Here is a 115343-nt window from a genome sequence, read left to right as displayed (position 1 = left end):
TCGACAGCGGAGAATGGTTCGTACGCCTGGGAACGGGCGGAAGCTTGAACGGGCTCCAGAAGTACAATCCGAATGCTACAGTGGACGATATCGGCGTAGTATGGTTTAACCCGGAGAAAGAGTATCTGCGCCCCCTCTCCTTCAAGAACGGAAATGCCGTACCGGCGAACAGCAAGCATCCCGAGGCGGCCGTTAAGTTTATGGATTGGATGCTGGCCAGCCAGGACAACTACGATCTGGTTCAATATGGCATCGAGGGTGAGCACTACACCAAAGATGGCGACAAGGGCCTAAAGCCGATCAGAGACCCGAACAACAATAATAATCCGCGGTACAGAGGCTCTGATTCGCAGAACGGCAATGTGAACTTTATGCGCTTTGACCCGGAGAGCAGTATTCCTGAGAATAACAAGGTCTTATTCGAGCCTAATCCGAGTGCGGTCAACAGTATTGCAGCCAACTTTATTTTTGACCCGACGAATGTAAGAACTGAATATACCAATATTCTCTCGGAAGCTTCAGCCAGCATCACTCCGATCTATATGGGTGTGCTGGACTACGACAAGGCCTTCCCGGAAGCGCTGGATAAAATGAAGAAGGCAGGTCTGGACAAGGTCGTTGCCGAATATCAGAAGCAGTTCAAGGAATATCAAGCTTCTCTTCAATAAAAAGTGCTGCTAGAATAAAGGAGTGAAAAAATTTTGAACCTGCATCAGCAAAAACAAGAGTTTGAAGCAACAAAAACTATTTATGAAAGCGCAACCCTGGAATTTAAAAATGTGGATGGATTTGATGTTTATAATATCTCGATTCCTTTTGAACGTGATGGAAAACATTACTTGTTCGGCCGGGTAGAACGCCGGGAAGAATGGGCCCGCTCATGGGTCCGTCTGTTCGAGGAAACAGGCCAGGATGAGTGGACCCTGGTGGAGAACAGCACGATCTATACGCTGGAGGACCCTTATATCAGCGAAATAGGTGATGAGCTAGTACTGGGCGGAACGCATGTGCAATATGAAAGCGGCAAATACAGCACGTATTTCGGTTATTTTTACCGGGGGACGGATCTCCACAATTTGTATTACTTTACTACCGGTCCTAACAAAATGAAGGATATCCGCCTTGTTGCTCTGGCGGACGACAGAATTGGCGTCTTCTCACGTCCGCGGGGCAACGAGGTGAAGGGCCAATATGACAGCGAATCCATGATCGGCTTCACGGTGATTGATAAGCTGGAGGATTTGACTGCTGACGTTATTGAGAATGCCCCGTACATCCATGGTATCTTCGGAACAGGTGAATGGGGAGGCGTCAATCAGGCTTACCTGTTGAGCAGCGGCAACATCGGAATCATCGGCCATATTTGTTATTCGCATAAGGAGGAGAACGGGCAGGAAATCAAGGTCTATCTGAACATGGCCTTCATCTTCGATCCCGTGACCCGGGAATCTCATAACCTGCATCTGATTGGAAGCCGCTCCTGCTACCCGCCCGGACCTGCCAAGGCACCGTATTTGACGGACTGCGTCTTCTCTTCAGGGATCGTGATGCGTGAGGATGGCAAGGCTGATCTGTACAGCGGGATTGGCGACTGCCAGGCTGGACGTATTACGATTGACTATCCGTTTGCGCCCTATGGAAGTATTGTCTAGCACGCAGTTCAACACTCAAGGAGGATATTCAACGATGAATGATAACAATACACCCATTATAGGAGCTTTGGCATCTAGCCCGCTCATCCGCCGTCATCCGGCCAACCCTGTGCTGGATGCAGCGCGGGTCCCTTACCCCACCGCACTAGTATTCAACGCGGGAGTGGTTAAGTTTGGCGGCCGGTATGTGATGGTATTCCGTAATGACTATGGCTCCCTTGAGAAGCAGACCCTTGAGCCGTCTCACACAACGGATCTCGGTATCGCCTTCAGTGAAGACGGAATCCACTGGACGGCCGGTCCGAAGCCAGTATTCAAGCTTAAAGACGAAGAGTTCGTGCGCGGATATGATCCGCGGCTGACGGTAATCGGCGGCCGCTGCTACATGTGCTTCGCTGTAGATACGCGGCATGGCATCCGGGGCGGAATCGCAGTCACGGATGACTTCGAATCCTTTGAGATCTTGAGCTTGTCTACGCCGGACCTGCGGAATATGGTGCTGTTCCCGGAGAAGATCAACGGCAACTATGTGCGGTTGGAACGCCCGTTCACCGTATACAGCCGCGGAGGCTTGGACCGGTTCGACACCTGGATCGCGGAGTCGCCGGATCTGGTCTATTGGGGGCGTTCGGATCTGTTGCTTGCAGTGGAGCAGGTCCCGTTCGCCAATGACAAGATCGGTCCGGCAGCACCGCCCGTTAAGACTGACAAGGGCTGGCTCACCACCTTCCATGCGGTGGATCTTGATCCCGCCAGAGGCAAGAACGGCTGGGAGCCGTCCTGGAAGAAGCGGTATACAGCAGGCATTATGCTGCTTGATCTCCATAATCCAAAGAAAATCCTTGGGATGAGCGCCTCGCCGCTGCTCGCCCCTGAAGCCCCCTACGAAGTAGACGGAGGCTTCCGCAATGATGTCATCTTTCCCGGCGGCATGATCCTGGAGGACGATGGCGAAGTCAAAATCTATTACGGCGCCGCCGACACCGTAGAATGCCTGGCCACCGCACATGTCGATGATCTGATCAGGCTGTGTTTGGGACAGTGAGACTGGCATCCTAACTAACAGAAACGGGTATCATCCTTGAATGAGGATGATACCCGTTTTTTTCAAACTATGCTTCAACCGCTTGCGGTAACGTTCTTTCATACTCCTTATATAACACATAACGCTGGACACCTCTCGAAGCCTCTACTGCTTCCCTGGCATACTTGACCGCGAGCTCGCTATTGCCGGTTTTGCGTTCAATTTCCGCGAGAATAGCAAGAAATAAACAGCAATGCTCCAGCGAAGTCGTTTCATCATAAATCTCCTTTTAGTGTCATCCTATACAAGTGAAATTCCATTTAAAATATTGTAGCACATTCCATAATCTATCAGCAGAATATATACATAACCTAAAATGTTAAATAACATAACACTAATTTATCATATTTATTATCATTTATAATATATACAGCAACTTCCCTTTGTTAAAATCTCTAAAAATAGTTCAATTTCATATTATTCATTGACTGAATTAATATACAATGTTATATTTCTTAACACAATTAATAATATACATAGAGGAAAGGGAGATTGCCAACATGAGTAAGTTAAAACGTCTGCGTAGAACCAAGAGGCAAGTTATAGCTACTTCCATTGCATTATCTGTTATTGCTTCAGGAGTCATTCCGTTTCAAACCGCCGATGCTTTAACCCGAGTTACTTCATCCAGTGGTACAGTATGGGAGATTCACGATGCTTTCGCTCCCAGCTTGGACACAGGAAGCTTGCGAACCGTTGGTACTACCCAAGTGCAAGGGTTCGGCAACATTTTTGTGAAAGTATCCTCGCCTGCAGCTTCCCTGATGAATGGACAAATGATGCGCGGGTTTGACCTCAAGTACGATGGTGTTAATAGATTCACTTCCTCTCAATCTGTCAATCTGGGAAATGTCACCGTTACCCGTGATGTGTATGTGGACACTATCAATAATCGAACTAGATTCTTTGATACTTTTACCAATAAGAATGATATGGCTGTAAAAGTAGATGTATCCTTCGGCGGCTCCTTAGGGTATGGCACAGCGGCCAATGCTTCAGTGGTCAAGGCAACCTACTCCAATGATCTGGAGGTAACGACAGACGATTCATGGATTGTGGTCGATAGCAGTGCCAGAAACAATAAACCTCTAGGTGTTGCAGTCGGGTCTCCACATCCATTTAATAATGGATTAACGGCTCTTGGGAATCAGCAGCAGAATCCATTCACCACACCTCTGGCCAAGTCCGGTAATGAGGCGAATTTCTATGGCTTCATTAACACCTTGAATCTTGAACCGGGCCAGTCGAAATCCCTGGTGAATTTTGTACAGGTTGGAGAAGCTGGGGAAGCTGGGCTGAACAATCTGGTTGCCACACTTAACGGACTCAATCAGCAGCTGGATGTGTCCGGCTTAACCCCTGCACAGATCCGCTCCATCAGTAACTGGGATATCTCAGGTATAGAGGGACTTAATACTGGAGATAACCTGTTCATTCCAGAGGCTCCTGCAGCGCAAAGCTTCGTTACTTCCTCCCCCTATGATGTTGTGAATAAATCCATTGCACAGATGCAGCAGGATATGATTAGCGGTACAACGACTTCTGTCCAAATTACGCAAGCGTATCTGGATCGGATCAAGGCGTACGATATGGGCCAACTCGGCTTCCATGCCTTCCTGCATGTATCCGAAACTGCGCTGGCTCAGGCCAAAGCGGCTGACGATGCCCGTGCACAAGGCGCTAAGGGTGATCTGCTGGGAATTCCGATTGCGATCAAAGACATCTATGACACCAAGGATATGCCGACAACAGGCGGCAGTAAAGCACTTGAAGGCTGGCGGCCAGAATCAGATGCCTTCCAGGTGAATAAGCTGCGGGAAGCCGGCGCTGTCATTATTGGTAAAGTGAATACTTCGGAGTTCGCGAACAGCGGAAGCTTCAGTGAAAGCGGCTGGATGCAGACCTGGAATGCGCTCTATCCGTCCAAAACCTCTTTTGGCTCCAGCGGTGGATCAGCCGTATCGGTTGCCGCTGATTTTGCAGCGGCCGCCATGGGATCGCAGACAGGGGTATCTCTCTACGCCCCTACGACAGGCGCCAGCTTAAAAAGCTTCCGCGGAACGGACGGCATGGCGAGTACAACCGGTGTGCTGCCGCTGACTTGGGGACAGGACTATGCGGGGCCTATTGCCAAAACCGTAACGGACCTGGCTATTATGCTGAACGCAACAACGGGTACGGACCCGCAGGATATTTTCACCGTAACTGCCGATGCCGATCATAAACGTCCGGAGAACTGGAAGGAATCGCTGGATGTCGGGGCCTTGAGAGGAAAGAAAATCGGATTCATCCCCGAATCCTTTGTCTCCAGTTATGCAGATGATGATACCGGACTAGCCGTAAAGAATAAGTTCTCAGAACTGCAAGCTGCGGGAGCGGAAATGGTTGAAATGTCAAAAATGCCAGCAGCCCCTACCCGTCCATCAGGCATTAACGGATCAACGGAAGGCTGGGCGCGCTACATTGAGCTTCACAAAGCCTTCCCTTACGCGGACGGAGCAAGTGTGCTTGCCTCAGATAAAGTGCTTATCTATAATCAGAGATCGTATACCGCGCCTACGCGGATGACGGAACAGGCTGTACAGGATTACATCAAGTATAGAACGGACTACAAGGAAGTGATCAAAGGCTGGATGGACGAGAATGGCGTGGATGCTATTGTGTATGCAGGTTTCATCAGTGACGTATATAACAATGACGCATCAGCCTCTCAGCTAAGTTCGGACCGCAACACGGGCGTATTAACATCTAATGTGGGTCTCCCTACGGTAGTGGTGCCTGTGGGAACGAACGACAGCGGCTATTCGATCTCGATGCAGCTTGTGGGCAGAGCGTGGGACGATGCCAAAGTTCTAGGTATGGGTTATGCTCTTGAGCAGCAAAGTCAGGCCAGACTGCTTACCGCTTTTGCACCAGCACTCCCATATGTCTCAAACCCTACTGATCCAGACCCAGTAGATAATGAACCAAGCAATCCAAGTCCTGGAGGAGGTACCGTAACTCCACCGGCAACACCAACACCAACGCCAGCACCTACTGCTACACCGGCTCCTACAGCTACACCAGCACCAGCAGAAACAACAGCACCAACACCTAAGCCGGAAGTGGTCAGCTTCACAGATACACTGAAGCATTGGGCAAAGGCAAGCATTGACCTGCTGATTTCCAAAGGATTACTGACAGGTTATGCCGATGGCACCTTCCGTCCGGATTCAGGTCTGACCCGCGCCGAGGCCATTAAGGTCATTACAACGCACATGGGACTTAACGGACAAACAAGCAGCTTCACTGATGTATCAGGGGCGCACTGGGCGAATAAGTACATCGGCGCAGCAGCCAGTGCCGGCCTGATGAACGGATACAGCGATGGCACCTTCCGTCCCAATGCGAAGATTAGCCGCAGTGAATTAGCCACACTAATCACCAGAGCCTTCAAGCTGACCGGTACCGGAACCACATCATTCAAAGATGTTAACAAAGAGGCCTGGTATTATAACTCCATTGATGCACTGGCATCGAATAAAATTATCACCGGATATGAAGACAGTACCTTTAAGCCTGCAAAAGACATTACCCGGGCAGAATTCGCTACCATGGTGGCGAGGTTGCTGGAGGGTGGGAAGTAAGGGAACTTAAAAGTATAAAGGAAAGGCCATCCCGAAAGGGATGGCCTTTAACTTGCTGTAAAAAGACAGCCCAGTGAACCCTTTCAGCCGAAATCATTACTGAATTTTCGGTACATAGGCGGTGTCTTTAATGAGTCCATATTTAAGGTCTCCATCTTTATCTTTAACAATAAACACAGCAAATCCCCCGATGAATCGACCGACGTAATAGTACTCAATGTTTTTAATCATTTTGCCGGAGGAATTGATTAAATCACTTCTATTATCGTCTGGTTTTCCGTTAGCGTCATAGACTCTTCCCCAAGCGCCTTCTTTTACAAACCAATAACGTTCTTTATGTTCTTTATCACCGCCCTCGGTCGAGAGGGACGGATCACGATAATGTTCATAAGGGACAACCAATTCGCCTTGCATGTTGATGAAGCCAATATCACCACTGTCGTTTTTAACAGGTGCAATACCTCCCCAGAAACTGCCCGGGTCTTGATATTTATTGCTCAAAGGGATCACTTCTTGCCCCGACACATTGAGGTATCCAATTTTCCCATCCTTTTTAACACTCACCAGACCTTCGCTAAACCGGCTTACTTGATCATAAATTAGCGGTATGACTACTTTTCCTGCGGTATTTATAAAGCCCCATTTGTTGTTTTTACTAACTTGTGCATATCCTTCTTCTTCGAATCTGTGGATAATATTGTATGTATTATTGAAAACAGCCTTTCCGCTTGAATTGATTACCTTTTTGCTAAAGGTTCCATCCTTCTTCTTGACCCAGACATGATACAAACGCTCGTTAAGAGATTCCACTCCATCGTAATCAAAAGGAATAACTATTTTTCCTGACGTATTAATAGCACCATACTTAGTACCTTTAGGAACCCACGCCAGGCCATCGTTGAAATTAAAAAGCGGTTTATTATCATAATCTGCCTTGTATGAAAAAGGGATGATTACCTGTCCTTTTTTGTTGATATAGCCAAGCTTTCCTGCATTAGGATCTTCTTTACCTATTTTTTTGAATTTTCCTGTTTTAGAATCATATTTTTCAATACCAACGGTAGGTATCTTGACGGCGGCCAAACCATCTTTGAACGGATAACCCTCGTTCTTAACGTTATAACCGTCATTGTAGCCGTTTAAGGTAACATCCACAAAATGATATTTCACCGGTATAACAACTTTTCCGGTCGTGTCAATGGCTCCCCATTGTAATATAATGTTTTTATCGTCACAAACAAGGGCAACACCGTCTCTGAAATCCAGCACTTTAACATATTTGGGAGGGACAATTTCTTTTCCAGAGATACTAATGAAACCATACTCAGTTTCTTTTCTGACTTGCGCAAAACCATTATGAAATGACCCTACCCAATCGTAGTTAAGTGTGAAGGGGATAACTACATCTCCTACTCGATTGATTACACCCCATTTCCCATTTTTTTTAACCGCCGAAAGTCCCTCACTTTCGGTCCCGAAACTGTTATCACCTGCTGGTATTATTACTTGATACCGCTCCGGTGCTGCCGCTGCCACATTAATTGATAGGAGCCCAAGCAATAACACCATCAGCAGGCTCACTAGAGATTTTTTCATAACTTCCTCCTAAACCAAGTTCAAATCACAAGAGATTCTTTATGAGTTTTCCGAATTAATGATAGCACAATTAATGGGCTTATGCTTTAGTTTGCAAGAAACACCAAGCCTTCAGTTGTACAAGCGCCGTCTAGTTCGTCATTTTTTATTGATTGTATAGCTTGAATTTTCACTAACAGCAAATTTTCAACATCACATAGTATACCTTCAAGTGAATGCGACTGTCACTATACGTCTAAATTTCGGCAACAAAAAGAGCCTGTCAAAAGACAGACCCGATTTGCTCACCCCTTCACGATACGAATTTCTTGAGGTTATGGACACAAAGTGATGTCATTATTTCAAGTTTACCGGATATCAAGTATTACTTTTGCATCCATCAGACGAAGCAGCATAATCAACGCTTCAGCCCGGGTAGCAGGATCAGCAGGAGCGAACCGATTACCATTCTTGCCCTTAATGATTCCCAGGTCAGCCGCGGCAGCAACCGACGGAAGTGCCCATGGCTTAATATGCTGCTTATCGGCAAATGAGACCGGTTCGTTCGAATGAAGCTCGCCGTCATACAGCCTCATGATCAAGACAGCCATTTCGGACCTGCTAATCCATTGGTTCGGACGGAAGCTGCCATCGGCGTAGCCTTTAATCAGGCCAGTCTGCTCCGCTTCCGCGATGTAATCCCTTGCCCAGACCGGGATTGTATCTACATCCCTGAAATTTAACGTCATCCCGCCTTTCGCTTCGAAATCAAACGCCCTCGCGGTCATAACCACGAACTCTGCGCGTGTGATCCTCACATCCGGACGGAACGTCCCATCCCCGAAGCCGTTTACAAACCCCATACTGACAGCCCGTTCTATCCCTTCTTTGGCCCAATGATTAGCAATATCCTTGAATGTTACGGTATTTCCCGCTGCTTGCACCGCGATGTCTGCTTTCGTTCCCGGCTTGACAACTGTATCCGTAAGATCGCTTTTCACAAGCTTCACACGTGTTAATTCTACTGTCGGCTTCTTCGTATTCTTTCCAATGACTTCAAACGTAATGGCTGCGAGCTCGGCTTTTCCCGATAGGCCGGCGACCTTGCCTACTTTCGTATGCGCGAACACGACAAGGCCATCTGCAGGAGCAAGCGGGACGGAGAACCCTGGCAGCAAGCTTTCACTTTTTTTGTACAATAGAAGGTTTGTATCGTACTTCAAATTGATTTCGAAGCCATAGACATCGGTAAGATCCGATCCCGTCACCGTCACGACAACTTGATTTCCCTTAATGGACGTAGAATTGGAGACCGCTAAGCTATAGGAGGCGTCCTTGGCCATTGCGTACACCGGCAGCAGGGAAATTATGAACCAAGCAGCTAGAAGCATCATTCCAATCCGATATTTCAAGCAATCCCCGTCCTTTCGCTATTCCCTTATTTCCACACGTAATTATTTCAAAATTTTGCGGGCCAGAATTGAGATATCAACGATGTCAATCATACCGTCGCCATTCAAATCCAACGCTCTGTACTTACTCCAATTTGGATCTTGATTATTTTTACCATAGGCGGATGCAATAATTGCAAGGTCACCAACACTTACTCTGCTGTCGTTATTGTAATCTCCTTCGATGGATTTAATCATTGAATCCTTGAAGCTTTGCAGAGCTGCGTGCAGCTTCAATGTCGCCTGTTCAATTCCTGCCTGGCTTACTTCCTGAGCCGAAGCCACCACTTGAGCGGTATCAATAGCTGCCTGTAGAGTTGCTTTCGAGCCTAATGGATACTGGCCAGGAGATACGCCTTCAATGGCTGCATCATGCGTACTTTGCGCTTCCGCAATCAGAAGCAGCAAGCCCGACTTATCCATGTTATTGATTCGGACTGTGTGAGCTGCACCCGCCCAATCTGATTCTTGGCCTGCGCCATTCGCAACCGTTAACGGAGTGACGCGAATGGAAGCGCTCTGCGGATTATCCGCTGCAACCGCTCTGAACTTAAGCATAATCAATCCCTTGGTCATATCTGTATTTCCAATAGTAGTCCCGATGGTTCTAAGCTTGCCGGCTTCATTCACTTCACCAACCAGCTTGAAATCCTGCTGAAGCGATTCCATTGATATGAATTCCAGCTTATCCGCATCATAATTAACCGTAATATCCAGCGCTTTGACATCTGTTCCGGAATGCGCCAAGCTGAATTCAACATCAAAATTGTTGCCGCCTTCAACGGTTCCCGGTCCGGTCAGCAACGCGCTGCCTTCTTGACCGCTGATCTCTTTCACAAGTCTAACCTCACCCCATTGTGAACCGTTATTATAGGACTGTCCGGACACGTCGTGCCACATGATAATGTCCTGACGGCCACCCGATGCTTTCGCGTCATTGATCTGCACATCAAATCCGATTACATGATCAGCCGCAGGCGCACCAGCTTTAAAGGGAATCTTGGTTTCAATGTAATAACCGCCATCCACTACTTTGGCAAAAGACTCAAAACCCGCACTGACACTGCCCGGATTAAAGCTTTTCTCATTAAGATAGTTAGTACGGTATTGTCCCATACCCGGTCCGTACGAGGTTTGTTTACTGTTGGTCTCATCTACAAAGATCTCGACCGAGTCCTTCTCATGCGCTTCGCTGCTGCTGCTGTTCAGCACAGGGTCTTTTACACGCACCAGAACATACAGGTTAGAATCGTCCCATAGCACTTTAGCGGAACCGTCCGCCGGACCGTTCACCATTGTCAGATGCTTAAGGATCGGCAGCGTGACGGTCTTATTCCAGAGCGGGTCGAGCTCGGAGCCGCCGAGAACAGGCGTCCCGTATACAGCGGTTGCAACTCCGCCAGATAACAGTTGAAGCCCTTTGATTGCGTCACGCAGCGCGTAATATGAATGATCCGCTGCTGTCTGCGAGATCTCCTCATTGGCGGCAGCAGCTTTGGCCTCACGTAATGCGCTTGCAAAAACATTCCATGAATCACTTGTATACATCGTTTTTTCCTTGTTACCCGCGGCCTCGATCAAGGCGGTCAGCAAGGTTGTGTCGACCTTTGGAACCACGGGGTTCGCGGACCCGCCGCGGCCGGCTTTCACCTCGTTAAAATACGTTTCTACTTTCGTGATTTCATCAGCGGTCAGCACCCTGTCGTAGATGAGAATCTGCAAGACTCTGCCCATGAAGCGGTGGGGGGTTGCAGCCGCCATCGTGTAACCTACGCTCAGATCCGGTCTGTTCCCCAAAAGGGCCTTAGCGTTGGTTCCGGGAGTGCCGATGACGTTGTTATTAACATAAACTTCTCTTTTGCTTCCGTTTAGCTGCGCCCGGACGCTGACCAGATCATCAGTGGCTGTTGTTGTAAATTGTTGCCCGCCGCCTGATACACTGCCATCCGCATTACCAAAGCGGACGTTAACCCGGTTTGTTCCTACCCCGAGACTAATACCGCTCCAACCGTCGTTGGCGGCCCATGTCTGGTAAGCCTCGTTCAATCCGAAATAAACAAGACCATTTTGGTCGCTGGAGTTATTGGCTATTGTCGTTGGTCTAACCAGTGTATATATTGTCATCTGTGTACTGCCGTTATAGTCTTTAAAGCCAGCAGCCTTTAACGGCTTCGAGTTCGCGGCGAATTCTACATAGTCGTAAACATCTTTCTTTAGCTTGGGATTCCCGTCAGGTGTTCCAAGATTATCGCCGCCGCTTCCGGGGACGTTTGCCGGGACAAGCTTCGCCGGGATGTTCCCCATATTTCTCCACCCCGTCACGTTGCCACTGCTATCCATTTCCACGCCCTCATCGCCCTTGAGCCATAAATCAAGACCATTTCTGGGAATATCGGCAGGCGTTACATCTCTCACCACAACACGAGCGTGCGACTGGCTTCGAACTTCGCCGTCTTTCGCCAGTACAAAAATAATGTACGGACCGGGTACCATGGGCGCGGTCATTCCGAGCGCGTCGCCGGAGGCTACGGTCTCATCATCGCCTCCATCAAAATGTCCGCCGCTCGACGAAGAAATCCATATCTTTTGGGCCGCGTCGTCCAAATCATAGGCAAATCTGACGGTCCCGCCGGGGGCTACGGACACATCAGCCGGGAGCAGCTTGTTTGCCACCGATACTGTGGTGGTAAAGTTGATGGTTATTTCAGGCTTCGAAGTGCTGCCTACCAGGGTCCAGTTTCCTTCGGTACGGATTTCGTAACCATCCGCCACGGGCTTGCCGTTAAGCGTGAAGGTGTATTCATCACTCAAAGTTAGTTTAAGCGGCCTTATGGCTGAAACTTCGTAGCTTTTCCCATCCATCACATTGGTTGCCGGCTCGCTCGCGTCAACGTATACCGTGTACTTGGAAGTGGCTGTTTCTCTCCCGTCTCCATATAATATAAATAGTTTGTATTGTCCTGCGGCAGATGGAGTGTTGATTGTTTTTTCATTGCCGGCAGCTTTTGTCATCGTAGCGCCTTCTTTAAAGACAGTTGTGTTCGCGGGTGCGAGCCAAACCGTGTCTTCCGCCTTAAGCAGACCTCTGCGGCTCAGCTTTTCACCGCTTGCACCCATGATGACATTGGAAGCCAGTTCAAACTCGGTATCAGCAATGAGGCTTCTTGGGATCATATGTGTGTATTCGTTGGTAAGACCCGAATTCAGAACGATTTCGTTGCCTGCAACGGGCCAAATGCGGGCTTCGCTTTTGTAATTGTCGTAAGTAGTCCTGGGGGCGCCATTCTGGTTGTTATTCCCGTCCACGTATCCGTCGATGGCAATCATGTCGCTTTTACGCTTCCAGTTGTTAAATTCAAAAAGACGGCTCTGTCCGGCTGCATGTGAGAGCTTTGACTGCACGACATTGCCTATCATCTTGATGAACGTGCTGCCTTCGTCGGGATGAAATCCGTTTGTCCAGTTGTTAGAGGTCGTGGGTTTGTCCGTTGGATTCGGGTTAAGGAAGTTGTAGTTCATCTCGGTGAAATTCGTCCAGTTGTCAGAATGCCAGTTACTAGACTTGTCGGTGACAGGGTTATTGGTCAGATTGTTGATAGTGTCCCATGTCCCTCCGCCCGGCAAATTACCCGGATCACCCTGTCGTCCCAAGGAGTAGATCGCCCCGGAGTCGTTAACTACCGTGCAAATTTCCTCTACCCTGTTATAGTTTATTTTGTTATTCCTGGAGGTCGTAGAGATTACTGGAGATCTTGCGATGCTCGTTTCATGCGTACCCTGATAAGGGCCGCCGGTCTTGTTGGTACCTTGGGCGGTAAAGCCGAAACCATCGTATTCGTCCCAGCCCCAGCCAATGCTCATCGCGCCGTAAGTAGAATCATACAGGAAGTTGTGCAGTACCTGCATATTCGTAGTGTAGAAAGAGGTTAGGGAGTTGGCGCCCGGGAATCCGTAGCAGTTTCTGTACAAAAAGTTATTTGTGATATAAATATTTTCCGGCACAGCTTCAGTACCTGCCTTGAATTTTTCCTTATTAACACCGGCCCAGTTCCTTATTGGCGTACCAGAGACCGACACACTAGACTCATGCTTTATCGGCTCATCGTTCTCATAGATATGCTGTGGATGTCCGATTACAACGCCGGAAGCGAGCGTATCTACGATATAGTTGCCCGTGACTTCGATATCCTTGACATCGTTCTCGACATGGATACCATTAAATCCGGTAAGTCCGATCTCACCGTTCAGCACCTTGATATTCCTCGCCCCGTTGATCATGACCGCTGCCGGCGGTATGTCATAGCCCCGGTAGAAGGTCTCATGCCAGTTTATGCTGCCGGGGAAGTAAGCTGTGTTCACGATAGAGCCCTGAACGGACGCATACCCGCGGGAACGGGTTGTTACCGGACCGGTTCCGTCGCTAAGAGTATAAGTGCCCGTCAGTTCATACAGTTTGTAGTCGGTATGGGCAAACTTCAGCCCGTTGAAAGTTATATTTTTGACACGTCCATCATCCGAGCCCTGGACAGGGTTTAACCGGTCTCCAACAGGGTCCCCTTGTATGTCGAGGACTGTCTCAAGTCTGGGGATGACCACATCAGCGGTATTAATGTCCTCGCCTGCAAGCGGGATGTAATATAGCGTGCTTTCCGCCTGGTCGAAATAGAAATCTCCGCGTTTGTTGAAGAACTCGAAAGCGTTGCGGATGACTTGATTGTTACCTGGATTGTATTGCGTGTTATTACTCAAAGACTGTGAAATCGCACCATATGGCATCTGGAACCGGAGCATAACACCGCCGGGCTTGTTGCTCTCTGCCGGCGCCTGTTCGATTGATGCGAAGGTGACAAACGGCCGCGACCACCTGGCGGTAGAACCGCCGATACTTTCGGCTTCGATGTTTTGGGGGTTTTTCGTTGCCGTACTCAGACCTACGCTGGCATCGAATACGATAGCCGCCCGAATATTGCTGCCGTTTTGCCACGCCCAGGGGTTATTGGCAGCGGTAAAGCTGGCTGTAGGGGTGCCGGTGACGGTTCTGTTGGCTGAAACGATTTGAGGGCTCAGCGTCATGGTAGCGCCTTTATCGTTTACATAGATCATCCGCAACTTATCGCTCCGGTTAAGGGTCGTTTTATACGCCTTTAAGCCGCCAGTCTGGGTAAGGCCGACCGCTTCGGTCCATACGCCTTTTTTGAGCATTTCACCGGCGCTGATTACCGGCTTCGCACCCGGCGCCGCCTCATAGCGAATCGTGCTGCTTGCACTTCCGGAATCATCCTTGTCAAAAACCAGCGTTTCATCAAGCGAATAGTATCCATCCGCAATTTGAACCACGATATCACCGCCGGTCTTAGGCAGAGTCCTTACTGCTGCCTTTGCCTTGGCAAGCGTTTTATACGGCTTTCCTTGTGTTCCATCCCCTGTGTTATCATTGCCATTTGTAGCAACATAGATAGTTACACTTGGCACACTGTCAGCCGAGACTACCGGCCCTGAGAATGGCAGCATGGGAATTACCATGATCAAAGTCAGAATCCATATTAATGCTCTTCTTCGCATTTCCATCCCCCTCTTGGATCACTTATCAGATGTCCCTTCTCCCACTTCACATTCTCACTTCAGAATTGCACCTGCAGTTAACGCATTTTCGATCTTTTCGTTGCCTATTAAATAAACGATGATCATAGGCAGGCTGGACAGCAGCATACTCGCGCCGATCGGCCCCCAATCCGTAACTCCCACATTAATGAAGAAACCAAGCAACCCGACTGTAAGCGGCCGGAATTGATCCTTGGAAGCAATAATAAATGCAAGCGGAAATTCGTTCCAGATTCGAATGAATATCAGAACACATTGCGTCACGAGCGCTGGCATTACGATTGGAAATATGATTTTGATATACGTTTGATAGACATTCGCCCCATCTATGCATGACGCTTCTTCCAGCTCCTTAGGCAAAGAACGGAAAAAGGCATACAGCATCAGTACGCAGGAAGCAATGGCGAAGCCAGAATACGGCAAGATAAGACCCAAATAACTATTTTTAATATGCATCCATTTAACCAACTGGAATAACGGAATAACGACTACTTCGATCGGGACAATTAAACCCATAGATACATAAAACAACATTGCCGAATTGAATCTCCATTGCATACGGCTGAGGCAATAAGCAAGCATGCTGCCCGTTGTCAACGTAATGGCAATTGTGCCTGTGGTATAAATCACGCTGTTCTCGAAATACGTATAAAAATGATATTTGGACAGCGCTTCGCTGAAGTTCAGCCAGTCCAAAGAAGACGGTAATCCAAAAGGATTGTCATAAGCTTCACTTTTGGACTTTAATGACATCGTTACCATCCAGTACAAGGGAAATAGAAATGTGCATCCCATAGCTACCCAAAATACTCGGCTTAATAATTTCAGAAAGCTCCCCCCCAGCTTAAAACTCCAGTTTTTCTCTGGCAACGTACCTTTGAATGACAAAGGAGATCAAAAGGCATTCCAGAATAAAAATAACGGCGATCGCATTACCTTTGCCAAATTCGGAAGTATCAAACGCCGTATAATACATCTGGTAGATGACCGTCCTGGATAGATCTCCCGGGCCTCCTGCCGTCATGACTCGTACATGCGAATAAAATGCCATTGAGCCTAATGTTGACAGAATAAGTACGTATTTGATTACATTCTGCAGCAAGGGGATCGTAATTCTTAAGCAAACCTGAATATAATTAGCGCCGTCGATTAATGCAGCTTCATAGTAACTCTTGGGTATAGTCTTGATTCCTGTATAAAATAGCAATGCGTTCAGTCCAATATATTGCCACAGGAAGGTCACTCCAATGCTGGGCATCACCGTTTTCTTTTCCGTTAACCATGAATGCGTCCAGGAATGTAGCCCTAACGAATCGAGAATCTTGTTCAGTAAACCCCAATTCGGTTCGTAGAACGCCACCCAAATCTGGGCAACAACCGTGACCGACAAGATAGCCGGAAACATCGCCACCGTCTTGAAGAATCGGCGAAACCTCGGTGTCTGAGCGTCCATAAAAAACGCAAGCATCATCGACAAGGGCAGCCCCAGCAATAATGAGATGCCTACAATGAGATACGTATTCTTATGAGCGGTCCAAAAGGATGAGGTAGCCATCACTTCTTTGTAATTATTCAAACCCACAAAGCCCAAATTTCTAAACCCGTCATGCTTATGCAGGCTCACCCAGATCTCCGGCAGCAAAGGGTATACGCAGAATAAGGTGAACAGCAGCAATGCAGGGAAAGCAAACACAAATATAGATACTTTCGTGCTAAAGTACTTGTTCATCGCTCTCTCCACCATTTAATTTGTGTCTAAACCCCCTTGGATCTATCCGAAGGGGATTTAGCAGTTATTGCGTCTTTTACTTGTCAAACCACGTATTTTCGCTCCAGATCTTGTTCATCGCCACATTAAAATCTTCGGCTGCGTACTCGCCCGTTAATAAATTCGCTCCCTGCGTAGACATTTCGGCAGACGTCCTCGAATCTAGCGAATTAAGTGCCCATGACGCGATTTTATTCGGAATCGGATTGTACCAGTCAACGAACTTCTGCATAAGCGGGCTCCTGTCCATTGCCTGGTTGCCTGTCTGTAAAGATATAGGAGCACCGAGAGATTCAAAGTATAATGCATCCGCCATGGCTAGAAATTCAGCAAGCTTGACAGCCTCTTCCGGGTTCTCCGTTTTGCCGTTGACCGCATAACCGTTAAGCGGAGAACCCCAGAACTGTACGTTCTCTGCAGGGCTATACTTATCGCTGGCGCTTGGAAACGGGAAGAAGTCAACCGTTTCGTCTTTTGCGAGATTTGGCAGCTCCCAAGTAAACATCCATAACATAGCTGCCTTTTTGGACGTAAACATTTCCATCGCCGGACCGTAATCCAAATTGGAAATACCGTCCGGGAACACGCCTTCCTTGACCAGCGTTTCGATGCGGGCCGCACCTTCCTTGACGGATGGATTGTTGAAGTCCGTTTTGTTGCTGACAAGGTCGGCCATCGCCTGCGGATCACCGATTTGAATCATTTGCTGCAGCATAAAGAGCTTCGGCCCCCACCCGTCCTTGCCCGGAGTCACAGCCGGTACCATCCCCTTGCTCTTGAGCGTCTTCGAGATTTGAATCAGCTCGTCGAACGTAGTTGGCACTTGAACCCCCGCTTGCTCGAACATGTCTTTGTGATAGAAGATAACAGGGGTAAAATACGTGTCCGCTCCAGAAGACAAGCTGTAGATCCCGTTATCGACATGCTTTAACGCATCGGGCACCGCGTATTTGTCCAAGAAACCGTCTTTGGAAATATAAGGTGACAGATCCAGAATGCTGCCTGTGCTCTTCAATGGCGTAAAGAAGCCGGCATCATTCCAGAATACGTCCGGCATATCTCCGGAAGCATTCAACGTCTTCAATTTGTTGGCCATTTCCTCGCCGCCGCCGCCGGGCTCAAACTCGATTTCAAGATTAGGAAGCGCTGCAGCAATATTCGGTTTGATGAATTTGTCCATAATGTTGTTGCGGTTCTCGTCGGTCGTAAGCGTTATGACTCTCATCTTGATTTTTTTGCCGTCCGTCTTCGTAATATTCTTGGTATCCTCCGTGCTTACTGCCGAGGGTGACGGATTGTCGGATGACTGGCTGGAACTTGGTTCATTCCCACTGCTGCATGCCGATGAAACCAGAAAAATACTTGCCATAAGGAACATAGCTGCTGCCTTCGACCTCTTTTTCATTGTTTACCTCCCCTATTTAACGAAGCGGATATCGGATTGATATTGAAAGCGTTATCAATCTTGTGATCATTTTACGAATCTTCCCACACTTAGTACAGAGATTATTCTCGGGCCAGCAGTAAAATTAACGGCAAAAAAATAGACGATAAAGGCAAAGTTTTCACTTTCCCTCTAACGTCTGCATAGGCTACCGGCTTTGATTCACATATTTGCTGGGCGTGATTCCTATATATTTTTTGAAGCATTTACTGAAATAATTGGCGTCCGCATAACCCACCCGGTTCGCTACGTCTTGAATAACCTTCTCTCCCTGATCAAAAAGCTCTTTAGCTTTAGTAATCCGTATTTCGGTCAGGTAGTCATTGATCGTGAAGGTTGTTTCTTTTTTGAACACGAAGCAGAGATGATTATAGTTCATATGAACGCTTTTTGCGATATCCTCGATTCGTAATTCATCGTTGCCATAGTGCCCCGAAATATACGTTTTGACCGCCTCTATGACTTTGACGGCTCTATTGGGTTTGCGGCTATGCACATGATCCATGGTCTTTAGAACTAATACACGTATCCAGTCCTCCAGCTCGTTGAAGGTTTTCATCCGCTGAACGTGTTGTATCATATCGGGCTGTGTCGTATTTAGGAAGACATCTTCAAACGTTTGCGAGGCTTCGGACAAAAATTCCAGGCATGTGGATACGATTTCGATTCCGGCGAGAAACAGCATTTCCATAGTTGCATTTTTAACGCGGGTATCATAAAAAAAATTCGAGAGCCATTCTGCCGTCTCGGCCTGGTTACCGATTCGCATGTGCATCAGCAAGCTGCTTCTTTTGTCCACCGAGAACAACCCAACCTTTATCCCGGATTCGGCTACCTGGGAATGTGCGAATACCTTGTTACCTCCCCAGACAAACCGATGCTTCAAGGCGATTAACGCTTCCTTGTACGAAACCGCAACCGACTCAAACTTGTCGTAACCATTCCCTAAGCCGATCGTTACCGTACAATCCAAATTGTCCTGCACGTTTAATCGAATACGTTCGCAAATCGTTTCCAGCTTGTTGAAGGAGCCGTCAGACGATCCTATGATTAGAACCAGATGAGCATCCTGATCGTGACAGCCTACACACTGAAAGGCACTTTGCATATCATTTTGAGCGATTTCCTGTAACTTGGCTTGGCGAATCCGCATGCCCTCCTCAAGATTCCTCTCATCGCTTGAATCCAGGTCGACAACAATCACCCGATAATGCAGCCCTTCGAGCTTTATTCCCAAATCATTTAATCGATCCCATTCGGAAGGTGCCCTAGAGATAGCCTTGCCCTGCAGCCAACCGTTCAGCACTTGCTCCTTCAGGACAGACAAGCCCTCGCTCGCCTGCCTTCTTAAATCGTCCAATTCAAGCTTGCCCAGACGCTCCGTTCGTATAAGTTCCTTTATATCTAATAAGGAGCTTTGGAGTTCTTCTTCGTTGATGGGTTTCAGCACGTAATTAACAACGCCTAATTGCACGGCCTGTCTGGCATACACGAACTCGCTGTGGCCTGACAACACCAGAAATTTAGTTGTCTGGTCGCGCTCCTTGGCTTTGTGTATGAACTCCAATCCATCCATAATCGGCATATTCATATCGACCAGCACAACATCAGGCTCTAACTCGGTCATCTGCTCCAGCGCTTCCGCCCCGTTTTTGGCTTCCCCCGCAATTTGAAAGCCCAGTTCACTCCATGGCAGCGAAATCTTCAAGGCTTGCCTGAAGTAATATTCATCATCGACGATAAGCACTTTGTACATGGTCTTTCCTCCTATTCTTTTCACTCCTTATTTTGCGGATTAATGATAACGAAGAGGCAGTACGATTATAATTTTCGTAGAAACTCCGTAATCGCTTTCAACCTGCAGTCCGTATCTTTCCCCGTACAGCATTCGAATCCGGTTGGATACGCTTCTGAGACCAAATCCGTTAATTTCATCAGGAACGCTGGTCCCATCCATAATCGCCTTGATCTGCTCCTTGTGCATCCCGGCGCCGTTATCATAAATTTCAATTTCCAGATGGTCTCCGCTTCGTTTTCCTGAAATGCGTATGATTCCTTTTTCCTGTTTGAGCTTCAATCCGTGATAGATCGCATTCTCGACGATGGGCTGCAAGGTCAGCTTCGGTATCGAATAGGACAAAATTTCATTGTCAATTTCCATCGTATACTCCATATATTCCACATAACGCAGCTGTTGAATTTCCAAATAGCTTTCCGTTAAACGCATCTCGTCACCTATCGGTATGATATCGTCACCTTTGCTTAACGAGATCTTATAGAAATTCGCCATGTATTGGGCTGCCTGTATGGCTTGCTTCCCTAAGCCCAGCTTAATGAGTGAAATAATGGTTTCAACCGTATTGTACAAAAAATGAGGCTTCACTTGCGATTGCAGCAATTTGAATTCTATCTCAGCCTTTGTCCTTTGTTTCTCAACGTTTTCGGCCATAAGCACCTCTATGCGATCCATTAAGTTATTGAAGCCCTCGCTTAAATATCCGATCTCGTCTTTGGATTGGTAGGGGCTTCTGACTTGCATCTGTCCGGACCGGATTTGCCTCATTGTCTTGGCCAGCTGGAAGATGTGCCGTGTGATCGACCGTGACAGCAGGAAGGACACAATTAATGCCAGCAACAAGCATGCTGCACCGACCCCGAGAATCAATTGATTGATTTCTTTCCGGCCTGAAGAAATATTCTTCATCGGGATAGCGCTTATAATTGTCCATTTCAACGGTTCGAAGCGATGGGTGAATATCAACATTTCTTCACTTCCGCTGCCCTGGGTAAAAGTTGTGTCTTCACCCTTCTCGGGAATGCTTATGGAGACAACTTCCTTGAAATCCCGGTACAATTTGGCTTTATTCTGTGAGGAAATAATTCGGCCGGCGGAATCGACGATATAAAATTCCCCGCCCTTATTTTCCTCTTCCTCGTAAATCGAGGCAATCGTCGTTTCTTTCACGTACAAAAAAATTCGGCCAATCGTTTTACCGGTATCTTTGTGAATGACCGTTTTGGAAACCGCAAATACGCTGTCTTCCCCTTCATACAAAAATCCGAATTTCATCAAGCCTGTCCAAATGGGTAAATAGTAACGATCCTCCGCTCCATAACCGTCACCGAATATGCGTGAAGCATAGGCGTTATCAGCAAACCCGACGTCTACCCAGTGATGATTCGCGGTGAGGATGCTTACCGCTTTGATTCTTGTGTTAGGCTCCACAATATTGCTGATCGTCTCTGAAAGTGTTTTTTTCATCGAAAGGTTATTTAAACCCTCAGCCGACTTGCCCGCATTCTCCTCATTTTTTAATAATAAGTCGTTATAAAGCACGTTCTGCAAACGATAATCGCTGGCCAGAATTTTTGAATAATCTTCAATTGTAGATACCAAGGTTTGAAGGTTGTTTTTGATGAGCACAAGCTCCCGGGATGAATTATTGATCTCTTTCTCAATAATGGCCTTCTGTGAAATCGTGTTGGCAAAGTACGACTGAGTTGAAATAAATACGATAATGATTAATACATTCGATATGAATATTTTGTTTTTAATCGAAATCCCGCCTATATACCTCGAGAACCCTTTCATCACGCGCTGCCTTCCTTCCTTTTCCCCTATTGATATCCTATATTTCTTTGTATGTCATAATAGCACTCCTCATCAGTCAAAACTTAATTTTTAAAATATTTTTCTATAATTAATCCAGGTAGGAGTTCTCATGCGATTTCGGAGACATGATATTTAACATAGTTCGAGCATGTTTACAGTCACATCCGGAAAAGACTTTACTGTGTTACGATAATCTTATTACTCTAGCGGAGTTATAATAATGTCAACAACTTGCGAAAGAGGTGTGTAATTGAAACTTCCAACCATCCAATTCGGACATATTAAATCGAGGGTTCCTGTTATTCAAGGTGGCATGGGTGTAGGCATATCCTTAAGCGGACTAGCTGCTGCTGTAGCCAATGCAGGCGGGATTGGCACCATCTCTGGTACTGGAATCACTACTGAAGAGCTGAGAATACATATTCGCCAAACAAGAGAACTCTCTAAAGGGATCGGCTATATCGGTGTGAATGTACTATTCGCTGTGAAAGACTTTGCCGAAAAAATGAAGGTTGCTTTAGAAGAAAAGGTTGACTTTATCATTTCTGGAGCTGGCATTTCGAGAGATATCTATGCTTGGGGTAGAGAATATGGCACTCCTGTCGTAACAATTGTTTCATCCGCCAAATTAGCCCGAATTTCCGAAAGACTTGGTGCTTCCGCAGTGGTTGTGGAAGGGTTCGAAGCCGGGGGGCATTTAGGTACAGACAGATCCATGTTTGATATCCTTCCTGAAGTCTTAGAGGCCGTTTCGATTCCCGTTATTGCTGCAGGTGGAATTCTGACAGGGGATGATATCGCAAAAGCCCTTCGGATGGGCGCATCTGGTGTTCAAATGGGTACCCGATTTGTGGCTAGCCATGAGTGTGATGCTCCCTTAGCCTTCAAGCAAAAGTATGTAGATGCTCAGCAAGGAGATACTGTCCTCATCAAGTCTACTGTGGGTCTAGAAGGCAGAGCGATTCGTAATGAATTTACGGAACGGATCAGTAATGATGCCAAATTAAAGATTGTCAAATGCTATGATTGTCTAAAGGTCTGTTCACATCGCTTCTGTACAATGGAATCCCTGCTCACTTCCCTTAGAGGAGATGTTAAGAACGGATTGGTTTTTGCCGGGTCCAGAGTTCATGAGATTAAAGAGATTTTGTCTGTACAGCAGATTATCGACAATTTAATGAATGAGTATCAAGTGGCATTGAATCCTACCTTTTAAAGTTGTTCTAAGATACAGAAGCACAAATAGCCTGTAGAAAGAGAAATTAATTTCTCATCTCTACAAGCTATTTTTCAAATTACCTCTATTAGTTTTCTTAAGAAATGATCTCTATAGTTACCGTATAAACATAGATACCTTTCTTAATTTGATAGGGATCGTGAATATTCTTGGTCCAGCCGGTATCTCCACCCAGACCTGCATGTTTGGAATCAATATTAAGATAAACAGAATCTGAATTTCCCAGCTCGTCTTCATAGGCGGCGTTGTCATATTGCTCAATGCTGTGCCCATGAATATCAAAATGGAAATGTCCCGCTGCCGATACTTTTACTGCTTGTTCTTTGGATGACAAATATAAATACCGGACATCCTCCTTACCACCGCATTCTACCGGTAAGATATAGGGTACGTGTTGCTGTTCTACAGTGCTCTCATATACTCCAACGAATGCGGCAGATTTACGATCCGCGTAGTTCTCCCATGGCCCGCGACCATACCATTTCAACTTCTTCCAAGCATCAGAGAACTTAAAGCTTAACCCAATTCTCGGGAGAGTATCGACCTTGGCATTGTTCACAACTGTATTGGTGATTTCTATGCCTTTGCCGCCGACGGTATAATTAGTTTTTGTTTCAATGCATCCATGATATATACAATGAACTTGAATGATAACAGCAGTAGGTGCTGCAAATACCCGAATCTTCTTGATTTCTTTTTGATGGGAATGGAGTCCGAGAGCTTTCCACTCATCTGCATAATTGGACGATTCGAGATGAATACCTGCATCAATTCCTGTCGGAGGGCGATAGAAGTTATTTGTTCCTCCCGTGAAATAATTCTTGTTATTGTATTTTACAGTGATGAACTCTGCTGTTTCTTTCGAGAAAAGTACCGTTGTATTTTCATTATATATATGAATTTCATTTGTCGTTTCATCATACCTCAAACTATCCTTTTCTATCTCTCCGGTATGCACTTTATTAACAGAATCTTTAATCTCTATCTGGCATGCATAAATACAGGTTCCCTTATTAGAATAAAAGGTGTCCTCTTCCAAATAAGCATAGAAATTAACAAAAGCTTCCCCGGAGACTTTAGACGAATCATATGGCGCTTGAAGCTTATCAACGGATCCGGGTGCTGTGTGATATCTAGGCAAACTACCGCTTTCAACCACCTTTCCATCGCAAACTAGCTCCCACACCATATTCAAATGGCTTAAATCCCGATGCGTGTAATGATTATAAATTCGATAGCCATGATTCCCAGGCATGTAATCCATTTGGATAGGAGATTGTACATTTTTTATTTCATGCGCAGCCGGCTTGAGCGTTAGATCTGGGAAAACTATACCATTCAAGCACATATCAGGAGCAGGATCAGTAACTTCTTCATGGAATGCCCCGCCATAGACATACTTTTTATTTCCGTCTTTATCCTGCTTAACAAGCGCCTTATCCTGAAAATCCCAAATAAATCCTCCTTGAAACCGCGGGAATTTATGAATGAGATCCCAAAATTCCTTAAAGTTTCCGTTACTGTTACTTTTCGCGTACGCATATTCACACATAATAAAAGGACGCAAATCTTCGCTATCAGCCATGACATCCAAGATCCAATCTTTCTGAGGATACATAGGCGCCACAATATCGGAGATATTTGCCGGAGGACTCAGAGACTCATACTGAACATACCTTGTTTTGTCATACTCCTTAATCCAGCCGTACATCGCAGCATGATTCGCTCCATAACCGGATTCATTACCCAGAGACCAGAGAATAATGGATGGATGATTTTTATCTCTCAGAACCATCCGTGTAGCCCGTTCCATATACGCATGTGTCCATTCGGGGGATGCGCTTAACTGGCCGCCAAGACCGTGTGTTTCAATATTGGCTTCATCCACCAGGTAAATACCCAGTTCATCACACAGGTCATACCACTCGATGGCGTGCGGATAGTGACTTGTTCTTACCGCATTGATATTCAGCGATTTCATGACCTTGATTTGCTCACGCATATATTCTGTTGTTACGACTCGTCCTGTTTCAGGACAAAAGGCATGAAGATTGGTTCCCCGTATAATGAGACGCTTCCCATTAATTCTCAGGACCCCTTTTCGATCGATCTTCACTTCACGGAAGCCGACATTCGCGCTCTCAATATCAACTACATTTCCAGAACAATCAATCATTTCTAAGACCAATTTATAGAGATAAGGGTTCTCGTCGCTCCACAATTGAGGATTTGAAATGGTTTTCGTAACCTTTGCTACATATTTCTCTCGCAGGTAGAAATCACAATCCGCAAACTTTGGCGTTTCAAACGCAGTAACCAATTTCTGCTCGCTATCATAAAGGGACAACCGAACATGGGCATCACCATAACCATTCGCTTGATTATTAGGTAGAACCGTTACGCTTAATTCGGCATTGTTATAATTACCTGAAAAGAGGGTTTCGACCTTATAATCATGGATGCGCATACGTGGTTTTGCATAAATAAGAACATCCCGGTAGATCCCCGAGAGATGCCAGTAATCCTGATCCTCCAGATAAGTACCGGCTCCAAACCGCATAACCTGAACAGCTATACGGTTTTGCCCCTTTTGAATGTAATCCGTGATATCGAAAGAAGCGTTAAGCTTACTGTCCTGAGAATAACCAACCAGCTTGCCGTTTAACCAAAGATAAAAACACGATTCTACACCTCCAAAATCAATAAATATATCCCTTTCGTAAAAATGTTCGTCAACTTCAAACGTTAGGACGTAACAACCGGTAAGATTACTCTCCGGCACATGAGGCGGATTCAAAATGTATTCATTCTTCTTGAGTTGAATCTCGTGATGTGAACCCTCCCCTTTTTGAACAAAGGGATACAACATATTGGTGTATACAGGTTTTCCATACCCCGAAAGTTCCCAATGGGAAGGAACCGGAATATGATCCCACTGGGAAACATCATGTTCAGGACTATAGAATTCATCCGTTACTTCATCGGGAGACCCAAACATTTTAAACTTCCACATTCCATTCAGGCTCTTCACATATTTAGACTTTCTCCGGTCTCCGCTTAAAGCCTGTTCAACGGTTTCGTATACTCCGTAGGGCTCATGCATGGGATAACGGTTTTTTTGAGTAACATGTTGATTTTCCCAATCTCTGCTTAGCTTCATTGGCTTCAATAACACTCCCATCGATTGTTCTAATTGGTTGATCTTTCAATGTAGATACCCCTATAATAGAAGGAAAATCCCTTATATTAAATGTTGAGTATGGTATTTCATTTATCCACTTTGGTAGGAGTGTGAATACATGAATGTTGAGGACATTGAGGAAAATGATGTAATCTACCGATGTATCGGCAAAGATTTTAATCAAGGTATTTTATCTTGCGGATTTATGCGGAAAAGATCAGCAGAGCGTTCTCAATATGATTTTAAGATAGGATATTACAGCTGTTTTGTAGTATTGCAAGGCAGTGGAAAGTTTATTTCTACGGACGGTACCGTTACTCCTATGCAAGCAGGTGATCTTGTTCAACGTCTACCTGAACGTTTGCACTCTACTGCAATTGAACCAGATGGTAATTGGATCGAGTTTTATATCAGTGTCGGGTATCCTGTCTATTCATACTTAAAGACCCTTGGAATTATTAATTCCGATAAGGAAGTCCAATCGACACAACATACGAATGATTTTTTCTTTGATTTTGTTTCCTTGCTGAAAGCCTTAAAAAGTGCAACAGATGAAAGTCTTCCCTCCCTGCTAATGAAGTCTCAGGATTTGATTATCAGATTACACAGTAGCATTCATAATGCTCATAGCAATGAAAATGAAAGTAAAATAACAAAAGCCTGCGAGCTGATTAGTGTTTCCAATGATATTCACTTTGATATTCAGGAAGTGGCATCTGCCGTGAATATGGGCTACGAGAACTTCCGAAAATTTTTTAAAGATACTACGGGGATTTCCCCTAAGCGATATCACACGGAGCATTTAATGAGACAGGCAAAAATGATGCTGCTATCCGGACTTCCCATCAAACACGTAGCCGTTAGTCTTGGTTACGGGGATATCTATTCATTCACCAAACAATTCACGAAGTCAGAAGGGGTATCTCCAGGACGTTATATTCGTAAAACAAAAAGCAACTCATCCGCAGACAAGTTGCTTTAGAAATTGATTATGAGCTCACCGCTTCACCTTATAAAACTCATGATACAGCTTCATCAGCGCCCGCTTCTCAATCCGCGACACATAACTAATGTGTTGAAGCAAGCCGCAGCGGACCAAAAACGCAAGGCAGCGATCCTCCAATAACAAGAGAATCGCTGCTTTTTTAACAACATTTAGATTCAAGATGAGCTGTTATCTTCGTAGTAAGTCTACTTATGAGTCAGCTCCACTGCTTAAAGAGAGATGTGATCTAAAGACTTATTTCATGACTTCGACAAAACAGCCTGCTCCTCAACAGCTGTCCGTCCGGCAATTCGACCGAATGTGAAAATGTCGGTGAGCGAGTTACCACCTAGACGGTTACCGGCATGGATACCGCCTGCCACCTCACCGGCTGCGTACAACCCCGGGATGATCTGGCCAGATTCGCGAAGAACATGCGTCTGTGTATCAATCTTGAGTCCGCCCATCGTATGGTGAACAGCTGGCTTACGAGGTGTCGCATAGAACGGAGCCACTGCAACCTTAAGATCGAACGCATTTTTACCAAATTCCGGATCATGTCCCTGATCAACGTAAGAGTTGTACATCGCGATCGTATCCACTAGCGTAGTCGGATCGATATGAATTTGCTGGGCCAGCTCCTCCAGTGTGTCCGCTCTGAATAGCGTGCCTCGCTCCACCTGCTTATCGATCTTCGCTTGATTTGTGTTATAGGCCGTCTCCTTGATCTTGTCATCCGCAATCAGATAGAACAGGCCTCCGTTATTGATTGCTGCTATCGACAACTGATCGCGGCTACCATATTCATTGACGAAACGTTTGCCCTGCTGATTGACCATGACAAAGTTCTGCGGCGGCACTTGCAACCCGCTAAACAAGGCGCCCGTCTGCGGATCGGACACTGGCATCATTTGCGAGAAGCCCATGCCGACCAGATCAGCGCCCGCACTTTGTCCCAGCAGAATACCATCGCCGGTAATCGCCGGAGAATTCGAGGTCTTGATGTCGTCATCGATCTCGTTCCAGTACGTATTGTACTGCTTCAGCATCTGCGTATTGGCCCCAAAGCCACCGGAAGCCAGCACCACCGCCGGCGCATGAACCGTTACCGTTTGCCCGGCTACTCCGGTACCAATTACGCCGCTAACTCGGCCGTCTGCTTCGATAATCAGTCGCTTCACCGGAGTATCGGTGAGGATCTGACCACCCTGTGCACGGACAAATTGCTCTAAAGCCGCTACGAAGGCATAGCCTTCATGCTTCACTGGTTTATGTCCACGGCGCCACAACGCTCCTACCGGCATGGTCACTTCGTTATAGTCAAATTCGACACCCAGTTCCTCCAACCATTTAACGGAGGCTAGCGCCTGATCGGTTAATACCTTAACCAGATCATATTGCCCGTAAATGGAATACCCCTGAAGGTCGTTCCGTTTGCCGCCGAAATAGGTCTGCATCCGGTGGAAGATCGCGGAGTCGAACAAGAATTCTTTGCCCTCTTTCGAATCGCGGAGATAATCAGCCACCTGATGTTTGAAGATACGGAAGTCCGCCAGATACTCGGCATCTACCTGTTCTTCCGGGGTTGCTGCCAGCTCTTCAATCGTATGACCTTCACCCGGAATCGCCGCAAATTTACGTTGCCACTCTGGATCGGCAGCGTTCATTGGACCACCTGTTCGTACCGTATTACCACCTATGGCTGGGAACTTCTCGACGATGATAGCTTTCTTGCCCTGCTGAAGCACGCTGGCTGCTGCTGCGAGTCCCGCACCACCCGCACCAACGATCACAACGTCCGCTGTATACTCTTCGTCGCCGTGATTGATCGCACTCTGTGCTTTTGGCCGTTTTTTTAATACATCCGGGTTGGCACCTGCCATCTTGACCGCCTTCGCTACTCCGTCGATGACCCCATTGCTAGTGACGGATGCGCCGGACAAAATATCCACGTTCAGCGTCTGTCCTTCGATGATCTGACTCGGAATCCGGGTAAATACCACATCCGCAATCCCCTGTGATTCGCCCGCTGTATCGATGTCGATCTTCTCTATACGAGTCGAACTCATCTCAACGATCATCGGCAGATCACCGTTATGTCCGACCGCCTTTACCTCATAGGTTCCCGGTTCAAAGCTAACGTCTTCAGGGACATTCAGCAGATTAGCGATTTTGGCAAAACGCATAAAACGATGGAAGCAACTCTCCAAGAAATCAACCGTCCGCTCCGACTTGATCTTCCCCGCTTCATCAAAGGCTTCATTCGCACGGCCCAACAGGAACTCCGAGCCAGGCATCACGCTAGCATTGACACCGGGTGCATCTAGAATCTGACGCAGATGTAGTTGTGCACGGGAGGACCCCTGCACATCATACGCCGCACCGACAACCATGACCGGTTTGCCATCGAACGGGTGAAGATTCCAAGACAACCATTCCAGAATACTTTTCAGTGCGGAGGGGACCGAGTGATTATGCTCCGGTGTAGCGATAATGACACCATCCGCTTCCGTAATCTTCGTGTTAAAGTTCTGAATAATCGGACTCTGCGATTGATCGTCCGATTCATTAAACATCGGGACACCCTTCAGTTCCAGAATTTCAATGTCCACTTTTTCGCTAAAATGAGACTTCATAAATTCCAGTAGCTTCCGATTATAAGACTTCGACGCGTTGGTTCCTACAATTCCGACAAATTTCATGCCCGTTCGCCTCCCCAGATTACCGATTCCCAGCTAAATGCTTTGCTTTGCTCTGTCTTGAAGTGGTTCTCTTTAACCAACTGTTGGTTAATCTTCACGAACAATTGGAACTCTTCGAAGATCTCCTCCAGCTCCTGAACCTTATTTGCGTAGACCAGATCACCTGACTCGTCAAAAGCGGCAAGTGAATGTCCCAACAAAAATTCCGAGCTCGGCAGAACGCGAGCCTTAAGCTCTGGAGCATCCAGAATCTGACGTAGATGCATCTGGGCACGAGATGTACCAAGCAAACCGTGGGAAGCACCCACGATCAGAACTGGTTTGTTAATCAAAGGACGGGTGGTATACGAGATCCATTCCATGGCGCTCTTGAGCGCCGCTGGGATGGTATGATCGTATTCCGGGGTCGAGATAATGACGCCATCCGCCGCCGCAATCTGCTCGCATAAGGCTTGTACTTCAGTGGGCGCCTGACGATCTTCCGGTTCATCAAAAGCAGGGAGGTGCTTAATCTCGCAGACCTCAATCTCCGCCTGGCTAGAAAAATGCTTACGCATAAATTGCAACAGCTTGCGATTCGTCGAAGTATTCGAGTTCGTTCCGACAATACCGATTAGTTTCATAATTTTCTTCCTCTCTTACTTTGTGAATAATTGCACAATACAAAACGGATTTCTACAAATTCCTTTTGACTTGGTCACTTACCTTTACAAATAAATTTTAGTATGAAAAAATACATTTGTGAAATATCCATTTTCTTATCGTTCTATAACAGTTCTCTTATACCATCTTTAATGAGAGCAGGTGATCCTTATGACTACGATTGATTCTTCCAATATCCTTCATTATCTTGACGCGATTCTCAAGCACGGAAGCTATACTAAGGCCGCCAAGGACCTGTATGTTTCGCAACCTTACCTCACGCAGCTTATCAAGCGAATCGAGCATGAAATCGGCACAGAAATTTTGAATCGACAGACCTCTCCCTTGCAACTAACTGAGGCAGGCAAGCTGTACTATCAGTATCTGATGTCCCTTGAAATGGCGCAGGAACAATTCCACAAACGAATCGCTCACTATTCCATAAGAGACACCCAGACGATCAAGCTCGGTATCTTGTCCAGCTTAGGTTCGTATTTATTGCCTTTGTTTTTGCCCGATTTCATGAAAAATTACCCGTCTATTAAGATCGAGATTCAAGAGGATTACTCCGAGGTCAATGAAATCCGCGTGTTGAACCATGAACTGGATTTTTTTATCGGACAAAATCCAGAGACCCTCTCGCCCAATCTGAATGTTGTCTCATGGGGGCCTCACGGTTATTATGCGGTGGTGACAGAGGACTCCCCGTTGTATGACATTAATCCGAAGACGTTAGAGGAGAGCCATGCCAATCTGAAGCTGCTACTGCAAAGTCCCCTTGTGCTGACCAAAAAAGGTTCTTCGATTCGCCGGCAGCTTGATCACCTATTTCAGAAGTTTAAGATCAAGCCAACTGTTATATTGGAAAGCACGAATATTTTCACCACGCTGGAGTTAGCCAAGAAAGGCGTTGGTATCGCATTCGTCCCCTATAGTATCTGCATGTCGGAAGTCCCTCAGGGCTACCGCCTGTTGCCCTTATCACTGGATTTGTTGTCGCTCGATTATTTTATTGCCTATTCCAAAAACAAACCTCTATCTTCGGTGGAACAAGATTTGATCGCACTCTTTACTACAGATGTTCCATGTATGCACGCAGAGCATCCGTAACAGCCAGCTCGTTATGTTCCGTGATCACGATACCCTCAATCTCAGCGGTCGAATTCAGCGTACGAATGATCTCGGCCGCACGCTTGCCAAATAGACGGGTAGAACCAATCTCTCCCTCCAATGACTGCTCCGTTACAATTGTCAAGCTTGCTACATCGCTCTGTACCGGGTACCCCGTTTGTCCGTCAAAAATATGATGGTACTTCCGGCCCGCAACCTCCAACTTCCGCTCATACACGCCAGAAGTCACAATGGATTGGTTCTTCAATTTCAAGATCAACGCATAATTCCCTCGCGGTAGCTGTGGATTCTGAATCCCGACCCGCCATAACCCGTCTTCAGACGCCGGGTTCTCACCAAAAGTCAGCACATTCCCACCTAGATCGATGAACCCTGCGCTCGCCCCCTGACGCTTGAATACCTCCACAATTCGATCTGCAAAGTACCCTTTGGCCAGCGCACCCAGATCAACCTCCATCCTTTCCTTTTCCAGGAAAACAGTCTTCCGTTCCTCATCCAATTGAATATGATGCGGATCGATAAGCTGCCGACACTCCGCAATGACCGCTTCCGGAGGATGCTGCGCCCCTGCAAACCCGATCTTCCACGCCTTGACTAAGGGACCAATCGCGATGTTCAGCAGACTGTCTGCTACGAGACTCTCCCTCTTCCCGATTGCAATCAGATCGAACAGATCCGTATCGACAATTACGGGACTCTTCCCGGCTTGGTTATTAATCTGCATGAGCGCCGAGCTCGGATTATTCGCACTGAAGCGCTGCTCGTAGTCAATCAGCTGCTGCTCCGCATCCGCCAAGAGCGCCGCTGCATTCTGATGATGAACGACCATCGTAATAACCGTTCCCATGAGCTGTATAATTTTCTTTTCCATAGTGAGCATCCTTTGTTAATGAGATAGTGGAGATGAGTTGAATCGTGAATGCTTACAGTTAGCATAAGCGATCGAAATGGGCAAGAAGGGCTTTCGGCATGTTTAAGGAATGGCACGTTGTACGATTTAGCTTGCCTACGACAGAGTAGCTTCTATAGCAAAATTTTCTTTTCGCCCGATTAATTTCCTTATTTGCTTTACAGCTTACCGTTCAGCAGGCAGGTCGGCACTTCTGCAAACAAATTAAAAAACACCCCTTCAGTTCAGTAATCATAAACTACTAATCTCCGAATGAATAGGTGCTTTTAAATTTTTAATTCCTGATCAACCACTGCTAATTTATTGATACCAATCGTAGTCTCATAAGAATCCAACCATCGGCATTCAATGTTTGTACTACCCTTCGCAAAATTCTGAAAAGAAAAGCATCTAGTGAAAAGTATCCCCCATTTGGAGTCATACTTTTCACTAGATGCTTAGACGCAAACAACTCCTTCTTGTAACCTACCGCTTCACCTTATAAAACTCATGATACAGCTTCATGAGCGCCCTCTTCTCAATCCGCGACACATAGCTCCGTGAGATCCCCAGCTCCTTCGCAATCTCCCGCTGCGTCCGCTCCTCCCCGCCTGTATCAAGCCCAAACCGCCCGACCACGACTTCCTTCTCACGATCATCCAAGATATCCAGATTCCGATAAATCTTGCTCTTCTCAATCTTCAGATCGACCTCTTTAATCACATCATCCGCTTCTGAGCCTAGGATATCGATCAGGGTGATCTCATTGCCTTCCTTATCCGTTCCGATCGGATCGTGGAGGGATACGTCCTTGCGGGTTTTTTAAAAAAATAAACCAATCAAGATCGTTTCCGATTCGAATTGGTTCTTTTACGTTTTGTATTTAATCTGTAATTGTTTATCAATTACTTTGGCCCATTCAGGCAGTTCATTTAAATAATACTTTATCCCGTTTTTATCCGCTTCAAGAATAAATTCCCCATCAGCTTTACTATTATCAATAACAATTAATTGATCAATCAGATCTAAGTGAGATAACAGATTATTCATACTGGTTATATTGCGTCTAATAATATCCTCGGTTTCAATATGATGACCACCGTTCTTCACTCGCAAAGCAACACGTTCAATATTTAGCCGTACATCCCCTAGTCCCACATAAAACATAATAATTTCAAAGCCTTGTTCCTTTGCATCTCTCATCTGCCTTATAACGTTACCACCAGCTAAAGTAGTTTCCACACTGAAATCCCATTTATTTCGAATACATTCCCTAGCTATCCTTATAGCTTCTTTCCCGGCAGATACTTTACTCTTTTCAGGATGCCCATTATTAATTTTACGGGCCAGTGCATCGGGGTCAATATTTACACTTACCCCAAGCCTGTCAACAATCAAGTTGCGGATTGTGCTCTTGCCACTTCCATTATTACCGGCAAACACAAACATCGTTGCCTTTGTCTCATTCATGGATGAAATCCTGTTCGTTCATTTTCACGATCTTACCGGTACTGTACTCTCTAACGATTTGTCCTTCCGGTGTTTTGTATACTATATATGTTCCATTTGCTTTAGCATCCAATTTGGCACGGTCACCTGTTAGTCGAATCAATTTGGCAAGGTCCTGTGTAATATTTCTCAATATAGAAACACCTCATTTCCGCTTATAGTTCGAGTATACCACAGTAAAACGCAATTTATTTCAGCTAAGAGCTTGGTATATTGAATCTAATCGTTGAATTTCATTAAAAAAACCTGCAAGACTGAGACCTCCACTGTCTCATTCCTACAGGCAACCCTCTCTCTTCACCGCTTCACCTTATAAAACTCATGATACAGCTTCATGAGCGCCCTCTTCTCAATCCGCGACACATAGCTCCGCGAGATCCCCAGCTCCTTCGCAATCTCCCGCTGCGTCCGCTCTTCCCCGCCCGTGTCCAGGCCGAAGCGGCCTACCACAACTTCTTTCTCCCGGTCATCCAAGATATCCAGATTACGATAGATCTTGCTCTTCTCAATCTTCAAATCGACCTCTTTAATCACATCATCCGCTTCTGAGCCTAGGATATCGATCAGGGTGATCTCGTTGCCTTCCTTATCCGTTCCGATCGGATCGTGGAGGGATACATCTTTGCGGGTTTTTTTCAGCGAGCGGAGATGCATCAGGATTTCATTCTCGATACAACGGGCGGCAAAAGTTGCCAGCTTCGTGCCCTTGTTCGGGCGGTAGCTCTCGATGGCCTTGATCAGGCCGATGGTGCCGATGGAGATGAGCTCCTCCATGTCTTCGCCGGTGTTGTCGAATTTCTTGAGGTTGTGGACACGATGCGATGTAAATTTGATCGTTACTAATCGAGTAGGAGGGGGCGGCAAACCCCCGTCCTCTCACACCACCGTACATGCGGGTCCGCATACGGCGGTTCCAAAAGGTTAACAAAACTCTAAGTAACGTGAAAGCAAACTTTTCAGCCCTTTCCCTTCCCAGTAGGAAGTCGGAAGGGCATTATTTGTATTCCGGGACATTTCCCATGCGCCTCGCCGTGAGTTTGCCATTGTGAAACAGGCCCACTCGGGCGTTCCTAGTGCCCGGAGTTCGCGGATTCGTGTGCGTACTCGTTTCCACTGTTTCCACAGGCACATTCGCAACCCTCTTCGAATCCACTGGTCCAGCGTTTGGAGGTGTTTCTTGGCCGATGCCAAATGGAAATAGCCTAGCCAGCCCATCAGATATTGATTTAATCGGCTTATTCGTTCTTCCATTGAGATGGACCAGGTTCGGTTCGTTAGCTCTCGAATTCTCTCTTTGCATGCTTTAAGACTCTTCGGCGCTATTCGTATGGTTGCCTGTTTCTGGCTCAGGAAACTGAATCCTAGGAACTTCCGGTGCCAGGGTCTGGCTACCGCACTTTTCTCCCGGTTCACTTTCAGTTTTAGCTTTCCTTCTACAAATCGGCTGACCGATTCCATGACCCGTTCGCCCGCTCGTTTACTCGCCACAAAGATATTACAGTCGTCCGCGTAGCGTACAAACCGCAGTCCGCGTCCGGTCAATTCCTTATCCAGATCATCCAATAGAATGTTTGCCAGAAGCGGACTGAGCGGACCGCCTTGTGGCGTTCCTTCCCGGCTATGCTCCAGCTTTCCATTGACTATCACTCCGGCGCTAAGATACGCGCGAATCAGTGTTAGTACTCTCTTGTCTGCTACTTTCCGCGCAACCCTTGCCATGAGCCTATCGTGATTTACCCGGTCAAAGAATTTCTCGAGATCGAGGTCTACGACCCATCTCAAACCACTTTGGATATATCTTTGTGCTTGTTTCACGGCGTCATGGGCGCTCTTTCCCGGCCGAAATCCGTAGCTGTACCACGAGAATCCTGCGTCAAAGACCGGATTCATGACTTGTAGAAGAGCCTGCTGGAGAAAGCGGTCCATTACCGTCGGGATGCCTAGCAGCCGTACGCCGCCTCCGGGTTTGGGGATTTCCACCCGTTTGACGGGTGCAGGTTTATAGGTACCCGCAAGAAGTTCGGCTTTCACCGGTTCCCAATGTGTTTTCAAATAAGCCTGTAGATTCGCTACCGTTACATTGTCCACACCGGGTGCTCCTCCGTTCTGGACCACTCGTTTGTATGCGAGCCGAAGGTTATCTCCTTCGAGCATTCGCTCCAGCAGGTGGCTCTCTGCTTTGCGAGAGGAAAGGCCGACTTGTGCCGATGAAGAACTCGGCGCTCCGGCATACCCTGACGGCTTCACCGCTTCTCTTTGCCGCAAGCTCTCTTGCGAGATATTCTGCTGTCGTTGCTCTTCATGCGAACGCATCGGTTTCCTCTCTCCTTTCGGTTCAGCCCTTCCGTAAACGGTTGCAACAGTTTACGTACTATGGCTTCTGCTGACTCCTGCCAGTTCAGCGTAGCCTCTCAGCTACGGTTACAAGTTTTTTTCCTTGCATATCCGACAGGCCTCCCCAGATAAGAACGTCATCTTTCCGCCCGCGCCTGCCCAAGTCTACGGCTACAGCACTTGGCAGCTTTGGATTTTGTCATGTGTGGGTGACTCATCCGGCTGCAGCCGCCTCTAATTGGATTCGTGTACCTCAGGCCGTGCTTTTGCCTCCGGCTTCCTTCAGATTCCACCTCACGGTAGACACCCTTGCCCTTGGCTAACGGTAGGCGCTTGCCAGCCCCCGCTCGGGACTTTCACCCTAAAGATGACGCCCATGCTGGGCGTACCACTGCAAAAAAGGTCACAGAAGGTATCTTCTGTGACCTTTTTTAACCTGCCCATATCTGAACCCTATTCTCGAAAGAAGACGTCTCCTTACGGAGCATTCCGGTACCCGGTGTCGGCAACTGTCATTTCGGAAGACGGAATATTCCCGGCCACTGTTACTTTACCAGTGAGAGAATCGGCTTATCCCGTTCATAAGCATTCGTCCACTTTAGTTCTGTGCTTACTCTCGTAGGTAAATAAGAAATATGACAGAAGTGATTTGGCTTCTCTTCATTATTAGACAAAGAAATCTGAGCGCGAAAAAAACATAGTGTGTGGAACTACGCGCAATATCATTTGAGTCCTTTTAGTAGGTATTACTACTTTGTAGAACTCAACGCAACCCGCAAAAAACAAAACTAGTACGCAAAATAGTTCGCAAAAGTATAGGGGGTGTTACCGCGCAATGTTATATGCACAGTTTAACCATGTAATAAGAAGGGGCAGTACATCGCTGCATCGTTCCAAGCAAGCCCATCTTAGCTCGATCGCGCAGGCCCTTTGAAAGGAGGAGATGCGGTGCCGCGGCCCGCGCAAATACAACCATGCGAAAGGAAGAGGATTACATTGACTACTATTATTATCTCTATCTTATACGATTTGAGGGTTTGGCTGGTTAACATTGATTGGATTGTGGCATCCACTTTAATCAGCTGCATCCTTGATCTGACTGCCAGAATTATTGAGCTGGTCCTTGCCGGCAAAACAAAGACGGAGAATCCGCAATCGCCTCTTCCTCCCGTCCAGAGGATCTCGAGGCGGCAATCTGCGACAAACTCCACTAGGATCCGCCGGCGACATCGGAGCTCATAAGCACAGATGGTTTGTCGCCACATGAACTCCGCCTGCTAACAGTTCAGGATCTTCAGCCGTAAGCTGCAGATCCTGAACAACTGGCCTGGGTGCTACTGTTCCCGCTGCCTCCTCCATTCGTCCCCTTTATATGAAAGAACTCGATAAATCAGTGGCTTTTAAAATAAGTGGTACGCCGAAGTAGGAGATTATCAGAAAAATTTAAATATAAAGAGGCATTATATATTTATTTATTCAGGAGGACAAAACAATGTATCAACAATTAATTGAATCGCTTCACCAAGTTAAAAACTGGGTGGGACAAGTCCCATGGGGTAAGCTGTATCATCAGGTTAAGGACGGCGTGGAGTTTGCCACGAACGTCTTGGAGCTTTTCTTAATCACAAAGGCAAACGATAAGCAGGACGAGCAACTTCCGCCGCAACATCCCACGCCGCCATATCCGTACATCCCATCGTCCCGACGCAGAAAGCAGAACACTAAATACCGAAGACGGAATATCAGAAAACGCAAATAATATTGTGGTGTGAGGTGAACTTGTACCAGATAATGAAAGGAGGAATTAGCACATGAATTTTATAGCCCTTATACACCAGATGATGGAAATAATTTCGGAGGTAAATTGGGAAAGTGCATGGAAACATATTAATACTTTTATGGTTAATATCACCTATGCCTTGCAGCTCTTTGCTGCAGCCAAGGTAATCATGCAGAAAGCAGACAAAGCAAATACGCCAAATACGCGAAGCCCCCCTAACCGCAACTCCAGACTTCGAATCCGAATAAAGATGAAGCAAAAATAAATTATGTGAATGTAAGCGATAAAACACGGTTTTTAATCCCCATGTTTGGTCGCTTTTATTTCGTTCTTCGTCACAATACATGCGGACGACAGCCTGGTCAATTTGCATCACACCAGAGAGGGAACCAATTCATAACCCAACCATCTCTGCATCCGTAGTTTCCATATCAAGGAGAATCCCACAAAATGGAGAAAATAGATACGCCGGAATCTTCAGAGTTCAGCTTGAAGATCCATATTATTAATAACGAGAATTTGTATGTTAACCTGCTCAGTTACAAAGCATAGGTAAACAACTCAAAAGCAACCCGACCGTTCTGCGGGCTGCTTTTGTCCGTTTAAATTTAACATTAACTTCTGGAGAAAAACTCATTGGCCGACTACTACTCATACAATTTATCCACTAACTCGCTAAAGGAATTACAAACAAAGCACACTTCCGGATTTGCCCCGCCCTCTGATTGCTCATGATCCCAGAATACAATTGAAGGCTGGTTTCCTGCACGGTAATCAAAGCACAGATAGTTGCCAAAGGGATCATCTGCAAAAGGAAACACGTTCTCCGGAAGGCGGTCCTTCAACCGGTTATGTACTTCCAGAACATTTCTATTCCCCCTGATGTTAAGATCAATCAAGGAATTGAACACCACTTCTTTTTTACCCTCAAAATCAAAGGTATCCGGAACAGGTTGTCCACCATTCTTCAGTAACACGCAACTGACGTAATCAGGGGGTAATAAAATACTTAAAGCTTCCTCTACTTTCGATACATCCTCCCGGGAGAGTTCACTCTTTGCAAGAATCCACTTTACATTATTCGCTTGTTCCATTTGCAAGCCTCCTCCTCAATATTTATCTATTTTCCGATCCGCCACCCCAAATAGATCTTCCGCCTGTATGAGCAGTAGTTTCATGAAGCGAACGGTCTACCAGCTGCATAACGCCCGGGTCCTCATTATGATGCCAGACGTATCCTTCCGGCACCTTGCCGTTATTGACTTGTTCGATTTGTCTTTCATCAAATTTCGCCTTCAGGTCAGGGTCGCTGCTGATCGCTTCACCAAGCGATTGCGTGGCTGCTTTAAATTGCTTGGCATCTGATTCCTGATATAACGACTCATCTAATTCCATCTCATATGCAACCGGAAATTCAGGGAACACGCCAGTAAAGGTCCCCTCCGAGGTCTGTATGATTTTTTCCTGAAAGGGAATATTTGTCTCGGGATGGCACTCTCCGGCCAGTCCCTCATTCCTAGTCTTGAGATATAGTGGTTCATTGGCCAAATCAAAGGTAGTAATAGAACTCGGTTTCAGATCCTTGGCAAAGCCGGGAACATCAAAAGAGACATTACTTACTCCCTCTTTCATCGTCTCCCAGTTCATACTTATAGATGAAAGAGCCTCTAACATACTCGAACCTCCCCTTCCTTCTGTTCTTCGATCCACAAATAATAAAAGTCTCTAAATCCCGGGTCCTCCTGGGCTTTATCTTGAAGCAGACATTGCATTACAGCCGGCTCGTATGCTTCCGGATTTGAAAATGCAATATACTTTCCGAGCCCTTCAACAAATCTTTTATTCCATTCCGTAAAATTCTCGGCAGCTTTGGCATATTGAATGAGTCCTACTCTTTGCGGGATCAGCGAAGATACAATTCGCGACAATTCCCCAAAGTTCTTCTGTTCCCACAACTGCATTTTATGATTCAACTCAAAATACTCCAGATCGTGCAGAAGCGACTGCCTGGTCGAATGACTTACAGGATAGCTCAACAACCATTTTTTTAGACGGTTGGATTCAAATGAGGCCAGGATGCTACGGCTGTTCTCCGAGACTCTTTCCAGCAGCAGTAATTCGAGCAGCTTGCTCAGCATCTCTCGGTTCGGGCGCTGTTTTGGAAAGGACTCTTTTTTTTTCGGCGAATACGACTGATAATTATTGAATTCACTCACTTCACATAATACCGGCTGTAGCCAGTTATTTTGATATACCGCAGCAATACCGGTGCGTAATTTTGGGAGCTCATTGATCTGATGTTCATTTAGATTGGCAGTTTTGCCGACCTCGGAGCGGTCCAATTCATCTGGCAGCCTCAAAATGATCTTGGTATTAGTGTTTCTGATGACCGAACGGTCCAATAAATTAGGTGCCTGGTCAGCAATGATGAACCCTTCCCCGTAAGTTCTCATTTCGGCAATTGCATTGGCAATCATCTCAACCGACTTGCCCTGCAGATTGGTCCCTTCCTGGCTCTGCTCGGAAGCAACGCGGCGCAGCAGGTGATGAGCTTCTTCAATAACAGTCACATGCTGCAGCTCGCTGTTGATAGGACTGTCAATTGACATTCTGTACTCTTGAAGCCTCATGAACAGAATCCCCATAATTAATGCCTTCGTCTCAACCGAACCTACCCGGCTTAAGTCAATTATGCAATTCTGGTCGAACAATGCTTCACTAGCGATTTCGTCATCTGTGAATATTTTACCGAACAAGCCGTTGGTCATTGACTTCACTCTGGTCACGAGTGCACCTATGTAGTTGCTCTTTACCTCTTCGGAATATGCGGATTCACCAATGACAACAGGCATAATCGTCAATAGATCATAGAATGTCGGATATTGCACCTCGTCCCCGAAATAAAAGGACTCTTCTAAATCCCACCCGATGGAGATGTATGTCCGTTCGATTGCTTCCTTCAGCACCGCCGGCATTGCCGCGTACATCGGCCAGCAAGCATTGAAGATTTCAATAATTCGGTCAATATGCTCCAGCACATGCACCTGAGACGGAAAGCGGAAAGGATTGATCCGGAGCAGCTCGGTAAAATTCGCATTGGTGCCAAACACAGAAACGTCCTTACGGCCGCCGAAGATTTTTTTGTATTCACCTTTTGTCGGTTCGATGACTAGAAAATGAATGTTTTTTCTGACCAGCTCATTCAGCATTTGATAAATCGTATTCGACTTCCCTGAACCCGTAGAGCCCGTAACGAAGGTATGCATCGTAAGGCTGTTAACATCAATCTCGACGCTTGTATTCTCCGGCTTCCCCATATGAAACACGTTGCCCAGCTTAAGTGCAGCCCGACTTCCTTCAGTCTGATCATAGGTAACAATATTTCTGCCAAATTCAGCCGTCTCAATGACCGGAAGCCCATTCAGCGATTTTTGGGGAAAGCCCAATTGAAGCGCCAGCTCCTTGCCATTGATTAACGAACCTGGGGAGATATGCGGCAAATCCATGCCGGTATTAACTTTCATTTCGATCAGCGGGTGATTAAATTTTTTCAGATACTTTCCAACTTCCAATAGATTAGCTTTATTGTTGTTGTCCCATGTATTAATAAATGAGTTCTCCACCGCTGAATTCTCGCCGCGCATTATCGCTTTATACGTACTTGCAGCTACCCGGGAAGTCTGAACGCTCGGTGCAATGAAATAACAGGCACAGCTCCACATACCGAAATCCTCGGAGCTTTTCAGCCGGAGTAATTGTTCATCGATCTTTTGCAGTAAATTAGTTACCGTCTTATTTTCAAATTGGATTTGCAGGTTTCTAGAGTTTCCGATGGTCTGTGTCTCAGATGAGTTTTCCTGGGTAGAAGTGGAGTCCGATCTTCCGCGCATCTCAGACTCTCCCTCAGTCAGCGACTGATTAGTTGTCTTGGATTGCGCATGGGTCGTACCGTCTGTCGAACTGCCGATCAATGATCCGGCCATACCAGCAATCCCCCCCGCTATTACAGCTCCGGCCGGTCCACCAAGCAGAAATCCTCCCGCTGCGCCTAATCCACCAAGCGCTCCGCCCCAATTGGTCGTCTTGGAGTGGGACTCGGTCTGGCTCTCCGACTCGGATGAGCCCTGAGTATAGCTTTGCGTCTTGGTAAGACTCTCATTGATCGTCGCCGTAACTCCCTTGCTCATTCCTTCTGAAATCGCAATGCTGTCGCTTGAATTGAAGCTCAAATCACATTTCGCGAACGGTATCAATTGTGAGTATAAATTTTCGTAACCGAGCTTAATCTCTTCAATGTTCCTGTGCGAGATCGGGTCTGCCACAAAAATAGCGGAGAATTCCTCCCCCTTCATCGCATCGACAAGCTTTTCCAGTCCCTGAACAAATTTAGCCTTATCCTGATCCTTCAAAGAAGGGACACCGGAGACAGAAGAGATGCTGTTCTCATTCTGTGACAGCTCTGAAGTGAAGATGGAGGAGATCACCTTCTCAATTTCACTGTTGGTTAAGTTCTTGATATCACTGCCGGGAAAGTTTCCTTCGAAGCTTTTCTTCAGGGCTTCCTTCGCCGAATTTACATCCTGCTCCTTGGAGCCCGTCCGGGTACCCAGATAAAGATCGGTGCGGTTACCGTCGCTATTAATGATCATGACAAGCGAACCGTATACATTCCCCAGAGTATTGTATACACTCATAATCTTATCGAGATTGTTCTCCTGCTTGTCAAAGACTAGTTTATTCATCTTGAACAACCGGATGTTATTCCGGGTCGTCAAATCGCTGATATGCTTGGGGACAGGAACAACATTGCGCAGATGCAGCTCGTCCAAATAATTTTTCTGTACAAAATCAAGCGAAACCTCGAATGCCTCATCCAGATCCTTGAAGTTCCTACCGTCTAGTTCGACCATATCCGAGATATTGTTCATCCTAATCACCTTCTATTTTAAGTTACGTTTTGTTTTTTTTGATTTTTGACTTTGCGAATTGTAGGTTCTTCTATTCTGCTCATTTGATTCTCTGCCCCATTTGAGCCGGTCCAGAATTCCTTCTCTCTTTTTGATAACGACTTTAGAGGCGGGAGCACGGTTATCTTCGCTATAGCTGCGAGTGGCAGATGTATTCCATGAGGTTTCTTGACTGTTTGGCACAGGCACAGACTCAGTTCCTATTTGTGGTTTCTGGTCAACAGAAACAGGGCTACTCCCAGTATCGCTATTCCTCCCAGTCCCGCTATCACTAGCCATTTTGTATTCGGCTTTCCCGTATCAGCCATCCTCACAGGTACAGTGTTTGTCTTTAGTGCTGCCGGTGATGAAGCTGGCGCAACCAGCTGTGACGAGACTTGTACAACCGCCGGCCGTCTCACCAATTGTGCAGCAACTTGTTCGGAGGTTTGAGCCGGAGTCGGAGGTACTTTTCCATACGACAGTCGGACCTTTTTACCGACTTCAATAATAAATTCAAACCGTTCCCTGGAGAAATTATAGCGGAGGTCGCTCTTCAATTGGCCCAGATATTCGGTAGTCCACTTGCTATAATCCTGTTCGATGTACAAGCCGTCATGCTCTATCCAAAGGGGTTCAGACAAGCGGCTCTCAGCATATTCCGCTGCTAGCAAGACTTCATTTTGCTCATTGGTCGGATTTTTGGAGAGATAAGTGCTTAGAGCTACTCTTACCTGCTCTATATCCCGCTTATTCACAGCCTCAACTAGATAACTTTGCGGTTGGAACATTTTATCAGTCACTTCCTTTTTAAATTTCTAAGATTTGCTCCAGACGCCCTACAAAGTTGTGCAGCCACTTGCTTTTCTCCAGGTCTTCACTGATTCTGGAATTGAGCATCTCGCTATCACCCGATAGCTCCTCAATTTCATTGACCTTCAGCAATAATAGCTCCTCCAAGCGATTAATTTCCAAATTAAAAAATGTCTTCAGCTTGGCTACTTCATTGTCAAGGAAAGCCTGTGCCTCGTTAACATTCTTTAACAACTCCTGCTTAGCAGGATTAATTATCTCTTCTGCGATACGATCAACGTCTACTAAGGTTTTAGTGACATAGATTGTCTCATTATATCCTGATCCATAGGAGAATGGATTCCACCACTTTGAGGTTTTCACCCATCGCTCCCCGTTCGCAACACTCTTGTTATATTTCATATTGTCTACCAGCGTCTCGGCGTCAGGGATATCCAAAGCAAAAATTTGGAATTCATCTGGCTGGAGGCTATCGCCGCTTACTTCAATCAGGTCCTTGACATAGCTGCGATACTCTTCCAGCAATTGATCGGCGTCATTTTGCATCGTTGCCAGAATGATGATCTCCAGATCGGTCTTAATGTCACTTTGCAGAGAGGAGATGTCCTCTTTCAATTTAGAGATGATTTTATTCGCTCTGGATACTTCGATACTGCCTTCGTTATTGAATACCGCCGCAAAATCATCGATCTTGGTATGTACCTTGCCCTCGATCCTTCTCATTACAGAACGTACGTCATATTTCTTATTATTGATCCGTTCTTTAAAGGCGCTTGCCTTCTGCCCTTTCGAAAGTTCCTCTTGAATCCGTTTCATTTGCGTATTGATGTTCTTCCGCAATTCCTCGTTGCCTGACATTTGCGCCTGTAGCTGCTGTTCCATTTTCTTGCCTTCCACAATATCTTTGAAAGAGTTCACAGCTGCTGTAATTTTTGAGGTCACCGCATACTTATCCAAATACTCGTTGATCGCTTCTTCAATCGATGGAATCCCGGAATGGATCAACGCTTCAGCGTAGGTATCATTCGTTCTCCGGGCTTGTTCGATTTGACTTAACAGCTTACGTTTCTTGGTGTTACTCAGCGGAGCATACTTAACCAGGTGCATCTGAGGTTCCTCAATAAAGAAGTCATGCGCATTCAGTGTCTGCTGCTGCTTGCGGGTCAGGGTATCCCCGTTCTGGTCCATCCGGATCAATTTTGCCGTCTCCGCGGAGACCGGGAAAATATTAGGATTCATGATCCCCTTATCCTGCAGATAGTCTCTGACATCCTTTAGGGTCTCCTCAATCGTTTCCCGTTCAGGATCGAACAGATCGATTTTGTTGACTGCAAAAATAAACCGGTCCTTAGACTGTTTCCCCCCGCTCTTCATTTGCTCCGCCACAATCGACAGCAGATTATTATCATCATCTGTGCTGAGCTGAGTTGAATTCAGCACATAGAGTACTAGTGGCTTGGATTCATTTTTGATAACTCTGTAGGTATGCTCTTTATGGTTACTGTTCCTGGAGTTGTTCGGCCCAGGGGTATCTACCAAAATCAGATTCATGCTCTTGGAAGATATATATGGAATACTACCTTCGATCTCAATATGTGAGACCTCTTCATTGTTGTTGAATTCCTTCATTCGGTCGCTGTCCAAAGGCTGTAACGGTTCAATCTCGTTGCCTCCCAGATCATAGCAACAGCCGATAAATTCGTTGCGGCTGGGTATATTTTTGATGCTAGCAATGGTTGCCGTACAGGCGGCTTGCTTGGATGGCATTAGTTCTTTGCCCAGCAAGGAGTTGATCAGCGTCGATTTACCTGAGCTCATGGTCGCAATTACAGCAATTTCAAAATCTGAGCTGAGCGCTTTTTCGAAATTCTTCCTAATAGTATCACTGCGGAGCTCTTCGAACGGACCGTGCTGCATTTCATGAACAAGCTGCGTCAGATCGCTGATTTTATCATCTTTGCCTTCAGCTGGAATATGGGCTAACTTAATTTCAGCAGTCTTGCTCTGATTGTATCTCTCACAGGCCTCAATTACATCGTCATAATCGGGGAGCGTCCCCTGGAATACAAGCTGGAACTCTGTCTCGTTAAGCTCGTCTATTAATATATCAATCAGCTGGTCCAGCCAGACCTGCAATCGCTCACTCTTAAACTTAGCAAGTTGACTTTCTTGGCTGATCTCTTCATTGTCGTACAATATCTGTGTTTCAACTTTATACGGGTTATAGCGGATAAACACTTCGGTCATGAACATGAACACCTTTCATTATCGGGTATATTTGATCTCTTGCAGCAACAATTGTTCCAAAATATGAATACCTGTCTTCTTCATCGCTTCAACTATTTCCTTTGAGCTGATGGATTTATTGCCTACCTGAATCATCCGGTGCGATCTGACATGGACCGTGGATTGCGGCAGTGACTTCATCAGGCTTCTGTCAACATATCTGTTCATATCGTATTGCGGAATCTGAAACAACTCCAGCAGTGAAAGAGCATCTCTCATTTCCCGCTTCGTTAGGGGGCTGTTACTGAGGATGTTCCTGAACAATCCGGCAGCATACGAGGATATCGGAACAATTACCGGTGAAGCGATGCCAAGTTCCATCACATGGCTTCTAGCAACAGCTAAAGATTCAGTAATATTGTCGTCTGCCTCCAAATCCAGTTGATCTGTCTTGTTCAATAAGAAGATGACTTGTTGGTCTCCTAAATGCTTTACAACTTGCTGCAGCAGGATCTTATCATCATCTGGAGCAAGATTTGTAGCGTTCAGGACATACAAGATCATATCGCTGTTCTTTTGCTCAAGAATTCCTTGAGTAACTACTTCATGCTCACGGTTTCGCGAATTATTCGTACCGGGTGTATCAATAAAAGATACGCTCAGCTTCTTCAGCATCGAAAAGCTATTCATTTTTCCTTCCACTTCAATCCGCTCAATACCGGAGTCGCCATTCCATCTTGCAATATCCTCGCATGTAAGATTCCAGCGGGAATCTGGATGATTACCTGCAGCCAGCCCTATCTCTCTTACTATCTTGGGCCTATTGGTAAATTTTAAATATGTCGAGGTACACGCTTTGTTTTCCGAAGGAAATACCTTTTTGCCAATCAGTGCATTTAGAAGCGTTGACTTCCCGGAACTCATCGTGGCAATAACTGTAACATGAACGGAATCGGCCTGTTCTTGTACCCAATAGGCGTTAGCGGCATTCTGAAGATATTTAAACACTTCCATTCGTTTCAGTTTAAGCAGCCCCTTAACATCTGCACCACCAGCGATTATTTTAATCAGTAATGACTTGATTTCCATCTCCTTTGCCTGCGAAACCTTACAAAAATCAGCATACAAGCGAAGGAGCGGATTGAAGTTAAATTTGTTGGCATCATTCAATTCAAAAAACAGCATCTCTCCCAAGAGAAGCTTACTGCATGCAGATTCTTTAAATTCCTTGCCCTTATGGTAATCTCCATGATATCCCAGTAACTGAAGAATAGAGCTGAAAAGCTCTTCTTCTCGCTCACCTCCGATATTCTGCAACTGATTATAATCACTTTCCTTAATGCCAAAGTGCCGTTTATATGTACTTAATACATCGCTAACCTGCTCTTCATTTCTGGATCCCGCTTGTAATACGACGCTTAAGAAAGCGATATAGGCAAATTTGAATTCATAACTCTGTCTTTTTGCCGGATGGCTCTCCAAATTTAGAAATCCTTTAATTCTCTCAACTCTATAATTAAAAGGACTCAATTCCATTAAATATCACCTCCTGTTTGCAATGAATAGTTCTATTAAATCATAGTTATAAGTCAACATATCGACACAAAACATGTGTTCCGTTATGATTTGACTGGTTAACAAAGTTCTTTATGCGCTTCAAGAATTTGATAAGCAATTAGAGATCTCCTAAATACATCCAGTTTGCTCACTTTTTGGTCCAGTTGCAGTCTCTGTAATGCACTCTCAACCTGTCCCCGGACTCTAACCTGTAGATTGACGAATGATACGCATATGTCACGTATGTCAAGAATCTTTGCGATTTTTTTCAGATCATTATTATTCGCGACCGGCGTCATTTTTCAAAATTCATTCAGTATATTTTAGTTCGGCGGCATTACTCCGTGAATGTAACAAAAACATTTATCCAAATTATAACATCAAAATTCAAATATTTTATTCTTTTTACATAATTCTTTTGAACTACTTGTCCAAATTTCGACAACAAAAAGAGTCTGTCAAAAGACAGACCCTATACTCTCACCGCTTCACCTTATAAAACTCATGATACAGCTTCATGAGCGCCCTCTTCTCAATCCGCGACACATAGCTCCGCGAGATCCCCAGCTCCTTCGCAATCTCCCGCTGCGTCCGCTCTTCCCCGCCCGTGTCCAGGCCGAAGCGGCCTACCACAACTTCTTTCTCCCGGTCATCCAAGATATCCAGATTACGATAGATCTTGCTCTTCTCAATCTTCAAATCGACCTCTTTAATCACATCATCCGCTTCTGAGCCTAGGATATCGATCAGGGTGATCTCGTTGCCTTCCTTATCCGTTCCGATCGGATCGTGGAGGGATACATCTTTGCGGGTTTTTTTCAGCGAGCGGAGATGCATCAGGATTTCATTCTCGATACAACGGGCAGCAAAAGTAGCCAGCTTCGTGCCCTTGTTCGGGCGGTAGCTCTCGATGGCCTTGATCAGGCCGATGGTGCCGATGGAGATGAGGTCCTCCATGTCTTCGCCGGTGTTGTCGAATTTCTTCACTATATGGGCAACCAGCCGCAGGTTATGCTCGATCAGCAGGTTCCGTGCCTTGGCGTCTCCCTCGGCCATCATGCCTAAGTATTTGCTCTCATCCTGCTCCGATAGAGGCTGGGGAAAAGCGTTGTTCCTTACGTAGGATACCAGCAGCGTCAATTCTTTGATCAGCAGCGCAATCGTGCTTATGATTCCAGGCAACTTGGCGACACCTCCCGCACATGTACAATGAAACCGATCAGTTAGGAGAACAACGGGTTCATGGTCCTTTTATTGTATGTGGGTAGGTGCCTAGAAGTGCATGTACGGGGAAAATAGGTACGGGCTCTCTACACCCGCAGCAGCTCGCGGATATCCTCTTCCGACAGCCGTGTGGTCTTGTTCTCTCCAGCATCGATAATCTCTTCGATGAGATCTTTTTTGCGTTGCTGCAGCTCTAGCATCTTCTCCTCAATGGAACCTTCGGTGATCAGCCGGATCACTTGTACTACATTCCGCTGCCCCATCCGGTGTGCCCGGCCAATGGCTTGCTCCTCAACTGCCGGATTCCACCACAGATCGTACAGAATCACCGTGTCCGCTCCAGTCAGATTCAGCCCTGTTCCGCCCGCCTTAAGCGAGATCAAGAACACTTCACCTTCACCTTCATTGAAAAGCTTGCACAGCTCCACCCGCTCCTTGCCCGGAGTCGAGCCGTCCAGATATAAGGGCTGAACTCCCGCTTCTTCCATGCTCTGCCGGATCAGCTCTAACATGCTGGAAAATTGCGAGAACACCAGCATTCTGCGGCCTGAATCGCGGCATTCCTGCACCGTCTCCAGGAATTGCTCCAGCTTGCCGGAACCGCCCGTATAATTCTCAATGAACAGCGAAGGATGACAGCAGATCTGCCGTAAGCGGGTGATGCCTGCCAGAATCTTCATCCGGCTCTTGTGGAAGCCTTCGGCTACCAAGTCCTGCTCTGTATCATCCCGCAGCCTGGATAGATAAGCGAGATACACCTGCTTTTGCTCATCCTGCAGTTCTGTGCGTAGTACGGTATCTATGCGGTCCGGCAGTTCCTCCAGCACCTCTTTTTTGAGCCGCCGCAGAATAAAAGGGGACACAATGCTGGCAATTCGTGCCGCAGGCAGCTCCTTGAAGGATAATCTCCCCGTGAACAGCGCCGGGAAGACTGTGCTGAAAATCGCTTCCAGCTCCTCCACCGAATTCTCAATCGGTGTTCCGGTCAAAGCGAATTTTCGTGATGCCTGAATCGATTGGACCGCCTTTGCCGTCTGGGAGGCTGAATTCTTGATCGCCTGGGCTTCATCCAGTATGAGCGCATGGAAGAGCGTGCCTGCATACTGCTCAATATCTCTGCGGAGCAGCGGGTACGAGGTTATAATTACATCTGCTTCTTCCATCGCCTTACTTTCCAGCATCCCGCTGCGCTCCTCCTTCTGTCCAGCCACTACAAGTACATTTACCTCTGGTGCGAACCGGGCAAATTCATTCTCCCAGTTATAGGTTAAGGACGCCGGACACAAGATCAGCACTGGAGCTTTAGCCTGCGTCTGAGGTATCCTTTCAGCCAGCTCAGAGCAGATATACGCGATACTCTGAATGGTTTTACCCAGTCCCATATCATCTGCAAGAATCCCGCCGAACCTGAATTTCGACAAGGTCTTCATCCATTGGAAGCCTTTGGCCTGGTAATCCCGGAGAACAGGCTTCAGCGCATCCGGCAGCTCGAACTCCATACGTTCCGGGTCCCGCAGCTGCTCGAGGAATTCCCGGAGGGACTTGCCCCACTTCGTATGCTTGAACCCGTGCTCCCGTTCGGGAAGCTGAAGAGCCTGAATGGAGGGCAGGTGAATGCGGGAGCCTTTCACTTCCTTCTTACTGAGATTGAGCCGCTCGGCAATCGTACCGAATTCGCTGAAGCGTTCCCCTTCAAGCTGCAGAAAAGCCCCGCTGCGCAGGCGGATATATTTCTTTTTCTCCACAATTGCCTGCATGACCCAAACTGTCTCCTGTTCATCCAAGCCCTCCAGCTCAAACGAAATTTCCAGCCAATCCATGCCTTCATTCAAATCCGCTGTGATCTTCGGATAGGCTTTACGCTCCTGAAGCAGCCCTTGAACAGCCGTGGAGATGAACAGTTCTGCATGATCCTCCAGAGCAGGCACAACCTGAAACAGTGTCTCGTAAATAACCAGCTCACTTCCCGAAGCCCAGCACTGCCCCTCCCGCCTTAGCGGAGAATGATCCAAAGCAGCCATAATTGTATGCTCTTGCTGGAAATTACGAATCAGTATCTTGGACTTGTGCGCCGCTTCCCCCTGCTTCTCATCCAGCGGATGAATCACGATGTCCTCATAATGAAATTCCAGCCGGATCATGATCGTTCCGTCCGCATAATCCAGATAAAGCTTAGACTGTAGGTCAGGCTCCACAATTTGCTCGTGTACGGACTGCTCCACACGAACCTTCCCAATCTTCCTTAAGACTGGCAGCACCTGCTGCACCACTGGCCCGATCTGTCCGGGAGCAACCGCAATCTCCCCTGCTGCCTTGAACTGCTGCTGGAGTAGTGCGATCATATGGAGTGTTTCTCTATCCACATCATAGATCAATCCATTCATAATCAGGATCGAATAATCTTCAAGCAAGATAAGCTCAGCCATATGGGTAGCTGTCAATACATAGTCCTTTTGCTTTCCTTTGCCAATCAGGAATTCAAGCGGCGGAGGCTGGTTCGCGAGGACAGCACGAACCTCCGGTAGACGTACACCTCTTAGGGTCACATTCACTTTTGACAACAGCGGCTTGAGCTTGTCCCAGGCCAGCGGAGCGACCGTCAGCATTCTCCCATCAGTCTCCGAATGACTATAGTAGGGGTTCAAGCTGGATTTAACGAGTTTCTCGGAGTTATTCAGTTGAAGCATCACTTCAAGAAACTCCCGGTCGGCCACGTTCATCTGTTGATTCTCCGCATCAAACGTGAACTTGCTGGTGAAATACAGCGGCTTACGCTGCTCCAGATACTCCAGGAATTGGCCCAGCTTCGTCACGACATACCGGTGTTTATAGCCTACCCTCATTTCAAGCGTAAGACCTTTGTGCTGGTAATCAGGCAAATTCAAGAAGAATTCAAACTGCAGTTGCTCCGCATCACCAAATAACACAGGCTCTTTCTCTCGGTCCCCTATCTGCTCCATCTGGGCTACTGAGGAAATTAAGTGATCCATCTGTTGATAGTTAGACTTGCTTGCACGTTTGGAAGAAGTTACGGGGGCTGGAGATAGAGCCGGTGGTGCAACCGGAGAATGCGCGGCCCGCTGTACAAGTTTCCCTTCTTCGCCATCGCCTGCTTCCTTGGCTTCCAAATTACGCTTATAAATCGCAATAAGTGTGGCCGCCACATGCTTGCAGCAGCCATAGTCCTCGTAGGCAGGACAAGTGCAGTAGGCTTCAGCCTCTCCGACGATATCATAATAAAAGTCGATCTTCACCCGATATGTTTTGTTTCCTTTTACCTGGGCCGTATAGCGGTTATTCTCCGCATCGAATACCAGCTTGCTTACCCGACCCGAATTATAATAGGTCAGTCCGCGCTTAAAGAAGGTATCCCCGCAGAAATCCTTGATATCTTCTATTGTATAATTCATCTTCATCATCTGCTTTGTTTCTAGGTTAGCCTTACTTCCTCTAATCACTAGGCATCGCACCCGCCTTGTCATTATCATAGCTCCAGGCCACCACCGTTGCGCTATCCCGCCCAAGCTGTTCATGCACCCCCGTCAATACTTCCGCCACACATTCCTCCAGAACCTCTCTACCTGTAAAAGCTTCATACAGCCTGCGCGGGTCCTCCAGCAGTCTTGCTCCGGCTTCCAGCAGTCCGTCTGTGGTCGTCACGATGACGTTACGGCCCTGCCGCAGCTCGCGGATGCCTGACGAGTAACAGGCCACGGGCTGGGCGAAGGTGTTGACGAAGCCGATCCACTCATAATAATTGCGCTGGTTAAGCGCATACTGCCCGCGTGCCGCAAGCTCCGGATGAAGCAGATACAGTGAGTTATCTCCCACCGAGAGCCACCAGAGGTAATTCTCCATCCGAACACAGATTAGACATGCCGTCTCTCCCGTTACCTGCCTGCACTGGCCGAGAAATGCCTCAGACTGGAAAATAGACAGCAAAAAAGCCTCCAGCTCCCGGAACGCCTGCCGAACCGGCAGTGCCAGCAGCCTGATGATTTCATCTGCCTCACCGTTGATTGTAAGGATCAGCAGTTCTGCACTTTCCGCCGTATTGTGCGCATCCAGGAGCATTACGAACTCCCAGCCGCCGACCGACTCGCTTAATACATAGGCCCCATCTTCATTCTTATCGGCACCTGCCGCAGTGTTCCCTCCGTACCGGCCAATAACCATCCTGTTCAGTGTGGAAGTTGCCGGATGATCCAGATACCTCTCCTCGCTGCCCAACCAGCTGAACTTATCCCATGTCTGTTCCATCCCGATCCTCCTATTCCGGCTTGCCGGTTTTTATGTTTCTACCATTATAATTATCCTCCAGCGTTCTGTCAGCCTGCTCCAAGCCACTCTTCATAATGAAGCTACAGTCCGCAGAGATAACACAGACTCGCATAGACGGGCCAGTTTATAAAAAGTTTAACTCCTATTTATCTATACCCCGGGTTCTTCCCCCTTTTATTTATCCCTGTGTTAAGCCTTTCCCGTAAGATAGGAAACATCTTCTAGCGGCTGCCTTAAGCCGTCAATCAGATGATGAATGTTGGGAGGGAATGAAATGAAGAATCACCGTACCTGTGCCGCTCTGGTATTAGGGATGATTATTGCAAATACGCACCTGGCGTTATCCGCATCTGCGGCGCCAAGCAGCGTTACGGCAAATAAGACGCAGCAGCAGAATACCAGCACCTTGGCACAATTACCGCAGGTTACTTTGGGGACCGGAGTCAGCGTGAGACTGACCGATGTGCAATTAGCCAAGGCCGATGGCGGCAACAGTCTGACCTATACCCTGGTGTACAGGAATACAAGCAGCAGCACCTTTAAGCTGTTCAACGTCTTTTCCAAGATTACAACCCCGGCGGGAGCATCACTCAAGAGCAGCCCCATTCCCGAGGATAAAACCAAACTGGAGGTTCCCTCCAAGGAACAGCTAACCGTCACCTACTATGTAAACGTCAGCAAGACGGCTTCACTTCAAGGCCTCTCCATCTCGCTGTTCGGCTTCGACTTCAGCGGCTCTGATTACCAGAAGAAGCTGGGCAGCTTCACAGTCCCGGCCGCTTATACCCCTTATGTGCAGCAGGGTCTAAGCAAGCAGCTTACGATCAGCAACCTTCCGGTTAGCCTGAAGCCCCAGAGCCTGCAAATCTTTAGTTTCAATAATAAAATCTATGCCAAAGTTGCTCTGAGCCTGACGAATCAAGGAGCCAAGGTACTCACTGCACCCGGCCTCCGGGTATTCCTCGAATCCTCCGGCGGCTCCGCGTTTGAGCTGACGCTTGACAGTGCCAGCCGCGATTTCAAGGTACAATCCGGTGAGAATAAGAAGATCTTGTATCTGGCGGAGCTCCCGGCTTACATACCGACCACCCGCATGTCGCTGCTGATCACAGGGGAGAATGCAGGGCTGAAGGCGGATCTGCCGGTAGTCTCCTTCCGTCTCCCGGAAGCAAGCTATCCAAGTCTTGAGGTGAATGCTTACGCACTGAAGAAATTCGGGATGAGCAGCAATACTATTGAGACCCAGCTGAAGCAGGCTTCCGTATCCTCGACAGGCGAGAAGGCACTGTGGACACTTAAGCTGCGGATCAGGAATGCCGGCAACAAGGCGGTTACTCTGCCAGCCTATGAATTATCTGTAACCGCCAAGGAGGGCTACTCCTTCCCGGTCAACAGCAAAGCGCTGGCCAGCCTCACCTTGAAGCCGCTTGAGGAGAAGATCCTGCAATTCTCAGCCGAAGTGCCGCTGAATATAAACCAGAATACGCTGAAGCTCCAGATGGTAGAGCCCGCCGCAGAAGGCAAGATAATCTTCCCTACAGCTATGTACAAGATTCCCTATTCCTTAGAGACGACCAACTCCGTTGCTTCGGAGTACATTCTGGATAACAGCTTCGGAACCTTCGGTGCCGTACTGGAGTCAGTGCAGCGTATGCCGTGGACAACTGAGGATTTGCTTGTCGGCACCATTCGTATCCGTAATGTCAGGGATGCGGCAGTGACCCTCCCTGCTTTTACAGGGACCATCCACGCAGGGCAGACCGCCTTGGATGCTCCGGTTCAAGTCGTTGCAACGGCCTCCAGCCAGCAGCTAGCCGCAGGAGCAAGTGCTGTGTATTATGTGATCGGCAAGCTCCCCTATGAGCAATCTCTGGACCAGCTCCGTATCGGACTAAATAGCGGGACAGGCGACACCACAGAGCCGTTCCTCTCCCTGAAAACACAGCAAATTGTTCCGGGTATGTCTGCCGCAGGTGATAACGCCACCTTCAAGATCGATACAGCAGGCAAGCAAGCAGAGGTTAAAGAGCGCCGGACCCTCCTTTATCCCGGAGCAAGCCAGAACATTCTATATACTGAGCTTGAGGTGAGCAGTCTTGAAACGCGGAGGGCAGAGCTGTCCAGACTAGTAGCTTATTATAAGACACCGGACAATACCTATTATGAGGCAGAAGTCAGTCAATCTGCACAGGCGGCCGGGCCCAAGGGCAAGAGTCTGGTGAGTATTTGGAGCAAGCTGCCTGCAAGCGTCGACGCCTCGCAGCTGACGCTTTTCGCGGGAGAAGGGGTTAGCGAGAACAAACTGACAGCGCCGGACGGAACGCCAACCGCCTATATTAATCCTAAGGCACTCGCCCTTAATATTCAGACTCCGGCTGCACTAGTCACTCTGGGTAGCGGAGTGCCATTGTTCCCTTATACGTTTACGGTTACTCAGGCCACAGGTGCTGTGTCCGAGGGCCAGGATACGCTGAGTGTCAATCTGACGTATACGCTTGCTAAGGACAACCAATATGATATGGGCGCTAATGCGCATAAGCTGGTCGTGCAGCTTACCGATCCTCTCGGCCAGACTCAGGAGAGAACGCTGGTGCCCGGGACGGATCTGGTGACAGGGAAATTCCTGACCTATTCCATGACTCTTACAAGCAATGCCTATAAAACGCTCCGCAGCGGCAAATTCCTCGTCACGCTCTATGACGAGTTCCAGGGAGAGCGGATTCTCTTGGGCAGCCAGAGCTACAGCCTGACTTACACCCCTGCGGCCAAAGCCCCTGAGACCACCACTGCCCCGAAAAACGCGGCAAATCCAGATCCCGGAGGATCGCTATGAACGTCAAAAAAACCTTAGGACTGTCAGCCGCAGTCATTGTCACTGCTGGAATTGTTGTCTATAGCTTATGGCCGGATAAGAGCACGCAGGACAGCCCTCCTGCTGCTCAGACTACTGTAGTGACCAAGGGCGATATATCTGTAACCGTCAAAGGCTCCGGCACTGTGAAGGCCACGAATACTACGATTGTCTATGCCAGGGACACAGGAAATGTAGCCAAGGTTCTCGTTAAGGAGAATGAACTAGTCAAGAAGGGTCAGGTCCTGCTGACTTATGAGGGAGCCAATGTAGCCAGTAACGTAAGAATCCAGCAGAATACGCTCAAGCAATCGCAGAATGACCTGCTGGAGAAACAAGACCAGTACAAGAAGCTAATCATGGACGGTGCTGCCTTAACCGACATTGATGCGGCGAAGCTGGCCATTGAGAGAACCAAGGACACCATTACAGCCACATTGACCGAGCTTGCAGCACTCAATAAGGATCATATCCCGCCCGCTTCCCTGACAGCGCCGATGGATGGAACGGTTACCAAGATCAGCAGCTCCTCAGGCGGAATGGTGACGAAAGGAGCCGAAGTCTTCTCCATAACAGACTACAAGCACTTAAGCACTACGATTAAAATTGACGAGCTGGACATCCCCAAGATTAAGCCGGGGATGCCCGCAGTCATTAAAATGGATGCCCTGCCCGCTAAGGCCTATCCGGCCAAGGTCACGCGGATTGCGGATGAAGGAACGGTCACTAATGGCGTATCCGTCTTTGAAGTGACCCTTCTGCTCACGGACGCAACCGGAGCCAGAGCCGGTATGTCAGCACAAGGAGTCGTTACTATTGAAGAGAAGAACCAGGTTCTGCTGCTTCCCATTGAGTCTGTGACCCAAAAGGACAACAAGTATTATGTTCAAGTGCAGGACTCCGTGCCGGAGCAGACCCCCTCGCCCAAGGGCAGCTCCGCCACTGGAAGCCCTGCCGCACCTCCGCCCGTTCAGCTGAAGCCTGTCACTGTAGGTGTGCATGATGAGAGCCGGATCGAAATTGTCAGTGGTCTGCGCGAAGGGGAACAGGTCATTGTCCCGACCATTATTGCTGCCAGTACGCCTGCTCCCGCAGCTCCGGGTCTATTCGATATGGGCGGTGGTGACGAGGGTGGCTTCGACAACAGCGGTGGCGGTGGCGGTTCCGGAGGAGGTCCCCAATGAACACAGAGCCCCTGATAAGGATTGAGCATATGGTCCACGGATACATGATGGCTAAGGAACAGATGACCGTGCTCAAGGATATCTCTTTTGAGATCCACCATGGCGAATTCGTTGCCATTATCGGCCCGTCCGGATCTGGAAAATCCACCTTGATGAACATGATCGGCTGCCTGGATATCCCGAATGAAGGGAGCTATTCTCTGGATGGACAGGATGTCCGCAGATTATCCGATAACCGGCTGGCCCGGATCCGCAATGAGAAAATAGGCTTCATCTTCCAGAACTTCAACCTGCTCCCTAAGTTATCCGCTGTCCAGAATGTCGAACTGCCCCTGGTCTACCGGGGCTTGTCACAACGGGAGCGAAGAACGCTGGCCGCTGCTGCCCTGGAGAAGGTCGGCCTCCATGAGCGGATGCACCACCGTCCGAGCGAGCTGTCCGGGGGCCAGCAGCAGCGGGTCGCCATCGCCAGAGCACTTGCCGGCAATCCTCCTATTCTACTGGCAGATGAGCCTACCGGTGCACTCGATTCCAAGACTGGAGAAGAGGTCATGCACATGATCAAAAGACTGAATGAACAGGGACATACCATTATTGTCATCACACATGACCTGGGCATTGCGGAACAAGCGAAGCGGGTCATCCGGATTCAGGATGGCCACCTGGTCGAAGATCGGAGAAATGACCAATGATTCTTGCCCAGAGTATCCGAATGGCGGTAATGAGTATCGTCGGCAATAAGGTCCGTTCCTTCCTCACCATGCTGGGCATCATTATCGGAGTATCCTCAGTCATCCTGCTGGTCTCGGTCGGGCAGGGAGTTACGGGTCAGATCACCAGCCAATTCAGTGATCTTGGCACGAATCAGCTGACGGTCATGATTACCGGACGGGGGGCAGTCACTTCCCTCACAACTGAGGAGGTTGCCGCATTCACCCGGATTCCCGGGGTGGATCAGGTATCACCTACGATCAGCAGCAATGTAACCGCCAAATATCGTAACGTCCATACCAATGTCTCGCTTGAAGGCATCACACCGAGCTATGAGAAAGTACAGAACTTTCATGTGCAGTCCGGCCGCTTCCTGCTGGATATGGACAACGAATACCGGCAGAAGACGGCCCTGATAGGAACCGAAACGGCGAAGAAGCTGTTCGGGACCGACAATCCGGTGGGCCGTGAGATCCAGCTGAATGGTACCTCCTTCCAGATTGTAGGCTTGCTCCAGGCGAAGGGAACCTCACTCAGCGAATCCAACGATAAGAAGATTCTCATCCCCTTGGCTTCCGCTGAGCGGCTGCTGCAGAGCAAGGGTATCCAGACTTTTGCCGTCACCGCCTTAAGCGACAAGGAAGTGGCGCCTGTGAAGGCCGCAGTCGGACAGATCCTCGACAAGAAATTCCTGCACGCCAAGGATTCTTACAGCATCTTCGATTCCAAACAGATGCTGGATACGCTGAAGAAAACCTCCGGCACCCTGTCCCTTGCCCTCGCTGGGATCGCCGGAATCTCCCTCTTCGTCGGCGGTATCGGCATTATGAACATTATGATTATCTCGGTGAACGAACGCACCCGGGAGATCGGCATACGCAAGGCGATTGGCGCCAAAAGAATCGATATCCTGCTGCAATTCATCATTGAGTCGGTTGTACTCAGCACCCTGGGCGGAATCATCGGGATTGGAGCAGGCTTAGGTCTGACCTGGCTGGTCGGCCAATCGACCGTACTGAAGGTGGGCTATGCCTGGAATATGGTTACAATCTCCTTCCTGTTCTCACTCTTTATCGGCGTATTCTTCGGCCTCCTGCCCGCCAATAAAGCAGCCAGACTCCGGCCGATCTACGCCCTGCGCACCGATTAGCCGTGCTGCTGCAACGAATGTTATGATGGAAGAAACGGTACGATAAATTGTCTGCAGGAAGGAACCGGGTATGACCATTAAGCGGCGCCTATTCATCTCTAATATCCTGATGATTGTAATCCCCGTATGTATTTCCCTAATTATCGCTTATGTGGGAATCTCGCTTCAGTTCATGGTATCGAAGCATGATAAGCAAGGTCCGTTCTATAACGGATATGATGATCTGGTCCAGCTATCCGCCAAGCTGCTGGAGGGCAAAGGAGAACCGAAGCAGGAAGAGATCCGCCGCCAGATCCAAGCCATATTGAAGCCGGCGGATATGAGTCTGGTTATCTACGATTCAGAGAAGAATCTGATCCGCTTCAATCTTCACGAGACCCCGGAGACAGAGAAGCTGCTGCAGATCGTCAGCGCCATGGATGGACAAGGATTCGCTTCCTTGGCCAATAAAGAGGTCTATGCGGAGCAGATACAGGCTGACGGCCGGGCATATACGGTGAGCATTATCGGTACGGCCACTGATGATACAGACGGACAAGTGACTCCGGCTATGGCAACCTTCCTTATTCTGGTGACCCTGGGCATCATCTCTGCGGTTTTTGTAACGAATCAATTTCTTACCCGGTTTGTATTCAAGCGGATTAAGCAGCCTCTGGATACACTGGTAGACGGGGTGCATCAGATCCGGGACGGCAATCTGGATGTCAGAATCGAGTACGGGAACAAGGATGAATTCGCTTCTGTCTGTGAGGATTTCAATGATATGGCTATCCGCCTCAAGGAATCCCAGCGCCTGATCCAGAGGCAGGAGGAGAGCCGCAAGGAGCTGCTGGCCGGGATATCGCATGACCTCCGTTCCCCGCTGACCTCTGTCCGCGCATATTCGGAAGGACTGCTGGATGGAGTGGCCTCAACACCTGAATCGCAGAAGAAATATATCACCATGATCAAGAACAAGGCGGAGGATATTGACCGGATGGTCGGCAAAATCTTTCTTTTCTCCAAAATGGATCTGGGCGATTATCCCTATGAACCAGAGGTGCTGGAGGTTAATCAGGAGCTCTTCTCCTTAATCAAGGTCACTGCCGAAGAATACAGGGAGAAGGGCCTGGACGTAGTCATTGCCGCACTGGCTGCGGAAGTGTATATCTACGCCGATCCCGCGCAGCTCAGCAGCATGGTCTTCAACATTCTGGAGAATAGCTGGAAATACAAAGATAAAGAACGCGTCCAGGTCACGATCCGTACCAAGGTAACGGGTACCCATGTGCTGATCTGCTTAGAGGATAACGGACCCGGAGTACCCGAGGAAGCGCTGGATAAGCTGTTCGATGTATTCTACCGCAGCGATCCTTCACGCAATAACCCGACTAAGGGCAGCGGATTGGGGCTGGCAATCACAGCCAAAGCCGTCAGCCGGATGGGCGGAAGCATTCACGCAGAGCTCTCCCCCGCAGGGGGGCTGCGCATCATTATCAAATTGCCAGTTACGAACAAAGGGGCCTGAGCATGACCAGAGTATTAATCATTGAAGATGACAGTGCGATTGCAGCGATTGAACGGGATTATCTGGAAATCAATGATTTCACGGTGGAGGTTGCCGAGGATGGCATCACCGGGCTGGAGCTGGCGCTATCAGAGGAATTCCAGCTTATTCTGCTCGATCTGATGCTGCCTGGGGAAGACGGATTCTCGGTGTGCCGTAAGCTGCGGAGCCAGCTCGACATTCCTATCCTTATGGTCACGGCTAAGCAGGAGGACATCGACAAGATCCGGGGACTAGGGCTTGGGGCCGATGATTATATCGTCAAGCCTTTTTCACCAGGTGAACTAGTGGCCCGGGTCAAATCCAATCTGGCTCAGTATGCCCGCCTTAAGGGCATGAGCGGCGGTAGTACAGAGAGCAGCCGGATCGAGAGCGGTCCGTTCATCATCCATACTTTATCCCACAGAGCCTATCTGCACGGCCGGGAACTGGAGCTGAAGAAGAAGGAATTCGACCTGCTGCACTTCCTGATTGTCAATGCGGATATCGTCTTCAGCCGGGATTCTCTGTACGAACGGATCTGGGGCTTCGATGCCATGGGGGATAACGCCACTGTAGCCGTCCATATCAACAGGCTGCGCGACAAGATCGAGCAGGACCCCGGCAACCCGAAATACATTCAGACCGTATGGGGAGCGGGATATCGTTTTCAGGTTTAGCTAAGCAGCCTCCGGCCACTCGTATGGTCCGGGGGCTATTTGGAGCCTCCGTAATAAACCGCTCTGTACCAGCTATACAGAGGCCGCATCAACAGCTTCCCGATTACGAAATACAGCACAGCCATAATCAGCAGCACTCCGTACACCACCGGCCGGTCCTGGCCATAGACAAAAAAGAGTATATCAAACTGTTTTGTCATGTTAAGGTTATAGGTGACGACCAGCTTGCTCATTAACAGCATACCGAACAGCAGGTAGAAGCCTGCGCCGAGCAGAACATGGATCAGCACAATCCAGAGCCGGAAGCGTAAGCGCTTCCCGTCTGCTTTTGAAGACAAATAGTATGTAACAAGCAGTCCCGCCGCAGCCAGCGAAATCAGCAGCAGATTATCCATGGGATGAACGGCATACATAAGCAAACCGTTCAAGGCGGCAAAGATCAGAATATCCGCCATGATAGATTTAGTCCGTTCCCGGAGGCTAACCGCTCGAAGTGGTTCCACGGACCCGCCTTGTACGAAGTCTACGATCCATACGATCAGTAGCAGAATGCTGAACCAGACTAACGTAGTGGAAATGGGTATAAGATTGAAATACTGCAACAGGAATGCACCATCCTTATTTTCCCTTTAGTATAACACTATCATCGTCTCAGGAGGATTAACATTCATGCTATTACTGAAGTTATGCGCTATTGCTGTACTGCTGTCTTTTTCCTACCGGATCATCGAGAGGGTTCTTGGGCTGGTTGCCAGGGCACAGGTTCGGTATACGATCTATTATTGGGGGGCCGGAATGATTGCTGGAAGCGTTCTCTGGAGTGACAGTTATACGTTTGGCTTGCCGCATCAGGTGATGAGAGTACTTCCGCTGTTCCTTATCATACTGCTTGTGAACCTGATCATCTCCCGATCCTCCGGCTATAATCCAGTGGGAACATATAATACGGTCAACTTCGTGCTGTGCTTCCCGATCTTTGAAGAGATTGCCTTCCGGGGGCTAGTTCTGCCCATTCTCGCGCAGCATCCGGGTCTTGGACAGCTCCATGCCACGGGAATCATTGATGTCAGCGGCGCTATTCTCCTTACTGCGTTCCTATTCGCCGTGTCCCATTTGCAGTATTACCGGCTGAACCGCGAGAGTATCCGCTTTATGCTATTCGCTCTGAGCGCAGGGATCTCCTTCGGGTTAATTGCGCAGGTTACGGAGTCACTGGTGCTGACGATTCTGCTGCATATTGCTTTTAACGGATCGGCTGTATGGTATCAAAAAAAGAGCCACAGCTCCTCTACAGAGCAAGCGCCTCTTCCGTAATCTGCCTGATATCAATCGGAGACAGCGTCTCCTCGTTCACCATGTCCGGCAGAATCTCTGCCAGGAAGTAATCTACACACTTGAGGTCAATATGCTTGATCTTGATCAGTGCATTGCGGTACATCACCACAAATTCCTTCTCCGTGTTCCCTCTTTGCAGCTCGGCGAAGGCCTCATACACCTGATCCATCTTATCCGCAACCTCCAGAATCAGTCCCTCCAGCGACTCATCCTTGCCCTCGCGCAGCTGCTGGTAGAAGATGCTTTTGAATTCGTCCGGAATATGCTCCTTGATGAAGTTGTCGATCATGCCCTCCTCCACCTGCTGGATCAGTGATCTGAGCTGGAGCGAGGAGTGCTTCACCGGCGTTTTGATATCCCCGATAAAAATCTCCCCGTAATCATGGCTGCTCGTGATCTCGTACAGCTTCTTCCAGTCGATCACCGCGCCGTGCTTCTCTTCAATATCCGCCAGCGTCTTCGCGTATTGCACGACCTTCCAGGAATGGGCCGCAACGCTATGCTCCTCGAATTTGAATTTGCCCGGGCAGCGGATAATGCGCTCCAGCTCATTCAGTGAGCGAAAATACTTGTGAATTCCCATGGCTAGTCCTCCCGTATGTTAGTTAGGCTACGCTAGAGTTAAGTCTAATCCTCCAGTGTTAACCCCGGATGAACCTGAGCAACCCATTGTGTAAAATCCGCACGGCTGCGCGTATCTAACGTTTTTCCCGGGCCTCTCCCCGTCCTATTGCGGTCCCCATCCCCGACTAAAGTCGGGATTCAAGAACAGTCTGCAGGCCGTTTTGCCAGGAAGAATATTTACGTACAATACATACATAGACAACGGAAATGAACACGCCGGCTACCGGCGGTCATCTAATATGAGAGGAAGATTCAATATGACAAAAAAATTAACCCGCTCCTTAACGGACAAGAAACTCACCGGCTTATGCGGAGGATTGGCACGCTATTTCAATGTTGATGCGACCCTGGTAAGATTGATTGTTGCTGCTGCCGCCTTTTTCAGCTTCGGTACAGCCATCCTGCTCTACATCATCGGCAGTCTCATTATCCCACAAGAATCTTACGGCGGATTCGATGACAGCTTCAACAACTACTAATTACTTGCGGTACCCCTTGCCAAAATAACCAAACCAATTAAACTCACATATAAAGGAGATTATTATAATGAGCATATTCCAAAGAATCACTACACTAACCAAGGCTGCTATTCATGAAGGACTGAACAAACTGGAAGATCCGATCCTGCTAACCGGTCAATACCTGCGGGACCTGGAGGACAAGATTGCTAATGCCGAAGGCAAACAGCGTGAACTCAAGGCAGCAGCCAGTGTGCTGGAGCGCCGGATCTATGAATACAAAGTGCTCGCAGAGCGCAGTGAAGCGGAAGCAGTCCAGTTCATGAGCGAGGGCAATGAACCTGCTGCCCGCTTGGCGGTAATGGCTAAGCTCCGCTACACGGAGAGCGAACAGGAATGCACCGCCGGGCTAAAAGAGACTCAGGCTACACTGGCCTCCCTTGAAGTACAGCTTAACAGTGTTAAGGAAGAACATACACGCCTCAAAGCCAAAAGAGCCGAACTGGCCGAACGTGCCCGCAAGGCCGCAGAGATCAAGCAAGCAGCCCAGGCTTACAGCACCGCTTCTCCGGCAGGCTATCCAGGCCAGGTGCTGAACAACGGCACAGCCTCACGCGGATTCGAACGGATGGAGGACAAAATCGCTATGCAGGAAGCAATGGCCGAGCAAGCCGGGCTGGCCGCAGCCGCTCATGACTCTTCCATGAACAGCGCGGTGGAAGCCGAGCTGGAACGCCTCCGTAACCGGAAGTAAGCTGACGGTATCGTCCGTAATACAAGAAGGATGCCTCCCTGGTCATAGGGATAGCATCCTTTTTCTAGTGCTGTTGAATCATCCTGTACGCCATCAACGTCTGCTGGAATGCATCTGATTCACACCTGCCCGGCCGGTTCAGTGGCCTTGGTGTAGCGGTTCTGCGGAATAGGCAAGCCGAGATTCCCCCGCAGGGTATCGCTTTCGTATTCGGTGCGGAACAGCCCGCGCTCTTGCAGAATCGGAACCACCTGATCAACAAATTCCTCCAAGCCGTGCGGTACGGCTGCGGCCAGCATGAAGCCGTCGGCGGCCCCGCCCTCAAACCAGGCCTGCAGCTGATCGGCCACCTGCTCGGGTGTACCGATGAAGCTGCTGCGGGGCGTAGCCGACTGCAAGGCAACCTGCCGCAGGGTTAAGCCCTGCTCTTTGGCATCCTTCTTGATTTTGTCCGTTCCGCTCTGGAAGCTGTTCCGGCCCAGATCGCCCAGATCCGGGAACGGCTCATCCAGCGGATACTGCGAGAAGTCATGATGCTCGAAGAACCGGCCCAGATAGTTCAGCGCATTCTCGACCGTTACCAGTCCGGCAACCTCCTGGTATTTGCGCTCCGCCTCCTCCGGGGTGGCCCCGAGAATCGGTGCTATCCCCGGGAAGATTAACACTTCATCGGGGGTGCGTCCGAACGAGGCTACCCGGCTTTTCACATCCTTATAGAATTCCTGCGCCGATTCCAGGGTATCATGTCCGGTGAAGATGGCATCTGCCACGCTTGAGGCATAATCCTTGCCGACCTCCGAGGAGCCTGCCTGGAAAATCACCGGCTGTCCCTGCTTCGAGCGGGCGATATTGAGCGGTCCCTTTACCGAGAAGAATTCCCCCTGGTGACCGAGCGTATGCAGCTTATCTTTATCGAAGAAGACGCCTGTCTCCTTGTTCCGTACAAAAGCATCATCCTCCCAGGAATCCCACAGCCCGCGTGCCACCTCCAGATATTCGGCGGCAATGCGGTAGCGCTTGCCATGATCGGGATGCTCCTTCTTGCTGTAATTCAGTGCAGAGCCTTCGAGCGGTGAAGTCACCACATTCCAGCCGGCCCGTCCTCCGCTAATCACATCGAGCGAGCCGAATTGCCGGGCTACCGTGAACGGTTCACTGTAAGAGGTGGACAGGGTCCCGACCAGACCAATCCGGCTGCTGACTGCCGCCAATGCACTAAGAATGGTCAGCGGCTCGAAGCGGTTCAGGAAATGAGGGATAGACTTCTCATTGACGAACAGACCGTCGGCAATGAAGATCAGGTCCAGCTTGCCTTCCTCCGCCTTGCGGACCCACTCCTTGTATAGCTCAAAGTTCACACTGGCATCGGGCTTCGCATCAGGATGGCGCCACATGGAGGTGCTTCCTCCCACTCCGTGCAATAAAGCCCCCAGCTTCAACTGTCTTGATTTCGTCATGTTCATTCCTCCTCGAATTGGTATTCAGTCCGCTTGGTTCCTCATGATAATATTCCTACAGAGCCGCTTGCTGCGATACTTGATTCGCTAGATTCGCTTGACCAGCCTGAGCTCCCCGCTTCACCCGTTCAATCTGGGCCAGATGATTCTGCACATGAGCGGTGAAGCTGCGGACAATATCGGTAATCCGCACCGGCTCGCCTTTGAAGTTAATCCCGCTTTTCTCCCATTCTGCGGGGCTCAGCCTTCCCAGCAGCAGCCTGTTGTAATGCAGCAGGCTGCGGAACAGCTCCAGGCTGTCTCCGGCCTGCCCCTGGTTACTATGCTGTCCGCTGACCCACGCATCCTGCTGGAATGCCGGGAGCTGCACCTTCGTATCCGCCAGAATATCACGGATACGGAAGGAGACCACAATGCTGTGATCCGCCAGATGGGCCAGCACCTCGGTCACGCTCCAGCTTGACGGCTCTGCCTTCCACCTCAGCTGTTCATCGGATAAGCCTTCCACCGCCTGGACCAATTGCCCATGCGTATTCAAGTAGCCGTCTAGCTCCACACTCACACTGCTCATTTATTGTCCCTCCATTGTTAGTTTTGATGGTTGCTGTTCAAGTCCGGCCGAGAAGCGCGACAACGCAAACGGAGCTATATTCTGCCGGGTATGTCCCTGCATAGCCAGATCCGCAAGAATCTCTCCGACCGCGCTGGAGAATTTGAAGCCATGGCCCGAGAAGCCTCCGGCCAACAGCACATGGCTGTGTGCCGGATGGCGGTCAATGATGAAATCCTCATCCGGTGTATGCTCATATTTGCAGACAGAACCCTTAAGCAGCTTCCCGGCAGCGCCGGGCATATAAGCTTCGAGCACGCGGCGCAGGTCGCCTTCATCACTCTCCCGGCTGCCGAAGGGGGCCAGCGGTTCACCCGGCTTCCACTCTTCGCCCGTGTCGTGGCGGCCGATCTTCAGCCCTGCCCCGCCGATAGCGGGGAAGCCGTAGAACCCGCCTTCCTCGGAACCGAGCGTGAAGCCGGGGAACTTCCCGGCATCGAAGGCCGGCGTACTCCCGAACCAGCCTACTACCTTGCGTACGGCTCTAATGGGCAGGCTGACGAAGGGCGACAATGAGCTGAACCAGGCACCGGCGCTGAGAATAGCAGCGGCTCCATGGTAATCTCCCTGCTTCGTATGGACTGTGACACTCCCTGCACGGGCCGTCACCTTCAGCACAGGTGTATTCGTCAGCAGCTCCGCTCCATGAGCAAGCGCAAGCTGCCGGTAGGCTGTAATGCACCGCTCACTGTAGAGATAACCGGCATCGGGCTCATACATGGCCTCAAATGCTTCCGGAAGGGTCAGGGCCGGCCAGCGGCGGCGGATCTCCGCCGCATCCAGCTGCTCCGCCCGGACCTTCCGTTTCCGCGCCTCCTTATGGCGTCCGGCGAAGGAATAGAACCTGCTGTCTGCCAGATTGAGCACGCCGGACGGAGCTAGCAGCTCCAGGCCGCTCTCTGCCTCCGCCTCTTCCCACAGCACCTGGGCACGGAGCGCCAGGTCAATATAGGCCGGATCGCCGCTATAGGCATGCCGGATCAGCCGGGTATCCCCGTGATGGCTTCCTTCCGTATGCGGCGGATCGAAGGCATCGATCAACAGTGTCTTCACCCCGCGCCGGGCCAGATGATAACCTGCGCTCATCCCCATAGAGCCTGCGCCGACAATAATGACATCATAATCAGAATGCTCCGTTATGATCTGCACCCCTCTCCGCCGCCAGATGTTCAAGCACACGGACCGCCAGATCGCTGAAGAACCCTGCGCCTACCGGCAGCGCCGCTTCATCCAGTTCGAAGGCGGGATGATGCCATTCCCGGCTGCCGGCTGTGCCGGTGAAGACGAACAAACCGGGAACCGCCTGCTGATAGAAGGCGAAGTCCTCCCCGGCCGGAGACGGCACCGGCTGCACGGCGGTATAGCCCAGATTCGCTGCCGTCTCTTCGCCAAGCCGGGCAAGCAGCGCATCGTTGATGACCGGCGGCGGCCCGCCGATCCAGCGCACGCTGGCTTCAGCTCCAAGTGCAGCAGCCACACCTCTGACCACCTCCTCGAACCGCTTCAGCACCCTGCCGCGCACCGCTTCATCGAAGGAACGGATCGTCCCCTCCAGCACTGCCGTGTCCGGGATGATGTTCCACGAATTGCCGCTGTGGATCTGCGTAACGCTGATTACTGCGCTATCCAGGCTGCCCACATTCCGGCTGACGATGGACTGCAGCGCCGTTACAATATGCGAGGCGGCTACAATAGGATCGATCCCGGCCTCCGGCACGGCCGCATGGGAGCCGAAGCCCCGGATACGGACCGCGAAGCCGTCTGCGGCCGCCATCAGCGGGCCGGCCTTGATGCCAATGGTGCCCACAGGCAGATCCGGCTTATTATGCATGCCGATCACGGCACGGACCTGATCCAGCCCTCCGGCTGCGATGATCTGCTGCGCTCCCTTCGCCTTCTCCTCGGCGGGCTGGAACAACAAGCGCACCGTTCCCTTCAGGCTGCTCTCCTGCGCCTTGAGCTGATACACAGCTCCAAGCAGCGCTGCCGTATGGAAGTCATGCCCGCAGGCATGCATTCTGCCCGGATACAGCGAGGTATACGGCAGCCCGGTCTCTTCCTGGATCGGCAAGGCGTCAATGTCTGCCCGCAGTGCAATCACCGGCCCGCCCTGTTGACCGCTGATCTCAGCAATGACCCCGGTCTTCAGCCTGTAATCTGTAATCTTCACCCCCGCCTGATTCAGCAGCGATGTGATGTATGCAGTAGTCTCAACCTCTTCCCCGGACAGCTCCGGGTGCCGGTGCAGATGACGCCTGATCTCAACCAGACGCTCATTGAACGCCAGTGAATGCACTGCCTGGTCAGCGGATTCTGCGGCTGTACTGGTCATAAGGAAGCCCCTGCAATAGCCCCGGCCAGCGCCTCACTCAGCAGCTCGAAGGAACGCTGCCGCTTGCCGAAGGGCTGTATATTCGTAGTGACGATGAACTCCTCTACACCGGAAGCTTCAGCTAACGCCAGCAACTGCTCACGTACGGTCTCCTTCGTCCCTTTGGTAATCTCAGGCTCCCGCTCCTCCAGCGTGTACGCTTCCTCACTCTGGCGGGTGAACTCCTCGGCCTGCTCCCGGCTGGCCAGAGTCAGGGTCTTGCCGCTGGCGAAGCGGATGCGGATCAGCTTATGCGCTCCGGCCAATTCTACGGCCTCCTCTTCCGTATCGGCCACGATGACAGCCAGCGCAATAATCACCTGCGGCTCCTGCCCTCCGCTGCTATTGAAGCCGCTGCGGTAAGCCCGCACCGCCTCTAGAGCAACAGCCTGATCGCCGCCGATGAATAATGAGAACACATACGGCAGGCCCAGGCTGGCTGCGATCTCGGCGCTGGCGACACTGGCGCCAAGCACATGCAGCTCCGGCGGGATGCCGGGGAGCGGGCCTGCCTTCAGCCCGTGCAGAGGATGCTTCGCCTCCAGCCGGTTATGCACATACTTTTCCAGCTCCACAATCTTGTCCGTTAACGAAGCAGCTTCTCCGCCGCCCTGCTGCAATGCCTGCGTGCTACGCGGCAGGCCGCCGGGAGCGCGTCCTACACCTAAGTCCACCCGTCCCGGGGCCAACGAAGCCAGCACGTTGAAATTCTCAGCCACCTTGTAGGGGCTGTAGTGCTGAAGCATAATCCCGCCGGAGCCGATGCGGATACGCTCCGTTTTGGCCAGCAGGTGCGAGATCAGCACTTCAGGAGAAGATCCGGCTACCTGCTCGGAATCATGATGCTCGGATACCCAGAAGCGGCGGAAGCCGAGGCGTTCCGATAGCTGTGCCAGGCTGATCGTATGCGCAAAAGCCTCTTCCGGTGTCTCCCCCGGATAAATCGGGCTTTGGTCGAGTACGCTGATTGTAATTGCCATAGATATGCCTCCTAGATGGAATAGTTCAGCTCCGGCGTAATCCGCTTCAAGAACTGCTTCGTTCGTTCTTCACGCGGATGGTTGAATACCTCCGTGGGCGTGCCCTCCTCGACGATCACTCCGCCGTCCATGAACACCACATGATTCGCCACATCGCGGGCGAATCCCATTTCATGGGTCACCACAATCATCGTGATGCCTTCCTTGGCGATCTTGCGGATTACCGCAAGCACTTCACCTACCAGCTCCGGGTCAAGTGCTGAGGTCGGTTCATCGAAGAGAATGACCTCCGGCTCCAGGGCAAGCGCCCGGGCAATCCCGACCCGCTGCTGCTGGCCGCCGGAGAGCTGGCTCGGATAGGCATCCAGCTTCGCACCGAGTCCCACCTTCTCCAGCAGGGCGATGCTCTTCTCTCTCGCTGCCTCCTTCGGCAGCTTCTTGACGATCAGCAGGCCTTCCATCACATTCTCCAGCGCGGTTTTGTGCCGGAACAGATTATACTGCTGGAAGACCATAGCGGTCTTTTGCCGGAGCTGGTGGATATCCTTCTTACGGGCGTGCCGGAAGTCCAGCTTGAAGTCCCCGATGGAGATTTCGCCGCTGCTGGGCTTCTCCAGAACATTCACGCAGCGCAGCAGGGTTGTTTTGCCGGAGCCGCTGGGACCGAGAATGACGACCACCTCCCCCTTGGACACCTCCAGATCAATATGGTTCAGCACCTGATGGCGCCCGAACGACTTCGATAGCTGCGATAGCTTAATCATGCGACTCCCCCCCGGTTATATAGATTAATCCGTTTCTCGATCAGGGCTGTTGCCCGCTCAATCAGGAACGTCAGTCCCCAGAAGATCAGCGCCGCCGCCAGGTAAGCCTCGAAGAACTTCCAGTTGGTTGAAGCGACAATCTGCGCCTGGGCATTGATGTCCACCACCGATACGGTAAAAGCCAGCGTAGACCCGTGCAGCATCCCGATCACGGAATTCGACAGATTGGGCAGGCTCGCCGCCAGCGCCTGGGGGAACACAATCCGCCGCAGCGCCTGGGGCGTGCTCATTCCGATGGAATGGGCTGCTTCGAGCTGACCGCGGTCCACCGCCAGCAGACCGGAACGCACCACCTCGGACATATAGGCCCCTGCCGTAATGGAGAAGGAGATATAGGCAAAGCCGATCATCGGGATCGATGCAGAGCGGAAGCTCCAGCCGAACTGTGCAGCCAGCCCGTCGATGATCATCGGCAGCCCGAAATAAATCAGCAGCAGATGCGTCAGCATCGGGGTGCCGCGGATGAATGTGACATACCCTACGGCCAGCGGATACAGCCCGGGGACTCTATAAATCCGGGTCAGAGCCACGACCGTACCAATCACGAAGCCTGCCAACACGGACACAACCGTGATATACAGCGTCGTAGGAATGGCTCCCAGAATTTGCAGAAACGCCGTCCAGATAAACGATGGGTCCAGCTTCATAACGTACCGCCTCCTTTACCCGCTCCCATATCCGCGACGATTGTGCGGTAAGACGCTTTTCGCTGCAGAGTGAACCGCTTCTTGGCCGGGCTGTCCTGGGCTTCATGCCTGAGCAGACGTTTCTCCGCAACCAGCAGCAGCCTCTCAATACACAAACTGATCACAAGATAGATAAGGGCAAGCGCAATATAAGTCTCAATGAAATGCTGGGTCGCGCTGCCCAGGGTCTGAGCCTTGCCCGTCATCTCCATCACCCCAAGCGTGAACGCCAGCGAAGTATCCTTCATCAGCGCTATGACCAGGTTCGAGAAGACGGGAATCGCAATGCCCAGCGCCTGCGGCAGCACAATACGGGTAAAAGCCTGATAAGAGGTCATCCCCGTAGCGTAAGCCGCTTCCACCTGGCCTTTATCTACTGCTATAACTGAAGCGCGGATCATCTCCGATATGAAGGCCCCGGTATGCAGACCGTAGGTCAGAATTACGAACACCAGCACCGGAGTCCGCGTCATATCCAGATTCACCAGCTTCAGCACCTCAGGCAGACCGTAATAGAACAGGAATAATTGAATCAGAATCGGCGTCCCTCTGAAAAAGGAAATGTACACCTCAGCGCAGGTCTTCAGGACCGGCACCTTATATAGGCGGGGAAGCGCAATGATAAATCCGACAATCATCCCTGCGAGCAGCGAGCAGGCTACGATTAGCAGTGTGGTGCTCAGCGTAGTCAGCAGCTTGGGCAGGAACGAGAAGACAAAACCTAGATCAAACGGTGCACCCATCCTGCACCTCCTTTCAGAGCTGTACGCGCCTCGCGCATTATTGAACTGATGAGGTAGTGACGTCCGCCCCCAGCCACTGTGTGCTTATTTTGCCAAGCGTGCCGTCTGTCTTCAGTTCCTTGACCACTCCGTCAATGGCCTCCGACAGCTTCTGTGAAGGGGCATCATCCTTGCGCAGCACATACAGAATATCAGCAGAGGACAGCTCGGGACCCACCGCCTGCAGCTTGCTCTGCGGGTCGATGATCGGCAATACGAAATCCGCAGCAAGGGTAGCATCTACCCGGCCTGAATCAATCTGGCTGACCGTATCGTTGGCGGCACCGTTCTGATAGACAATTTTGATCGAATCCGCACCGTGCTCCTTGTTATAGTTCTCAAGAATTTGCGCTTGCGCGCTGGTGGCGCCGGTCAGTACCTTCTTCCCCTTCAGATCGTCCAGTGTCTGGATTGAGGTATTCCCTTTGGCTACAACGATGCGGTTTCTCCAGTGGGCATAAGCTTCCTTGTTAAAAGCGTACTTCTGCTCCCGCTCTGGGTTCTTCTCCATGACATGGGCTACCAGGTCAATCTTCTTCGTCTCCAGACTCAGCAGCAGATTGCTGAAATCCATCGTCTGGAATTCGAACTCATACTCCGGCAGGCGATTGTCAATCTCCTTCAGCAGCTCCACATCGAACCCGGTCAGCTTGCCGTTCTCATCAATGAAGCAGACGTTGGGAAAAGCTGTCCCGGTGCCGACTATAATCTTGGTCACCTTAGCCGGATCGGCGGCTGCAGCCGTGGACTTCGCACTATTCTGAGGGGCGGCCTCTGCGGCCTTGCCGCTACTTACGCTATTATTATTGCCGCAGCCAGCGATCAGCAGCGTTAGTACCAGTGTGGATGCGAACGATATTGTCTTGTTCATGTCTCAAACCCCTTTTCAATTTAGATAATCCCTATCTGTTTAGTGGTGATTATATGCAATTAACTTTATCACTGCACGCTGCCATGCGCTAATAGAGTTTCTTAATATGGTTATTCAAGAAGTCAATTCAGCTTACTCAGCGTCCCCGTCCCCAGCTCCAGCAGGGTGTTCAGGAATTCCGCGTTCTCTCCGTTCAGCGAGATCAGACTAGTCCGCAGGGAGATGCCTTCGGTTTCCGTGATATCCACCCTTACCAGCGTCCCCGCCTCTACTTCCTCCTGCACACTCAAGGCTGGAAGGAAGCAGATTCCCGCTTGCTTCAGCACCAGCTTCTTGGCAGTCTCCAGGTTATCCACCTGATAGACAATGCCCGGCGGACGCTCCATACTCTCGAATACCCGATGCAGACGCATCCAGTCCAGCGAGCCGCATTCGAAGAATACGAGGGTCTGCTCAGAGATCTCCCGGATCGAAGCACGGCCCTTGCGGGCCAGCGGATGACCGGCGTACACATACAGCGAGATGGGGTCTTCACAGAAAGGAAAGGACTGGATGGCCGGATTCACAACCTTGCGGATAAAAGCGAGATCGATCTCCTTCGCCTTCAGCTTCTCAATCAACACTTCGGTGGGAGCGGTAGTCAGCTTCATTCGGATGTGCGGATACCGCTGCTTCAAATGGAGCAGGAGATGGGGCATCAGATAATTGGAGACGGATACCGTACTGCCGATTCTCAGCTCGCCGGGGATTTGGCCTTTGGATTGGATCTGATGCCTGCCGTTCTGATAGACCTGCAGAATTTGCTGCGCATAGGGGAGGAACTGGCGGCCTTTATCCGTCAGGTTAATCTGCTTGCCCAGCCGGTCGAATACCTTGCAGTCCAGTTCCCGTTCCAGCGACTGGATACGGGCAGTCACTGTCGGCTGTGAGATATAGAGCACCTCTGCCGCTTTATTGAAGCTTCCATAGTGGTTAATGTAGACAAAAGCCTCAATGTTTTCGATATTCAAGCATAGTCCCCCTCTGCATCAATAATTACATTATTCCTATCGTTTAACAATGAATTTAATTAATCTTATGCAGAGGCTATTTTTTTGTCAACTGACGGAATAGCCGAAACCATCCTATTGATCACAATTTCAGATAGAACTTTTCTATGGATTAATCGAAATCATTAAATTCCACTTATGCTCATCGGATTTGTGTATTATAATAACGCCACATCCCTTTACCGGACAGGAGGCACCAGATGAATCACTCAACAGAACTTGTAATCCGTGAAGCCGCAGCTTCCGACCGCGGAGCCATTGCCGGGGTCTTGCTCGAAGCTTACAGCGAATATGCAGCCGTGCTGCCCGAGCCGTTCTGGGCGGAGTACCGGGATTCTATTCTCGGCTCAGTTCATGGCGATGCACCGGTTTTCCGGATTGTAGCGGAGCTGGACGGACAAATTGTAGGAAGCGTACTGCTGTTCACCTCCTCAGAGGCTGCTTACGGCAGGCCGGAGCTGGATATCCATACGCCGATCATCCGTCTGCTGGCTGTATCTCCGGCGGTCCGGGCGCGCGGGGTGGCCAGACTTCTAATCCAAGAAGCCGCAGAAAGGGCCATTGCGCTGGGGGCAGCCAGTCTGAACCTGCACACTTCGGATATGATGGCCTCTGCGATTAGGCTGTATGAGAGACTCGGCTTCAAGCGGGCTTATGAGACGGATCTGAAGAACGGGGATACTCTGGTCAAAGGCTATCGTCTGGAGCTGCCGGTCTCCGCCGATCCACAGGTGGAACCAACCTCTAAGGCCAGGGTAACCGGCTAAGCTGCCCTTTTCTTACGGCGATAACCAATTCAGCGGAGCGCTCTAGGGCTCCGCTTCGGGTTTGTTTCGGGTGCCGCTTGGGGTCTTGCTTGGGGTGCCGCTGTGGCTGGTAAATTCCAAAAATCCTGCCCACAAGACAACAATCTTCTCATCATTTGGACCAAAACTCTAAATTGTTGTATAAAAGTCAGCTTTCTTGCTCCTCCGGGCGGCTTAACGGGACAATTCTTATATTTGTTGCAACATTCCCCTTAGACGCCCAAATATCCTCGAATCAAAGCTGCAATACGTACAACATTACTGGCGTTGCTGTGCAATCCGCCCGCAGTAGGGAGGCAAACACAGTTTACCTTGAATGCTGCTAAAGAGCGGAGGTTCTAGGGTTCCCTACGAATGCTGCTACAGAGTAAAGGCTACACGCTTCCCTGCGAATTCTGCTATAGAGCGGAACCTCTGCGTTTCCTGCGAATTCTGCTATAGAGCGAAGGCTGCTACTTAGCAGAGGCTATGTGCCTCCCCGCGAATGCTGCTACAGAATCCCCTTCGCCTTCGCAGCCTTCAGCCATTGCGGGAATTCATTCAACAGCTGGTCATACAGTTCCTCGTCGGATACGTCCTCGATGCGGTCCAGGTGCATGAAGCTGGCGTTATCCACCAGTCGGCCGTTCATCGTGTCGAGCTGCTTCAGCACCTCGAAGTCAGAGTCGCCGATGCCTACAAACTGCCAGAAGATTGGAAGAGAAGAGGCTGCCAAAATGACCTTGCGGGTCAGCTTCACAACCCCGCCGTCATTGATGAAGATAATGAACACAGGCGTCGTGTCCGGCTCCTCCTTCGTGTATTTCTGGATGACATCCTGCATCACCGGCGGTTCATTATTGCGTCCGAACTTATGAATCGCATCATTATTCGCAATATGGGTGAAGACATAGCTGCCAAGCTCCCGTTCGGTAACCGGCGGAAGTCTGCTGAATTCCGTATCGTAGACCCATACATCCAGCGAGCCGTTATCGTCGAACTTGCTGGCTACCGCGAGGATGCTTTCCACCACTTCCTGCACCACGCCTCTGGCATAGAGACTACGCATGGAGCCGGTGATGTCCAGCACAATCCCCACCCTTGCGGTGACACCGGTGAGCTGTTTTTTGACTAGGGTGAGCTCCACGATCTTTTTGCGCAGATTAATCGAAGACAACACATTCACCGGAAGCTCCGGCTCGGGCTGCAGAATTACCTCTGGGGTCTGCTCCACTACTTCAGGCGTCCGCTCCACTAACCGAGCTGTCCGCTCCACTACCTCAGCTGCCTGCCCCATTCCCTCAGATGTTTGCTCCACTACCTCAGTTTCCCGCTCTACCACCTCAGCCGCCGCTGCGGCTTCGTTCCCGGATTCCTGTTCCACCTCAAGCCCGTAGCTGCTGCACAGTGCCGCGAGTCCCCCATTATACCCGCTCCCGATTGCGCTGAACTTCCACTCTCCCTGATGGCGGTACAGCTCCCCGGCTACAACGGCAGTCTCCTCCGACAGATCCGCTCCATACTCGAAGCGGTGCAGTTCTTCCCCAGTTCTGCGGTCAGTCAGTGTCAGCTGCAAGTCGGACAGCTCCTTCATCCGCTGGTTTCGCTGCTCCCCCTCATAGATCGTCAGGGTCAGCGCAATGCGGGCATAATGCAGAGGTATTTTCGCTAACGAAATGGACAGGCTCGCCCCGTTCTCCCCCTCCGCAGCATGAGCTATGGCCCCATCCCTGGAGACCGGATTGCCATAGAATATAAAGTCCTCATCCCGTTCACACCGGTTCTGATCCGACAACAGAAAGGCTGCTGCATCGACGCCTATTCCGCTATGGTGTGTATTCCAGCCGAGCTGGACCTTTATGTCGCTTACATCTCTTCCTTTGGTGAGTTCGGCCTTTTGACCTTTTGAAAGCTGCAAATCCTTCATCTCCTCTTCATAGCAGTCTATTCCAGAAGTTCATAGATAAGGTATACCCCATTGTGGCAGCCTTGCACAACCTGAACAGATTGTATTTCCGCCTTTGCTCCTATAATATGGAGGTATTAGATGATAGATAGGGGCTTTACCTGATGAATTTCACTGCGATAGATTTTGAGACTGCCAATTCCGGCCGCTCCAGCGCCTGTGCCCTGGGGCTTGTTCAGGTCCGCGATGGTATCGTTACAGCAGAACATAACTGGCTGATAGACCCGCAGCAACCGTTCGACGGGATGAATATTGCCATTCATGGCATTACACCTTCGATGGTCAGAGGCCAGCCTACCTTCGAGGAGCTGTGGCCTACGGTAGAGCCGCTGCTGCAAGGGGAGATTGTGATCGCGCATAATGCCGCCTTCGATATGAGTGTGCTGCGCTACTGCCTGGACGACTACTCTCTCTGCTATCCCGGCTTTCAATATTTATGTACCTACCTGCTCGGCAAAAAAATGCTCCAGGACCTCCCCTCCCATAAGCTGAATGTCATCTCGGCGCATTTCGGCATCCGGCTGAAGCACCATGATGCTCTGGAGGATGCCAGAGCTTCTGCACTGATTCTCCTGAAATTGATGGAGCAGTGGCAGCAGTTCGATCCGCTGCTGTTAGCCGGCAGCCAGGGCTATAAGGCCGGGATGATGTATGACGGCGGGTATACGCCATTCAAAGCAGCGCCCAAGAAGGCCGCGAAAAAGCCGGCGGCCGGGAAGAAGGCAGCCGCTAAGACCGCGGTTGCTGCAAGCCCGGGCTTGCAAGTTAGCGGAACGGTAGCCGGGCAGGCACAAGGTGAAGCGCCAGCAGCTTCACTTGACCAGCTTCCGGCCGCAGCACCTCCAGCCGCCGGTGCTGCGGCTGTCCCTACACTGGTTCGGGGGCAGCGCGTCGATATCGGCGGCAAGCTCAGCGCTTCCAGACTCCTTGCGGCTGTGGAGTGGGATGCATCGGCTTTGCACACGGAAGTGAGCCAGCCGGAGACTGCTGCCTTTCTGCTTCGGGAGAGCGGACGCTGTGAGCAGGAGCGGGAGCTTATTTTTTATGGGAATATGGAAGACCCCAGCGGCTCCGTCTTCTCCTCGAAGCCTGCTGCGCATATGGGGCATCTTTATCTTCAGTTAAGCAATCTGCCTACAGCCATTACACGGATTGCGCTGGCCTTCACCGTTCCGGAGTTCAGCGGTAACAGGCATCCGGGCCCGATCTGGAACGCTTCCGTATCACTGATTGATTCCCGGACGGGAGTCAGGCTGGCGGTGTTCCCCTTCAGCCGGAATGTTATGCCAGGCATGTCCGTTGTTATCGGCGAGTTCTACCGTTATAAGGATAAGTGGAGATTCGCTGCAATTGGCGAGGGGTTCCCGGGCGGACTCCGTGCCCTATGCAGCCATTACGGTCTTACGGTGGAGGCCGATGGCCCTGCAGAGAAGGCTGCGGCTGAGTCCGCCGCCGCAGCGGAGGCTGAAGGTCCTAAATAAAGCAATCCCCCCAAACCGCAACTACGGGATGGGGGGATTGCTTTATTTTCAGCGATACAAGGGTCTCAGTCGTTATAACTTCAGCCGGTAGACGGCCTTATTCTCCAGTCCTCTAATGAACGGCGTCCATTCCTCCGTCTCCGGCGTAGTATCCAGAGCGTCCTCCACCATCTGCAGCTTGGCATCCATCGCATCAATATGATGCAGGGCAACCGCTTCAGCCGTCTGCGGCTGGACTGGGCTTCCCCACTCCCCAAGATTATGATGGGACAATACAAGATGCTGAAGCGCCATGACCTTCTCGGATTCCAGATCAATTCCGGTGCGGATGGCCGCTTCTGTAATCCAGCTTGAAGCCATTGAGATATGTCCAATCAGCTTTCCGTGCACGCTGTAGTCCGACACAATGCCGTACTGCGAGATCATCTCTTCAGGCTTGGCAATATCATGGAGGATGATGCCCGCTCTCATCAGATCAGGATTCAGGAACGGGCGCTGCTTGCACAAGAAATCCCCAATCTCCAGCATACGTACCATGTGATAAGCAAGCCCGGCGAAATACGCATGATGGTGGGTCTTGGCAGCCGGATAATGCATCAGCTTCTCTTCCACCTTACCGACACAAAAGTTCACAATCGCTGCAATCTCCGGATCAGCAATACTAGCCATTTCGTTCTTGATCGTATGGACCAGGTCCACAGGACGCACCGGGGCCGAGCGGATGAAGTCGGTCAGCGATACCCCGTCGGATTCATTGACCAGTCTGAGCTTGGTGATTTTGACCTGGAGCTTCTCGCGGTACGTATGGGCCATTCCCCGGACCTTCACCAGCGCCATCGGGAAAAAAGTCTCCTTATCCGTCACGCTGACGTCCCAGTATTTCGCCGAAATCTGACCACTGGCATCACCTAGTACAATATCGAAGTAATCCTTGGGAGGAGTCCCGTTCGTCTGTTTCAGCACCAGTTCTCTAAGCAGATAGAAGCCGGTGAATTCATCCTGCGGGGCTAGCTGTTTGATTAATGTCATTGTGAAGCCTCCTATGACTTACAGGCCTGGGCCTGCTGGGTATATTAGTGTGTATATTAGAGGTTTGACACTCCCTTCCCAAATCCCTTTAAATTACTATACGATTGGCATTTCTATTTATGTCCACACCTGAAAAAAGGGCTGTCTCGGCGGCCATTTGCATGACCTTGGACAACCCTTAATAAATAGATTCTTTTATTTGCCGGCAGATTCAAGCGCTGCTTTGATCGCTTCTACCGCTTTGGCGGAGATGGCTTTCTGGGCATCATTCGCTCCGAAGGCTGCTGCACGGTACCCGTACTTATGCAGTCCCTTGCCGTTCGAGGTATTCTCGATCTCGTATTTCACAAGCAGTTCATCATCCGTCAGATTATATCTTACTTTACCCTTATCATCCAGGTAGTACACAGCCATAGTTACAGGCACATTATACTTAGTAGTAACCATGACATTTACAGTTTTATCCACACTTGCGCCGATGAAAATACCATCGAAATACGCAGCCTTATCCGTTTCCGTAACTTCCGCTTTACCATAAGCTCTGTCAACGGCTGCCTTCAGCGCATTGCTGCTGCTGGTAGCGCCGGATACCGCATCTACATCCTGAGCGCCTTCTCTTGTACCTGCGGCCAGGAAGCTGGCGGTCAGCACCGGAATAGCTTTTTGCACCTCAGCGTAAGCGGCTTTGCCCAGATCGACCATGTTCATGCCTACACGGGACAGAGCAACGTTTACGATCTTGCCGTTGCGCAGTGTAACATCTGCTTTGTTCGTGCCTTTGTCATACGCATCACCATAAGCGGTGAAGGTGCCGTCTTTATAAGTGCCTTGTACTTTGGACGCATTAGTCAAAGCATCCGTCAGTGCTGCCTTCGCTGCAGCCGACAGGGCTTCCTGTCCGGCGATATCTGGAGCCTGCACGCCGCTTGCGAGCAGTCCGGCGGTCAGCTTGTCGACCAATGATTTCTGTTCTTCCGTACGTTTGTCATCTGCAATCAGCTTACCGTCTGCGCCGAACAGGCTCAGCTTGATGCCTGTTACCTGATCAGCATCGATATCCACCAGCAGCATAACCTTGGACTGATTATCCACACCGGCAAATTTGCCGTCGAAGGTTTGACCTTCATCCGGAGTCTTCAAGGCTTTCTCAAAAGCGCGCTCTACGGCCTGGTTCCAGCCATGGCTGCTCTCCGTAGCACCGGAGATTCCATCTACCTTCTCATTATAGTTAGCGATGTAAGATCCGTTAGCCAGCAGTTTGGCAGTCATCGGAGCATTCGCCTTCACAACCTCTGCATAGGCGGTTGCACCTCTGTCGATCAGGTTGCTGCCAAGTCTGAACAGCTTCACATCTACCAGCTTACCGTTACGGATCACAACATCTGCTCTCTCCACGCCTACACTTCTTGCTGTACCGTAGGAAGAGTAGAATCCGTCAACATAAGCAGCCTTGTTGTTGATGCTGGCATTCTGTTCGGCATCCCAGAAGGCGTTCACTGCGGCTTTGGTCTCTGCCTCGAAGCCGGCTACCGGCTGCGCACTGGCACCTTTGGCGAGCAGTGCAGGAGTGATTGCGGCAATCGCTGCGGTCTGTTCAGCCGTATATGTCTTCTCATCCACGAAATCTCCGGTAGCGCTCAGCGGATACAATTTAACCGCAGTCAGCTTGTTTGCTTCATAAGTAGCAAACACTGCATATTTGGCCTCAGGGTCTACACCCATGTGGACTCCATTGAAATAAGTGGCATCAGCCGCTTGGTGCGCAAGCGATCGCTCAAAAGCTCTGTCTACGGACAGCTTCCAGCCATTGCTCGTGCGGGTTGCGCCGGATACAGCATCAACCGCAGCTGCGCCGTCTCTGGTTTTGCCCATCAGTCTGTCTTTCATCAGACCGTAGGCTGCCCACACGCCGCTGTAATTCTCACGGGCATTGCGGTCGATGATCTTCGGGCTGGTTCTGAGCAGCTCGATATCGGCAATCTTGCCGTCTTTAATCGTTACCTTCGCACCCTCTGTACCTTTGGAATACGCATCTCCGTAGGCTACATATACTCCATCCTGATATACATCCTTGTGCACAGTAACTGGTGTTGCTGTTGCTACAGGCTTCGCGGTTGCTGCTGGCTTTGCAGTTGCCTTGGCGGATGCCGCCGGTGCAGTGGTCGCTGCCGGCTTAGCTGTTGCTGCGGGTGCAGTGGTCGCCTTCGGAGTGGCTGCCGGTTTGGCTGTCGCCTTCGGAGTGGCTGCCGGTTTGGCTGTTGCCTTCGGAGTGGCTGCCGGTTTGGCTGTTGCCTTCGGAGTTGGCGCCGGTTTGGCTGTTGCCTTCGGAGCTGGTTTAGCAGTCGCTGCCGGCGCTTCTTCCGAGGCTGCTGAAACCGCATCCACCTTCAGGTTCAAAGCCGGTGCGTTAATCGTGTAGGCTAATGGCGCGAGCAGCAAGGCTGCGCTTACAGTCAAAGAAATTAATTTTTTCAAATGCGTATTCTCCTTTATTATCCCCAGTAGTATGTAGCGTTTTCAAATCGTTTTGGTCCATTCATTTCCTTCTGATTACGAAGAGCAGCCAACTCTTCCTGAACGTCACCCACTCCTTCCTTCATTCCTGCTCGGCCCAGCCCGTGTAAGAAAAGATTCATCTATATATACAATCTTTCAAAAGGTGAAACAATTCACATAATGGAGTGAATTAATTCACATAAGTGGACTTCAAGCTGCTGGTGAATATTTCTGGCTTGATGGTAACAAAATTGAAACTCTTTTCTCTGTGTAGAAAATCACACACCCTATAAGAAACATCACTTTTTTGCAATAACACAAAATATATATTTCTTACACCTCTCATAATCTCCCATATCCTCCTTCATATGATAGCCGTGCGATATACTATATTGTGTGGTTGTGCTTGAATATGATATTTTTAAACGATGTCATGTTCATGGAAAGGAGGAACAGCTGCTCATGAATCAGTCGTGTATAGGCGTTATTCTTGCTCAGATCGGAACCCCTGACGCCCCGAGCGCCAAGGCGGTCCGCCCTTATCTGAAGCGGTTTCTGTCCGACCGCAGAATCATTGATTATCATCCGCTGCTCTGGCAGCCGCTGCTGCGCGGCATTATTCTGCGCACCCGTCCGCGCCGGTCCGCGAAGCTGTATCAGGAGATCTGGATGGAAGAGGGTTCGCCTCTGCTCGTCCACTCCAGAGCACAGCAGGCTGCGCTCCAGGCACTGCTGGGCAGCAGCTATCAAGTCGAGCTGGGGCTTGCTTACAGCACACCCGGCATGGCTGAAGCCTTCCGCAAGCTGGAGGCTTCGGGAGTGACCCGCATCATAGTCCTTCCGTTATTCCCGCAGTATTCCTCGACAACGACCGCTTCCGTCTATGAAGCTGCAAGCTTTGCCGCTCTGGGACGACATAGCCGCTACGGGCAGGTATCCAAGCGCTTCGTACCTGCGCTGCGGTTCGTAGAAGCCTACCATGATGCACACGGCTATATCGCAGCGATGCAATCCTTATTACAGCGGCAAATCCGCGCCATGAGTGAAGACCCGGACTATTATGTCCTGTCCTTCCACGGCATTCCCCGCCGTTATGCCGAGACCGGAGATCCCTATCCGCAGCAATGCCAGGAGACAGGCCGTCTGCTCGCAGAAGCTATGGGCTGGACCCCGGAACGCTGGCAGCTCTCCTTCCAGTCCCGTTTCGGGCCGGAGACCTGGGTAGGGCCGTCGACTGCGGACACGCTGAAGGAGCTTCACGGACGCGGAATCCGGCGGCCGCTTATTTTCTCTCCTGGACTAGTCACAGACTGCCTCGAAACGCTGCATGAGCTGGCCGTAGAAGGCCGGGAGCTCTTCGCCATGGGCGGCGGAAATGCTGAGATGCTGGAGGTAGCCCCTTGCCTGAACGACACGGAAGAGTGGATCAGCTTTCTCGCAGAGCTGGTAGACTGCTCGGCCCAGGGCTGGCTGTCTTCCGCCGAATGAAGACAAAAACGCCCGGTCTCAGGGATGCTATCATCCTGTGAGCCGGGCGCGTTTTATTTTAATAGTACGACTATTGAAGAGTGAGCTGTTTATATTTGGCAGTCAGTTCCTCGAACCACTGCTTATCCTGCAAAGTCAGCGCAAAATCGATCAATTCAGCAATTTCATCAGGCTGCAGATCCGGAGAATCCTTGAAGCTGATCTCAGCCGAAGCCGAAGCTGTTCCCTCCGAGTCCTCCGCAAAATCATAGGAGAACATCAGCTTGATGTCACTTTCCAGAAACTCATTGCGCAGGAAGTAGAGCACCTCGCACATCAGAACAGGTCTGACATGGTTCTCGAACACACACTCCATGACCTTAGCCCAATAATGCTGGTTGCTGAGATGCAGCTTATCATTGGTCAGCAGATACTGCTCACCCTGATAGTCATTGACAAATTTCAGTTCAACCGGCTCCATTTTAAAAATACTGGTAATTTGCTTCCTTGTGATATTCAAGATGTCGCGCGTTTCTAATCTCATCATTCTCATGCACCCCGTTCCTCAGGTTTGGACTCTCTGTATATGCTGAATTTTCATGATTCGACAATAATTTTAACTAATTTAAAAGTATTATCGTCTTTTCCGCACCTATTGTTAATGCTTTTTCATTAAAAACTTAAAATTTTCTGTTTCACGCTGTGAAAAATCGGTTAATTAATATATTTTTTATGCACACAGACGAGGACATAATGGTGCAGGATATGGAGTATGAATTACGGCGACGCTTCGGAGCACGCTCCGCAAACGGAATGTTGTTCCAATCGCTCTTGTATCCAGATTTTTCTCATTCCCCTAATCGGTGAAAATCCGGATACAAAGGCGACCGCTCCGCTTCTCCACAATCATTCCGCCCGCTCCGCTGTTTAAGAGTAGGAGTATCAAACCTAATACATAGCATTGTTGGACATCTTGCAGGAACTCCCTACAAATGCTACTGGCTGCGGAGCATGGAGCCATACGTCATCGCAGCAGCACTGATTGTATTCGGTATTTCATATAATTTAAGCAACAAAAAAAGCCACCCAGTCTGCAATAGACTGAATGGCCCAGTAGCCCAATATTAGAATAAAAGTGTGCCTTCCCCTTAGCTAACGAACAACGGTACCAATTGAATACCCTCTTCGGGGGAGATCCGCACCAGGCCTTTATCGGAAATCCGCAGTGCGGGGATAACCGCCAGGGCCAGCAGAGACAGGGTCATAAAAGCATAGTTCAGCGTACACCCCGCATCATATAGCGCTTTGCTGATGGCAGCGGATTGCGCGGCGGCAATCTCAAACGGCTCTGCCGACATCAGTCCGGCAATCGCCAGCGGGAACAAGGTGGTTCCGGCAGCGGTAATCACCGCAACACCGCCCTGCGCTTCCGCCACGGCGGCAGCCGCCTGCGCCATCAGTCCATCATCATTGCCGATGACCAGCACATTATGGCTGTCATGAGCTACGGTCATCGCTATGGCCGCAGGCTCGCGGAAGCCGATGCCCTGTACAACCCCGACGGATTTGTTGCCGGTTCCCTTGTGCCGCTCCAGAACAGCGATTTTGCACAGACCGTCTTGCACCACCAGCTCCGATCCAGCTATTGGCAGGCTCATGATCAGCTCGCCGGTCTCCACATGGTTCTCAATGACTTGGATGACCCGCGTGGCCAGAACACCTTCCTCAATCGGCGCATGAATCACAAAGTCTGCGGGAACCGGAGGCTGCTGCAGATGCACAGAGGCCAGCACTTCATCCGGGTAGGTGTACGGGCTCAGCTCAGCCGTCATGCTGCCGTTCTCAGCCACAACAACGCCAGCTGCAATCGTCATGACCACATGAACATCGGCCAGATTACCGTCCAGCAGAATGATATCCGCGCAGGAGCCAGGCGTGATAGAGCCGATATCGCGGGCTACACCGAAGCGCTCGGCGGTGTTGATCGTTGCCATCTGAAAAGCCGTGACCGGCTTCACCCCCTGGGAGATCGCATGGCGTACGACAAAATCCATATGCCCCTCATCGCGCAGTGATTCGGAGCTGCGGTCATCCGTCACCAGCATCATCCGGCGCGGGTCCAACCCGTGCTCGGTATGCGCCGTGATGGTTTTGGCGACATCATGCCAGGCAGAGCCGCGGCGCATTTTGGCGTACATCCCCAGACGTACGCGTTCTATAACATCCTCAGCCGTCACACACTCATGATCCCCGGTCACCCCTGCTGCGGCATAGACCGGAAGTCTCCAGTCACTCGCCGGCCAGGTGAAATGCCCGTCAACATACCGTCCCGCACGCAGCGTGGCCTGGATCTCTCCGATCATCTTCTCATCGCCGTAGACCACTCCCGGGAAGTTCATGACTTCGCCGAGTGCGATCACATCCTCGCCCCAGGTGTAAGCCTCCGCTACTTCCTCCGGTCCGATCGACGCGCCGGTTGTCTCATATTCCGCACCCGCAGAAGGGACACAGGAAGCCACCTGCATATAAGCAGCCAGCGGCGTTCCCCGCATCTCGTCCAGCATCAGCTTAATTCCCTTAAGCCCGAACACGTTGGCAATCTCATGGGCATCGAAGAAGCCTCCGGTCGTCCCCAGCGGCAATACAGCGCGGGCGAATTCAGTCACCGTCAATTGAGTGCTCTCGATGTGGCAGTGTCCGTCAATCAGGCCGGGAGCAATGTATCTGCCCGCCGCATCAATAACCTGCGTTCTCTCCCCAATCGTATGGGAGACGTCCTTGCCGACGTAAGCAATGCGCCCGCCTTGTACAGCGACGGACATGCCGTCCAGAATCTCCCCGGAGCAGACATTGACCAGCTTGCCGCCTGTAATGACCAGTGTAGCCTTCTGGTCTCCCCGGGCTGTAGCTACTAGCTCTGGTACGCAGTCAGCCAATGGTTGTCGTGTATAAGTCATCATGTGCACTCCCTTCCAGTTATCTATTTAGAAAAAACGGCCCTGACACCCCTCCAGGGGCGCAAGCCGTCACTTAAAGAAATCGCATTGTGTATGATTATCTTACTTTTGACTCATATACGTCAAGTGCCGCCTGAACACCCTGTCCGGCAGGTACCGCATACCCGTGGCGGATAAGCACGGCCTCCAGCGCGCCAAGCAGACGCAGCACATTATTCTCCCGGCAGCTGAAGCCCATGGTACCGATCCGCCAGATCTGGCCTTGTAACGGCCCGAAGGAGCTGGCAATCTCAATACCGAAACGCTGCAGCAGCATGGAACGGACGGATTCCCCGTCTATGCCCGCCGGAATGTGCACACAGGTGACCACCGTCAGCTTGCTATCCGCCTCCCCGTATAACTCCAGCCCCATAGCTGACAGTCCGGCAGTAAGGGCTTGCTCATGGAATCTGTGCCTTGCATGCCGCGCTTCCAGCCCTTCCTCCAGGACCAGCCGCAAGCCTTCACGCAGAGCGTATAGCATGGAGGTCATCTCTGTATGGTGATTGAGCCGCCGGGGACTCCAGTAATCCTGCAGCATACTCAGGTCCAGGTAATTGCTGCGTACCACGGGCAGCTCGCTGACAGCAGCAGCGGCAGTTCTAAGTCCGCGCTCTACCTGCTTGCGCTTCAGCAGCTTGGCCTCAGCCCGGTCATTGTACGTCACCGGGGCCATACCTGAAGGGATGGACAGGCATTTCTGCGTTCCGCCGACCACGGCATCCAGCATCCAGGCATCCGTCTCTACCGGCACCCCGCCAATCGTCGCCACCGCGTCTACAATCAGCAGCGCATCCAGCTCCCGGCAGGCCCGCCCGATCTCGGCCAGCGGCTGCACACGGCCTGTAGAGGTCTCCCCGTGAACCATCGCCACCACATCCGGCTTGAACCTCCGTATAGCTGCAATTACCTCTTCCGGGGGAAAGACACGGCCCCAGGTCTGTTCAATCGTGAGTACTTCAGCGCCGCAGCGTTCAGCAATCTCATGGAGCAAGTGGCCGAAACGGCCAAAGACCGGAATCAGCACGCGGTCCCCCGGCGCAATCAGGCTGACCATCACCGCCTCAATGCCGGAACGCGAAGTCCCGTCTACCGGATACGCCCACTGATTCTTGGTGGCGAATAGCTCACGCAGCATCTCCATCGTCTCATTCATGATCTCTGTGAATTCAGGATCGAATTGTCCCAGCACCGGATAAGACATCGCCCGCAGCACACGCGGATCAACCTCCACGGGGCCGGGGGTCATAATGCACCGCAAGGACGGCGACAAATCTTCGTACCGCTTCATGATTCTCCCCCCTCCAGACTTCTAAGTGATCAGCCCCCGCTGTTTATTACACAATTAAGATTACAACTCTAAGCTTGGTCGTCTCTTATTCATAAGCTAATCCATATAATATAGCTGTCAGCACTTCCAGTCCAGCAGCGAGATCCTCCGGGGAGGTGTACTCCACAGGAGAATGACTGATCCCGCCTTGGCTGGGCACGAAGATCATCGCGGACGGGCAGCGCGGGGCGAACAACTGGGCATCATGGCCCGCACCGCTGACCATGCTCAGGTAAGGCTTCTCCTGCTGGAGACAGATCTCTTCAAGAGCTGTGCGAAGCTCCTGATCCATAGGAGCAGGGGCTGTCTCCAGCAGCGTCTGTACCTCAAGTGTCAGGCCGCGCCTGCGGCCAAGCTCTGCGAACTCCGCCAGGATAGCTGCGCAGAAGCGCTCCAGTACCCCGGCTTCGCTATGCCGGATGTCCAGCGTGAACTGCACTTCGCCGGGAATTACATTGGATGTACCCGGATAGACCTCTAGCCGCCCCGTTGTAGCTACCAGCGGATCGCCCTCCGCCAGGGCGGACCGTTCCAGCGCCAGCAGCATCTCCGCACTCCCGGCGAGTGCATCCTGCCTTAACCCCATCGGCGTAGTCCCTGCATGGTTGGCCGTCCCGCCGACCTTGACAAGATACCGCCGCTGTCCGGCGATGGCCTGCACGACCCCGATTCTCCGGGATGTCCGCTCCAGAATAATCCCCTGTTCAATATGCAGCTCGACATATGCGGCAATATCACTGCGCACAGGACTATTACTGTGCCAGCAGCTTTCCTGCAGACCCGCTGTTGCTCCAGCTTCCGGTTCCCCACTCCCGCTTCCGCCACTCTGCTCCAGACCCGCCGCAGCTTCAGCAGCCAACCCTTCACTCTCCCCAAGGCCGCAGGCCGCCATCGCAGCCGCCAGCGTGATTCCATCCGCATCTGCGCAGTCTATACATTCCTTCCCGTTATAAAGCCCGGTTACATTCCCCGAGCCCCAAAACGTCAGCGGAAAGCGGCTGCCCTCTTCCTCGCAGAAGGATACTACCTCCAGCGTCCGCAGCGGCGGACCGAAGGTCTCCAGAAGATAATGCAGCGCAGTTACAGCAGCCGCTACTCCATAAGCGCCGTCATACCGTCCGCCATTGACTACCGTGTCGATATGCGAGCCGGTCAGGATAACCTTATCGCTGACCTGAGAACCGGCCAGTGTGCCATAGATGTTCCCCACCTGATCCATCCGGACTTCAAGCCCGAGTCCAGCCATTCTCTCCTGCAAAAAAAGCTGAACCCCTTGCCACTCCGGCGTATACAGCAGCCGGGTAACCCCGGGACCCGGAGCGCTGTAGGCTGCAAGCTCATCCAGCAGCTTCAGCATCTCCCCGGCCGGGACTTGCGGGACCGGCGGCTTCATAGCCCGGGCTGGCTGTGCCTGATCCGCAGCCATTCTCCTCCACTGCCAGCAACAACGCCTTTCGTAGCAGTATAGACTGTATTGCCCCGGCAGATCGTTGCCGTTACCTTGCAGGATAACGTCATTCCGACATAGGGGCTATGCCGGTGGCGGTACAACAGATCCTCTGCACGCAGGGTATAGGCTGCATCTGGATCAAGCAGCACCAGATCTGCATCCAGCCCCGGTGCGATGGAGCCCTTGCGCCCCTCCAGCCCGAACCGCCGGGCAGGAAGCCCGGAGAGCAGCGCCGAGATCTGCGTAACCGGCAAGCCGCGCACATGAACGCCTTCATGGAACATCAATTCCAGACTGCTCTGGGCTCCTGAGATCCCGCCCCAGGCTTCCATGAACGACAGCCCGGGCGCCAGCTTCAAGTCGGGCGGACAGGGGGAATGATCGGAAGCAACCAGATCCACCTGCCCCGCAGCCAGCGCCGTCCAAAGCCGGTCCCGCTCCCCGCTGCTGCGAAGAGGCGGAGCGCACTTGGCCAGCGGCCCAAGGGTCTCCATGCTGTCTTCATCCAGAATCAGATAATGGGGACAGGTCTCTGCGGTCACATCCAGGCCGCGCAGCTTGGCTTCATGAATCAGCTCCAGGGCTGCCGCTGTGCTGATATGGACGAAGTGCAGCTTACAGCCGGTCCGCTCACTGTACAGCAGCGCACTGGCTACAGCCGCAAGCTCTGCTTGCGGAGGGCGCGAAGCCGCAAAATCCCTCGCGCTGCTGCGCCCGGCGCGTATTGCCGCCGCCCCAAGCGTCGAGGTTATCGCTTCACTCTCCGCATGCAGGGCGAGAATCCCGCCGGTTGCGGCGATCCGAAGCATCCCCTGATACAGGGTATCATCGTCCACCTCACGGAACCGCCCTTCGCCTTCACCGCCGGGATTCGAGATGAAGGCCTTGAACCCGGTAACGCCCGCTGCCGCCAGTCCCTCCAACTCCTCCAGATTCCCTGGCATAAGGCCGCCCCACAGCACATAATCCACCGCCGAGTTCCCGGCTGCGGCCTCCGCCTTCAGCCGGAGCGCTTCCAGACTCACCGTCGGCGGATTCCCGTTCAGCGGCATATCCGCATAACAGGTGCAGCCGCCGGCCGCAAGAGCAGCCGACCCGCTGCGGAAGCCCTCCCAGTGACCGAGCGCAGGCTCATTGAAGTGAACATGCATGTCGATCATACCGGGCAGCACGTATTGTCCTTCCGCATCCAGAATTCTGGTCCCGGACGAGGCCTGTAAGTCTTCGCCCAGTGCAGCGATTTTGCCATCCTTCACTCCGATCTCAAGCCTGCGGACTTCTTCGGGCAGGACCACCTGTCCGTTCCTGATGATAAGCTCATAACCTTCTTCCTTCATGATAGGCCCACCTCCGGTCTATTGGCTTAAGATTAGATGCAGCGGTACACTGGACTGCCGTGTTAACTCCCGCGATAAGTGCTGTATCCTCCAGGTGCAACAAGCAGCGGTACATGGTAATGGGCGGAGGGGTCCGGCATATTGAAGCGGATCGGAATCTGGTCCAGGAACGGAACAACAGCCCCCGCTTCCTCCTCCGTCTCCGGTTCTCCGGCACCAGCCTGAGTGCCCCGGAAATAATCACCGGCCATAAATAGCAGCTCATAGCTTCCGGCCAGCATCTCTTCTCCCGCCAGCAGCGGAGCGTCCAGCCTGCCGTCCTCATTCGTTAGCGCCTCACGCAGCAGCACAGGGCCTCCGGTATCCAGCCGCCAGAGCTGAAGCGACAGGCCCGCAGCAGGCTTGCCCCGTGAAAGATCCAGCACATGGGTGCTCAGCCGTCCGTTCATTCCAGACATTTGCGTCACCTTCCTCCTATAATATGCAGTGACCTGCCTCTATTCCGCCCCCAGCAGATCCTCCAGCCGAAAACGAGTGATTGTTCCAATCTCCAGCAGCGCCTGCTCCTGCTCCTCCTTAAGCGGACGGTCCACACGCTCACCGATGGCGCTAAGGATGTCTTCTTTCGTTTTGCCCCGTACAGCGAAGATGAACGGAAAGCGGAATTTCGCTATATAGGCAGCGTTCAGTCCGGTAAGCTGTGTGAATTCCTCCGGTGTCAGCCGGTCCAGTCCGGCCCCCTGCTGCTCAGCCGCCGAGAGCGGACTGACTGCAAGTCTTGTCGCCAGATCCGGGTGAGCTCTCAGCAGCGCCAGCACTTGGTCCGGCTCCGCCTGCCGTGCTATCTCCATCATGGCAGCATGCAGCTCCTGCACCGAATCGAACGGACGCCTGCTGTACACCCCCTCTGATACCCAAGGGGAATGCTCGAAGATACCTCCGAGCTGCTCCACGAAGTCCTGTTTTGCCATCGAATTAATCTGCTCCAGAGTCAACCGGTCCGCCGGTATAGTCATAAGCCAGCCCCCATCCCTCTAATTTGTATATTGCCGCCTGCGCACTCCCGGCCTAGAACCGCTGTTCGCGGATATAAGGCGTTCCCAGCGATTCCGGCGTACCGGAGGGCTTGTTGCGGTTGCGGTATCCCAGATACATCAATACGAGAATCGTTACGACGTATGGAATCATTTTCAGAAAATAAGACGGCACCGCACTTCCCAGCAGCTGAATACGGAAGCCCAGCGAATCGAGCGCTCCGAAGAAGTAGGCGCAGAACAGTGCGCGCAGCGGATTCCATCTGGCGAAAATCACCAGACCCACGGCGATCCAGCCCCGTCCGGCGGTCAGCCCTTCATTCCAGGTCGGCGCATACGCCAGCACCATATCCGCACCGGCCAGACCAATCAGCGCCGCTCCGGCAGTAACATAACAGTAACGGATCAGCTGCACACGAATCCCCATGACGTCCGCAGTGGCCGGATTGTCGCCGACTGCCCGCAGATGCAGTCCCCACGAGGTATGATGAATCAGCAGATGCAGCACAAGGACGAGCAGGAGACTGAACCAGGTCAGCATATCCAGCCTTCCAAAAAGCTCCCCGAGCACCGGCACCGGCTTCAGCGCCGCCAGATCCAGCTTCGGCAAACTGCCGGGAAGCGGAATGCCGCTGATCGATTTGCCCACATAAGCACTTAGTCCGCTGCCGAACAGCGTCATCGCCAGGCCCGACATCGTCTGATTCGCCCTCAGGGTGACACATAAGAACGAATGGACCATACCCAGAAGAGCGGTAATGGCTACCGCCGAGAGCAGCGCAAGGATCAGATTCCCGCTGCGGATATAGACGATACAAGTCGTCACTGCCCCCATCAGCATCAGCCCCTCCGCGCCGAGCTGGATAATCCCGGCCCGTTCGGTCAGAATGCCTCCCAGCGTAGCCAGCAGCAGCGGTGTTCCGGCGGAGATAGCGGCGATTAATAACTGTGTTGTGAAATCCATGAGTGAACTCCCTCCTGTACGAGAATGCTGTTATGCGCTCCGGCGGATGCGGAACCGGTGAATCATGTCGCCGGCAATCAGGAAGAACAGGATCGCGCCCTGCAGCATTTCCGATATGGACGAAGGCAGTCCGATCGTCTGAACACTATAGCCGCCCACAATCAGGCCGCCGAACAGAATCGAAGTCACAACCAGGCCCAGCGGGTTCAGCTTGGCAAGCCAGGCTACGATGATCGCCGTATAGCCATAGCCCGGGGAGATCCCCTGCATCAGCTTATGCGTAACCCCGGACACCTCGGCCATGCCGGCAATCCCGGCAAGACCGCCGCTGATCAGCATGACGATGATAATATGCTTCTTGATATGGATGCCCGCATAACGGGCGGCTGTTGGATTGGCGCCGATTAGACGCAGCTCATAGCCCCAGCGGGTGAACCGGATCATCAGATAATAGATCAGCACGGCCACGAGGCCGAAGATCAGCCCGATGTGCAGCCGGGTGCTGCCAAGAACCGGCAGCGACTGGGCAGCGGTGAACATCGGCGAACCCGGGAAGTTGAACCCCTTCGGGTCCTTCCAGGGGCCGAATACTACATAATCCAGAGCCAGCAAGGCCACGTAGTTCAGCATCAGCGAGGTAATCAGCTCATTGACACCGAAATGGGTTCGCGGCACCGCCGTCATCAGACCCCACAAGGCTCCGGCCGCTGTACCGAAAACCAGCATCAGCGTAATGGACCAGAAGGAAGAAAGGCTGGGGAAGTAGATCGTTACCGCAGTAGCCGCCATAGCACCTACTGTCAATTGTCCCTCCGCCCCGATATTCCACACGGAGATCCGGTAAGCTACAGCAATGCCTAGCCCGCAGAGCAGCAGCGGAATAGCCTTGACCATGGTTTCAGTGAAGCCGTAGGAGGTGCCGAAGGCTCCCCGGAACATTTTCTCGTAGACAACCAGCGGGCTCATTCCATTAGCGGCGATGAACACCGCACAGAGCAGGAGCGCCAGAACAACCGACAGAATAGGCGTCCACCACGGTGAACGGGTACGGCTTGAATCATATTCCAGCCTGAGGGAGTACCACCTCCCGCTGCGCCCCGCCAGCGGCGGAAGCGTTGCAGATTCATTTCCAGGCTTCGGACTCATACAGCACTTCCCTCCCTGCTCCGGATACCGGCCATCATCAGGCCGATTTGTTCCCGGTCCGCCTGCTCATGATCACTCTCGCCTATAATGGAACCGCCATAGATCACCAGAATACGGTCGGATAACTGCAGCAGCTCATCCAGATCCTCGGAGATCAGCAGCACCCCGCTGCCGGAGCTGCGCAGCTCCATCAGCAGCTCATGCACCCCTGCCGCCGCGCCGACATCCAACCCTTGCGTCGGATGCACGGCCACCATCAGCTTCGGACGGTGGCTGACCTCGCGGGCGAACAGCAGCTTCTGCTGATTCCCGCCGGACAATTGCTGCACAGGAGTATCCAGCTCAGGCGTCTTCACATTGAAGCGGCGGACCAGCTCCTGCGACCAGGAGCGGTTCCTGGCCGCCTTCAGGAAGCCGAACCGGGAATGCTCCCCGCTGCGGTAAGACTTGAACAGCAGGTTGTCAACTGACCCCAGCCGTCCGGCCAGACCGCTCTTCATCCGGTTCTCCGGCACATGCGAGATGCCCGAATCGATCGCCCCTCTTACCGAAGCTGTTTTCACAGGACTGCCGTCAAATCGGATCTCGCCTTTCCTCCAAGCTCTAAGTCCCGTCAATACCTCAGCCAGCTCCTTCTGCCCGTTGCCCGCAACGCCGGCCACGCCCACAATTTCGCCTTCATGAACCGTAAGCGACAGGGCATCCAGCGCCTTGCGGCCATGATCTGCTGCGACCTCCAGATCGCGGACAATCAGCAGCGGCTCTCCGGCCGTTGCCTCGCGCTCCTGACGGCTGATCGCAACCTCCCGGCCCACCATAAGCCGGGCCAGCTCCAGCTCATCCGTCTCGCCTGTCATCAGCGAAGCAATCATTTTCCCCTTGCGCATCACGGAGATCCGGTCTGAGGAGGTCATGACCTCCTTCATTTTATGCGTGGTCATGATCACCGTCTTTCCCGCCTGCTTCATCACCTGAAGGGTCCCGAACAGCTGCTCCGCCTCTCCCGGTGTCAGCACCGAAGTCGGCTCATCCAGGATGATGATGTCTGCCCCGCGGTATAGCGTTTTGACAATCTCAACACGCTGCTGCTCGCCGACAGACAGCTGCCAGATTGGCCGGTCGACGGGAAATTTCAGGCCAAACCTTTCTCCAAGCCCCTCTATCTCTTCATGCTTACGTTTGATCCATCTGCTGCCGCGCCAGAAAGACGACTTTTCGCCAAGCACGATATTCTCCGCCGCTGTAAGGCTTTGCACCAGTCTGAAGTTCTGAAAGACCATGCCTACACCAAGCATTGCCGCATCCTTCGGGGAACGGATTCTGGCCGGTTTGCCATGAATGAGAATCTCTCCGGCGTCCGCCCGGTACACCCCTGACAGCATGCTCATGACTGTGCTTTTCCCCGCCCCGTTCTCCCCGAGCAGCGCGTGAATCTCTCCCGCATTTGCCGAAAAATCAACTTGATCGCTGGCCGTTACAGCACCGAATGTCTTCACTATCCCGCGCATTTCAACCGAAGGGTCCTGCATAGTGCTACGCTCCTTTCCGGGTAGTTATAGTACAGGTGGGGAAGGCTCCGGTATCCGGACCCCGCCCCACCCGTAAGGCTGTGCTGTATGAAGATGTGTTGCAGCAGCTGTTACTGCGGAATCGTGCCCTCGACACCTTTGACTAGCCAGTTCATGCCAAGCACCTCTTCAAGGGTCAGCTTCTGGCCGTCCTTAACAGTTACATTGCCCTTGTTGTCCGAGATCGGTCCGGTGAATACCTCCAGCTCGCCGCTGATGATCTTGGCCTTGGCGTCCTCCACCAGCTTCTTCACATCCTCGGGAACCTTGTTGCCGAATGGCGCCAGCTCCACCATGCCGTCAGCCATATCGCCGGAATACTGCTCACTTTTCCAAGTTCCGTCCATCACGGATTGAACAGCTTTTACATAATAAGGCCCCCAGTTCCATACAGGGTTGGTTAAGTAGTTGTCCGGTGCATACTTGCTCATATCCGAGTCATTCCCCCCGGCAAAAGCTCCCCGTTCCGCCGCAGCCTGAAGGGTAGCCGGTGAATCCTGATACGCCAGCAGGACATCCGCCCCTTTGTCGAGCAGGCTGATTGCCGCCTGACGTTCCGTCGCAGGGTCATACCAGGTATTCGTCCACACCACATCCACCTTCACCGCCGGGTTGACACTCTGCGCGCCCAGCGTGAAGGCGTTCAGATTATAGATCACCTCGCTGATCGGGAAGGCTCCCACATAGCCGAGATGATTTTTCTTTGTCATTTTACCTGCCGCGATCCCGGACAGATAACTGGCCTGATAGTTTTTGCCGAAGTAGGTTCCCATGTTCTCGGCTGTCTTGTAGCCGGAGGCATGCATGAACTTCACGTTAGGGAATTTCCCTGCCACGTTCAAGGTGAAATCCATATAGCCGAAGCTTGTGGTGAACACGATGTCATGGTTCTGCGCAAGCTCTGTGATGATCCGCTCGGCATCGGCGCTTTCCGGTACATTTTCCACGAAATCCGCCTTGATCCCAAGCTCCTTCTCCATATATAGCCGGCCCTGATCATGCTGATACGTATACCCGCCGTCACCCGGAGGCCCGATATAGACAAAAGCAACCGTCGGCTTCTCCGCTGCCGGCTCTGTTGTTGCCGCTGCCTCACCGCCTGCCGGTGTACTTGCCGCCGGAGGCGCCGCCGTTGCAGTTGCATCTGTATTAGACGCCGTATTATTCTTCGCGCACCCCGTCAGAACCACCGCCAGCAGGAACATCGTGATGATGCTGAATTTGAATGCCTGACCCCTTTGTTTCATAATTCTCCTCCTCCAGGATATCTCTCCTAATGGCTATAGCCATTAATGTATCTCTACTATACTGAGGAGCAGCACTTACGTAAATTTATATAACATAGCTTTGTGTGGGTGGATAAGAAGAGGGGTCGCTTTTGTGCTTCATGCACGAAGTCATCTCAAAATTTAACTTAAATTATGTGATATTAGCTTACATCAATTTAGAAAATATCGAATTTACTGTCTGTTGCCGCTCCGCACGCTCCATTCTCTGCGGTACCCTCCGAAGCTCTCCGGCAGCCCGGGCTCTGCGAACGCCTGAACAGACTCTTGAGGCAGGATGAGCCCCTTATACTCCTTGGTCCGCATAATGGCAGCTATGCCCTCTTCATCGTCCAGCTCCTGAAGTCCGCGGAACAGCGCGCTTGAGAACAGGGTAGGCGGCATCAGCAATCCTTCTTGTGCACTCGTGACATAATCAAGCTCCGGGTGCTGCTCATACGCTTGGATGAACCGGCGGATCTGAGCGGCTGCCACAAACGGCTGATCCGCCGCCGCAATGACCACTGCATCCGGCTGAAGCGAAGCTACAGCATTCAAGCCGCAGCGCAGTGAGAAGGACAGGCCCAAATGGGCCGTCAGGCAAGTCTCAATCCGCCGCATATTCTCCGCCTTCCCGGCAGGAGGCAGCCAGCCCAAAGGATCATCCGCACGAACCACCACAACCAGCGGCGCAAGCCCGCAGTTCTCCAGCTCACTGAGCATCGCCGCACCTGCTGAACCCGCGCCCGCCCTGTTCAGAGAACCTTCCGAGGCCCCTGCTCCATTCCTGCGGCCTGCCGCCAAAAAGATTCCGGCCACCTTCATTGTTCTCCACTCCTTTTTTTGGCAATCTGCTCATGAACGGCTGTTATTCGCGCTCCAGCATTCTGCGGAACAGGAAGACCAGCTTCAGCTTCATGAGATCATTGATTTTTTTGAAATCGACATCCAGCAACTCACTGAGCTTCTCAATCCGGTAAGTGGCCGTATTGCGGTGAATGAACAGCTTCTTGGCCGTCTCGTTCACATGGCCGTCATTCTCCAGGTAGACCTCCAGCGTATGGAGCATCTCCTTAACATATTCCGGTTCCCGGCTAAGTAGCCCCCGCAGGCTTCCGCTGTAATAACGCTCCATGGTCTCTGCCGGAATCTTGCTCAGCAGCAGATCAAGCTCCAGCTGGCGGTAATGCACCACATTTCCGTGTGCGCCCCATTGCCGGGCCATGCCCATACATTCCTTAATCTCGGCAAAAGCTTCCTTCAGCCCCTCCGGCTTCTGCTTCACACTGCTGACAGCGGACTGCGGATAATATCCTTTATCGAACTTCAGGTTGTCGAAGCATTCCTGAATCAGTGCCCGGAACTCCTCGGGCTGATGCGGCCCGGCCGGATACAGCGACACCAGTCCCTCTTCCACCAGGAAGTGGACCGCCTGCAGGCCATGCAGCACCGGATGCTCCGAATACTCCTCCTTCAACCGCAGCAGCTCTCCCTGCCGGGCTTCTCCCGCAGCAGCCACATCGGTAAGCAGCAGTTGAAACGGGGCCTCAAGCAGCGTAATCTCCAGCCGGAGCGCTGCCTGTGCCAGCTCAGCGTATTTCAGCCCGTCATTCAGGAACCGCCGCAGCAGCCCGCTGAATTCACGGTGTCCGGCCTGCTCGAAATAATCCTCCAGCCCGGTATGCATATGATAAGAAATCAACTCCGCCCCCTGGACGAACAGACTTTCCTCCACGGGCAGCAGCAAGGGATCAATATCGCAATAATGAAGGTAACCTAGGCATTTCCCGGCTTGCAGCAGCGGAAGCCGGTAGCCGGTGCCTTCGCCGAGACGGAAGCGCTGATTGCGTGGCGGCCAGGGCCAACCTTCCAGTTGCTCACTTTCGGTGTACCCCGAGTTGTTAAATACTACCGTTCCCCGGTTGCTGATTACAGCCAGCGGGGAACCGATGATCTCCGAGACGGTGTCCAGCAGCGGACGGCTGCGACCGGAACGCAAGGCAAGACGCATCAGCAGCCGCTGCTTCTCCATCATGCTCTGCAGGGTGCCCACACTGCGCGACAGCTCTGCGCGGAACAAGCCGTTCATCTGGTCGGAGAAGGTGAACTGGAACGGCAGCTCAATCAGCGGGAAATTCAGCTGCTCTGCTTCCGCAATCAAGGGCGGCGGCACAGTCTCCCAGAACCGGCCCAGCTTAATGCCCAGCCCCGCTGACCCGCGCCGGTTCAGCATCTGCAGCAATGCCGAAGCTTCCTCCGGGCTGTCCTTGATCAGATAGGCTGTGGTCAGCAGCATTTCCCCTTCCTTGATCCAGTCCGAGATATCGGGAGCATCCATGACATTGATCGATTTCACAATCCTGTGCTTCCCCTTGGACCCGGCAATCAGCTTCGCTTCGGATAAAGGATAAATGGACAACGCTTCTTCCACTGTAAGATGCATAGCCACCCCTCCTTCTCTACCTTCATAATAGGTTCATTCGATTCATATGTTACTTTATGTAACATTATAGATAAAATGACCGCTGTTGGAAAGAGAAAAGTTAAAATCGGGTTATTTTGTGTTATATAATATTACTCATAAGTAACAAATGGCAGCATCGCCCCTCATTCGGTCCCTTGGACCTGCATACGGCCTGCTCATCTCCGCACCGAATGTATGCTGTTTTTCGCATACATTCGGTGCGCTCATCCGGCACGCTCACCCGCCACCTGCCATTGTATGCTGTTTTTCGCACACATCCGGACCACTCACCCCCGCACCGCCCCATTGCAATCAGCCCGGTAGCCCTCGTGCCACCCAAAGTAATCGGTTTTCCGATTACAATCGCTCCGTCAGCCCTCGCACCGCCCAATGTAATCGGTTTTCCGATTACAATCGCTCCATCAGCCCTCGCACCGCCCGATGTAATCGGTTTTCCGATTACAATCGCTCCGTCAGCCCTCGCACCGCCCGATGTAATCGGTTTTCCGATTACAATCGCTCCGTCAGCCCTCGCGCCGCCCGATGTAATCGGTTTTCCGATTACAATTGGATACTGTTTTCCGCATACATTGGGCAAACAGCAAAAAGCCCTGGTTCTCTTCATTCAGAGAACCAGGGCTATGACTTCCTACTTCCATACCTCCTGTATCCAGGACAGGAGCCGGAGATCTTGTCCGTGCCCGCCGATGACGGACAGTCCCAGCGGCAGTCCGCCGGGGCCGGGCACCGGCAGCGTAACCTGCGGCAGCCCGGCCAGTCCGGCCAGGCAGCTGAGCATCATGGCGCTGCTGCGGCTCCGCTCCAGCTGCCCGGGTCCGGCGCCGCGCAGCGGGGCCGGACCCGGCACGGTCGGAAGGACGAGACAGCCGTCCTTCCCGAGCAGCGCCCGCAGCCGCTGAGTGATCCGGCTGCGCAGCATAGCGGCCGGGCTGTGATCCGCCCCGGCTAGCCCCGCCGCCCAAGCGAACCGGGCGGCAATATCCGGCCCGAAGACCGGCTGCTCCCGCCCGATCCACTCCCCATGGGTTGCCCAGATCTCGGCACCCTGCAGCTCGCGGAAGACGTCCATCCAGGTCTTCAAGCCTTCAGGGGCCACCACGGCTTCAGCAGACTGTAGCGAAGCGCCTGCCTGAAGCTTGTCCAGCCCCCGCCTCAGGTAGTCTGCACAGTCCAGCTCCACAAGCGCCCAGCCTTCAGGCGGGAAGAACATCCGGGATATTCGAAGGTCACCGGCAGACTTATCAACCATCTCACCGCCGCTCTGCTCCATACTATTCTGCATGCCCTGGGCAATGTCGCCTCTGCCCACAGACCCGAGTAGCTGGCCCCACTTCTTCCTATTCTCACCGCCCTGGGCATGACCGCTGCTATCCGCAAATCCGAGCAGCTCGCCCGCTTTCTTCTTGTCATCCCCGCCCCGGGCATCGCCGCCGCTGTCCACAGACCCGAGCAGAACGCGTCCTGTCTTCAGCAGCAGCTCCGTGCTTCCCGCGATCCAACCCACCGTGTCAAAAGCAGGGGCCAGCGGAATAACTCCCTCCAGAGATACCGCGCCGTGAGTCGGACGATAACCGAACACACCGCAATAAGCGGATGGAACCCGGACAGAGCCGCCTGTATCCGTCCCGAGGGCAAAATCCACACTCCCCGAGGCCACAGCTACCGCTGACCCGCTGGACGAGCCGCCGGGAATCCGGTTCTCCCCGTGCGGATTCACCGGTGTGCCGTAATGATAGTTCTCTCCGCCAAGGCTGTACATCAGCTCATCCGTATGGGCAGCCCCCCGCAGCGTAGCTCCGGCTTCCAGCATCCTGCGTACAGCAGCTGCATGGGAGTCCGCCGGTTCGTGGCTGCGCAGCCAGTCCGGGTTACCGGCGGAAGAGCGGTGCCCGGCCACTGCGAAGACATCTTTTACCGTGAAGGTCAGGCCGTGCAATGCCCCATGTCCGCTGCCGGGAATCTCCAGCTCCGGGACCCGGAATGCACCGTGCCGATTATCAAGAACCATGCTGTTCCACCCTCTCCCTCCCGTACAAAACCGGATTATTCTATCCTTATCTCCTTAATCACCCTGCCTTCTCCTCTTCTAGTAGAACAAGTAAGGGATGAAGCTGCGTTTAAGCCGAGCATTAGGCGATAGTTGTATTCTGTACATCTAAATACAGTGAAAAGAAAGGTTTTCCTCTTCTAACTGCACTCTGTACAACTAAATCTGCCCGAATGGGTGAAAATCCAAGTACAGAGGTATTTTAATTGTACGAAATACATCTAAACGGAGATTCGGCGGCACATTCGAGGATTTAGTTGTACAGATTGCAATTAAGCCTTCTTTAAGCATCCCCTTTACACCCTTACCGGGGCGCGGCAAACCTTCAGTAAGCGATTAGTTAAAGTAATTTTCACAAGCTGAAATCTGTTGCTCTATTAGTCTTCCTGTATTCCTGTCTTCCTAACTTCCTGTTCCCCTTATTTCCTTACTCCTGCCACGAATTCATTCCTCTACCACCCGATAGCCGCTCCATCAGAGCGGGGGTCCGCCCCCCCGCTGCGGTAGCCGTTGCCATCAATCGAGATAGCATGGGCGTGCCCCATCACCCCGTCATAGCTCTCTGCCTCACGGACAAGATGCCCCGCCTCCGCCAACTCTGTCCGCACAGCTTCCGCTACCCGGTTCTCGATCCGCAGCTCCTGAGTCGGCTCCCCCCAGGTTCTGCCCCAGACGAAACGGGGTTCACTCACCGCAGTCTGCGGGTCCATCCCGTAGTGAAGCATGCGCGTGAGCAGCAGGGTCTGCGTCTGCGGCTGGCCTTCACCACCCTGTGTGCCATAGAGATAAGCCGGCTTCCCGTCCCGGCAGGCCATCGCCGGCATCAGCGTGTGGAAGGTGCGCTTGTGGGGCTCCAGCGTATTGACATGGGTAGGATCAAGCGAGAAGAAGGACCCGCGGTTCTGGAGCAGAATCCCCGTATTCCCAGCCACAACCCCCGACCCGAATTCGAAATACAGACTCTGGATGAACGAGACTGCATTTCCCTCTTCATCCACCACCGCTGCGTAAGCCGTATCCCTTCCAACCGGTTCGCTGCTGAGAGCAAGCGCCTTACGGGGAGAAATCGCCGCCGCGAGTTGTGCCGCATAGGGCTTACTCAGAAGACGGTCCAGCGGAATGCTGCTGAAGGACGGGTCGGTAAGCACCTGGTCGCGGTCACGGAAGCTCAGCTTCAGCGCCTCCACCAGCAGATGATAATACTCATAGGAGCCGTGCCTGATCTCCGCAAAATTAGAATGCTCCAGGATATTTAGCGCCATGAGCGCCGTGAAGCCCTGCGAATTCGGCGGAACCTGATAGACGGTATGCCCATGGTACACCGTCTGGAGAGGCTCTTCCCAGCTACCCTGGTGATCCGCGAAATCATCGCGGGTCAGGTACCCGCCGGAAGCCTGCATATAATCACTGATCTCTTCTGCAATACTCCCTTTATAAAAAGCATCCCGGCCTCCCGCCGCAAGCGCCCGAAGCGTCCCGGCCAGCTGCCGCTGCACAAACCGCTCGCCCGCCGCCGGTATCCGGCCGCCGGGAAGATACACCGCCGCCGCTTCGGGCGACAGCGCGGCTCCGGCCAATACGCTGCCGCCATGCTGGTCCGGCGACAGCGGAAAGCCCCCGGCGCTGTAGCCGATAGCCGGCTCCAGCACCTCGGCCAGGGTCAGCCGTCCATACTCCCGCTGGACAGCCTCCCAGCTATCCGCCATTCCGGGCACCGTAATGGCGCTGCGCACCCCCCGCCGGGGAATGGCTTCCTCCCCGGCATAGCAGTCCCGGCGGACGGCGTAGCCCGAGCGTCCGCTGCCATTGTAAGCCCGCACGCGCCCTTCACTGGCGCTGTACCCCAGCCAAAAGGCGTCGCCGCCGAGCCCGGCCATATGCGGATAGACCACAGCCAGCGCCGCGCTGACTGCAACCGCCGCATCATAGGCGTTGCCGCCTTTGGCCAAAACTTGCGCGCCCGCCGCCGAGGCCAGATAATGCGGGCTGACCACCATCGTTTTCGTTCCGGTCACCGGTCCTCTCCTCATGTTCCGCCTCCCTTCCCTGCCGCTTAAGTTAGTGTCATTTAACAGCAGGCCCGGAGCCCCTGTCAACGGTTTCCGCAGGACCGTACATTTGCTGCCGCTTATTTTGTGAGCCATGCACAAATTTCAGGAAGGAAGCAGGCCTAGGCGTGGCATTCGTTCTATCCGTCTGTTATATGGAGCTGCCGCAGGCTATGGCCTTAGTACGCCCTCTACGCACACCCCTTATTTCAGGATATATTGCGACAGCACAGCCTGCACTTCATAGATATCGACCGATTTGTTGAAGGTTTTCTTCAGCGGCAGCCCCGCGCCCGAGATATACAGGCATAGCTCCGCATCCAGATCGAAATGCCCCGCCGTCTCCACGGAGTAATGGGTGATACTTTTGTAAGGAACTGAGTGGTATTCGGTTTTCTTGCCGGTCATGCCCTGCTTGTCTACAAGAATCAGCCGCTTATCTGTGAAAATAAACATGTCCCGAACCAGCTTATAGGCGCGCTCAATCTTTTCATTCGGAGCCAGAATCCGTCCGTATTCCCGCTGCACCTCCCCCAGCTCCACCTGAGTTGCATTGCCGAGCAATCCGTTAAAAATCGCCATAGCTCTCCTCTTTTCCCGTAGCCGTTATAAGGGCAACGCCCCTTCACCACACTCCATACTACTTGCAGTGCCATGCATTTATGTCTCTGCGGGAACAATTCTCCCTTGCTTATTTCGGGATTTTTGGTTACACTAGCTTTAAATTTATCAAAAAGGAGGTGTAGGAGAATGGATCACAATCGGACCAACAGTGTTAGCAGCCCGCTGATTAATATCATGGCGGGCATCGTTCATGTAAAATCGGACAACGGGAGAAGTCTGTCCATTTACAAGAACTTAATAACACTACAACATTGTGAAATGCCTTTCTCGCCTACACTTCAACGGATGTCTTAACCCGAAGAACTCTCAGGCCGCAGGGAAATTTCCCTGCGGCCTTTTTATGTGCTTTTAACCGGATATTTCGGATAAATTGAAGCGGCAGAGCAAAGAGCATTCTAATAAAAGGAGCCTAACGATGATTATCTCATGTCAAAATATCCAAAAATACCACGGTGCCCAGCTCGTCCTGAGCGATGTCACTTTCGATATCCGCCAAGGCGAAAAAATCGGCCTGATCGGCCGCAACGGCTGCGGCAAAACCACCCTCTTCCACTTGCTGGGCGGGGAGGAACGCCCAGATCAAGGGCAGCTCTCCATCCGCCGGGGCAGCGTCATCGGTCTGCTTGCCCAGATTCAAGAGGTGAACGAGAGCGACACAGTCTACGCCGTACTTCAGCGCAGCTTCGCGGAGCAGCTTGGCTGGCAGCGCCGCCTGCGGGAGCTGGAGCAGGAGATGTCATCCTCCGGCGCGGGCGACAACGAGCAAGCCTGGAACCGGCTGCTTAAGGAATACGGCACCCTCCAGGAGAAGTTCGAGGCCGCAGGCGGCTATGAGCTGGAAGCCTCGATCCAGCGTGTAGCCTCAGGACTGGGGATTGGAACGGAGCAATATGACCGCAGCTTCTCTTCCCTCTCCGGCGGAGAGAAGACCAAGGTAGGGTTGGCCGAGCTGCTGCTGCGCCGTCCCGACATCCTGCTGCTCGATGAGCCGACCAACCATCTGGACATGGAGGCTATCGAGTGGCTGGAGCAGTTCCTCCAGAGCTATGACGGCACGGTGCTCGCTATCTCCCATGACCGTTACTTCCTGGATGCCGTGGTGAAGAAGGTCATCGAGCTTGAAGACGGGGAGGCTTTCACCTTCCATACGAACTACAGCGGTTATCAGGTGGAGAAGGAAGCCAGGCTCCTTCAGCAATTCGCTGACTACCAGGAGCAGCAGAAGAAGATCAAGCAGATGCAGGAGAGTATCAAAAGGCTGATTGAATGGGGCAACCGCTCCAATCCGCCGAACCCTTCCTTCCACCGCCGTGCGGCGTCCATGCAAAAGGCGCTGGACCGGATGGTCAAGGTCAAACGCCCGATCCTGGAGCGGAAGTCGATGGATCTGCAGCTCCAGCAGGATGACCGGACCGGCAACCAGGTGGTTATCCTGGACCGCATCAGCAAGTCTTACGGGGAGCGCAGGCTGTTCTCGGCCGCCAGCGATATTCTGAGATACGGCGAGACCACGGCACTGATCGGCGGCAACGGAGCAGGCAAAAGCACCCTGCTGAAGATCATCCTCGGCCAGGAGACACCGGATAGCGGGAGCTATACGCTTGCTTCCCGGGCTGTCGTCGGTTATCTGGCCCAGGAAGCTGTACCGGAGGAGGGCGGCCACTCCGTGTTGCGTTATTTCCGCGAGGAGGCCGGACTTGAAGAAGGCGAAGCCCGCGGCCAGCTGGCCCGCTTCCTTTTCTACGGCAGCGATGTCTTCAAGAGCATCACCAACCTCTCAGGAGGAGAATGGACCCGGCTGCGCTTCGCGATCCTGATGCACAAGAGGCCGAACCTGCTGATTCTGGATGAGCCGACCAACCATCTGGATATCGATTCCCGCGAGGCGCTGGAGGAGGCGCTGGAGGAGTTCCCCGGCACCGTGCTGGCGGTATCCCATGACCGTTATTTCATCAACCGCTGCTTCGGCAAGCTCTGGCATATTGACGGCGGACGCTTCTCCTCCTTCCCGGGCAACTACGAATACTATAAGGAAAAGCAGGCCGAAGCCGCCCAGCGGCAAGAGGCCACGCAGCCGGAATCTTCCGGGGGCAGCACCGGCAAGCCCCGCTCTGTAAGCGGGCGGGCAGAAGCATCCCCATCCGGCCCTGCCAGTCCGAACCGCAAGCCGCGTCCGGCGGCTTCGTGGGAGCAGGACATTGCCGCAGCGGAAGCACAGCTTGCTCTTATCGATGCCGAAATGCTGGACCCTCAGCTGTCGAGCAATGCAGAGAAGCTGGCCGGGCTGCAAGAAATGAGAGATGCTGCGCAGCAGAAGCTCGATGGCCTGTACAGCAGTTGGTTAAGCGAAGCGGACTGATCTGCACTACTCTCCCGTCCTCGCCCAACTGGAATCGGCTTTGCTTCACGATCAATGAATATACACTTACAAATCTAAGATAGAGGTGACCGTAATGACATTAACCCCGGAAATTGCAAAATATTGGGAGAGTTATCTGGTGAAGCACCCGGAAGCGGCAGACAAATTCGACAGCGCCTGGGCGTTCGGCGACAATCCCCGGCTGGCAGATGAGCTGCTGGATCTGGTGCTGAAAGGAATCAAGACAGGAACCGCGCAGAATTATGAGCTGATTAAGGCTCAGGGGCTGAGCATGCCTTTTACAGGCGGATTATCCGTCCTGCTGGACAGCACAGGGCAGCCGCGCGCGATTATTGAGACGACGAAGGTGGAGGTTGTTCCGTTCGCTGAGGTAACCGCTGAATTCGCCTACTCCGAAGGGGAGGATGACCGCAGCCTTGAATCCTGGCGCTACGAGCATGAGGTGTTCTTCACCAGGGAGCTGGAGCGTGAGGGCAAGCCTTTTGACCCGGATATGCGGGTGGTCTGTGAGAACTTCCGGCTGGTGCATATTAACAACGAATTGTAATATTAATTATATATTTAAAAAGGCTGCTTCTTCACTTCGAAGAGGCAGCCTTCATTGTATATGTGCAGTTAGTAGTAGTGAGACTTAGCTATTGCTGCGGACGGGTCTTAGAATTTCCAGATGCCCATCATCCAGCCGATCAACGAGATCCATAAGGGAATACTGATCAGGACACCCCATACCAGGCCCGTGGCGATATTGCCCTCTGTAGGCCGGGACATCCCCTCCTGCGCAAGCGGAAGTCTTAGCTCTTCTTGTTCCATGCGATCCCCTCCTAAAATTCTTATCGTCAAAGCAGAGGAAAAAATGTAGACCGCCAGGCCCAAAAAGAGATGTTTTCGATATTTTTTTTAGATATAAAGGCTCAGCGGATTATCATTGTAAAGGCTTACATAAACAATATTAACCAAACAATGTATTCATAAAACTTATATACACTCTTGGTTATCTATTATATGCAGTGCTTTAGTCCAATATTACTTCTTTTTCGGGATTATGTAAATATTGGAATATTGTGTGCAGCTGCTCAGCCGTATTGCGTTCTTCAGACAATTCGGGTAATTCATCCTCAGCAAAAAATCCCGCACCGCTCGTCTCCACACCACCCGCCGCTTCCCCGCCGGTAATTCTGCACAGGATGAACATTTTATAGGTATGGTACGGCTCCGGCGGATGATGATGGAACTTCTTATCCAGCACGGCAAGCAGACGGACCGCTTCCGCCTTGTAGCCGGATTCCTCGGCAATTTCCTTGACAGCTACCTCGCTTGGTGACAGGCCGATATCCGCCCAACCTCCGGGCAGTGCCCATTTTCCGTCGAGCTTCTCGTGTACGAGCAGAATTTTATCATCCTGAAAAATAACTCCCCGGATATCCACCTTAGGCGTACTATACCCGTCTTCGCCCGCGAAGGAGAGCCGGATACGCTCCTTGCTCTCATACGTATAATTCGCCAGAATGTCCACGCTCAGCTCGCGCAGTGCCTGATAACGTTCAATATCATATACATCCTTGGCATAAGCCAGCCCTGTCTGGGCAATCCCTTGAATTTCTTTGGCCCAGGTTAACCATTTCGGTTCCACAAGCACACCGCCTTCACTCGGATTTAATTACGATACTTCTTCCATGCGCTCTACTCGCACAGCATCAAATGACGGGAGAACGCACCTTTTCGCGCCACACAACGATCTACAATCGTAAAACCGGCCGCAGCAATCATCTCATCCACCGCCTCAATCGCCACAATGACCACTCTGTCCGCAATCCGCCGCGTATGGCTTAGAATCGCAAACTGCTCTTCAGGAGTAATCCGTGAATACAGATTATAAGGCATGTCCACGATCGCTGCATCGTAATGCTCCTGGATGTCTGCGATATCTCCGAGCGTAACGACACTCTCGAAGCCGAAATGAGCGATGTTCGTCCGCGCACCTGCCGCTATGAGCGGGTTAATATCACGGCCAACGACATCGATTCCCATCGACAGAGCTTCCACCATTACTGTGCCAATTCCGCAGCAGGGATCGATCAGCTTCACACAGGGTATGCGCGGAACCGCCATATTGACTGCTGCCCGGGCTACCCGTGTGCTAAGCGCTATCGAGTAGCTGCGGGGCTTGTGCATCTGCCGGAACCAGGTTGCATTGTTCTTATGATAAGGGCCGAAGTACCAGCGTCCGCCGAGCGTAACAATCCCGTACACCAGCTCCGGATGGTTCACATCCGCCTCTCCCTCAATCCGCAGGCCGATTTCCCGCTCAATCACTCTGCGCTCACCGTATTCGATTTTATGCTCAGGAGCCAGATCATTAGTCTTCACAAAAATAACCTTGAAGCTCCGCCCCCCCAGTTCTACCTGCTCTGTCTGTTTGTAGATCTCCGGGAGCGTGTCCCCTTCGTACATCACATCTATCCGTTCTTTGATAAAAGGACTGCGGCTGACATCCACCTCTACCCCGCTTGCGAATATAGCCGGAGGGATCTTCCGGCCGAACAGGCAGCGCAGCTCCATTCCGCATAATGAGGTCTCATCCGGTGAATGGGCATACGTATAAATATATATCGGTTCAACACTTGCAGGTATGTTCGTTGACACTACAATTTCGCTCCTGTCGCTTCCGCCGTGCCCGGCGGTTCCTTTGCTTAAACTAAGTAAGTCTATCACGGTTACTGCCAGTAATCAACAGCCTGCAAGGAACTGTCTCCTGAGCTACGCAGTTCCAGTCACCCTCTGCTCTAGCGATGGACAATCCTTTTTTGATCCCTCGGGATATCTCCAGTATAATGAATGCATTACACTGCCGACCTGAGCCGCAGAGACCCTCCGTTATGCATGTTGCCGCATAATACGGGTAGCTGTGGTATTAAGCAGCGAATTCCAAGGAGGTACATACCTACAATGTCATACGAAACTTACTTTCAGGCTGAGCGTGAAGCCCAGCTTGGCGAACTCAAGCAATGGCTGGCGATCCCCAGCATTTCAGCCCTGTCCAGCCACAAAGAAGATATTAATACCGCAGCCGGCTGGCTGGTAGAGACCCTGAAGCGTGCGGGTCTTGAGAATATCGAGCTGCACCCTACCGCCGGTCATCCGGTGATCTATGCAGATTACCTTCATGCCCCCGGCAAGCCGACCATTCTGGTCTACGGCCATTATGATGTACAGCCGGTTGATCCGCTGAACCTGTGGACTACGCCTCCGTTTGAACCGGAGATCCGTGACGGCAAGCTCTATGCCCGCGGCGCTACAGACGACAAAGGCCAGGTATTCATGCATATCAAAGCCATCGAGGCTATTCTCAAGCAAGAGGGCACTCTGCCGGTCAACATTAAGCTCTGCATCGAAGGGGAAGAAGAGATTGGCAGCGTCAACCTGCCGCCATTCCTGGAAGCTAACCAGGACAAGCTTGCGGCAGATGCTGTTCTTGTCTCGGATACCTCCCTGCTGGAGCGCGGACGCCCTGCCATCTGCACCGGGCTCCGTGGTCTCTGCTCGATGGAGGTTACAGTGAACACTGCCTTGACTGACCTGCACTCCGGCTCCTACGGCGGCGGCGTTCCTAATGCGCTGCATGCACTGGTCTCGCTGCTGAGCACCCTTCACGATGACAAGGGCCGCGTATCTGTAGAAGGCTTCTACGAAGGTGTGCCTGTCCTATCCCCGCTGCTGCGCGAAGAATTCGCCAAGCAAGGTGTCGACGAAGACAAGATCCGGGCCGCCCTCGGCCTGGAGCAATTGTACGGCGAAGAAGGCTACACCTTCGTGGAACGGGTCGGCGCGCGTCCAACACTGGAGCTGAACGGTGTATACGGCGGCTTCCAAGGCGAAGGCAGCAAGACGGTAATCCCGAAGGAAGCCCATGCCAAAATTACCTGCCGCCTGGTTGGCGACCAAGACCCGCAGCACATCCTGGATGCCGTTGAAGCCCACCTGAAGGCGAATATCCAAAAGGGCGCCAAGGTTCAGGTGAAGCAGATGGAGAAGGCACGCGCCTTCAACATCGATCCGTCGCACCCGATCCTCCAGACCGCTGCCGATGCTTACGGTAAGGTCTACGGCACCCGCGCCCTCTTCACCAAAGATGGCGGCTCCATCCCCATCATGGAGAGCTTCGCCCGCATCCTGAAGGCGCCGGTCGTCCTGATGGGCTTCGGACTCGATGACGAGAACCTGCATGCACCGGACGAGCACTTCAACCTGGAGAACTTCGACAAAGGTCTGCTGACCCTTGTAGAGTTCCTGAAGACCGTCTAACGTCCAAGACAGTCTTACCTGTCATTTCATAAAGCCAGGCCCCCGGAGGATCAGGGGGCCTGGCTTCTTTTTGTTTATTTTTGCACGTGCGATACACAACAAAAAAACCCTTGCGGACAAGGATTTCGGAAGTTAATTATGGAGCGGGTGATGGGAATCGAACCCACGCTATCAGCTTGGAAGGCTGAAGTTCTACCATTGAACTACACCCGCAACTCAAATTGAGTACAAGAAACATTGTAGCATCACTACGAATAAATTGCAACCCTATTAAATTCAGATACCGGAGATTACGACGGCATTTCCAGCAGAGGCCTGAGGAAGGACTGCTCGAATTCAGCCGCCTTCACCGGCTTGCTGAACAGATACCCCTGGGCCTCATGGCAATGCTGCTGGCGCAGAAAGTGCAGCTGCTCCTTGTTCTCCACGCCTTCGGCGGTAACCTTGAGCTTCAAATGGTGGGCCATCGAGGTAATCGTAGAGACAATCGCGGCATTGTTGCTGTCCTCCATGACATCCGATACGAAGGAACGGTCGATCTTCAAGCGGTCAATCGGCATATTCTTCAGATAATGCAGCGAGCTGTAGCCTGTGCCGAAATCATCGATGCTGATGCATACGCCAAGTCTTTTGAGACGGTTCAATTGGTCGAAGGCGGTCTCCTTGTCCAGGGTCATGCTCTCGGTAATTTCCAAATCCACGTAGCAGGGATCTAGACCGATATCCTTCAGGATAGCATCAATTTTGCCCGCCAGATTGGGCTGCAAGAACTGGCGCATCGAGAGGTTAATGGACACGCAAATCGGATGATAGCCAGCATCCTGCCACATTTTATTCTGCATACAGGCCGTCTTAAGCACCCATTCCCCAATGGGAACAATTAGCCCGCTCTCTTCAGCGATAGGAATGAAATCTACTGGAGAGACCAAGCCGCGTTTGGGATGGTTCCAGCGCAGCAGCGCCTCCATACCGACAATCTCTTCTGTCTCAAGCAGTACCTGGGGCTGATAGACCAGATAGAACTCCCCCCGCTCCAGCGCCCGGCGCAGATCGTTCTCCAGCTTGAGGCGTTCCTTCGCCTTCATCTGCATAGCCGGAATATAGCGGCGGATCTCCACCCCCTGCTCCTTGGCATTGTGCACCGCTGTGTCCGCATTTTGTATCAACTGCTCAGCCGTATCTCCGTCCCCGGGATAGATGCTTACCCCCAGACTAAGCGAGATATGGTATTCACCCGACTCCAGGCCTACCGGTGTCTCGAACAGGCGCAGCAGCTCACCCGCGCGGACCAGACAGTTCTCCAGCCCCGTCCGCTCCGTCATCAGAAAAGCAAACTCGTCCGCCCCCATACTAAAGAGCTCTTCATTGACTCTAACCTCGTCCCCGATCCGCCGGGCGACCAGCTGCAGCAGCAGATCTCCTGCATAATGACCAAGGGAGTCATTGATATTCTTGAAATGGTTGATGTTCATAATGACCAGCCCGGAGAAGCCGCGGCTTTTGTCCTGCTCACTCTGGAGCACCACCTCTTCCATGCGCTGCATCAGACGGCGTCTGTTCGGAAGACCTGTCAGCTCATCGTGGTACGCCAGATAATTAATCCGCGCTTCCGCCTGCTGGTTCTCCTGGAACGGCTCCTCAATCGTCAATCTGTAGACTCCGGTCAGCAGAAGATAATACGCCGCTGCGCTGCTGAGCATCCCGAAGAGATAATCCAATTCTCCGACACTGAACAGATTCATGAAGAAGACCTGAGCCAGTGAGAAGAATACAAGGGAACGGATAATAATCAGCAGAGAAGCCGACTTCTCGCTTTTGCCAGGATAGATGATAATCGCAGCGCCAAGCAAATAGACGAACAGTATCGCCATATTCATCAGATCTCTTGCCGTTTCTGCCCATGGTTCGTCCGCCAGCCCGGGGACAATCCGGTTGCCGAGACCAAGTACCGCCAAAGACAGCAGAATCACCACAAATGCATTCCTGAATACCTTCCCCTTGCTGCCGGTTCCAACAAGCTGGTCTTCTCTGCTAAAAATAAGCATAATTCCCAGCGCACTGGCCAAGCGGGAGAACGTCAGGAGCCATAAGGACTGCCCCTGGCTGATATAAGGGGTGATTCCGGGAATACCTACAAACCCGAGTACATGCAGGAAGTCAAAAATACTCACCCCCAGGAACAATGCAGAGGTGTACAGCCTGGCTTTGGATAAACTATTGGCGAACAGCAGCCAGCCCTGGGCGAAAATCGCAAAACCGAATGCGATAGTACAGCAGCCCAAAATAAGGTAAAACGCCATCAGCAAATCCTTGTCCTCTATTTGTCCCAGCGGTGTACGAAAAATCTGGATCAGAAGGAATAGCGCAGCCCCCAGAATAGCCGCATGAATCGTCTTTCTCTCTTCTTGTCTCATAAGTCCCTCGCGTCTAAAAATAATATCTATAAAGTCAGATGGATGTGTATGATGTCCTATGTATAAATATCGGCCAGACGGCTCTGTAAAGTTACATTGATCATCTACAATATTGCAAGGAAGCAGTTCCGGCAGAAAAAAAGCACCTGCCTACAAATAGAGGCCAGTGCTTTCTCCTTCCAGACGGTTATTTGTCCCCGAAATTGACTTCAGGTGTTGTTAGTGTGTCATAGAAGTCAACCGCCTTATCTTTATTGGCCGAAGATCGCAGCGCCATTGCCGAGCGGGGATGCTCATCCAGCGTTCCGGTAATCATATACGGAATGATGTAGCCCCACTCTTCCTTCTCCCGCAGAGGAATCATCAGGTTCTCAACGATATCCAGAACAGGCCGGAGCGTATAATTCGTGTTCTTCAGATGGGTAACCAGAAGCTCTGTAGGACAGTTACCTGCAGCGCGGCCCATTCCATAGCAGGAAGCATCCAGAAGCTCTACCCCCTTCTCGGCTGCAATCAGCGTATTGGAGAAGGCCAGCTGAAGATTGTTGTGGGTATGCACACCGAGCCGTTTCTCCGGCAGATGTGTCTTGAACTTCTCTACCAGGTAATGAAAGTCATTATGATCCAGGCTGCCGTAAGAATCCACGATATAGACTACATCAACTACGCTCTCACGAATCTGCTCGAAGGCTTCCAGCAGCTCATTCTCCATCACGTTGGACAGGGCCATAATATTAATGGTCGTCTCATAGCCCAGGTCATGGAACGTCTGCACCAGTTGAAGGGCCTTGTCCACATCCTTGCTGTAACAAGCCACACGGATCAGATCGAGCATGCTCTCACTGCGGGGCAGAATATCATTCTCGTCCACACGCCCGATATCGACCAGAGCCGACAGCTTCGTATGCCCCTTTTGCGGAATTACCTTGCGCAGGAAGTCGTCATTCAAAAAGCGCCAAGGACCTGCACCCTCTGCCCCTTTGAGCAGCTTCGGCGAGTTTTTATATCCGATTTCCATATAATCAACACCGGCTTCATTCAGTCCGGCATATAATTTCTGAACAAATTCAATACTGAAATCCCAGTTATTCACCAATCCCCCATCACGGATGGTGCAATCGACAATTTTACTATGATTAGTCTTCACAATCTGTTCTCCCTTCGGGGTATCTATTAAGTACTATGCTTATATTATCGTTCAATCATACTTTAATGAAGAAGATATTGTAAAGAAAATTTCAGCAATCTTCATATCGATTTTTGCAAACAGAAACAATGACATTAATCACAGAAAAAACGGGAGTAAAATGCTACATTACAAGAAATCATTGAGATTGATTATCAGTCTCTTTCGGAGGGATAACAATGGCTCTAACATCCTGCTCCTTGCTGCGTCTGCAACCAGGCACTACCGGCTCCATTCAAAGAATTGAAGGCATGAATCCTATCTTGCGCCGCCGTCTGGCCGATCTGGGAGTATCTGAGGGTGTAATGATCCGTCTCAAGGGCAAAGGGCCTTTCATGGGTCCGATTACGCTTGAATGCAACGGTCAGTTATTTGCTATCCGGCGTAAGGAAGCATCTATGATAGAGGTGAAGGTGTCATGAGCTCTATCGCACTTGTGGGGAACCCCAACACAGGGAAAACCTCGCTGTTTAATACCCTGACTTCTTCCTACGAATACGTAGGCAACTGGGCAGGCGTTACGGTTGAGAAAAAAATCGGCAGTCTGAAGAATGGAGCCGGCAAGCTGATCGATTTGCCCGGAATCTACTCTCTTCACCCCCTCTCCCGCGATGAGGGCGTAGCCGCACAATATCTGATCGAAGAAACCCCTGAAGCACTTATCAATATTGTCGATGCCTCGCAATTGGAACGAAACCTGCTGCTTACCCTGCAACTGCTGGAGTATGGCAAGCCGACGATCCTCGGACTGAATATGACCGATGTCGCCAAGGCACGCGGCATTCAGGTGGATCCCGACATCCTTAAGGAACGGCTTGGTGTTCCCGTGCTGCCGCTGATTGCACGGACAGGCAAGGGAACCAGTCAGGTGCTTAGCGTGCTGGAGCAGCCCTCCCATATCCCGCCTGTTACCTTCCAGTTGAATTATGGCGACATCGCTGAGGAAGCCATAACCTCCATTGTTGCGCAATTGCAGAAGACCTCTGGTCTACCTAATCTCCGCTGGGTTGCTCTGCAGCTGATGGAGCAGAACCCGGTAATCCTTGAGCTGCTCAAGAAGCGGATGGATATTTCCGGATTACTGTTGATCGCAGAAGCCTGTCAGACCCGGCTGCAGCAGGATAAGCTCGCCCTGACGCTTCCACAGTGGATTCGTTCTGTCCGCATGGACTACATCCGGATGGTATGCGCTGACGCTATAGACTCTACCCTGCAAAAACCGCATAATCTGACCGAACGTCTGGATTCCATCCTTACCCACCGTTTTCTGGGACTTCCCCTGTTCATCGTCTTTATGTATGCCATGTTCAAAACTACCTTTGACTGGATTGGCGGGCCGTTGTCCGATCTCTTGGATGGCTTTATCGGCGGTCAGTTCAGCGATTGGACA

At 51.3% G+C, this 115343-nt stretch carries 87 protein-coding genes, 1 tRNA gene and 2 pseudogenes (2 of these 90 running past the window's edge); 26 read left to right on the top strand and 64 right to left on the bottom strand.

The genetic code is table 11. From position 1 onward, the window contains the following. From NYE24_RS28070 to NYE24_RS28055, 4 genes are all read left to right on the top strand, one after another. Window positions 1–668, top strand: the 3' end of a protein-coding gene (locus NYE24_RS28070; RefSeq protein ID WP_342477188.1) for an extracellular solute-binding protein. 895 nt of this gene lie to the left of the window's left edge; 668 of the gene's 1563 nt are visible here — the last part of the coding sequence; its start codon lies off the left edge, out of view; it ends in the stop codon at window positions 666–668. Between the two features lie 33 nt (window positions 669–701). After that, window positions 702–1652, top strand: coding sequence for a DUF1861 family protein (locus tag NYE24_RS28065; protein ID WP_342477187.1), 951 nt, complete (start codon window positions 702–704; stop codon window positions 1650–1652). A 34-nt stretch (window positions 1653–1686) separates the two neighbouring features. Continuing rightward, window positions 1687–2697 (top strand): glycoside hydrolase family 130 protein, encoded by a 1011-nt coding sequence (locus NYE24_RS28060; RefSeq protein ID WP_076155320.1) that lies wholly within the window; start codon window positions 1687–1689, stop codon window positions 2695–2697. Between the two features lie 539 nt (window positions 2698–3236). Further along, window positions 3237–6362: an amidase family protein gene (locus tag NYE24_RS28055; protein ID WP_342477186.1), complete on the top strand. Its 3126-nt coding sequence runs from the start codon at window positions 3237–3239 to the stop codon at window positions 6360–6362. A gap of 96 nt (window positions 6363–6458) precedes the next feature. On the opposite strand, the gene NYE24_RS28050 is transcribed toward NYE24_RS28055, so the two are convergent. From NYE24_RS28050 to NYE24_RS28015, 8 genes are all read right to left on the bottom strand, one after another. Further along, window positions 6459–7958: a WG repeat-containing protein gene (locus NYE24_RS28050; protein ID WP_342477185.1), complete on the bottom strand. Its 1500-nt coding sequence runs from the start codon at window positions 7956–7958 to the stop codon at window positions 6459–6461. Between the two features lie 347 nt (window positions 7959–8305). Next, the gene (locus NYE24_RS28045; RefSeq protein ID WP_342477184.1) at window positions 8306–9331 is read right to left on the bottom strand and encodes an S-layer homology domain-containing protein; all 1026 of its coding nucleotides are present in this window, start codon (window positions 9329–9331) and stop codon (window positions 8306–8308) included. Window positions 9332–9391: 60 nt separating this feature from the next. Next, a complete protein-coding gene (locus NYE24_RS28040; RefSeq protein ID WP_342477183.1) occupies window positions 9392–14950 on the bottom strand; it encodes a sugar-binding protein in 5559 nt (1852 codons plus the stop codon). 54 nt (window positions 14951–15004) lie between these two features. Further along, window positions 15005–15742 carry a carbohydrate ABC transporter permease gene (locus NYE24_RS28035; RefSeq protein WP_256706356.1) on the bottom strand — a complete coding sequence of 246 codons (738 nt, stop codon included), beginning with the start codon at window positions 15740–15742 and terminating at the stop codon, window positions 15005–15007. A 91-nt stretch (window positions 15743–15833) separates the two neighbouring features. Further along, window positions 15834–16718 (bottom strand): sugar ABC transporter permease, encoded by an 885-nt coding sequence (locus NYE24_RS28030; protein ID WP_341029425.1) that lies wholly within the window; start codon window positions 16716–16718, stop codon window positions 15834–15836. A gap of 76 nt (window positions 16719–16794) precedes the next feature. After that, window positions 16795–18162, bottom strand: coding sequence for an extracellular solute-binding protein (locus NYE24_RS28025; RefSeq protein WP_342477182.1), 1368 nt, complete (start codon window positions 18160–18162; stop codon window positions 16795–16797). Between the two features lie 187 nt (window positions 18163–18349). Next, on the bottom strand, window positions 18350–19957 hold the full coding sequence (locus NYE24_RS28020; RefSeq protein ID WP_342477181.1) for a response regulator: 1608 nt from the start codon (window positions 19955–19957) through the stop codon (window positions 18350–18352). Between the two features lie 39 nt (window positions 19958–19996). Next, window positions 19997–21793: a sensor histidine kinase gene (locus NYE24_RS28015; protein WP_342479312.1), complete on the bottom strand. Its 1797-nt coding sequence runs from the start codon at window positions 21791–21793 to the stop codon at window positions 19997–19999. A 271-nt stretch (window positions 21794–22064) separates the two neighbouring features. Here NYE24_RS28015 and NYE24_RS28010 point away from each other — a divergent pair, with 271 nt between their 5' ends. Then, on the top strand, window positions 22065–23030 hold the full coding sequence (locus NYE24_RS28010) for a nitronate monooxygenase (protein WP_076155258.1): 966 nt from the start codon (window positions 22065–22067) through the stop codon (window positions 23028–23030). Between the two features lie 97 nt (window positions 23031–23127). Here the strand turns inward: NYE24_RS28010 and NYE24_RS28005 are convergent, their stop codons facing one another. Beyond that, window positions 23128–26211, bottom strand: a complete 3084-nt coding sequence (locus NYE24_RS28005) for a glycoside hydrolase family 2 TIM barrel-domain containing protein (RefSeq protein WP_342477180.1) — start codon at window positions 26209–26211, stop codon at window positions 23128–23130. A gap of 139 nt (window positions 26212–26350) precedes the next feature. Here NYE24_RS28005 and NYE24_RS28000 point away from each other — a divergent pair, with 139 nt between their 5' ends. Then, window positions 26351–27214: an AraC family transcriptional regulator gene (locus NYE24_RS28000; protein WP_076155254.1), complete on the top strand. Its 864-nt coding sequence runs from the start codon at window positions 26351–26353 to the stop codon at window positions 27212–27214. A gap of 263 nt (window positions 27215–27477) precedes the next feature. Here the strand turns inward: NYE24_RS28000 and NYE24_RS27995 are convergent, their stop codons facing one another. Next, window positions 27478–29919, bottom strand: a complete 2442-nt coding sequence (locus tag NYE24_RS27995; protein ID WP_036691074.1) for a flavocytochrome c — start codon at window positions 29917–29919, stop codon at window positions 27478–27480. Beyond that, on the bottom strand, window positions 29916–30542 hold the full coding sequence (locus NYE24_RS27990) for an NADPH-dependent FMN reductase (RefSeq protein ID WP_036691076.1): 627 nt from the start codon (window positions 30540–30542) through the stop codon (window positions 29916–29918). Before NYE24_RS27990 ends, NYE24_RS27995 begins: the two co-directional genes overlap by 4 nt. A 190-nt stretch (window positions 30543–30732) precedes the next feature. Between NYE24_RS27990 and NYE24_RS27985 the strand changes: the two genes are divergently transcribed. Further along, complete coding sequence (locus NYE24_RS27985; protein ID WP_036691078.1) at window positions 30733–31671, top strand: LysR family transcriptional regulator; 939 nt, start codon at window positions 30733–30735, stop codon at window positions 31669–31671. Here the strand turns inward: NYE24_RS27985 and NYE24_RS27980 are convergent. The 6 genes and pseudogenes from NYE24_RS27980 to ltrA all read right to left on the bottom strand — a co-directional run bounded on the left by NYE24_RS27980 (window position 31634) and on the right by ltrA (window position 36403). Beyond that, window positions 31634–32563: an FAD:protein FMN transferase gene (locus NYE24_RS27980; protein ID WP_342477179.1), complete on the bottom strand. Its 930-nt coding sequence runs from the start codon at window positions 32561–32563 to the stop codon at window positions 31634–31636. The genes NYE24_RS27985 and NYE24_RS27980 overlap by 38 nt on opposite strands. 504 nt (window positions 32564–33067) lie before the next feature. Further along, a pseudogene (locus NYE24_RS27975) lies at window positions 33068–33403 on the bottom strand (sigma-70 family RNA polymerase sigma factor); the annotation flags it as partial. A 48-nt stretch (window positions 33404–33451) separates the two neighbouring features. Next, on the bottom strand, window positions 33452–34051 hold the full coding sequence (locus tag NYE24_RS27970; RefSeq protein WP_342477178.1) for a zeta toxin family protein: 600 nt from the start codon (window positions 34049–34051) through the stop codon (window positions 33452–33454). Next, window positions 34044–34223 (bottom strand): hypothetical protein, encoded by a 180-nt coding sequence (locus NYE24_RS27965; protein ID WP_036691083.1) that lies wholly within the window; start codon window positions 34221–34223, stop codon window positions 34044–34046. Before NYE24_RS27965 ends, NYE24_RS27970 begins: the two co-directional genes overlap by 8 nt. Before the next feature lie 164 nt (window positions 34224–34387). Then, window positions 34388–34924, bottom strand: a complete 537-nt coding sequence (gene sigK / locus NYE24_RS27960; protein ID WP_342479311.1) for an RNA polymerase sporulation sigma factor SigK — start codon at window positions 34922–34924, stop codon at window positions 34388–34390. 87 nt (window positions 34925–35011) lie between these two features. After that, window positions 35012–36403 carry a group II intron reverse transcriptase/maturase gene (ltrA, locus tag NYE24_RS27955; RefSeq protein ID WP_342477177.1) on the bottom strand — a complete coding sequence of 464 codons (1392 nt, stop codon included), beginning with the start codon at window positions 36401–36403 and terminating at the stop codon, window positions 35012–35014. A gap of 1513 nt (window positions 36404–37916) precedes the next feature. Here ltrA and NYE24_RS27950 point away from each other — a divergent pair. Together NYE24_RS27950 and NYE24_RS27945 are read left to right on the top strand one after the other, a co-directional pair. Further along, a complete protein-coding gene (locus NYE24_RS27950) occupies window positions 37917–38183 on the top strand; it encodes a hypothetical protein (protein ID WP_342477176.1) in 267 nt (88 codons plus the stop codon). Between the two features lie 52 nt (window positions 38184–38235). Then, window positions 38236–38469: a hypothetical protein gene (locus NYE24_RS27945; RefSeq protein WP_342477175.1), complete on the top strand. Its 234-nt coding sequence runs from the start codon at window positions 38236–38238 to the stop codon at window positions 38467–38469. A gap of 382 nt (window positions 38470–38851) precedes the next feature. Here the strand turns inward: NYE24_RS27945 and NYE24_RS27940 are convergent, their stop codons facing one another. The 9 genes from NYE24_RS27940 to NYE24_RS27900 all read right to left on the bottom strand — a co-directional run bounded on the left by NYE24_RS27940 (window position 38852) and on the right by NYE24_RS27900 (window position 53230). Next, the gene (locus NYE24_RS27940) at window positions 38852–39298 is read right to left on the bottom strand and encodes an SMI1/KNR4 family protein (RefSeq protein WP_342477174.1); all 447 of its coding nucleotides are present in this window, start codon (window positions 39296–39298) and stop codon (window positions 38852–38854) included. Window positions 39299–39320: 22 nt separating this feature from the next. Next, on the bottom strand, window positions 39321–39878 hold the full coding sequence (locus tag NYE24_RS27935) for an HNH endonuclease (protein ID WP_342477173.1): 558 nt from the start codon (window positions 39876–39878) through the stop codon (window positions 39321–39323). Continuing rightward, window positions 39872–43132, bottom strand: a complete 3261-nt coding sequence (locus NYE24_RS27930; protein WP_342477172.1) for an ATP-binding protein — start codon at window positions 43130–43132, stop codon at window positions 39872–39874. The genes NYE24_RS27935 and NYE24_RS27930 overlap by 7 nt, the downstream gene beginning before the upstream one ends. Window positions 43133–43371: 239 nt before the next feature. Further along, window positions 43372–43953, bottom strand: a complete 582-nt coding sequence (locus NYE24_RS27925; protein ID WP_342477171.1) for a hypothetical protein — start codon at window positions 43951–43953, stop codon at window positions 43372–43374. Between the two features lie 7 nt (window positions 43954–43960). Then, window positions 43961–46216 carry a dynamin family protein gene (locus NYE24_RS27920; RefSeq protein ID WP_342477170.1) on the bottom strand — a complete coding sequence of 752 codons (2256 nt, stop codon included), beginning with the start codon at window positions 46214–46216 and terminating at the stop codon, window positions 43961–43963. A gap of 12 nt (window positions 46217–46228) precedes the next feature. Further along, window positions 46229–47725, bottom strand: a complete 1497-nt coding sequence (locus NYE24_RS27915) for a dynamin family protein (protein WP_342477169.1) — start codon at window positions 47723–47725, stop codon at window positions 46229–46231. Window positions 47726–48226: 501 nt separating this feature from the next. Next, window positions 48227–48928, bottom strand: coding sequence for an RNA polymerase sporulation sigma factor SigK (gene sigK / locus NYE24_RS27910; protein WP_036691086.1), 702 nt, complete (start codon window positions 48926–48928; stop codon window positions 48227–48229). 128 nt (window positions 48929–49056) lie between these two features. Further along, window positions 49057–52380, bottom strand: coding sequence for a DEAD/DEAH box helicase (locus NYE24_RS27905; protein ID WP_342477168.1), 3324 nt, complete (start codon window positions 52378–52380; stop codon window positions 49057–49059). 40 nt (window positions 52381–52420) lie between these two features. Beyond that, complete coding sequence (locus tag NYE24_RS27900; protein ID WP_341029412.1) at window positions 52421–53230, bottom strand: protein phosphatase 2C domain-containing protein; 810 nt, start codon at window positions 53228–53230, stop codon at window positions 52421–52423. 295 nt (window positions 53231–53525) lie between these two features. Here NYE24_RS27900 and NYE24_RS27895 point away from each other — a divergent pair, with 295 nt between their 5' ends. From NYE24_RS27895 to NYE24_RS27870, 6 genes are all read left to right on the top strand, one after another. Further along, entirely contained in the window at window positions 53526–56084 is a 2559-nt protein-coding gene (locus NYE24_RS27895) for a hypothetical protein (RefSeq protein WP_342477167.1), read from the top strand. Next, on the top strand, window positions 56081–57286 hold the full coding sequence (locus NYE24_RS27890) for an efflux RND transporter periplasmic adaptor subunit (protein WP_342477166.1): 1206 nt from the start codon (window positions 56081–56083) through the stop codon (window positions 57284–57286). The genes NYE24_RS27895 and NYE24_RS27890 overlap by 4 nt, the downstream gene beginning before the upstream one ends. Further along, window positions 57283–57978 carry an ABC transporter ATP-binding protein gene (locus NYE24_RS27885; RefSeq protein ID WP_036691094.1) on the top strand — a complete coding sequence of 232 codons (696 nt, stop codon included), beginning with the start codon at window positions 57283–57285 and terminating at the stop codon, window positions 57976–57978. Before NYE24_RS27890 ends, NYE24_RS27885 begins: the two co-directional genes overlap by 4 nt. After that, window positions 57975–59147 carry an ABC transporter permease gene (locus NYE24_RS27880; RefSeq protein ID WP_036691096.1) on the top strand — a complete coding sequence of 391 codons (1173 nt, stop codon included), beginning with the start codon at window positions 57975–57977 and terminating at the stop codon, window positions 59145–59147. The genes NYE24_RS27885 and NYE24_RS27880 overlap by 4 nt, the downstream gene beginning before the upstream one ends. 70 nt (window positions 59148–59217) lie before the next feature. Further along, window positions 59218–60654 carry an ATP-binding protein gene (locus tag NYE24_RS27875; protein WP_342477165.1) on the top strand — a complete coding sequence of 479 codons (1437 nt, stop codon included), beginning with the start codon at window positions 59218–59220 and terminating at the stop codon, window positions 60652–60654. Between the two features lie 2 nt (window positions 60655–60656). Beyond that, window positions 60657–61352 carry a response regulator transcription factor gene (locus tag NYE24_RS27870; RefSeq protein ID WP_342477164.1) on the top strand — a complete coding sequence of 232 codons (696 nt, stop codon included), beginning with the start codon at window positions 60657–60659 and terminating at the stop codon, window positions 61350–61352. Window positions 61353–61387: 35 nt separating this feature from the next. Here NYE24_RS27870 and NYE24_RS27865 read toward each other — a convergent pair whose 3' ends face one another. After that, window positions 61388–61954 carry a hypothetical protein gene (locus tag NYE24_RS27865; RefSeq protein ID WP_342477163.1) on the bottom strand — a complete coding sequence of 189 codons (567 nt, stop codon included), beginning with the start codon at window positions 61952–61954 and terminating at the stop codon, window positions 61388–61390. A 67-nt stretch (window positions 61955–62021) separates the two neighbouring features. Here NYE24_RS27865 and NYE24_RS27860 point away from each other — a divergent pair, with 67 nt between their 5' ends. After that, entirely contained in the window at window positions 62022–62666 is a 645-nt protein-coding gene (locus NYE24_RS27860; protein ID WP_342477162.1) for a CPBP family intramembrane glutamic endopeptidase, read from the top strand. Here NYE24_RS27860 and NYE24_RS27855 read toward each other — a convergent pair. Beyond that, window positions 62641–63270, bottom strand: coding sequence for a YfbR-like 5'-deoxynucleotidase (locus tag NYE24_RS27855; protein ID WP_036691104.1), 630 nt, complete (start codon window positions 63268–63270; stop codon window positions 62641–62643). The genes NYE24_RS27860 and NYE24_RS27855 overlap by 26 nt on opposite strands. Window positions 63271–63568: 298 nt before the next feature. Here NYE24_RS27855 and NYE24_RS27850 point away from each other — a divergent pair, with 298 nt between their 5' ends. Further along, window positions 63569–63790, top strand: a complete 222-nt coding sequence (locus tag NYE24_RS27850) for a PspC domain-containing protein (protein WP_036691106.1) — start codon at window positions 63569–63571, stop codon at window positions 63788–63790. 67 nt (window positions 63791–63857) lie between these two features. Further along, on the top strand, window positions 63858–64523 hold the full coding sequence (locus tag NYE24_RS27845; protein WP_342477161.1) for a PspA/IM30 family protein: 666 nt from the start codon (window positions 63858–63860) through the stop codon (window positions 64521–64523). A gap of 119 nt (window positions 64524–64642) precedes the next feature. Here the strand turns inward: NYE24_RS27845 and NYE24_RS27840 are convergent, their stop codons facing one another. The 10 genes from NYE24_RS27840 to NYE24_RS27795 all read right to left on the bottom strand — a co-directional run bounded on the left by NYE24_RS27840 (window position 64643) and on the right by NYE24_RS27795 (window position 74114). Then, entirely contained in the window at window positions 64643–65980 is a 1338-nt protein-coding gene (locus NYE24_RS27840; RefSeq protein ID WP_342477160.1) for an LLM class flavin-dependent oxidoreductase, read from the bottom strand. A 55-nt stretch (window positions 65981–66035) separates the two neighbouring features. Further along, a complete protein-coding gene (locus tag NYE24_RS27835) occupies window positions 66036–66551 on the bottom strand; it encodes a DinB family protein (protein ID WP_342477159.1) in 516 nt (171 codons plus the stop codon). Then, window positions 66552–67730 (bottom strand): N-methyl-L-tryptophan oxidase, encoded by a 1179-nt coding sequence (solA, locus tag NYE24_RS27830; RefSeq protein WP_342479310.1) that lies wholly within the window; start codon window positions 67728–67730, stop codon window positions 66552–66554. It abuts the gene before it with no gap. After that, window positions 67714–68922 carry an amidohydrolase gene (locus NYE24_RS27825; RefSeq protein WP_342477158.1) on the bottom strand — a complete coding sequence of 403 codons (1209 nt, stop codon included), beginning with the start codon at window positions 68920–68922 and terminating at the stop codon, window positions 67714–67716. The genes solA and NYE24_RS27825 overlap by 17 nt, the downstream gene beginning before the upstream one ends. Beyond that, a complete protein-coding gene (locus NYE24_RS27820) occupies window positions 68919–69941 on the bottom strand; it encodes an LLM class flavin-dependent oxidoreductase (protein ID WP_036691110.1) in 1023 nt (340 codons plus the stop codon). The genes NYE24_RS27825 and NYE24_RS27820 overlap by 4 nt, the downstream gene beginning before the upstream one ends. An 11-nt stretch (window positions 69942–69952) precedes the next feature. Further along, window positions 69953–70705, bottom strand: a complete 753-nt coding sequence (locus NYE24_RS27815) for an amino acid ABC transporter ATP-binding protein (RefSeq protein ID WP_341019437.1) — start codon at window positions 70703–70705, stop codon at window positions 69953–69955. Then, a complete protein-coding gene (locus NYE24_RS27810; protein WP_342477157.1) occupies window positions 70702–71412 on the bottom strand; it encodes an amino acid ABC transporter permease in 711 nt (236 codons plus the stop codon). Before NYE24_RS27810 ends, NYE24_RS27815 begins: the two co-directional genes overlap by 4 nt. Further along, window positions 71409–72194: an amino acid ABC transporter permease gene (locus NYE24_RS27805; protein ID WP_342477156.1), complete on the bottom strand. Its 786-nt coding sequence runs from the start codon at window positions 72192–72194 to the stop codon at window positions 71409–71411. Before NYE24_RS27805 ends, NYE24_RS27810 begins: the two co-directional genes overlap by 4 nt. A gap of 37 nt (window positions 72195–72231) precedes the next feature. Next, entirely contained in the window at window positions 72232–73104 is an 873-nt protein-coding gene (locus NYE24_RS27800) for a transporter substrate-binding domain-containing protein (RefSeq protein WP_036691117.1), read from the bottom strand. Window positions 73105–73226: 122 nt separating this feature from the next. Beyond that, a complete protein-coding gene (locus NYE24_RS27795) occupies window positions 73227–74114 on the bottom strand; it encodes a LysR family transcriptional regulator (protein WP_036691118.1) in 888 nt (295 codons plus the stop codon). A gap of 239 nt (window positions 74115–74353) precedes the next feature. Between NYE24_RS27795 and NYE24_RS27790 the strand changes: the two genes are divergently transcribed. After that, window positions 74354–74920 carry a GNAT family N-acetyltransferase gene (locus NYE24_RS27790; RefSeq protein ID WP_342477155.1) on the top strand — a complete coding sequence of 189 codons (567 nt, stop codon included), beginning with the start codon at window positions 74354–74356 and terminating at the stop codon, window positions 74918–74920. Between the two features lie 529 nt (window positions 74921–75449). Here NYE24_RS27790 and NYE24_RS27785 read toward each other — a convergent pair. After that, complete coding sequence (locus tag NYE24_RS27785; protein WP_342479309.1) at window positions 75450–76115, bottom strand: VWA domain-containing protein; 666 nt, start codon at window positions 76113–76115, stop codon at window positions 75450–75452. A 228-nt stretch (window positions 76116–76343) separates the two neighbouring features. Next, window positions 76344–76865: pseudogene (locus tag NYE24_RS27780) on the bottom strand (TerD family protein); the annotation flags it as partial. A gap of 143 nt (window positions 76866–77008) precedes the next feature. Here NYE24_RS27780 and NYE24_RS27775 point away from each other — a divergent pair. Next, window positions 77009–78385 (top strand): TerD family protein, encoded by a 1377-nt coding sequence (locus NYE24_RS27775; protein ID WP_342477154.1) that lies wholly within the window; start codon window positions 77009–77011, stop codon window positions 78383–78385. Between the two features lie 72 nt (window positions 78386–78457). On the opposite strand, the gene NYE24_RS27770 is transcribed toward NYE24_RS27775, so the two are convergent. Both NYE24_RS27770 and NYE24_RS27765 read right to left on the bottom strand, forming a co-directional pair. Then, window positions 78458–79414, bottom strand: coding sequence for an HD domain-containing protein (locus tag NYE24_RS27770; protein ID WP_036691120.1), 957 nt, complete (start codon window positions 79412–79414; stop codon window positions 78458–78460). Between the two features lie 195 nt (window positions 79415–79609). Further along, entirely contained in the window at window positions 79610–81889 is a 2280-nt protein-coding gene (locus NYE24_RS27765; RefSeq protein WP_342477153.1) for an FMN-binding protein, read from the bottom strand. 483 nt (window positions 81890–82372) lie between these two features. Here NYE24_RS27765 and hemH point away from each other — a divergent pair, with 483 nt between their 5' ends. Continuing rightward, complete coding sequence (gene hemH / locus NYE24_RS27760) at window positions 82373–83398, top strand: ferrochelatase (RefSeq protein ID WP_036691123.1); 1026 nt, start codon at window positions 82373–82375, stop codon at window positions 83396–83398. 70 nt (window positions 83399–83468) lie between these two features. Here the strand turns inward: hemH and NYE24_RS27755 are convergent, their stop codons facing one another. From NYE24_RS27755 to NYE24_RS27680, 16 genes are all read right to left on the bottom strand, one after another. Beyond that, a complete protein-coding gene (locus NYE24_RS27755) occupies window positions 83469–83924 on the bottom strand; it encodes an IDEAL domain-containing protein (RefSeq protein ID WP_036691179.1) in 456 nt (151 codons plus the stop codon). A 601-nt stretch (window positions 83925–84525) separates the two neighbouring features. Then, on the bottom strand, window positions 84526–86334 hold the full coding sequence (locus NYE24_RS27750) for an adenine deaminase C-terminal domain-containing protein (RefSeq protein WP_342479308.1): 1809 nt from the start codon (window positions 86332–86334) through the stop codon (window positions 84526–84528). A 97-nt stretch (window positions 86335–86431) separates the two neighbouring features. After that, window positions 86432–87664 carry an alanine--glyoxylate aminotransferase family protein gene (locus tag NYE24_RS27745; protein WP_342477152.1) on the bottom strand — a complete coding sequence of 411 codons (1233 nt, stop codon included), beginning with the start codon at window positions 87662–87664 and terminating at the stop codon, window positions 86432–86434. An 85-nt stretch (window positions 87665–87749) separates the two neighbouring features. After that, window positions 87750–89096, bottom strand: a complete 1347-nt coding sequence (locus NYE24_RS27740) for a Zn-dependent hydrolase (protein WP_342477151.1) — start codon at window positions 89094–89096, stop codon at window positions 87750–87752. Next, the gene (allB, locus tag NYE24_RS27735; protein ID WP_036691126.1) at window positions 89093–90490 is read right to left on the bottom strand and encodes an allantoinase AllB; all 1398 of its coding nucleotides are present in this window, start codon (window positions 90488–90490) and stop codon (window positions 89093–89095) included. Before allB ends, NYE24_RS27740 begins: the two co-directional genes overlap by 4 nt. 62 nt (window positions 90491–90552) lie before the next feature. Beyond that, a complete protein-coding gene (gene uraH / locus NYE24_RS27730; protein ID WP_200869170.1) occupies window positions 90553–90939 on the bottom strand; it encodes a hydroxyisourate hydrolase in 387 nt (128 codons plus the stop codon). Window positions 90940–90987: 48 nt separating this feature from the next. Continuing rightward, window positions 90988–91506: a 2-oxo-4-hydroxy-4-carboxy-5-ureidoimidazoline decarboxylase gene (gene uraD, locus NYE24_RS27725; protein WP_342477150.1), complete on the bottom strand. Its 519-nt coding sequence runs from the start codon at window positions 91504–91506 to the stop codon at window positions 90988–90990. A gap of 52 nt (window positions 91507–91558) precedes the next feature. Next, window positions 91559–92488, bottom strand: a complete 930-nt coding sequence (locus NYE24_RS27720) for an ABC transporter permease (protein ID WP_036691130.1) — start codon at window positions 92486–92488, stop codon at window positions 91559–91561. 30 nt (window positions 92489–92518) lie between these two features. Then, a complete protein-coding gene (locus NYE24_RS27715; protein ID WP_036691132.1) occupies window positions 92519–93634 on the bottom strand; it encodes an ABC transporter permease in 1116 nt (371 codons plus the stop codon). Continuing rightward, window positions 93631–95163 (bottom strand): ABC transporter ATP-binding protein, encoded by a 1533-nt coding sequence (locus tag NYE24_RS27710; RefSeq protein ID WP_342477149.1) that lies wholly within the window; start codon window positions 95161–95163, stop codon window positions 93631–93633. The genes NYE24_RS27715 and NYE24_RS27710 overlap by 4 nt, the downstream gene beginning before the upstream one ends. A gap of 110 nt (window positions 95164–95273) precedes the next feature. Continuing rightward, window positions 95274–96449, bottom strand: coding sequence for a BMP family ABC transporter substrate-binding protein (locus tag NYE24_RS27705; protein ID WP_036691135.1), 1176 nt, complete (start codon window positions 96447–96449; stop codon window positions 95274–95276). Window positions 96450–96662: 213 nt separating this feature from the next. Continuing rightward, window positions 96663–97292, bottom strand: coding sequence for an NTP transferase domain-containing protein (locus NYE24_RS27700; protein ID WP_036691137.1), 630 nt, complete (start codon window positions 97290–97292; stop codon window positions 96663–96665). 43 nt (window positions 97293–97335) lie between these two features. After that, window positions 97336–98910 (bottom strand): PucR family transcriptional regulator, encoded by a 1575-nt coding sequence (locus NYE24_RS27695; RefSeq protein WP_341029383.1) that lies wholly within the window; start codon window positions 98908–98910, stop codon window positions 97336–97338. 670 nt (window positions 98911–99580) lie between these two features. Then, entirely contained in the window at window positions 99581–100960 is a 1380-nt protein-coding gene (locus NYE24_RS27690; protein WP_342477148.1) for an amidase family protein, read from the bottom strand. A gap of 491 nt (window positions 100961–101451) precedes the next feature. Next, window positions 101452–103029, bottom strand: coding sequence for a gamma-glutamyltransferase (ggt, locus tag NYE24_RS27685; RefSeq protein WP_342477147.1), 1578 nt, complete (start codon window positions 103027–103029; stop codon window positions 101452–101454). Window positions 103030–103251: 222 nt separating this feature from the next. Beyond that, on the bottom strand, window positions 103252–103629 hold the full coding sequence (locus NYE24_RS27680; protein WP_036696174.1) for a PH domain-containing protein: 378 nt from the start codon (window positions 103627–103629) through the stop codon (window positions 103252–103254). Window positions 103630–104086: 457 nt separating this feature from the next. On the opposite strand from NYE24_RS27680, the gene abc-f reads away from it, so the two are divergent. Then, window positions 104087–106030: an ABC-F type ribosomal protection protein gene (gene abc-f, locus NYE24_RS27675; protein ID WP_342477146.1), complete on the top strand. Its 1944-nt coding sequence runs from the start codon at window positions 104087–104089 to the stop codon at window positions 106028–106030. A gap of 94 nt (window positions 106031–106124) precedes the next feature. Further along, a complete protein-coding gene (locus NYE24_RS27670) occupies window positions 106125–106598 on the top strand; it encodes an ASCH domain-containing protein (protein WP_342477145.1) in 474 nt (157 codons plus the stop codon). A 107-nt stretch (window positions 106599–106705) separates the two neighbouring features. On the opposite strand, the gene NYE24_RS27665 is transcribed toward NYE24_RS27670, so the two are convergent. The 3 genes from NYE24_RS27665 to NYE24_RS27655 form a co-directional block, all read right to left on the bottom strand. After that, window positions 106706–106861, bottom strand: a complete 156-nt coding sequence (locus NYE24_RS27665) for a hypothetical protein (RefSeq protein WP_341029376.1) — start codon at window positions 106859–106861, stop codon at window positions 106706–106708. Window positions 106862–107063: 202 nt separating this feature from the next. Then, window positions 107064–107681 carry an NUDIX hydrolase gene (locus tag NYE24_RS27660; protein WP_342477144.1) on the bottom strand — a complete coding sequence of 206 codons (618 nt, stop codon included), beginning with the start codon at window positions 107679–107681 and terminating at the stop codon, window positions 107064–107066. Between the two features lie 50 nt (window positions 107682–107731). After that, a complete protein-coding gene (locus tag NYE24_RS27655) occupies window positions 107732–108682 on the bottom strand; it encodes an RNA methyltransferase (protein ID WP_342479307.1) in 951 nt (316 codons plus the stop codon). Between the two features lie 315 nt (window positions 108683–108997). On the opposite strand from NYE24_RS27655, the gene NYE24_RS27650 reads away from it, so the two are divergent. After that, on the top strand, window positions 108998–110353 hold the full coding sequence (locus tag NYE24_RS27650) for a dipeptidase (protein WP_342477143.1): 1356 nt from the start codon (window positions 108998–109000) through the stop codon (window positions 110351–110353). A 139-nt stretch (window positions 110354–110492) separates the two neighbouring features. Here the strand turns inward: NYE24_RS27650 and NYE24_RS27645 are convergent. The 3 genes from NYE24_RS27645 to NYE24_RS27635 form a co-directional block, all read right to left on the bottom strand. After that, window positions 110493–110566 (bottom strand) — tRNA-Gly (locus NYE24_RS27645). Between the two features lie 77 nt (window positions 110567–110643). After that, on the bottom strand, window positions 110644–112767 hold the full coding sequence (locus NYE24_RS27640; RefSeq protein WP_342477142.1) for an EAL domain-containing protein: 2124 nt from the start codon (window positions 112765–112767) through the stop codon (window positions 110644–110646). 187 nt (window positions 112768–112954) lie between these two features. Further along, window positions 112955–113914: an aldolase catalytic domain-containing protein gene (locus NYE24_RS27635; RefSeq protein WP_342477141.1), complete on the bottom strand. Its 960-nt coding sequence runs from the start codon at window positions 113912–113914 to the stop codon at window positions 112955–112957. A gap of 218 nt (window positions 113915–114132) precedes the next feature. Here NYE24_RS27635 and NYE24_RS27630 point away from each other — a divergent pair, with 218 nt between their 5' ends. Both NYE24_RS27630 and feoB read left to right on the top strand, forming a co-directional pair. After that, complete coding sequence (locus NYE24_RS27630) at window positions 114133–114375, top strand: FeoA family protein (RefSeq protein WP_036696155.1); 243 nt, start codon at window positions 114133–114135, stop codon at window positions 114373–114375. Then, window positions 114372–115343, top strand: partial view of a ferrous iron transport protein B gene (gene feoB, locus NYE24_RS27625; RefSeq protein ID WP_036696153.1) — the start only. The gene runs 1041 nt beyond the window's last position; 972 of the gene's 2013 nt are visible here — the first part of the coding sequence; it begins with the start codon at window positions 114372–114374; its stop codon lies beyond the right edge, outside the window. Before NYE24_RS27630 ends, feoB begins: the two co-directional genes overlap by 4 nt.

This window comes from Paenibacillus sp. FSL H7-0350 (assembly GCF_038593195.1).
Lineage (GTDB): Bacteria > Bacillota > Bacilli > Paenibacillales > Paenibacillaceae > Paenibacillus_AQ.
Note: the sequence above shows the minus strand (reverse complement) of the source record. Positions and strands in the feature narration are given on the sequence as shown.

Bases quoted from the DNA above. Each gene is read 5' to 3' on its own strand.
- NYE24_RS27990 (WP_036691076.1), bottom strand. From the start codon at position 30,542: ATGAAACTAATCGGTATTGTCGGAACGAACTCGAATACTTCGACGAAT.
- NYE24_RS27820 (WP_036691110.1), bottom strand. From the start codon at position 69,941: ATGGCAATTACAATCAGCGTACTCGACCAAAGCCCGATTTATCCGGGG.
- ltrA (WP_342477177.1), bottom strand. From the start codon at position 36,403: ATGCGTTCGCATGAAGAGCAACGACAGCAGAATATCTCGCAAGAGAGC.
- NYE24_RS27825 (WP_342477158.1), bottom strand. From the start codon at position 68,922: ATGACCAGTACAGCCGCAGAATCCGCTGACCAGGCAGTGCATTCACTG.
- NYE24_RS27810 (WP_342477157.1), bottom strand. From the start codon at position 71,412: ATGAAGCTGGACCCATCGTTTATCTGGACGGCGTTTCTGCAAATTCTG.
- NYE24_RS27800 (WP_036691117.1), bottom strand. From the start codon at position 73,104: ATGAACAAGACAATATCGTTCGCATCCACACTGGTACTAACGCTGCTG.
- NYE24_RS27670 (WP_342477145.1), top strand. From the start codon at position 106,125: ATGACATTAACCCCGGAAATTGCAAAATATTGGGAGAGTTATCTGGTG.
- NYE24_RS27745 (WP_342477152.1), bottom strand. From the start codon at position 87,664: ATGAAGCGGTACGAAGATTTGTCGCCGTCCTTGCGGTGCATTATGACC.
- NYE24_RS27940 (WP_342477174.1), bottom strand. From the start codon at position 39,298: ATGGAACAAGCGAATAATGTAAAGTGGATTCTTGCAAAGAGTGAACTC.
- NYE24_RS28060 (WP_076155320.1), top strand. From the start codon at position 1,687: ATGAATGATAACAATACACCCATTATAGGAGCTTTGGCATCTAGCCCG.
- NYE24_RS27855 (WP_036691104.1), bottom strand. From the start codon at position 63,270: ATGGGAATTCACAAGTATTTTCGCTCACTGAATGAGCTGGAGCGCATT.
- uraD (WP_342477150.1), bottom strand. From the start codon at position 91,506: ATGACTATACCGGCGGACCGGTTGACTCTGGAGCAGATTAATTCGATG.
- NYE24_RS27875 (WP_342477165.1), top strand. From the start codon at position 59,218: ATGACCATTAAGCGGCGCCTATTCATCTCTAATATCCTGATGATTGTA.
- NYE24_RS27775 (WP_342477154.1), top strand. From the start codon at position 77,009: ATGAATTTCACTGCGATAGATTTTGAGACTGCCAATTCCGGCCGCTCC.
- abc-f (WP_342477146.1), top strand. From the start codon at position 104,087: ATGATTATCTCATGTCAAAATATCCAAAAATACCACGGTGCCCAGCTC.
- uraH (WP_200869170.1), bottom strand. From the start codon at position 90,939: ATGAACGGACGGCTGAGCACCCATGTGCTGGATCTTTCACGGGGCAAG.
- NYE24_RS27890 (WP_342477166.1), top strand. From the start codon at position 56,081: ATGAACGTCAAAAAAACCTTAGGACTGTCAGCCGCAGTCATTGTCACT.
- NYE24_RS27980 (WP_342477179.1), bottom strand. From the start codon at position 32,563: ATGGAAAAGAAAATTATACAGCTCATGGGAACGGTTATTACGATGGTC.
- NYE24_RS28015 (WP_342479312.1), bottom strand. From the start codon at position 21,793: ATGAAAGGGTTCTCGAGGTATATAGGCGGGATTTCGATTAAAAACAAA.
- NYE24_RS28025 (WP_342477182.1), bottom strand. From the start codon at position 18,162: ATGAAAAAGAGGTCGAAGGCAGCAGCTATGTTCCTTATGGCAAGTATT.
- NYE24_RS28030 (WP_341029425.1), bottom strand. From the start codon at position 16,718: ATGAACAAGTACTTTAGCACGAAAGTATCTATATTTGTGTTTGCTTTC.
- NYE24_RS27870 (WP_342477164.1), top strand. From the start codon at position 60,657: ATGACCAGAGTATTAATCATTGAAGATGACAGTGCGATTGCAGCGATT.
- NYE24_RS27680 (WP_036696174.1), bottom strand. From the start codon at position 103,629: ATGGCGATTTTTAACGGATTGCTCGGCAATGCAACTCAGGTGGAGCTG.
- NYE24_RS27790 (WP_342477155.1), top strand. From the start codon at position 74,354: ATGAATCACTCAACAGAACTTGTAATCCGTGAAGCCGCAGCTTCCGAC.
- hemH (WP_036691123.1), top strand. From the start codon at position 82,373: ATGAATCAGTCGTGTATAGGCGTTATTCTTGCTCAGATCGGAACCCCT.
- NYE24_RS27840 (WP_342477160.1), bottom strand. From the start codon at position 65,980: ATGACGAAATCAAGACAGTTGAAGCTGGGGGCTTTATTGCACGGAGTG.
- NYE24_RS27930 (WP_342477172.1), bottom strand. From the start codon at position 43,132: ATGAACAATATCTCGGATATGGTCGAACTAGACGGTAGGAACTTCAAG.
- NYE24_RS28045 (WP_342477184.1), bottom strand. From the start codon at position 9,331: ATGATGCTTCTAGCTGCTTGGTTCATAATTTCCCTGCTGCCGGTGTAC.
- NYE24_RS28040 (WP_342477183.1), bottom strand. From the start codon at position 14,950: ATGCGAAGAAGAGCATTAATATGGATTCTGACTTTGATCATGGTAATT.
- NYE24_RS27835 (WP_342477159.1), bottom strand. From the start codon at position 66,551: ATGAGCAGTGTGAGTGTGGAGCTAGACGGCTACTTGAATACGCATGGG.
- NYE24_RS27720 (WP_036691130.1), bottom strand. From the start codon at position 92,488: ATGGATTTCACAACACAGTTATTAATCGCCGCTATCTCCGCCGGAACA.
- NYE24_RS27880 (WP_036691096.1), top strand. From the start codon at position 57,975: ATGATTCTTGCCCAGAGTATCCGAATGGCGGTAATGAGTATCGTCGGC.
- NYE24_RS28055 (WP_342477186.1), top strand. From the start codon at position 3,237: ATGAGTAAGTTAAAACGTCTGCGTAGAACCAAGAGGCAAGTTATAGCT.
- NYE24_RS27705 (WP_036691135.1), bottom strand. From the start codon at position 96,449: ATGAAACAAAGGGGTCAGGCATTCAAATTCAGCATCATCACGATGTTC.
- NYE24_RS27770 (WP_036691120.1), bottom strand. From the start codon at position 79,414: ATGACATTAATCAAACAGCTAGCCCCGCAGGATGAATTCACCGGCTTC.
- NYE24_RS27690 (WP_342477148.1), bottom strand. From the start codon at position 100,960: ATGGTTCTTGATAATCGGCACGGTGCATTCCGGGTCCCGGAGCTGGAG.
- NYE24_RS27650 (WP_342477143.1), top strand. From the start codon at position 108,998: ATGTCATACGAAACTTACTTTCAGGCTGAGCGTGAAGCCCAGCTTGGC.
- NYE24_RS27850 (WP_036691106.1), top strand. From the start codon at position 63,569: ATGACAAAAAAATTAACCCGCTCCTTAACGGACAAGAAACTCACCGGC.
- NYE24_RS27710 (WP_342477149.1), bottom strand. From the start codon at position 95,163: ATGCAGGACCCTTCGGTTGAAATGCGCGGGATAGTGAAGACATTCGGT.
- NYE24_RS27985 (WP_036691078.1), top strand. From the start codon at position 30,733: ATGACTACGATTGATTCTTCCAATATCCTTCATTATCTTGACGCGATT.
- NYE24_RS27750 (WP_342479308.1), bottom strand. From the start codon at position 86,334: ATGACTTATACACGACAACCATTGGCTGACTGCGTACCAGAGCTAGTA.
- NYE24_RS28000 (WP_076155254.1), top strand. From the start codon at position 26,351: ATGAATGTTGAGGACATTGAGGAAAATGATGTAATCTACCGATGTATC.
- NYE24_RS27885 (WP_036691094.1), top strand. From the start codon at position 57,283: ATGAACACAGAGCCCCTGATAAGGATTGAGCATATGGTCCACGGATAC.
- NYE24_RS28050 (WP_342477185.1), bottom strand. From the start codon at position 7,958: ATGAAAAAATCTCTAGTGAGCCTGCTGATGGTGTTATTGCTTGGGCTC.
- NYE24_RS27805 (WP_342477156.1), bottom strand. From the start codon at position 72,194: ATGGGTGCACCGTTTGATCTAGGTTTTGTCTTCTCGTTCCTGCCCAAG.
- NYE24_RS27905 (WP_342477168.1), bottom strand. From the start codon at position 52,380: ATGAATTATACAATAGAAGATATCAAGGATTTCTGCGGGGATACCTTC.
- NYE24_RS27755 (WP_036691179.1), bottom strand. From the start codon at position 83,924: ATGATGAGATTAGAAACGCGCGACATCTTGAATATCACAAGGAAGCAA.
- NYE24_RS27640 (WP_342477142.1), bottom strand. From the start codon at position 112,767: ATGAGACAAGAAGAGAGAAAGACGATTCATGCGGCTATTCTGGGGGCT.
- NYE24_RS27950 (WP_342477176.1), top strand. From the start codon at position 37,917: ATGTATCAACAATTAATTGAATCGCTTCACCAAGTTAAAAACTGGGTG.
- NYE24_RS28020 (WP_342477181.1), bottom strand. From the start codon at position 19,957: ATGTACAAAGTGCTTATCGTCGATGATGAATATTACTTCAGGCAAGCC.
- NYE24_RS27895 (WP_342477167.1), top strand. From the start codon at position 53,526: ATGAAGAATCACCGTACCTGTGCCGCTCTGGTATTAGGGATGATTATT.
- NYE24_RS28035 (WP_256706356.1), bottom strand. From the start codon at position 15,742: ATGTCATTAAAGTCCAAAAGTGAAGCTTATGACAATCCTTTTGGATTA.
- NYE24_RS27860 (WP_342477162.1), top strand. From the start codon at position 62,022: ATGCTATTACTGAAGTTATGCGCTATTGCTGTACTGCTGTCTTTTTCC.
- NYE24_RS27920 (WP_342477170.1), bottom strand. From the start codon at position 46,216: ATGTTCATGACCGAAGTGTTTATCCGCTATAACCCGTATAAAGTTGAA.
- NYE24_RS27945 (WP_342477175.1), top strand. From the start codon at position 38,236: ATGAATTTTATAGCCCTTATACACCAGATGATGGAAATAATTTCGGAG.
- NYE24_RS27935 (WP_342477173.1), bottom strand. From the start codon at position 39,878: ATGTTAGAGGCTCTTTCATCTATAAGTATGAACTGGGAGACGATGAAA.
- NYE24_RS28005 (WP_342477180.1), bottom strand. From the start codon at position 26,211: ATGAAGCTAAGCAGAGATTGGGAAAATCAACATGTTACTCAAAAAAAC.
- NYE24_RS27700 (WP_036691137.1), bottom strand. From the start codon at position 97,292: ATGAAGGTGGCCGGAATCTTTTTGGCGGCAGGCCGCAGGAATGGAGCA.
- NYE24_RS27630 (WP_036696155.1), top strand. From the start codon at position 114,133: ATGGCTCTAACATCCTGCTCCTTGCTGCGTCTGCAACCAGGCACTACC.
- NYE24_RS27900 (WP_341029412.1), bottom strand. From the start codon at position 53,230: ATGGAACAGACATGGGATAAGTTCAGCTGGTTGGGCAGCGAGGAGAGG.
- allB (WP_036691126.1), bottom strand. From the start codon at position 90,490: ATGAAGGAAGAAGGTTATGAGCTTATCATCAGGAACGGACAGGTGGTC.
- NYE24_RS27915 (WP_342477169.1), bottom strand. From the start codon at position 47,725: ATGGAATTGAGTCCTTTTAATTATAGAGTTGAGAGAATTAAAGGATTT.
- NYE24_RS27695 (WP_341029383.1), bottom strand. From the start codon at position 98,910: ATGCATCTTACAGTGGAAGAAGCGTTGTCCATTTATCCTTTATCCGAA.
- NYE24_RS27995 (WP_036691074.1), bottom strand. From the start codon at position 29,919: ATGAAATTTGTCGGAATTGTAGGAACCAACGCGTCGAAGTCTTATAAT.
- NYE24_RS27715 (WP_036691132.1), bottom strand. From the start codon at position 93,634: ATGAGTCCGAAGCCTGGAAATGAATCTGCAACGCTTCCGCCGCTGGCG.
- NYE24_RS27740 (WP_342477151.1), bottom strand. From the start codon at position 89,096: ATGAAGCCGCCGGTCCCGCAAGTCCCGGCCGGGGAGATGCTGAAGCTG.
- NYE24_RS27665 (WP_341029376.1), bottom strand. From the start codon at position 106,861: ATGGAACAAGAAGAGCTAAGACTTCCGCTTGCGCAGGAGGGGATGTCC.
- NYE24_RS27970 (WP_342477178.1), bottom strand. From the start codon at position 34,051: ATGAATGAGACAAAGGCAACGATGTTTGTGTTTGCCGGTAATAATGGA.
- NYE24_RS27845 (WP_342477161.1), top strand. From the start codon at position 63,858: ATGAGCATATTCCAAAGAATCACTACACTAACCAAGGCTGCTATTCAT.
- NYE24_RS27815 (WP_341019437.1), bottom strand. From the start codon at position 70,705: ATGATTAAGCTATCGCAGCTATCGAAGTCGTTCGGGCGCCATCAGGTG.
- ggt (WP_342477147.1), bottom strand. From the start codon at position 103,029: ATGAGGAGAGGACCGGTGACCGGAACGAAAACGATGGTGGTCAGCCCG.